91 protein-coding genes and 3 tRNA genes (2 of these 94 only partly in view) are annotated in these 115,343 nt (G+C 71.1%); 15 read left to right on the top strand and 79 right to left on the bottom strand.

Going from position 1 to position 115,343, the window contains the following annotated elements; translation table 11 throughout:
• Both ACFYY6_RS20450 and leuA read right to left on the bottom strand, forming a co-directional pair.
• Positions 1-345, bottom strand: partial view of a TerB family tellurite resistance protein gene (locus ACFYY6_RS20450; protein ID WP_351522035.1) — the 5' portion only. The gene continues 333 nt to the left of window position 1, outside the view; 345 of the gene's 678 nt are visible here — the first part of the coding sequence; the start codon lies at positions 343-345; its stop codon lies off the left edge, out of view.
• 240 nt (positions 346-585) lie between these two features.
• Entirely contained in the window at positions 586-2,382 is a 1,797-nt protein-coding gene (gene leuA / locus ACFYY6_RS20445) for a 2-isopropylmalate synthase (RefSeq protein ID WP_351522003.1), read from the bottom strand.
• Positions 2,383-2,747: 365 nt separating this feature from the next.
• Here leuA and ACFYY6_RS20440 point away from each other — a divergent pair, with 365 nt between their 5' ends.
• Positions 2,748-3,824, top strand: a complete 1,077-nt coding sequence (locus tag ACFYY6_RS20440; RefSeq protein ID WP_389194489.1) for a M4 family metallopeptidase — start codon at positions 2,748-2,750, stop codon at positions 3,822-3,824.
• Positions 3,825-3,929: 105 nt separating this feature from the next.
• Complete coding sequence (locus ACFYY6_RS20435; protein ID WP_351522007.1) at positions 3,930-4,196, top strand: protealysin inhibitor emfourin; 267 nt, start codon at positions 3,930-3,932, stop codon at positions 4,194-4,196.
• Positions 4,197-4,285: 89 nt separating this feature from the next.
• Here the strand turns inward: ACFYY6_RS20435 and era are convergent, their stop codons facing one another.
• The 9 genes from era to ACFYY6_RS20390 form a co-directional block, all read right to left on the bottom strand.
• Positions 4,286-5,260, bottom strand: a complete 975-nt coding sequence (gene era, locus ACFYY6_RS20430; RefSeq protein ID WP_351522009.1) for a GTPase Era — start codon at positions 5,258-5,260, stop codon at positions 4,286-4,288.
• Between the two features lie 61 nt (positions 5,261-5,321).
• The gene (locus tag ACFYY6_RS20425; RefSeq protein WP_389194486.1) at positions 5,322-6,269 is read right to left on the bottom strand and encodes a WxL protein peptidoglycan domain-containing protein; all 948 of its coding nucleotides are present in this window, start codon (positions 6,267-6,269) and stop codon (positions 5,322-5,324) included.
• Between the two features lie 143 nt (positions 6,270-6,412).
• Complete coding sequence (locus ACFYY6_RS20420) at positions 6,413-7,789, bottom strand: beta-xylosidase (protein ID WP_386607324.1); 1,377 nt, start codon at positions 7,787-7,789, stop codon at positions 6,413-6,415.
• Positions 7,790-7,953: 164 nt separating this feature from the next.
• Complete coding sequence (locus tag ACFYY6_RS20415; protein WP_351522015.1) at positions 7,954-8,307, bottom strand: cytidine deaminase; 354 nt, start codon at positions 8,305-8,307, stop codon at positions 7,954-7,956.
• Positions 8,308-8,517: 210 nt separating this feature from the next.
• Complete coding sequence (locus tag ACFYY6_RS20410; RefSeq protein ID WP_389194483.1) at positions 8,518-8,871, bottom strand: MmcQ/YjbR family DNA-binding protein; 354 nt, start codon at positions 8,869-8,871, stop codon at positions 8,518-8,520.
• Positions 8,868-10,160 (bottom strand): hemolysin family protein, encoded by a 1,293-nt coding sequence (locus ACFYY6_RS20405; protein ID WP_351629798.1) that lies wholly within the window; start codon positions 10,158-10,160, stop codon positions 8,868-8,870. The genes ACFYY6_RS20410 and ACFYY6_RS20405 overlap by 4 nt, the downstream gene beginning before the upstream one ends.
• Positions 10,157-10,654: an rRNA maturation RNase YbeY gene (gene ybeY, locus ACFYY6_RS20400; protein ID WP_351522021.1), complete on the bottom strand. Its 498-nt coding sequence runs from the start codon at positions 10,652-10,654 to the stop codon at positions 10,157-10,159. The genes ACFYY6_RS20405 and ybeY overlap by 4 nt, the downstream gene beginning before the upstream one ends.
• Positions 10,655-10,666: 12 nt before the next feature.
• Entirely contained in the window at positions 10,667-11,689 is a 1,023-nt protein-coding gene (locus tag ACFYY6_RS20395; protein WP_351522023.1) for a PhoH family protein, read from the bottom strand.
• Between the two features lie 139 nt (positions 11,690-11,828).
• Positions 11,829-13,031 (bottom strand): PfkB family carbohydrate kinase, encoded by a 1,203-nt coding sequence (locus tag ACFYY6_RS20390; protein WP_351629837.1) that lies wholly within the window; start codon positions 13,029-13,031, stop codon positions 11,829-11,831.
• Between the two features lie 364 nt (positions 13,032-13,395).
• Between ACFYY6_RS20390 and ACFYY6_RS20385 the strand changes: the two genes are divergently transcribed.
• Positions 13,396-14,742 (top strand): MFS transporter, encoded by a 1,347-nt coding sequence (locus ACFYY6_RS20385; protein WP_351629794.1) that lies wholly within the window; start codon positions 13,396-13,398, stop codon positions 14,740-14,742.
• Positions 14,743-14,883: 141 nt separating this feature from the next.
• Here ACFYY6_RS20385 and ACFYY6_RS20380 read toward each other — a convergent pair whose 3' ends face one another.
• The 10 genes from ACFYY6_RS20380 to hrcA form a co-directional block, all read right to left on the bottom strand.
• Positions 14,884-15,894 carry an adenosine deaminase gene (locus ACFYY6_RS20380; protein WP_389194480.1) on the bottom strand — a complete coding sequence of 337 codons (1,011 nt, stop codon included), beginning with the start codon at positions 15,892-15,894 and terminating at the stop codon, positions 14,884-14,886.
• Positions 15,895-16,022: 128 nt separating this feature from the next.
• Positions 16,023-16,946: a ribonuclease Z gene (locus ACFYY6_RS20375; RefSeq protein ID WP_351522029.1), complete on the bottom strand. Its 924-nt coding sequence runs from the start codon at positions 16,944-16,946 to the stop codon at positions 16,023-16,025.
• Positions 16,947-16,989: 43 nt separating this feature from the next.
• A complete protein-coding gene (locus ACFYY6_RS20370) occupies positions 16,990-17,349 on the bottom strand; it encodes a histidine triad nucleotide-binding protein (RefSeq protein ID WP_073787482.1) in 360 nt (119 codons plus the stop codon).
• 358 nt (positions 17,350-17,707) lie between these two features.
• Positions 17,708-21,064, bottom strand: a complete 3,357-nt coding sequence (locus ACFYY6_RS20365; protein ID WP_389194477.1) for a S41 family peptidase — start codon at positions 21,062-21,064, stop codon at positions 17,708-17,710.
• Between the two features lie 84 nt (positions 21,065-21,148).
• The gene (locus tag ACFYY6_RS20360; protein ID WP_351519872.1) at positions 21,149-21,427 is read right to left on the bottom strand and encodes a hypothetical protein; all 279 of its coding nucleotides are present in this window, start codon (positions 21,425-21,427) and stop codon (positions 21,149-21,151) included.
• 93 nt (positions 21,428-21,520) lie between these two features.
• Positions 21,521-22,060: a hypothetical protein gene (locus tag ACFYY6_RS20355; protein WP_351519871.1), complete on the bottom strand. Its 540-nt coding sequence runs from the start codon at positions 22,058-22,060 to the stop codon at positions 21,521-21,523.
• An 83-nt stretch (positions 22,061-22,143) separates the two neighbouring features.
• Positions 22,144-22,890 (bottom strand): 16S rRNA (uracil(1498)-N(3))-methyltransferase, encoded by a 747-nt coding sequence (locus ACFYY6_RS20350; protein ID WP_389194474.1) that lies wholly within the window; start codon positions 22,888-22,890, stop codon positions 22,144-22,146.
• Complete coding sequence (locus ACFYY6_RS20345) at positions 22,887-23,963, bottom strand: nitronate monooxygenase (RefSeq protein ID WP_351519867.1); 1,077 nt, start codon at positions 23,961-23,963, stop codon at positions 22,887-22,889. Before ACFYY6_RS20345 ends, ACFYY6_RS20350 begins: the two co-directional genes overlap by 4 nt.
• A gap of 136 nt (positions 23,964-24,099) precedes the next feature.
• Entirely contained in the window at positions 24,100-25,239 is a 1,140-nt protein-coding gene (dnaJ, locus tag ACFYY6_RS20340; protein WP_351519866.1) for a molecular chaperone DnaJ, read from the bottom strand.
• Complete coding sequence (gene hrcA / locus ACFYY6_RS20335) at positions 25,240-26,256, bottom strand: heat-inducible transcriptional repressor HrcA (RefSeq protein ID WP_351519864.1); 1,017 nt, start codon at positions 26,254-26,256, stop codon at positions 25,240-25,242.
• A gap of 202 nt (positions 26,257-26,458) precedes the next feature.
• On the opposite strand from hrcA, the gene ACFYY6_RS20330 reads away from it, so the two are divergent.
• Both ACFYY6_RS20330 and ACFYY6_RS20325 read left to right on the top strand, forming a co-directional pair.
• Positions 26,459-27,232, top strand: a complete 774-nt coding sequence (locus ACFYY6_RS20330) for an MBL fold metallo-hydrolase (protein ID WP_351519863.1) — start codon at positions 26,459-26,461, stop codon at positions 27,230-27,232.
• A gap of 82 nt (positions 27,233-27,314) precedes the next feature.
• On the top strand, positions 27,315-28,133 hold the full coding sequence (locus tag ACFYY6_RS20325; protein WP_351519862.1) for a DUF3097 domain-containing protein: 819 nt from the start codon (positions 27,315-27,317) through the stop codon (positions 28,131-28,133).
• 53 nt (positions 28,134-28,186) lie between these two features.
• Here ACFYY6_RS20325 and hemW read toward each other — a convergent pair whose 3' ends face one another.
• The 4 genes from hemW to lepA all read right to left on the bottom strand — a co-directional run bounded on the left by hemW (position 28,187) and on the right by lepA (position 36,013).
• On the bottom strand, positions 28,187-29,428 hold the full coding sequence (gene hemW, locus ACFYY6_RS20320; RefSeq protein WP_389194471.1) for a radical SAM family heme chaperone HemW: 1,242 nt from the start codon (positions 29,426-29,428) through the stop codon (positions 28,187-28,189).
• A gap of 93 nt (positions 29,429-29,521) precedes the next feature.
• Positions 29,522-31,456 (bottom strand): SpoIIE family protein phosphatase, encoded by a 1,935-nt coding sequence (locus ACFYY6_RS20315; protein WP_389194502.1) that lies wholly within the window; start codon positions 31,454-31,456, stop codon positions 29,522-29,524.
• Positions 31,457-31,753: 297 nt separating this feature from the next.
• Positions 31,754-33,643: an AMP-dependent synthetase/ligase gene (locus tag ACFYY6_RS20310; RefSeq protein ID WP_389194468.1), complete on the bottom strand. Its 1,890-nt coding sequence runs from the start codon at positions 33,641-33,643 to the stop codon at positions 31,754-31,756.
• Between the two features lie 495 nt (positions 33,644-34,138).
• A complete protein-coding gene (gene lepA / locus ACFYY6_RS20305) occupies positions 34,139-36,013 on the bottom strand; it encodes a translation elongation factor 4 (protein ID WP_351629772.1) in 1,875 nt (624 codons plus the stop codon).
• A 215-nt stretch (positions 36,014-36,228) separates the two neighbouring features.
• Here lepA and rpsT point away from each other — a divergent pair, with 215 nt between their 5' ends.
• Positions 36,229-36,495 (top strand): 30S ribosomal protein S20, encoded by a 267-nt coding sequence (gene rpsT, locus ACFYY6_RS20300; RefSeq protein ID WP_073787504.1) that lies wholly within the window; start codon positions 36,229-36,231, stop codon positions 36,493-36,495.
• A gap of 392 nt (positions 36,496-36,887) precedes the next feature.
• Here the strand turns inward: rpsT and holA are convergent, their stop codons facing one another.
• Complete coding sequence (holA, locus tag ACFYY6_RS20295; protein ID WP_351519855.1) at positions 36,888-37,874, bottom strand: DNA polymerase III subunit delta; 987 nt, start codon at positions 37,872-37,874, stop codon at positions 36,888-36,890.
• A 242-nt stretch (positions 37,875-38,116) separates the two neighbouring features.
• Between holA and ACFYY6_RS20290 the strand changes: the two genes are divergently transcribed.
• Entirely contained in the window at positions 38,117-38,362 is a 246-nt protein-coding gene (locus ACFYY6_RS20290) for a hypothetical protein (RefSeq protein WP_199883160.1), read from the top strand.
• Between the two features lie 15 nt (positions 38,363-38,377).
• Here the strand turns inward: ACFYY6_RS20290 and ACFYY6_RS20285 are convergent, their stop codons facing one another.
• The 16 genes from ACFYY6_RS20285 to ACFYY6_RS20210 form a co-directional block, all read right to left on the bottom strand.
• Positions 38,378-39,262 (bottom strand): YceI family protein, encoded by an 885-nt coding sequence (locus ACFYY6_RS20285; RefSeq protein ID WP_351519853.1) that lies wholly within the window; start codon positions 39,260-39,262, stop codon positions 38,378-38,380.
• Positions 39,263-39,794: 532 nt separating this feature from the next.
• Positions 39,795-42,392 (bottom strand): ComEC/Rec2 family competence protein, encoded by a 2,598-nt coding sequence (locus ACFYY6_RS20280; protein ID WP_389194465.1) that lies wholly within the window; start codon positions 42,390-42,392, stop codon positions 39,795-39,797.
• Positions 42,389-43,042, bottom strand: a complete 654-nt coding sequence (locus tag ACFYY6_RS20275; RefSeq protein ID WP_389194462.1) for a helix-hairpin-helix domain-containing protein — start codon at positions 43,040-43,042, stop codon at positions 42,389-42,391. Before ACFYY6_RS20275 ends, ACFYY6_RS20280 begins: the two co-directional genes overlap by 4 nt.
• A gap of 791 nt (positions 43,043-43,833) precedes the next feature.
• Positions 43,834-44,679, bottom strand: coding sequence for a DegV family protein (locus ACFYY6_RS20270; RefSeq protein ID WP_351629760.1), 846 nt, complete (start codon positions 44,677-44,679; stop codon positions 43,834-43,836).
• Between the two features lie 108 nt (positions 44,680-44,787).
• Positions 44,788-45,579 carry a hypothetical protein gene (locus tag ACFYY6_RS20265; RefSeq protein WP_351519847.1) on the bottom strand — a complete coding sequence of 264 codons (792 nt, stop codon included), beginning with the start codon at positions 45,577-45,579 and terminating at the stop codon, positions 44,788-44,790.
• A gap of 171 nt (positions 45,580-45,750) precedes the next feature.
• The gene (gene leuS, locus ACFYY6_RS20260) at positions 45,751-48,618 is read right to left on the bottom strand and encodes a leucine--tRNA ligase (RefSeq protein ID WP_389194458.1); all 2,868 of its coding nucleotides are present in this window, start codon (positions 48,616-48,618) and stop codon (positions 45,751-45,753) included.
• A 528-nt stretch (positions 48,619-49,146) separates the two neighbouring features.
• A tRNA-Ala gene (locus tag ACFYY6_RS20255) sits at positions 49,147-49,219 on the bottom strand.
• A 134-nt stretch (positions 49,220-49,353) separates the two neighbouring features.
• Positions 49,354-49,587: a hypothetical protein gene (locus ACFYY6_RS20250; protein ID WP_026277450.1), complete on the bottom strand. Its 234-nt coding sequence runs from the start codon at positions 49,585-49,587 to the stop codon at positions 49,354-49,356.
• Between the two features lie 3 nt (positions 49,588-49,590).
• Positions 49,591-49,758, bottom strand: a complete 168-nt coding sequence (locus tag ACFYY6_RS20245; RefSeq protein WP_389194455.1) for a hypothetical protein — start codon at positions 49,756-49,758, stop codon at positions 49,591-49,593.
• Between the two features lie 544 nt (positions 49,759-50,302).
• Positions 50,303-50,375: transfer RNA gene (locus tag ACFYY6_RS20240), tRNA-Ala, on the bottom strand.
• A gap of 172 nt (positions 50,376-50,547) precedes the next feature.
• The gene (locus ACFYY6_RS20235; RefSeq protein ID WP_388650013.1) at positions 50,548-51,201 is read right to left on the bottom strand and encodes a histidine phosphatase family protein; all 654 of its coding nucleotides are present in this window, start codon (positions 51,199-51,201) and stop codon (positions 50,548-50,550) included.
• A complete protein-coding gene (gene rsfS / locus ACFYY6_RS20230; RefSeq protein ID WP_073783528.1) occupies positions 51,198-51,629 on the bottom strand; it encodes a ribosome silencing factor in 432 nt (143 codons plus the stop codon). The genes ACFYY6_RS20235 and rsfS overlap by 4 nt, the downstream gene beginning before the upstream one ends.
• A 390-nt stretch (positions 51,630-52,019) precedes the next feature.
• Positions 52,020-53,933 (bottom strand): LCP family protein, encoded by a 1,914-nt coding sequence (locus ACFYY6_RS20225; RefSeq protein WP_389194452.1) that lies wholly within the window; start codon positions 53,931-53,933, stop codon positions 52,020-52,022.
• A 15-nt stretch (positions 53,934-53,948) separates the two neighbouring features.
• The gene (gene nadD / locus ACFYY6_RS20220; RefSeq protein WP_351519841.1) at positions 53,949-54,566 is read right to left on the bottom strand and encodes a nicotinate-nucleotide adenylyltransferase; all 618 of its coding nucleotides are present in this window, start codon (positions 54,564-54,566) and stop codon (positions 53,949-53,951) included.
• 38 nt (positions 54,567-54,604) lie between these two features.
• A complete protein-coding gene (locus tag ACFYY6_RS20215) occupies positions 54,605-54,769 on the bottom strand; it encodes a hypothetical protein (RefSeq protein WP_351519840.1) in 165 nt (54 codons plus the stop codon).
• Positions 54,770-54,852: 83 nt separating this feature from the next.
• A complete protein-coding gene (locus tag ACFYY6_RS20210) occupies positions 54,853-55,014 on the bottom strand; it encodes a hypothetical protein (protein ID WP_351519838.1) in 162 nt (53 codons plus the stop codon).
• Positions 55,015-55,124: 110 nt separating this feature from the next.
• On the opposite strand from ACFYY6_RS20210, the gene ACFYY6_RS20205 reads away from it, so the two are divergent.
• Positions 55,125-56,258, top strand: coding sequence for a M48 family metallopeptidase (locus tag ACFYY6_RS20205; RefSeq protein WP_351519837.1), 1,134 nt, complete (start codon positions 55,125-55,127; stop codon positions 56,256-56,258).
• Here the strand turns inward: ACFYY6_RS20205 and ACFYY6_RS20200 are convergent.
• From ACFYY6_RS20200 to proB, 5 genes are all read right to left on the bottom strand, one after another.
• Positions 56,182-57,312 carry a hypothetical protein gene (locus ACFYY6_RS20200; protein WP_389194449.1) on the bottom strand — a complete coding sequence of 377 codons (1,131 nt, stop codon included), beginning with the start codon at positions 57,310-57,312 and terminating at the stop codon, positions 56,182-56,184. The genes ACFYY6_RS20205 and ACFYY6_RS20200 overlap by 77 nt on opposite strands.
• Positions 57,313-57,858: 546 nt before the next feature.
• Positions 57,859-58,446 carry a hypothetical protein gene (locus ACFYY6_RS20195; protein ID WP_351519834.1) on the bottom strand — a complete coding sequence of 196 codons (588 nt, stop codon included), beginning with the start codon at positions 58,444-58,446 and terminating at the stop codon, positions 57,859-57,861.
• Between the two features lie 78 nt (positions 58,447-58,524).
• Entirely contained in the window at positions 58,525-59,808 is a 1,284-nt protein-coding gene (locus ACFYY6_RS20190) for a glutamate-5-semialdehyde dehydrogenase (protein WP_351519832.1), read from the bottom strand.
• 292 nt (positions 59,809-60,100) lie between these two features.
• Positions 60,101-60,628: a hypothetical protein gene (locus ACFYY6_RS20185; protein WP_351519831.1), complete on the bottom strand. Its 528-nt coding sequence runs from the start codon at positions 60,626-60,628 to the stop codon at positions 60,101-60,103.
• Positions 60,629-60,772: 144 nt separating this feature from the next.
• Positions 60,773-61,858, bottom strand: a complete 1,086-nt coding sequence (gene proB / locus ACFYY6_RS20180; RefSeq protein ID WP_351519874.1) for a glutamate 5-kinase — start codon at positions 61,856-61,858, stop codon at positions 60,773-60,775.
• A 607-nt stretch (positions 61,859-62,465) separates the two neighbouring features.
• Here proB and ACFYY6_RS20175 point away from each other — a divergent pair.
• Positions 62,466-64,508, top strand: a complete 2,043-nt coding sequence (locus ACFYY6_RS20175; protein ID WP_389194446.1) for a glycosyltransferase — start codon at positions 62,466-62,468, stop codon at positions 64,506-64,508.
• 154 nt (positions 64,509-64,662) lie between these two features.
• Positions 64,663-65,262, top strand: a complete 600-nt coding sequence (locus ACFYY6_RS20170) for a dTDP-4-dehydrorhamnose 3,5-epimerase family protein (protein WP_389194443.1) — start codon at positions 64,663-64,665, stop codon at positions 65,260-65,262.
• A 195-nt stretch (positions 65,263-65,457) separates the two neighbouring features.
• Here ACFYY6_RS20170 and ACFYY6_RS20165 read toward each other — a convergent pair whose 3' ends face one another.
• From ACFYY6_RS20165 to rplU, 10 genes are all read right to left on the bottom strand, one after another.
• Positions 65,458-66,261, bottom strand: a complete 804-nt coding sequence (locus ACFYY6_RS20165) for a class I SAM-dependent methyltransferase (RefSeq protein WP_389194440.1) — start codon at positions 66,259-66,261, stop codon at positions 65,458-65,460.
• A 191-nt stretch (positions 66,262-66,452) separates the two neighbouring features.
• On the bottom strand, positions 66,453-67,301 hold the full coding sequence (gene rfbD, locus ACFYY6_RS20160) for a dTDP-4-dehydrorhamnose reductase (RefSeq protein WP_386609688.1): 849 nt from the start codon (positions 67,299-67,301) through the stop codon (positions 66,453-66,455).
• A gap of 32 nt (positions 67,302-67,333) precedes the next feature.
• Positions 67,334-68,317 carry a dTDP-glucose 4,6-dehydratase gene (gene rfbB, locus ACFYY6_RS20155; RefSeq protein WP_351519823.1) on the bottom strand — a complete coding sequence of 328 codons (984 nt, stop codon included), beginning with the start codon at positions 68,315-68,317 and terminating at the stop codon, positions 67,334-67,336.
• On the bottom strand, positions 68,314-69,384 hold the full coding sequence (locus ACFYY6_RS20150; RefSeq protein WP_351519822.1) for a glucose-1-phosphate thymidylyltransferase: 1,071 nt from the start codon (positions 69,382-69,384) through the stop codon (positions 68,314-68,316). Before ACFYY6_RS20150 ends, rfbB begins: the two co-directional genes overlap by 4 nt.
• Before the next feature lie 277 nt (positions 69,385-69,661).
• Positions 69,662-70,879: a glycosyltransferase family 2 protein gene (locus tag ACFYY6_RS20145; RefSeq protein WP_351519821.1), complete on the bottom strand. Its 1,218-nt coding sequence runs from the start codon at positions 70,877-70,879 to the stop codon at positions 69,662-69,664.
• 149 nt (positions 70,880-71,028) lie between these two features.
• Positions 71,029-73,059, bottom strand: coding sequence for a hypothetical protein (locus tag ACFYY6_RS20140; protein WP_351519873.1), 2,031 nt, complete (start codon positions 73,057-73,059; stop codon positions 71,029-71,031).
• Between the two features lie 148 nt (positions 73,060-73,207).
• Complete coding sequence (locus ACFYY6_RS20135) at positions 73,208-74,707, bottom strand: bifunctional cytidylyltransferase/SDR family oxidoreductase (RefSeq protein ID WP_199883163.1); 1,500 nt, start codon at positions 74,705-74,707, stop codon at positions 73,208-73,210.
• 607 nt (positions 74,708-75,314) lie between these two features.
• Positions 75,315-76,751 carry a GTPase ObgE gene (gene obgE / locus ACFYY6_RS20130; RefSeq protein WP_351524342.1) on the bottom strand — a complete coding sequence of 479 codons (1,437 nt, stop codon included), beginning with the start codon at positions 76,749-76,751 and terminating at the stop codon, positions 75,315-75,317.
• Between the two features lie 161 nt (positions 76,752-76,912).
• Positions 76,913-77,170, bottom strand: a complete 258-nt coding sequence (rpmA, locus tag ACFYY6_RS20125; RefSeq protein ID WP_073782955.1) for a 50S ribosomal protein L27 — start codon at positions 77,168-77,170, stop codon at positions 76,913-76,915.
• A gap of 14 nt (positions 77,171-77,184) precedes the next feature.
• Positions 77,185-77,505, bottom strand: coding sequence for a 50S ribosomal protein L21 (rplU, locus tag ACFYY6_RS20120; protein ID WP_045947825.1), 321 nt, complete (start codon positions 77,503-77,505; stop codon positions 77,185-77,187).
• 498 nt (positions 77,506-78,003) lie between these two features.
• On the opposite strand from rplU, the gene ACFYY6_RS20115 reads away from it, so the two are divergent.
• The 3 genes from ACFYY6_RS20115 to ACFYY6_RS20105 are packed head-to-tail and all read left to right on the top strand — an operon-like array spanning position 78,004 to position 81,387.
• Positions 78,004-79,215: a hypothetical protein gene (locus ACFYY6_RS20115; protein WP_389194437.1), complete on the top strand. Its 1,212-nt coding sequence runs from the start codon at positions 78,004-78,006 to the stop codon at positions 79,213-79,215.
• The gene (locus tag ACFYY6_RS20110) at positions 79,193-80,791 is read left to right on the top strand and encodes a hypothetical protein (protein WP_351629716.1); all 1,599 of its coding nucleotides are present in this window, start codon (positions 79,193-79,195) and stop codon (positions 80,789-80,791) included. The genes ACFYY6_RS20115 and ACFYY6_RS20110 overlap by 23 nt, the downstream gene beginning before the upstream one ends.
• On the top strand, positions 80,788-81,387 hold the full coding sequence (locus ACFYY6_RS20105) for an acyltransferase (RefSeq protein ID WP_351524339.1): 600 nt from the start codon (positions 80,788-80,790) through the stop codon (positions 81,385-81,387). The genes ACFYY6_RS20110 and ACFYY6_RS20105 overlap by 4 nt, the downstream gene beginning before the upstream one ends.
• 99 nt (positions 81,388-81,486) lie before the next feature.
• Here the strand turns inward: ACFYY6_RS20105 and ACFYY6_RS20100 are convergent, their stop codons facing one another.
• From ACFYY6_RS20100 to ACFYY6_RS20070, 7 genes are all read right to left on the bottom strand, one after another.
• Complete coding sequence (locus tag ACFYY6_RS20100; RefSeq protein WP_351524338.1) at positions 81,487-82,770, bottom strand: nucleotide sugar dehydrogenase; 1,284 nt, start codon at positions 82,768-82,770, stop codon at positions 81,487-81,489.
• A gap of 2 nt (positions 82,771-82,772) precedes the next feature.
• Complete coding sequence (locus tag ACFYY6_RS20095; protein ID WP_386609676.1) at positions 82,773-84,419, bottom strand: glycosyltransferase family 2 protein; 1,647 nt, start codon at positions 84,417-84,419, stop codon at positions 82,773-82,775.
• A complete protein-coding gene (locus tag ACFYY6_RS20090) occupies positions 84,416-85,993 on the bottom strand; it encodes a glycosyltransferase family 4 protein (protein ID WP_388649950.1) in 1,578 nt (525 codons plus the stop codon). Before ACFYY6_RS20090 ends, ACFYY6_RS20095 begins: the two co-directional genes overlap by 4 nt.
• Positions 85,983-87,005: a Gfo/Idh/MocA family oxidoreductase gene (locus tag ACFYY6_RS20085; RefSeq protein WP_351629687.1), complete on the bottom strand. Its 1,023-nt coding sequence runs from the start codon at positions 87,003-87,005 to the stop codon at positions 85,983-85,985. The genes ACFYY6_RS20090 and ACFYY6_RS20085 overlap by 11 nt, the downstream gene beginning before the upstream one ends.
• Entirely contained in the window at positions 87,002-88,120 is a 1,119-nt protein-coding gene (locus ACFYY6_RS20080) for a DegT/DnrJ/EryC1/StrS family aminotransferase (RefSeq protein WP_351524333.1), read from the bottom strand. Before ACFYY6_RS20080 ends, ACFYY6_RS20085 begins: the two co-directional genes overlap by 4 nt.
• Before the next feature lie 399 nt (positions 88,121-88,519).
• Positions 88,520-93,271: an Rne/Rng family ribonuclease gene (locus ACFYY6_RS20075; protein ID WP_389194432.1), complete on the bottom strand. Its 4,752-nt coding sequence runs from the start codon at positions 93,269-93,271 to the stop codon at positions 88,520-88,522.
• Positions 93,272-93,503: 232 nt separating this feature from the next.
• Complete coding sequence (locus ACFYY6_RS20070) at positions 93,504-94,286, bottom strand: TIGR03936 family radical SAM-associated protein (RefSeq protein ID WP_351629829.1); 783 nt, start codon at positions 94,284-94,286, stop codon at positions 93,504-93,506.
• 477 nt (positions 94,287-94,763) lie between these two features.
• Between ACFYY6_RS20070 and ACFYY6_RS20065 the strand changes: the two genes are divergently transcribed.
• A tRNA-Trp gene (locus ACFYY6_RS20065) sits at positions 94,764-94,838 on the top strand.
• 62 nt (positions 94,839-94,900) lie between these two features.
• Here ACFYY6_RS20065 and ACFYY6_RS20060 read toward each other — a convergent pair.
• From ACFYY6_RS20060 to ACFYY6_RS20010, 11 genes are all read right to left on the bottom strand, one after another.
• Positions 94,901-96,826, bottom strand: coding sequence for a TIGR03960 family B12-binding radical SAM protein (locus ACFYY6_RS20060; protein ID WP_351522572.1), 1,926 nt, complete (start codon positions 96,824-96,826; stop codon positions 94,901-94,903).
• Positions 96,827-96,942: 116 nt separating this feature from the next.
• Positions 96,943-98,670 (bottom strand): CHAD domain-containing protein, encoded by a 1,728-nt coding sequence (locus tag ACFYY6_RS20055; protein WP_389194429.1) that lies wholly within the window; start codon positions 98,668-98,670, stop codon positions 96,943-96,945.
• Between the two features lie 205 nt (positions 98,671-98,875).
• Positions 98,876-100,066, bottom strand: a complete 1,191-nt coding sequence (gene rodA, locus ACFYY6_RS20050; RefSeq protein ID WP_351522570.1) for a rod shape-determining protein RodA — start codon at positions 100,064-100,066, stop codon at positions 98,876-98,878.
• Entirely contained in the window at positions 100,066-102,231 is a 2,166-nt protein-coding gene (gene mrdA, locus ACFYY6_RS20045) for a penicillin-binding protein 2 (RefSeq protein WP_351522569.1), read from the bottom strand. Before mrdA ends, rodA begins: the two co-directional genes overlap by 1 nt.
• 160 nt (positions 102,232-102,391) lie before the next feature.
• Positions 102,392-103,051, bottom strand: a complete 660-nt coding sequence (gene mreD, locus ACFYY6_RS20040; protein ID WP_351522568.1) for a rod shape-determining protein MreD — start codon at positions 103,049-103,051, stop codon at positions 102,392-102,394.
• A 17-nt stretch (positions 103,052-103,068) separates the two neighbouring features.
• Positions 103,069-104,106: a rod shape-determining protein MreC gene (gene mreC, locus ACFYY6_RS20035; RefSeq protein ID WP_351522567.1), complete on the bottom strand. Its 1,038-nt coding sequence runs from the start codon at positions 104,104-104,106 to the stop codon at positions 103,069-103,071.
• Between the two features lie 143 nt (positions 104,107-104,249).
• Positions 104,250-105,269 carry a rod shape-determining protein gene (locus ACFYY6_RS20030; RefSeq protein ID WP_335936340.1) on the bottom strand — a complete coding sequence of 340 codons (1,020 nt, stop codon included), beginning with the start codon at positions 105,267-105,269 and terminating at the stop codon, positions 104,250-104,252.
• Between the two features lie 290 nt (positions 105,270-105,559).
• A complete protein-coding gene (gene ndk, locus ACFYY6_RS20025) occupies positions 105,560-105,973 on the bottom strand; it encodes a nucleoside-diphosphate kinase (protein WP_351522565.1) in 414 nt (137 codons plus the stop codon).
• Between the two features lie 97 nt (positions 105,974-106,070).
• Positions 106,071-106,430: a DUF4233 domain-containing protein gene (locus ACFYY6_RS20020; RefSeq protein WP_351522563.1), complete on the bottom strand. Its 360-nt coding sequence runs from the start codon at positions 106,428-106,430 to the stop codon at positions 106,071-106,073.
• Between the two features lie 2 nt (positions 106,431-106,432).
• Complete coding sequence (locus ACFYY6_RS20015) at positions 106,433-107,956, bottom strand: folylpolyglutamate synthase/dihydrofolate synthase family protein (protein WP_351522561.1); 1,524 nt, start codon at positions 107,954-107,956, stop codon at positions 106,433-106,435.
• A 259-nt stretch (positions 107,957-108,215) separates the two neighbouring features.
• The gene (locus ACFYY6_RS20010; protein WP_351522559.1) at positions 108,216-110,837 is read right to left on the bottom strand and encodes a valine--tRNA ligase; all 2,622 of its coding nucleotides are present in this window, start codon (positions 110,835-110,837) and stop codon (positions 108,216-108,218) included.
• 162 nt (positions 110,838-110,999) lie between these two features.
• Here ACFYY6_RS20010 and ACFYY6_RS20005 point away from each other — a divergent pair, with 162 nt between their 5' ends.
• Positions 111,000-112,025: a hypothetical protein gene (locus ACFYY6_RS20005; protein WP_389194499.1), complete on the top strand. Its 1,026-nt coding sequence runs from the start codon at positions 111,000-111,002 to the stop codon at positions 112,023-112,025.
• A gap of 68 nt (positions 112,026-112,093) precedes the next feature.
• On the opposite strand, the gene clpX is transcribed toward ACFYY6_RS20005, so the two are convergent.
• The 4 genes from clpX to tig form a co-directional block, all read right to left on the bottom strand.
• Positions 112,094-113,392, bottom strand: coding sequence for an ATP-dependent Clp protease ATP-binding subunit ClpX (gene clpX / locus ACFYY6_RS20000; protein WP_351522558.1), 1,299 nt, complete (start codon positions 113,390-113,392; stop codon positions 112,094-112,096).
• Positions 113,393-113,568: 176 nt separating this feature from the next.
• Entirely contained in the window at positions 113,569-114,252 is a 684-nt protein-coding gene (locus ACFYY6_RS19995; protein ID WP_351522557.1) for an ATP-dependent Clp protease proteolytic subunit, read from the bottom strand.
• A 78-nt stretch (positions 114,253-114,330) separates the two neighbouring features.
• Entirely contained in the window at positions 114,331-114,936 is a 606-nt protein-coding gene (locus ACFYY6_RS19990) for an ATP-dependent Clp protease proteolytic subunit (RefSeq protein ID WP_199883178.1), read from the bottom strand.
• A gap of 296 nt (positions 114,937-115,232) precedes the next feature.
• Positions 115,233-115,343, bottom strand: partial view of a trigger factor gene (gene tig / locus ACFYY6_RS19985; RefSeq protein ID WP_351522555.1) — the 3' end only. It continues 1,326 nt past the right edge of the window; the window shows 111 of its 1,437 coding nt (coding positions 1,327-1,437); its start codon lies beyond the right edge, outside the window — the gene reads right to left on this strand; it ends in the stop codon at positions 115,233-115,235.

Below are 115,343 nucleotides of genomic sequence, written 5' to 3'. Positions count from 1 at the left end.
ACCGCGCACGGTGGCGGCGGCGGTCCGCAGGACCGTGCGGGAGGTGGTGCCGCCGGCCGCGAGGACGCCGAGGGCGACCGTGTGGACGGCGTCCCGGAGCATCGCGGAGAGCCGGGTGGTGGTGGGGTGGTCGAGCACATCGGTGTCGAAGTGACTCCGGCAGGCGGCGCATTCGACGACGGGCCCGGTGGTGCCGCGGCGCAGCATCGGCACGCCGAGCACGGCGAAGCGGCGGCGTCCGGTGAGCCTGCGGTAGTTGCGGTCGCCGCCGCAGCCGGGGCAGAAGAACTCGCCGTCACCTACGGCGTCCCAGACGGTGCGGATGCCGCAGATGCGCAGCTTCATGGCGCGTTGTCCCAGGGCTGACCGCACGTCGCACACCTCCGTAACTCCCCCGTGGCCCCAAGGGCACGGGAGGTGCCCCCTCCGGCAACATTGCCGCGTGGACGTGATGTTAACCACAGTCGTGAGGTGCCGTCAGTACCCCGATCGTCACAACCCCGGAGATGGCCGAACCCCGCCCCCGGCCGGAGCGGGGGCGGGGTACTGGGCCGTGCGGTCGCCTACGCCGTCGGGCGGGCCGGGTCAGCGGCCGGCGCGGTTGACCGCGGAGACGACCGCCTTCAGCGAGGCGCGCGTGGTGTTGGCGTCGATGCCGATGCCCCACAGCACCCGTCCGTCGATGGCGCACTCGATGTACGAGGCGGCCTGGGAGCTGGCGCCCTCGCTCATGGTGTGCTCGGTGTAGTCGAGGAGGCGGGCGTCGATGCCGATGGCCTGCAGCGCTTCGAAGAACGCGGAGATCGGACCGTTGCCGGTGCCGGTCAGCACGGTGTCGGTGCCGTCCACCGTCGCCTCGACGGTGATGGTGTCCCGGCCGTCGGAGCCGGTCGTGGACTGGCCCGAGCGGATCTGTACGCGCCCCCATTGGGCCGCGGCGTTCTCGGGGTTGGGCAGGTACTCGTCCTGGAACACGGACCAGATCTGCGCCGGGGTGACCTCGCCGCCCTCGGCGTCGGTCTTGGCCTGAATGATCCGGGAGAACTCGATCTGCATCCGGCGCGGCAGGTCGAGCTTGTGGTCGTTCTTCAGGACGTAGGCGATGCCGCCCTTGCCGGACTGCGAGTTGACCCGGATGACGGCCTCGTAGCTGCGGCCGACGTCCTTCGGGTCGATCGGCAGGTACGGCACGGCCCACTCGATCTCGTCGACGGTCGTGCCCCGGGCGGCCGCGTCGGCCTCCATGGCGTCGAAGCCCTTCTTGATGGCGTCCTGGTGGGAGCCGGAGAAGGCGGTGTAGACGAGGTCGCCCGCGTAGGGATGGCGCGGGTGGACCTCCATCTGGTTGCAGTACTCGCTGGTTCGGCGGATCTCGTCGATCTGCGAGAAGTCGATCTGCGGGTCGACCCCCTGCGAGAAGAGGTTCATGCCCAGGGTGACCAGGTCGACGTTGCCGGTGCGCTCGCCCTGGCCGAACAGGCAGCCCTCGATCCGGTCCGCGCCGGCCATGAGGGCCAGTTCGGCGGCGGCGACGGCGGTGCCGCGGTCGTTGTGCGGGTGGACGGACAGGCAGATGTGCTCGCGGCGGGTCAGGTTCCGCGACATCCACTCGAAGCGGTCCGCGTGTGTGGACGGGGTCGACCGCTCCACGGTGGCGGGCAGGTTGAGGATGATCTCGCGCCCCTCCTCCGGCTGCCAGACGTCGCAGACCGCCTCGCAGACCTCCAGGGCGAAGTCCAGCTCGGTGTCGGTGAAGATCTCCGGGCTGTACTGGTAGCCGAAGATCGTCTCCGGGCCCAGCAGCTTCTCCGCGTACTCCATGACCAGCCGGGTGCCGTCGACGGCGATCTGCTTGATGTCGTCCTTGGAGCCGCGGAAGACGACCCGGCGGAAGGTGGGGGCCGTGGCGTTGTACAGGTGCACGGTGGCACGTCGGGCGCCGACCAGGGACTCGATGGTCCGCTCGATCAGGTCCTCACGGGCCTGCGTCAGGACGGAGATCGTCACGTCCTCGGGGATCGCGCCCTCCTCGATGATCGAGCGGACGAACGCGAAGTCGGTGTCCCCGGAGGACGGGAAGCCGACCTCGATCTCCTTGTAGCCCATGCGGACGAGCAGGTCGAACATCTCGCGCTTGCGGGCGGGCGACATCGGGTCGATCAGGGCCTGGTTACCGTCGCGCAGGTCGGTGGAGAGCCAGCGCGGCGCGACGGTGATCCGCTTGTCCGGCCAGGTGCGGTCGGGGATGTCGACGGCCTCGTACCGGCCGTACTTGTGGATCGGCATCCCGGACGGCTTCTGCATCCCGGTGGCGTTGGTGATCGGCGTCGGACGTCCGACAGCGGTCGTGGCAGGCATCGGGGCGGGGCGATCGGTGGTCATGGCGTGCGGCTCCTCGGGGTCCAACCAATGGGACGGCCGACGTGTCGCTGCACCACCAGACTCCGCGGGGAGGGGGTCGGCCTACGACTACAGGCCCTCGCCGCGGCAGCTAAGAAGAAGCAGCCCGAAACGCATGATGCGACGAGAGTAACCGAGATACGCCTGAGGCGTCCGACCCGTATCACTATGCGGAATCGCGACCGCCGTACGGGATCGGGAGCACCGTGCGGCATCGAGGCCGTACGGGCCGGAACCTCTCTGCGCGGCCGGGCACTCGAAACACCCGGGCGCGGCCGATCACTCCATCTGACCAACCGCCGTCGCAACCAGCGACAAGCCGATTACGTGCTGCCACAGTCGAATGTATGCAGCCTCACTCCCAGAACGGGTTCCGCCCCGTCTTCTGCACCATCGTGCCGCCCCATGTCCTCGACAGGCTCTCCCGCTCGGACAACGCCGATCTCGCCGGGCGCGCCCGGCGGACGTTGGAGAGCGACGCCGCCCGCCGCACCCGCCGCCATCTGGCGACGGTCACCGCCCCGTCCGCGACCCGCGCGGCCGGGGCCGAGCCGTCCGACACGCCCGACCGGACGCTGTACGACTGCCGGAACGGCACCACGCTGCCCGGCACCAAGGTCCGCGCCGAGGGCGCGGAGCCGACGCAGGACGCGAGCGTCAACCGCGCGTACGCGGGGCTCGGCGCCACCTTCGACCTCCTGTTCAAGGTGTACGGCCGCCGTTCGATCGACGACAACGGACTGCCGCTGATCGGTTCCGTGCACTACGACGAGAAGTACAACAACGCCTTCTTCGACGGCGAGCAGATGGTGTTCGGCGACGGCGACGGCGAGATCTTCCTGGACTTCACCCTCCCGATCGACGTGATCGCCCACGAGCTGACGCACGGCCTGACCCAGTACACCGCCAATCTGAGCTACTACGGCCAGTCCGGCGCGCTCAACGAGTCGGTGTCCGACGTCTTCGGCTCGCTGGTGAAGCAGTACACGCTGGGCCAGAGCGCGGACCGGGCGGACTGGCTGATCGGCGCCGGTCTGCTGGCCCCTGAGGTCCAGGGCGTCGCGCTGCGCTCGATGAAGGAGCCGGGCACGGCGTACGACGACGACGTGCTCGGCAAGGACCCGCAGCCGGGGAAGATGGAGGACTACGTCCACACCAGTCAGGACAACGGCGGGGTGCACCTCAACTCCGGCATTCCGAACCGCGCCTTCTACATGCTGGCGACGGCGCTCGGCGGCAACGCGTGGGAACGGGCCGGGCAGATCTGGTTCGATGTGCTCACGGGCGGCCGGCTGGCCGTGGACGCGGACTTCGCGGACTTCGCTCGCCTGACGGTGGACGCCGCCCGTGACCGCTTCGGGGAGGGTGACGAGATCGAAGCGGTGCTGAAGGCGTGGTCGGAGGTGGGCGTTCCGGCCACTTAGGAGGATCGGGCCGGCCGCGCAGGACGATCGGACCCGTGCTCCGGCCCGTCCGGCGAAGACGACAGGGCCCGTGCCCCGGCCCGTCCGGCGATGGAGGACAACCGCATGCGGATTCAGGTCAGCAGGACCGGCGGCTTCGCCGGTATCGCACGCAACGGCGAGGTCGACACCGCCGGACGGGCCGATGCCGCGGAGTGGGAGGCGCTGGCCGAATCCGCGCTCGCCGCGGGCCAGGGTTCCCCGCCCCGGGGCGTGCCGGACGGCTTCCAGTACCGGATCACGGTGGACGGACGTTCGGTCCACTGCGCGGACCCCCGGCTGACCGACGCGCAGCGCGCCCTGGTCTCACGCGTCCTGAAGGAGGGTGCGTGAGGCGGCCGGGAGGGGACCGGGCCTACGGCTGACCGGGCGCCCGGCCGACGGCTCGTGCGGCGTCGGCCCCGGGCCCTCGGCCCACTGGCTCAGAAGCCCAGCTTCCGCAGCTGCTTGGGGTCGCGCTGCCAGTCCTTGGCGACCTTCACGTGCAGGTCCAGGAAGACGGGTGTGCCGAGCAGCGCCTCGATGTGCTTGCGGGACTTCGTACCGACTTCCTTCAGCCGCCTGCCCTTCGGGCCGATGATGATGCCCTTCTGGCTGGGACGTTCGATGTAGACGTTGGCGTGGATGTCGAGCAGCGGCCGGTCCGCCGGGCGGCCCTCGCGGGGCAGCATCTCCTCGACGACGACGGCGATGGAGTGCGGCAGCTCGTCGCGCACGCCTTCGAGGGCAGCCTCCCGGATCAGCTCCGCGACCATGACCATCTCGGGTTCGTCGGTGAGGTCGCCCTCCGGGTAGAGCGGGGGGCTCTCCGGGAGCAGCGGGGCGATCAGATCGGCCAGCAGACCGACCTGATTGTCCTTGACCGCCGAGACCGGGACGATCTCGGCCCATTCGAAGCCGAGTTCCTCGGCGAGGCGGGAGACGGCGAGGAGCTGTTCGGCGAGCTGCTTGGAGTCGACGAGGTCGGTCTTGGTGACGATGGCGATCTTCGGGGTCTTCTTGATCCCCGCGAGTTCCTTGGCGATGAACCGGTCGCCGGGGCCGAGCTTCTGATCGGCGGGCAGGCAGAAGCCGATGACGTCGACCTCGGCCCAGGTGGTCCGCACGACGTCGTTGAGCCGCTCGCCCAGCAGCGTGCGCGGCTTGTGGAGGCCGGGCGTGTCGACCAGGACCAGCTGCGCGTCCTCGCGGTGCACGATGCCGCGCACGGTGTGCCGGGTGGTCTGGGGCCGGTTGGAGGTGATCGCCACCTTCCGGCCGACCAGAGCGTTCGTGAGGGTGGACTTGCCCGCGTTGGGGCGGCCCACGAAGCAGGCGAAGCCGGCCCGGTGGGGTGCGTGGTCCGCGCCCTGCTGTGCGGCGGCTTCTGTGTCAGGTCGAACGCTCATGGCGCCCATTGTCCCCGATCCCGGCGGTCCCGCCGTACCGAGGGCCGCGGCGCGCCCGCCGGGGGCCGGCTCAGGTGCTTCGCGCGCGCCTCCGGCGGATCCGCAGCCGGATCCCCGCGGTCCCGGCGGCGACGACCGCCAGCAGGATCCCTGCCATCAGCCAGGGCAGCGCTATGTACGGGACGGAGGCGGACTCGCGGGTGCCTCGGGCGCTCGCGGTCAGCTCGATCTCGCCCCATTCCAGCTGGGGCGCGTCGGCCCACCGCTCGGTCAGCCGGACCCGCTGGCGGGGCAGCAGTTCGGACGGGATCCGCTTCAGGTCGCGGGCGAGGAGGGTGCGGCCGAAGAGTCCCTCGGCCCGGAGGACGACCTTCGGGTCGAGGGTGACGTTGCCCCGGTTGTGGAGGGTGTACGAGATGACGGCGCTGCTCCGGCCGGTGCCCGGGACCAGCGGCCGGGTGTGCTCGACCTCGATGTCGTCCACGGAGAGCGCGGGCAGCGTCGGCCCGTTCACCCGCAGGTGGATCCGGGCGCCGACAGCTTGCCGGATGCCGACGGCGACCGCTCCCCCCGCGGCGGGTTCGACGCGGTCGTCGAGGGCGACGAGGGCCCCGGGGTGGTCCCCCGGCTCGGCGTCGCGGGGAACGGTGATGGTGACCGGCACACCGACCGACCCGTGCGGGGGCACGGTGACCAGGTCGCGGCCGGGTCTCGCCCAGGCGCCGACCGAACGCTGCCGCTCGTCCCGCGAGCGGACGGCGAATCCGCCGTCGCGGGCGGTGTTGTAGGCGTCGGCGGCGTACAGCCGGAAGGTTCGCGGCCGGTCCGTCTTGTTGGCGACGGTGACCGTGTCGTGGAGAGTGGCCCCGGGGTCGGCGGAGAGGTAGAAGTACGGGCGCCTGCCGCTCTGCGCGGCGGCCGGGTAGACCGACCAGCTGCCGTTGTCCGCGGCGTGGGCGGCGGGGACGCCGGCGAGCAGGAGGGCGCCGGCCAGGAGGGGGACGTACAGCTTGCGCACGGTGCGGAGCCTCCGGATCGGTCGGGGGCGGGTGTCGGGGCGGTGGGTGCCGGACCGGTCGGGGACCGGCTCACCGGGCAGGGGGCGGCCGGGGCCGGTGGGCCCGGGCGGGTGCGCGCCCCGGGTCCACCGGCCGGGCCCTCTCAGGTGAGGGTGAGGGTGAGGACGCCGGAGTACGCGCCGGGTGCGGTGTACGCCGGTACGTCCAGGGCGAGCCGCGCGTCGACGGTGAACTCGCCGCCGGTGGCCGTCCCGTTCGGCGTGGACGCGAGGGTGGCGCCCGCGCCACCGACCGGTCCCGCCGAACCGGCCGCGCAGGTGCTGGGGCTGCCGGGCTTCGTCGCGCAGGCCGGGGTCCAGCGCAGCGCGGACGCGCCGATGGCCGCGCCGCCGGGGCCGGTGAAGTCGGTGACCTTTCCGGTCAGGGACCAGCCGGCGGGCCCGCCGCGGTAGTCCTCGACCGTCACCGTGCGCAGGGAGCCCCGGGCCGCGCCGCCGCGCCCGAAGTCGACCGCCGACAGGTCGACGGTGTCCCCGTCCTGGACCATGGACAGGGTGCCCGCCCTGACGGAGGTGGTGAGCCGCTGGCTGCCGTCCGGGACCTCGCCGCCCCCGGTGACGGTGTACGCCTGCGGGCCCGCACCTCTGGCCGCGTCCCAGGCATCGCCTTCGTAGGCGACGATCCCGGTGGTCGCCGGGTCGTCGACGGTGATCCGGCCGCTGAAGCCGCCGGTGGCGTCCGCCGTGACGGTGGCGGTGTCGGCGGTCTGGCGGTCGCCCGCCCGGCCCGCGAGCGTGACGGCCGCGCCCGGGGTGAACTTCGCCCCGGTCACGGTGACCGCGTGGCCCGCCGCGCCGGACCCGGCACCGAGCCGGATGGAGCGCTCGTTGACCTGTCCGCCACCGTCCGTCGCGATGATCGTCTCGGAGACGGGGGCGGGCGGATCCGTCACCGTGCACGGGGTGTCCAGCTCCATGATGTAGCTGGTGTGGATGTTGTAGTCGCCGGGGGACAGGGTGATCCGGCCGGGCGCGGTGACCGTGAAGGTGCCGGTCATCGAGAACGACGGGAAGGCGCCCTTGCCGGGCACCGGCGCGTTCTTCTTCGGCCCCGTGACGGTGACGCTCGCGCTCTGGGCTCCGCCGACGGCGACCCGGCCGGTGGGCGTCATGATGTCGGCGGGCAGCGGCAGGTCGACCGGGTTGCCCGCGGCCGGCTGGACGACGGTGTACGTGACCGTGACCGTGTCGCCCACCTCCGGCACGGCGTTGTCGACGGTGATCTCGGCCTTCGTCGTCCCGTCGATCGGCGGGATGCCCGCGATGTCCGGCGGGATGCAGTGGGTGGGGAAGTCGACCGGCACGGAGGCCGTCACCGTGGCCTGCGCGGGCGTCGCGAGCCCGCCTCCCCCGGCGACGACGAGCGCGCCGACGCCCAGCGCGGCGGCCAGGCGGCGTCCGCGGCCGGAGCGTCTGCGAACGGCGGATCTTCGGATGGTCGGATGCGTGATCGGACGCATGGGCCCCCTCCTGCGGGACGCGGCGCAGCGGCTCCTCCGCGCCGACGGGGGCTCATTGACGGCTCCGGCCGAGAAGAAGTCAAGGGCGACGGAACCCCTCGACTGATGGGCCATCAGATACTGTCGAGGTCCCTGCCCCGCAGCGACCTCGACCGGCCCCGGCGTCAGCCCGCCGTCACGCTGACCCGCAGTGTGCCGTCGGGTCCGGCGAGCAGTACCGGGGTCTCCGGGCCGCCCAGGTCCCGCACCGCGGCCCGGTCCTCGTCCGACGGGGTCTCGGCCTCGGAGACGACCGCCGCCGCCTCCAGCGAGGTGGCGCCGCTGGCCACGGCCATGGCCACGGCGGTCCGGAGCGCGCTGAGCCTCAGCGACTCCAGCCGTACGGTGCCCGCGACGTATGTGCGCCCGGTCTCGTCCCGGACGGCCGCGCCCTCCGGCACGCCGTTGCGGGCGCGGGCGCTGCGCGCCAGCGTGACGATCTTGCGGTCCTCGGGGCCGAGTTCGGTGCTCTCAGTCATGTGCCGAGCATACGAGCCCCGCCGCACGCCCCTCCCCCGCGATCTCCGGTGCTGCGCGACCGGAAGGGTCTGCCGGGAAGCTCGCGGCGTCCGGTGCGGTGCAGCGCGAGGCGGAGAAGTGCCCGCATGCCGGCGCATGCGGGCCTTCCGACGACGCGGCGAGGTGCCGCGGCCGTCGTCGTGCGCCCGCCAGAAAACGGCGGACGGCCCTCAGGCCCGGTCCAGCCGCAGCCGCTGGGTCCTGGGCAGCCCCGCCACCACCAGGTCGTAGGAGTCCTCGATCAGTTCGCGGAGCAGCCGGTCCGGCACCCCGGAGACCGTCACGGTGTTCCAGTGGCGCTTGTTCATGTGCCAGCCCGGCACCACCGCCTCGTACTCCTCCCGCAGCCGCACCGCGTCGTCGGGGTCGCACTTGAGGTTCACCGTCAGCGGGTGCGCGTCCAGCGTGCTGAGCGCGAACATCTTGCCGAGCACCTTGAAGACGGAGATCTCCGGGCCGAAGGGGAACTCCTCCGCGCTCGCGTTGAACTCCAGGCAGAAATCCCTCAGCTGCTGCGGAGTCACTCCTCTTCCTCCCCCTCCGGATCCACGGGCTCCACCAGCACCGTGACGATCTTGTTGCGGCGGCCCGCCGTGGACTCGGCGGTCAGCCGGATCCGCCGCCCGTCGGGCAGGTCGACCACCGCGGAGGCACCGGCGATCGGTACCCGCCCGAGCGCCTTGGCCAGCAGTCCGCCGACCGTCTCCACGTCCTCGTCGTCGTACTCGCCGAGGTCGAACAGCTCCCCCAGGTCGCCGATGTCGAGGCGGGCGGTCACCCGGTAGCAGCCGTTCTCCAGCTCCTGGACGGGCGGGAGTTCCCGGTCGTACTCGTCGGTGATCTCGCCGACGATCTCCTCCAGGATGTCCTCGATGGTGACGATGCCCGCCGTGCCGCCGTACTCGTCGATCACGACGGCGACGTGGCTGCGCTCCTGCTGCATCTCGCGCAGCAGGTCACCGGCGTTCTTCGTGTCGGGCACGAACGCCGCCGGGCGCATCGCCGTGGAGACGAGGTCGGCCTCCGACTCGCGGTTGATGTGGGTCTTGCGGACCAGGTCCTTGAGGTAGACGATGCCGACGATGTCGTCCTCGTTCTCCCCGGTGACGGGGATGCGGGAGAAGCCGGAGCGCAGGGCCAGGGTCAGCGCCTGCCGGATCGTCTTGTAGCGCTCGATGCAGACCAGGTCGGTGCGCGGCACCATGACCTCGCGCACGAGCGTGTCGCCGAGTTCGAAGACGGAGTGCACCATGCGGCGCTCCTCGTCCTCGATCAGCGACTCCGCCTCGGCGAGGTCGACCATCGCCCGCAGTTCGGCCTCGCTGGCGAACGGTCCCTTGCGAAACCCCTTGCCCGGGGTCAGGGCGTTCCCGATGAGGATCAGCAGTTGCGGGATCGGGCCCATCACCCTGGCCAGCGGCAGCAGCACGTACGCGGCGGCCGTGGCGGTGTTCAGCGGGTGCTGGCGGCCGATGGTGCGCGGCGAGACGCCGATGGCGACGTAGGAGACGAGGACCATCACGGCCATGGCGACGGCCAGCGCCTCCCAGGTCCTCGGGAACTCCTGAAGACAGGCGTACGTGACGAGGACGGCGGCCGACATCTCGCAGGCGACCCGCACCAGCAGGGCGACGTTGAGGTAGCGGGTCGGGTCCGCCGCGACCTGCTCCAGCTTCTGGCCGCCGCGCCGCCCGGAACGGACCGCCTCGGCGGCCCGGAAGCTGGACACGCGGGCGATGCCCGCCTCCGCGCAGGCCGCCAGCCAGCCGACGACGACCAGCAGGACGGCGCCCAGGACGAGGGGAACGCTCACGAGACCGTGGGGGCGGGCGAAGGACCGGTGAGACCCCGCTCGGCGCGCCAGCCGTCGACGATCGCGGCCTGCAGGCCGAACATCTCGGCCTTCTCGTCCGGCTCCTCGTGGTCGTACCCGAGGAGGTGCAGCACTCCGTGGACGGTGAGCAGCTGGAGCTCCTCGTCCATGGAGTGCCGGGTCTCCGCCTCCTCGCCCTGCTTCTTCGCGACCTCGGGGCAGAGCACGATGTCGCCGAGGAGCCCCTGCGGTGGCTCCTCGGTGTCCTTGGTCGGCGGGCGCAGTTCGTCCATCGGGAAGGACATGACGTCCGTCGGGCCCGGCAGGTCCATCCACTGGATGTGGAGCTGCTCCATGGCGTCGGAGTCCACCACGATCACCGAGAGTTCGGAGAGGGGGTGGATCCGCATCCGCGCGAGCGCGTAGCGGGCGATGTCGAGGATCGCCCGCTCGTCGACCTCGGTTCCGGACTCGTTGTTGACGTCGATCGACATGGCGTGCTGCGACTACTTCCCGTGGTGGCTGTTTCGGCTGTCGTACTTCTCGTACGCGTCGACGATACGGCCGACGAGCCTGTGCCGGACCACGTCGTGGGAGGTGAGCCAGGAGAAATGCACGTCCTCGACGCCTTCCAGGATGTCCTGGACCTGGCGCAGACCGCTCTTGGTCCCGTTCGGCAGGTCGACCTGGGTGACGTCACCGGTGATGACGATCTTCGAGTCGAAACCGAGGCGGGTGAGGAACATCTTCATCTGCTCGGGATTGGTGTTCTGGGCCTCGTCGAGAATGATGAAGGCGTCGTTGAGCGTCCGGCCGCGCATATAGGCCAGCGGCGCGACCTCGATCGTGCCCGCAGCCATGAGCCGGGGGATCGAGTCGGGGTCGAGCATGTCGTGCAGCGCGTCGTACAGCGGGCGCAGATAGGGGTCGATCTTCTCGTAGAGGGTGCCCGGCAGGAAACCGAGGCGTTCACCCGCCTCGACCGCGGGCCGGGTCAGGATGATCCGGTTGACCTGCTTGGACTGGAGTGCCTGGACCGCCTTCGCCATGGCGAGGTAGGTCTTTCCGGTGCCCGCCGGGCCGATGCCGAAGACGACCGTGTGCTTGTCGATGGCGTCGACGTACCGCTTCTGGTTGAGCGTCTTGGGGCGGATCGTGCGACCGCGGCTGGAAAGGATGTTCTGGGTGAGCACCTCCGCCGGCGTCTCCTCCCCCTCGCCGCTCTCGCTCGCCCTGAGCATGGCGATCGAGCGTTCCACTGCGTCCTCCGTCATCGGCTGACCGGTGCGGAGCACCAGCATCATTTCGTTGAACAGGCGCTGGATGAGGGCGACTTCCGTCGCGTCTCCGGCGGCGCTGACCTCATTGCCCCGGACGTGGATGTCGGCCGCGGGGAAGGCTTTCTCGATCACGCGCAACAGGGAGTCGCCGGAGCCCAGTACGGTCACCATCGGGTGCTTGGCCGGGACGGTGAACTGGGCTCGCGCCTGCCCGGGCGCGGGGGTCTGAGCTATGGGTGTCTGCGTCATGGGCCGGCCCTGTGGCCTGCACATACCTCCCGTTGCAGGGTTCTCGCCGATCGACAACCTCTGGGTTACCAAGCCTACGACTCGGCACGGGCAACACCGAGAGCTTTTTCGTACCCGCCACGAACACGTGTGCCGCCGATCACGCCGGGTGGCGGAAGCCGATCGTCGGCACGGCCCGGCGCAGCGGCCACGGCCGGGCGGTGGCGGGCAGCAGGTCCTCCAGGAACGCGTACCGCCGCAGCGCCGCCGGGTCCTGGTCGCGGAAGGTGCGCACCCGCTGCCACCAGGCGGCGATCTCGTCCCAGTCCGGGGCCGACAGCGACCCGCCGAACTCCTGCACCGAGAGCGCGGCGGTCAGTCCGGCGAAGGCCAGCCGGTCGGCCAGCGGCCAGTCCGCCAGGGTGCCGGTGACGAATCCGGCGACGAAGACGTCACCGGCGCCGGTCGGGTCCAGGGCCTCGACCTCGATGGCGGGCACCTCGGCGCTCGCCCCGGTCGCCGCGTCCACCGCGTACGCGCCCTCCGCGCCGAGGGTGACCACGGCGAGCGGCACCCGCTCGGCCAGGGCGTGGGCGGCAGCGCGGGGGCAGTCGGTGCGGGTGTAGCGCATGGCCTCCTCGGCGTTGGGCAGGAACGCCTGGCAGTGCTCCAGGTCGACGAGGGCGTCCAGGTCCCAGCGGCCGGTCTCGTCCCAGCCGATGTCGGCGAAGATCCTGGCCCCGTTGCGGGCCGCGGCGGCGACCCACGGCTCGCCGCGTCCGGGGGTGAGCGAGGCGATGGCGGCACGGGCCCGGGGCGGGCAGCACGGGAACGTGGTTCCCGTGTCGGGCGGCACGGCGGCGACGGCTCCGGCGGGGCCGGGAGCGCCCGCCGGCCCCCCGGCCCGGGAAGCGCCCGGGACGAACGCGGGGGGCGGGGCCTCGTGGCCGTGCGAGACCATCGTGCGCTCGCCCTCGTACGCCATAGACACGGTCACCGGCGAGTGCCAGCCGGGAACGGTGTGCGACATGGACAGGTCGATGCCCTCGCCGTGCTCCAGGGCGTCCCAGCAGTACTCCCCGTAGTGGTCGTCGCCGAACGCCGCGGCCAGGGAGGTGTGCAGGCCCAGCCGGGCCAGCGCGGTGGCCATATTGGCGACCCCGCCGGGGCTGGAGCCCATGCCGCGCGCCCAGGACTCGGTGCCGCGCACCGGGGCGCTGTCCAGGCCGGTGAAGATGATGTCGAGGAAGACCGTGCCGGTGAGGAAGACGTCGCAGTCGGGGTCCTGCGGGGCACGCAGCCCGTCCAGCGGGTCGATCCCGTCCGACGGGGCGGTCCCGCCGCGCGGGGCGGCCTCGTCCAGCGGGGCGATATCCGGATTGTCCGCGCTCACCTTGCACTCCCCGGTCGTGGCAGATCTGGCCAGTCTGCCCGATCCCGGCCATCAAGCGGAGGGGTCCGCGCCACTTCTCCCCCGGAGACCGCACCACCACCAGGGCCCCGACCTGCGAAAATATCGGCGCCTACCCGGCCAACCGAAACGCAAACCAATTTGTGACTCGGATCACATCTAGGCGACTTCCTGGGAGCCGGACCCAGTTGATACAAATTGGGCCGCGAGCCCGGTTGGCGACTCTTGCCGACGCGTGCCCCTTATCTCCCCCGCACCACCATCCCCCCTGTCTCCCTGCCGTCCTCGGCATGCCCTCGTGTCCTCAGGAACGCCCATGTCCCCGCGCCCGCGCGCCGCGTGGCCCCTGGTCGCCGTCTTCACCGCCGGCTACCTCGCCGCCTACCTGCTCCCCACCGTCGTCGGGCGGCTCTCCGTCCATCTGGGCCTGGGCCCGGCCCGAGCCGGTCTGGTGGGCAGCGCCCTGCTGCTGAGTTCGGCGGTCGCCGGATTCACCCTGGCGGGCCGGGTCGAGTCGCTCGGCCCGCGCAGGGCCGCCCGGACCGGGCTGGTGCTCGCCGCGGCGGGATACGGCTGCGCGGCGCTGGCGGGCTCCGTGCCGCTGGTGGTCGCCGGTGCGATGGTCGGCGGACTCGGTTCCGGTACGGCGACCGCGGTGGCCGCGGCGGGCATCGCCGCACGGCAGGACCCGCACCGGACCTCGTCGCTCGGTCTGTTGAGCGTCTCCGCGACGGCCGGCGCCCTCTATCTGACGATCCCGCACCTCGGCGGCGGCCACCGGCTGCCGTTCGCGTCGATCGCCCTGGTCGCACTGCTCGTCTGGCCCGCCACCGCCCGGCTCGGCGGAGCCACGCGGGGCGGGACCACCGCCCCGGTCGCCCGTCGGCTGCCGCACCGCCGCTCCGGGCTGGTGCTGGCGGGCGGCATGCTCGTCTGGTCCATGGCGCAGAACGCGCTGTGGGGCGTCAGCGGCCGGATCGGCACGGTGCAGGTCGGGCTCTCCGAGGTCACCGTCGGGGCGGTGTTCGCCGCCGCGCTCGGTGCTGGCCTGCTCGGGGTGACGGGCGCCGGGGTGCTGGGGGGCCGGCTCGGCCGGGCGGTGCCGGTCGGCCTGGGCACGGTGGTCATCGCGGCGAGCATCGTGCTCAGCTCGTCGGCCGGGGACCTCGGCTCGTTCGCGACCGGCGAGATCCTGTGGAACACCGTCTACCCGGTGGTCCTGTCGTACCTGATCGGTCTGGCCGCGTCCCTGGACGTGCGCGGCCGGTGGGCGGTCCTCGCGGGCTCCGCCTCGTCCGTCGGCGTGGCCTGCGGGCCGGTGCTCGGCAGCGTGCTGTCCGAGCAGGCCGGGTATCCGGTCATGGGCCTGCTGCTCGGCTCCCTCACGCTCCTGGTCGCCGTCCCCTTCACGGCCGTCGCCCTGCACACCGGCGGCCGGCCGCTGCTGCCGGGCGCGGTGCGCCGCAGGGGCGGTGCCCCGGCCGCGCTGCTCGCCGCCAGCAGCGGCGCGGTGCCCGGCCCGGTGCCCGAACTGGGCGCGCCGGAACAGGCCGTCGCGGAGATCAGCCCGCCCGCGCTGCGCGGCGGCCGTCCGGACCGGGACGCGTTCCGGACGGCCGGCCCGTCGGCCGGGGCCGCTCAGAGTCTGTCGGGCAATCCCTGACCGGGCCGCCACGCCCTGGCGCGCACGCCTCCGGCGCTGCCGAAATGCCCTGTCGGCTCTGCCACGAGCGCGTCCCGTCGCCTTGGCATCGCACGCACCGTGCCGTACCGGATTTCTGATCAACGGTCATCCGACAGGCTCTCAGTCGAACGTGTACGCCTCGACCTCGGCCAGGTAGCGGGCCCTGCGCTCCTCGTCGTGGTCGAGGAAGGCGGCCTCGAAGGAGTTGCGGGCCAGGGTGCGCAGCTGCTCGCGGTCCAGGCCGAGGGCCTCGTGGACGGCGTGTAAGGTGTCGGCGACATAGCCGCCGAAGTAGGCCGGGTCGTCCGAGTTCACCGTGCAGAGCAGCCCGGCGGCCATCATCTCCCGCAGCGGGTGCCGCTCCAGGGTGTCGATGGCGCGCAGCCGCACGTTGGACAGCGGGCAGAGGGTGAGCGGAACCCGCTCCGCGACCAGCCGCTCCACCAGCTCCGGGTCCTCCATGCAGCGCAGTCCGTGGTCGATGCGCTCGACGCCGAGGACGTCCAGGCTCTCCCGGATGTACGCGGCGGGGCCCTCCTCGCCCGCGTGGGCGACCTTGCGCAGCCCGAGCGCCCCGGCCGCCTCGTACACCTCGCGGAACTTGACGGGCGGGTGCCCGACCTCCGCCGAGTCGAGGCCGACGGCGCTGATCCGGTGCAGATACGGCTTCGCGGACTCCAGGGTCTCCATGGCCGACTCGGCGGACTGGTCGCGCAGGAAGCACATGATCAGCTGGGTGGAGATGCCGTGCCTCTGCTCGCTGCGCTCCAGCGCCCGGCCGAGCCCCTCGACGACGGTGCCGATCGGAACACCGCGGGCGGTGTGCGCCTGCGGGTCGAAGAAGATCTCCGCGTGCCGGACGCCCTGGGCGGCGGCGCGGGCGAGATAGGCGTCGGCAAGTTCCTCGAAGTCCCGCTCGGTCCGGAGCACCGCCATCAGCGCGTAGTACAGGTCGAGGAAGCTCTGCAGGTCCTCGAAGCGGTAGGCGGTGCGGAGCTCCTCGGTGTCCGCGTAGGGCAGCCGCACGCCGTTGCGCTCGGCGAGCGCGAAGGCCAGCTCGGGTTCGAGGGTCCCCTCGATGTGGAGGTGGAGTTCGGCCTTGGGGAGACGGTGCACGGGATTCTCGCTCACAGGGGCTGGTGCTCGTGGGGCCGCGGCTGCCGGTTCACGGCAGGCGGTGCCGGGTCACCACCAGGCTATCGACCTGGGGCGACGGGGCGCGGATCAGGGAGCGCCCCCGGTCGCCCGGGTCCGCCGGGTCACGAAGCGGCCGACGGGTGGTGCCGGGTGGGCACGGGGATCCGGTCGAGGTCGCGGGCGATGGTCAGCCCGCCCTCGAACCCCGCGGCGCGGGCCTGGGCCTCGAAGACGGCCGGGTCGTCGTACCGCTGGGAGAAGTGGGTCAGCACGAGGTGCCGCACGCCCGCGTCCCGGGCGATCCGGGCGGCCTGTCCGGCGGTCAGATGCCCGTGGTCGGCGGCGAGCCGCTCGTCCTCGTCGAGGAAGGTCGACTCGATGACCAGCAGGTCGCACCCCTCGGCGAGGACGTGGACGCCGTCGCAGAGCCGGGTGTCCATGATGAACGCGAACCGCTGGCCGGGCCGGTGCTCGGAGACGTCGTCGAGCGTGACGCCGCCGAGGGCGCCCTCGCGCTGGATCCGTCCGATGTCGGGTCCCTCGATGCCGTGCGCGGCGAGCCGGTCGGGCAGCATGCGGCGCCCGTCGGGTTCGACGAGCCGGTAGCCGTACGACTCGACGGGGTGCGAGAGGCGGTGGGCGCTGAGCGTGTACGCGTCCGTGACGGCGAGCACGCCGTCGGTGGCGACCGGCGCCTCGGTCAGTTCGACGGACTCGCGGTAGGCGGTGGCGTACCGCAGCCGTTCGAAGAAGCGCCGGCCGCTCTCCGGGTAGTGCGCGGTGACCGGGTGCGGCACCTGGTCGAGGTTGATCCGCTGGATCACCCCGGCCAGGCCGAGCGAGTGGTCGCCGTGGAAGTGCGTCACGCAGATCCGGTCGATGTCGTGCGCGGCGACACCGGCGCGCAGCATCTGGCGCTGGGTGCCCTCACCGGGGTCGAAGAGGATGCCCTCGCCGTCCCAGCGCAACAGATAGCCGTTGTGGTTGCGGTGTCGGGTCGGGACCTGGCTGGCGGTGCCGAGGACCACGAATTCGCGTACGGACATGGTGTGTTCTCGCTCGTTCCCGTGTTTCCCGGTGCCGGGAGCGTCAGCCGGGAGGCCACTGCATGCCGCGGCCGCCCAGGATGTGGGCATGCGCGTGGAACACGGTCTGTCCGGCGCCGGAGCCGGTGTTGAAGACGACCCGGTACCCGGTCTCCACGAGCTTCTCGTCCGCGGCGACGTTCCCCGCCTCGCGGAGTATGTCGGCGGCGACCTCCGGCGCGGCGGCGGCGAGCGACGCGGCGTCCGGGTGGTGGAGACGCGGGATGACGAGGACGTGGGTGGGGGCCTGCGGGTTTATGTCCCGGAAGGCCACGGTGGTCTCGGTCTCCCGGACGATGGTCGCCGGGACGTCACCCGAAACGATCTTGCAGAACAGGCAGTCGGGCTGCGGTTCTCCCGCCATGGGCTCGGCTCCTCGGTCGGTGCTGGTCGCTGTGGGGTGGTGATCGTTGTACGGCATGGTATCCGGGCGGCCGCCACCGCCCGCGAGCCCGGGTGGGCGCACGGGAGGTCGCCGCCCGGAACGGGTCGGCGCGACCAGGCGGTCCGGGCCGGAGCTGCGGTCCGGACCGCCCGGGGAGGCGCTGGGGCGCGTTTCGAAAGTCCCGTCCGGCCCGCGACGCCTGGCACGGCGCCTCGCCGCGTCGTCGGGACCGTCCACGTACACCCCGTACGAGGACGACCCTCCGCCTCGCGACGCACCGCGCCGGACGCCGCGGGCCCCGCCCTTCGGGCGGACGACGCCACTTTCGCAACGCGCCCTACGCCCCCGGCCGCTGCGGCGCGCGCTTGGCCGGGGTCTCGGCCAGCGACGCCAGCGCGATCCTGATCGCCTCGTCCAGCTGCGGGTCGCGCCCCGCCGCGTGGTCCTGCGGGGCCATCACGACCTCGACGTCGGGGTCGACCCCGTGGTTCTCCACGCCCCAGCCGTGGGTCTCGAACCAGAACGCGTACTTGGGCTGGGTGACCAATGTCCCGTCGACGAGGGAGTAGCGGCTGTCGATGCCGACCACACCGCCCCAGGTACGGGTGCCCACCACCGGACCGATGCCCAGTGCCTTGATCGCGGCGTTCACGATGTCGCCGTCCGATCCGGAGAACTCGTCGGCGACGGCGACCACCGGGCCGCGCGGCGCGTCCTGCGGGTAGCTGGTGGGCCGCATGCCGCGCGGCACGTCCCAGCCGACGATGCGCCGGCCGAGCTTCTCCACGACCAGCTGCGAGGTGTGGCCGCCGCGGTTCTCCCGGACGTCCACGACCAGGCCCTCGCGGGCCACCTCGACGCGCAGGTCGCGGTGGAGCTGCGCCCAGCCGGAGCCGACCATGTCGGGGACGTGGAGGTAGCCCAGGCGTCCGCCGGACCGCTCGTGGACATACGCCCGGCGGTCGGCGACCCAGGCGTGGTAGCGCAGCGCCTCCTCGTCGGCGACGGGAACGACGACGACATGGCGCGGGTCGCCGCCGTCCACGGGCGAGACGGTCAGTTCGACCGGCTTTCCGGCCGAGCCGGTGAGCAGCGGCCCGGGTCCGGCGACCGGGTCGACGGGATGTCCGTCGACGGCCAGGATCGTGTCCCCGACGCGCGCCGCCACCCCCGGTGCCGCGAGCGGCGAGCGGGCTTCGGGGTCGGAGGTCTCGGACGGCAGGATGCGGTCGATGCGCCAGGCGCCCTCGTCCGTACGGGAGATGTCCGCGCCGAGCAGTCCCTGGCGGGCGTTCTCGTCGCGCCACCAGGCCGGGGGCCGCACATAGGCGTGCGAGGTACCGAGTTCGCCCTGCACCTCCCACAGCAGGTCGATCAGATCGTCATGGGTGGCGACGCGGTCCAGCACCGGGCGGTAGCGGTCCAGGACCGCGTCCCAGTCGACGCCGCCCATGTCGGGGCGCCAGAAGTTGTCCCGCATGACGCGCCCGGCCTCGTCGTACATCTGGCGCCATTCGGCGGCCGGGTCGAGGGTGCGGCGGATCCTGGTGAGGTCGACGGTGACGCTCGTGTCGCCGTCGTGGTCGTCGTCCCCGGCCGGGACCCGGCTGTCGGAGGGTACGACGCGCAGCTTGCCCCGGGTGTGCAGGACCAGGCGCCTGCCGTCGCCGCTGACCGCGAAGGCGCCGACGTCGGAGGCGAGTTCCTCGCAGCGCAGCTTCTCCAGGTCGTACCGCTCCAGGACGGTCTCGGGCTCGCGGGAGTCGGGGGTGGCGCCGCTGGTGCCGAGCACCCCGGTCACCGGGTGGCACAGCCACAGCAGCCCGTCCTTCGCGGCGCGCAGCGCGGAGTACCTGGCGGCCTCGACGGGCACCGGCACGATCCGGTCGGCGAGCCCTTCGAGGTCGATGCGGGTGACGGGCAGCGCGGTCGGGTTGTCCTCGCCGTCCCCGCCGCCCTTCTCCTTCTCGGTCGGGCGGCCGTGGCGCTGCGGCCCGAACGGGGAGGGCGTGGTGGCGGCGAGCGTCAGCAGGTGCGGGCGGCAGGCGCCGATGAACGCCAGGTCGAAGACGTGGGTGTCGTAGATCGGGTCGAAGGACCGCTCGGAGAGGAACGCGAGGTGCTTGCCGTCGGTGGTGAAAGCGGGGGCGAAGTCCCGGAAGCGCAGCGGGGTCGCCTCGGCCACTGACAGGTCGGCGAGGTGCGCCAGCTTGAGCTGGCGGAGCGGGTCGGGCCCGGGGTGCGACCAGGCGAGCCAGGCGGAGTCGGGCGAGAAGACCAGACCGGAGACGTCGCCGTGTTCGCTGCGGTCCACCTCGTGGACCTCGCCGCTCTCCCGCTCGACGAGCAGCACCCGCCCGTCGTGGGAGGCGACGGCGAACCTGCTGCCGTCCGGCGCCGCGGCGAGGCCGAGCACCCGGCCCAGGCGCCCCGCGGCGAGGCGGCGCGGCACGGCGCCCGGCGCGATGCCGGTGGCGGGGGCGCACTCCAGGGCGTCGTCGCCCTCGGCGTCGGTGACCCAGACGACGTGCTGGTCGCCGTCGGCCTGGAAGGTGTGGGGCAGCCTGGCACGTACGCCGGGTTCGACGGCGAGCGCGCGGACCGGGCCGTCGCGGTGGGTGACCCAGTGGACGGCGCCGCGCGTGGCGACCGCGCTGCCGCGGCCGGTGCGGTCCGGGGACGCGCTCTCCAGGTGGCCGCCCGCGTGCAGGGGGTGCGGCTGGAGGTCGGCGCGCTGGCCGCCGAGCCGGATGTCGAGGCGGCGGGGCTCGGCCCCGTCGAGGTCGTCGAGCAGCCACAGTTCACCGGCGGAGGCGTAGCAGACGCGGGTGCCGTCGGTGGTCGCGTGCCGGGCGTAGAAGCCCTCGATGCCGGTGTGGCGGCGCAGGTCGGAACCGTCGGGGAGGGAGGAGTAGACCGCGCCGACGCCCTCGTGGTCGGAGAGGAACGCGATACGTCCCCAAGCTCTCGACTCCGCTCGAGCAGGGGAGACCCCACTCCAAGCTCCCGACTCCGCTCGAGCAGGGGAGACCCCACTCCAAGCTCTCGACTCCGCTCGAGCAGGGGAGACCCCACCGCCCACCCACATCGGGGCTTCGATGTTGCCGTCGAGGTCCTCGTGGACGCGTATGAACTCCGCGGCCCCGTCGGCGGATTCCGGTCGCTCCTCGCGTTCTATCCACAACTTGCCCGCGGTGCCGCCCCGGTAGCGCTTCCACGCGGCGGCCTCGCGCCCCATGGTGGCCGAGAGCAGCAGGACCCGTCCGCCGGGGCCGTGCGCGACGGAGCCGACCGGCCCGTACGGCAGGGTCCGCGCGGGCCCGCCGTCGACCGGGACGGCCCTGGCCCAACTGCGTCTCAACGACGCCTGGTCGTACGCGCTGATGGCCAGTACGTCGCCCTCCGGCGTCCAGCCGCGTACGGAGGTGGTGGCGTCGCCCCAGTGGGTGAGCCGCCGGGACGGGCCGCCGTCGACGGGTGCGACGTGCACCTCGGGTGCTCCGTCCCGGGTGGACGTCCAGGCGACCCGTGTCCCGTCGGGGGATATCCGCGGGTGGGTGACGGGCCGATTGTCGGCGCTGACGCGCCAGGCCCGGCCGCCGTCCAGCGGTGCCAGCCAGACGTCGTCCTCGGCGGTGAAGGCGATCACATCGCCCTGGACATGGGGGTATCGGAGGTAGGCAGACTGCGTCACACCGATCACCCTAGGCCGCGGGCGTGCCCGGCGGTACCGGGTTGGCCGGAGTGCGTCGGGCCCCGCGGCGGCCCACCGCCCCGGTCACCGGGCCCTGTCGTCGAACCGCCGTCGTCCGGCCGGGGGCCGGGCCGTGCGGCGTCCGGTGCTTCCCCGGGTTCCCGGCTCCGCTCGAACAGGGGAGACTCCGTTGAGCGCGAGGCGTGGATCGTCCTCGTACCGGCCCCAGGAGGACGACTCCGACAGCACCGCGAGTGTGCCCGACAGGCGCCGCACGGCGGGCGGCAGTTCGACGACAGGGCCTGACGCCTGTTGCCGCACGGCCCGCAGGATCGCGCAGCACCTCGTGCGCAGGATCGTCATGCACGGTCGGTCGACAGGAAGCCGGACCGGAGCAGGCCCTCGGTGCGTCGGACCACGCGGGGAACCAGCGCCGGCCCCGTTCCGCAACAGGCTTCAGCCCCAGGGTGCACCGGTCACCGTGACCGTCACGGTCACCGCGGGCCGGGCGCCGCCCTGGCCGCTGTTCCCGGGCGGGTACACCGCACCGAACGTGGGTCTGGCGTCGCAGTCGCCGAGCACGTCCGTCCGGAACACGTCCCTGCCGTCGGCCCGCGCGGTCAGGTCGCCCCGCACGCACCGCCCGTCGAGGGCCTGGGTCACCTTGCCGCTGAGCGAGATGTCCTGTCCGCTCCCGGTCCTGCCGGTGCACTCGACGTGCCCGGTCCGGGGCAGGGAGGCGGCCGGCGAACCGTTCACCGTCCCGCCCCCGTCCAGGCGGTCGACACCGGCCGAACAGCTCAGCCAGCGCACGTCGACCCCGTTGCGCTGCAGGGCGCTGGTGCCGGTCCGGTCGGTGGTCACGGCGATGGAAGCGGAGTTCAGACCGCCCGCCGGATCACAGGCGACGAGCCCCGCGACCGCCGCGCCCGTGAGCGCGGACGCGGCCAGAAATCGACGGATTCCGCTACGACACCATGCCCTTGTTGTCCCCATACGGGCAGCTTCCCACCGTTCGATCGCGAGACGGTAGACGGCTCGCGGCCCCTTCGGGGTGGCACCGGCGCGCGGGAGGGCGCTCACGACCAGCGGCCGGTGCGCCCCATCAGCAGGGCCGTCGCCGCCGTTCCGGCCGTGGAGGTGCGCAGCACGCTCGCGCCGAGACGGCAGGTGCGGGCGCCGGCCTCGGCGAAGACCGCCAGTTCGTCCGGGGACACGCCCCCTTCGGGACCGACGACGAGCACGATCTCGCCCTGGCTGGGGAGTTGGACGGTGGCCAGCGGTTCGCTGTCGTGGTCACGGTCCTCGTGCAGGACGGCGGCGAAGTCCGCCGTGCCCAGGAGCGCGGCGACCTGATTGGTCGTCAGCGTGTCCGCCACCTCGGGGAATCGCACCCGGCGCGACTGCTTGCCCGCCTCGCGGGCGGTGTTGCGCCATTTCGCGAGGGACTTGAGGCCGCGTTCGCCCTTCCACTGGGTGATGCAGCGCGATGCCTGCCAGGGCACGATCGCGTCGACGCCGGTCTCCGTCATCGTCTCCACGGCGACCTCGCCCCGGTCGCCCTTGGGCAGCGCCTGGACGACGGTGATCCGGGGGGCGGGCGGCGGCTCCTCGTGAATCCCCGTCAGATCCATGACCACGAGCCGGTCCTTGCCCTCGGCGGCCCTGACGACGCCCTCCGTCCAGCGGCCCGCGCCGTCCGTCAGCACGACGTCCTCGCCGGGACGCAGCCGCTTCACCGAGACGGCGTGCCGCCCTTCGGGTCCTTCCAGCACGAACTCCGGCCCGTCGGGGACCTCGTCGACGACGAAGACGGGTGCGGTCATCGCGTGCCCCCCGCGTTCAGCGCCGCCCGCGCGGCGTCCAGTTCCTCGACGAGGAGGCCGAGCAGCCGGCCGGCGGGCACCTCGCGTGCCATCCGGTGTCCCTGCCCCGCCCACAGGGCCATGCCCTGGGCGTCCCCGGACGTGGCCGCCGCCTTGCGCAGTCCGACGGTCAGGTAGTGGATCTGGGGGTAGGCGGCGGGGGCGTACGGACCGTGCTCTCGCATGAAGCGGTTGACCAGCCCACGGGCGGGACGGCCGGAGAACGCCCGGGTCAGGGCGGTCCCCGCGAACAGCGGATTGGTCAGCGCCTGCTTGTGCAGCGGGTTCGCGCCGGACTCGGGGCAGACGAGGAACGCCGTGCCGAGCTGCGCCGCCTGGGCGCCCGCGGCGAGCACCGCGGCGATCTGGGAGCCGCGCATCAGTCCGCCCGCGGCGACGATCGGCAGCTCCACGGTCTCGCGGACCTGCGCGACCAGGGAGAGCAGGCCGATGCCGGTGCCGTCGTTCAGCGGGTCGTCGCGGTGGGTGGACTGGTGGCCGCCCGCCTCCACGCCCTGCGCGCAGACCGCGTCGGCGCCCGCCCACTGGGCCGCCTGGGCCTCCTCGGGCGTGGTCACCGTCACGACGGTGTACGTGCCGACGTTCGCGAGCGCGTCGAGGGTGTCGCGGGTCGGGCAGCCGAAGGTGAACGAGACGGCCGGGACGGGATCGTCCAGGAGGACGGCGAGCTTGGCCTCGTAGCCGTCGTCGCCCCCGCCGGCGTCCGGGTCGCCGAGCGGGGTCTCGTACCAGGCACCCTCGCCCGCGAGCTGATGCCGGTACACGTCGACGGCGCTCGGGTCGGCGAGGTCGGGCTGCGGCATGAAGAGATTGACGCCGAAGGGCCGGCCGGTGAGCGTGCGCAGCCGCTTGATCTCGTTGTACATGCCGTCGGCCGTCTTGTACCCGGCGGCGAGGAAGCCCAGCCCACCCGCTTCCGAGACGGCTGCGGCGAGCTCCGGACGGGACGTACCGCCCGCCATGGGGGCCTGCACGATCGGATACCGGCAGAGATCGGTCAACACGGATGACATGACCGCATCGTGTCACGTCCGGCGCGCCCCGGCGTGCGCGGGACGCGACCGTGCGCCGTTCCCCGTCGGACGGAGAACGGCGCACGAGGTCCGCGGAAACCCGCGCCGGGCCGCTCGACGACCCGGGCGGGGCCCGTCAGCGGCCGTTGAAGGCGTCCTTCAGCCGGGAGAACAGCCCCTGCTGACCGGGCTGGAACTGGCCGGTGGGCCGTTCCTCGCCCCGCATCTTCGCCAGTTCGCGCAGCAGTCGTTCCTGCTCCGGGTCGAGCTTCGTCGGGGTCATCACCTCGACGTGCACGACCAGGTCGCCGCGTCCGCCGCCCCTCAGATGGGTGATGCCGCGTCCGTGCAGCGGGACCGACTGGCCGGACTGCGTGCCGGGCCTGATGTCGACCTCCTCCAGGCCGTCGAGCGTCTCCAGCGGCACCTTCGTGCCGAGCGCGCCCGCCGTCATGGGGATCGTGACGGTGCAGTGCAGATCGTCGCCGCGGCGCTGGAACACCGGGTGCGACAGTTCGTGGATCTCCACGTACAGGTCGCCGGCCGGGCCGCCGCCGGGGCCGACCTCGCCCTCGCCCGCGAGCTGGATGCGGGTGCCGTTGTCGACACCCGCCGGGATCTTCACGGTGAGCGTGCGGCGCGACCGGACGCGGCCGTCCCCGGCGCACTCCGGGCACGGGGTCGGCACGACCGTGCCGAAGCCCTGGCACTGCGGACAGGGCCGCGAGGTCATGACCTGGCCCAGGAAGGACCGGGTGACCTGGGAGACCTCGCCGCGCCCGCGGCACATGTCACAGGTCTGGGCGGAGGTGCCGGGAGCGGCGCCCTCGCCGCTGCACGTGGTGCACACGACGGCCGTGTCGACCTGGATGTCCTTGGTGGTGCCGAACGCCGCCTCGGCGAGGTCGATCTCCAGCCGGATCATCGCGTCCTGGCCGCGCCGGGTGCGCGAGCGGGGCCCGCGCTGCGACGACGTACCGAAGAACGCGTCCATGATGTCGGAGAAGTTGCCGAAGCCGCCCTGTCCGAAGCCGCCCGCGCCGCCACCGCCGCCGGAGGCGGACAGCGGGTCGCCGCCGAGGTCGTAGACCTGCTTCTTCTGCGGGTCCGACAGCACCTCGTAGGCGGCGTTGATCTCCTTGAACCGCTCCTGGGTCTTCGGATCGGGATTCACGTCCGGGTGCAGCTCGCGGGCGAGCCTCCGGAATGCCTTCTTGATCTCGTCCTGGGAGGCGTCGCGGCGCACGCCGAGTACGGCGTAGTAGTCCGTGGCCACTTACGACTCCGCCAGGATCTGTCCGACGTAACGTGCCACTGCGCGTACCGCTCCCATCGTTCCGGGGTAGTCCATGCGGGTCGGTCCGACCACGCCGAGTTTGGCGACTGCCTCGCCGCCCGAACCGTAGCCGACTGTGACGACGGACGTGGAGTTCAGTCCCTCGTGGGCGTTCTCGTGCCCGATGCGTACGGTCATGCCCGAGTCCTTGGCCTCACCGAGCAGCTTCAGCAGCACGACCTGCTCCTCCAATGCCTCCAGCACCGGCCGGATCATCACGGGGAAGTCGTGTCCGAAGCGGGTGAGGTTGGAGGTGCCGCCGATCATCAGGCGCTCCTCCGTGTCCTCGACCAGGGTTTCGAGCAGGGTGGAGAGCACGGTGGACACGGTCCCCCGGTCCTCGCTCTCGAAGGATTCCGGCAGGTCCTGCACCAGCTGCGGGACGTCCGGGAATCGGCGCCCGACGACCCGGCTGTTGAGACGGGCCCGCAGATCGGCCAGCGAGGTCTCACCCATCGGGGCGGGGCAGTCGATCATGCGCTGTTCGACCCGGCCGGTGTCCGTGATCAGCACGAGCATCAGCCGGGCGGGGGCCAGCGACAGCAGTTCCACGTGCCGCACCGTCGACCGGGTCAGCGAGGGGTACTGCACGATGGCGACCTGCCGGGTCAGCTGCGCGAGCAGCCGGACGGTGCGGCTCACGACGTCGTCGAGGTCGACCGCGCCGTCGAGGAAATTGTGGATGGCACGGCGCTCCGGCGACGAGAGGGGCTTGACGCCCGCGAGCCTGTCGACGAAGAGCCGGTAACCCTTGTCCGTCGGGATACGCCCGGCACTGGTGTGGGGCTGGGCGATGAAGCCCTCGTCCTCCAGCACCGCCATGTCGTTGCGGACGGTGGCCGGGGAGACCCCCAGCTTGTGCCGCTCGGTGAGCGCCTTGGAACCGACCGGCTCCTCGGTGCCCACGTAGTCCTGAACGATGGCGCGCAGCACTTCGAGTCTGCGTTCGCTGAGCATCGCGCGCACCTCCAGGTATCTGGTTCAGCGGTGGTTCCCGGGCCGTACCCGATTTCTTTCCCCAGGGATCCGCCTGGCACTCTGTCGGCGCGAGTGCCAGCCATCCCCCGGTCAGTGTACGGCGGCCGACTGGGGACCTAGCAAGGGCGACCGGCCACGTGATCGCGAGACCGTACCGGTCCGCTGCCGATAGCGTCCCGGTATGGACACCTCTTGGGAAGAGTTCGGCTGGGAGCGGATCGGTCACGGTACGGGACGGCGCCGCCTGCCCGGCTGGGACGCGACGACCGCACTGGTGGCCGGGGCGGAGGGCGTGCTGCTCGTCGATACCGGGTCCACGCTCCGCGAGGGGGCCGGGATCCGGGACGGGGCGCGGGCCCTGCTCGGCCGTGAGGTGACGCATATCGCACTCACCCACCCCCATTTCGATCACGTTCTGGGCACCGCGGCGTTCCCGGGCGTCCGGGCGGCCGGGGACGCCCCGGGCTCCGGGGACGTCCGGGTGTACGGGGCGGCCGGCACGGCGGACCTGCTGAGGAGCGGAAGCGGGGCGGCGGATCTGCGCTCCGACGCGGTACGCCACGGGGTGCCCGAGCACGAGGCGGCCAGGGCCGTCGCCGCGCTGGTGGCGCCGGATCACGAGGTGCGCGACGAGCGGACGGTCGATCTGGGCGGCGGCCGGCGCGTATTGCTGGCGAATCTGGGCCCCGCGCACAGCGGCCACGATCTGGTGGCGGTCGTGCCGGGCTCCCCCGCCGTGGTGTTCTGCGGCGATCTGGTCGAGGAGTCCGGTGAACCTCAGGCGGGCCCGGACGCGGCCTTGGCCCGCTGGCCGGCCGCGCTGGACCGGCTGCTGGCACTGGGGGGCGAGGACGCGGTGTACGTCCCGGGGCACGGGGCGGTGGTGGACGCCGCGTTCGTCAGGGGCCAGCGCGACCGGCTGGCGGCGCTGCACGGGGGACGCACGGGCCCCTGAAGGCGGCGGGAGGGCGGGCTCGCGGCGCGCGAGGCGGGCCCCCTCGGCGTGTCGTGGGCCGTTCCCGTCCTATCGTCGTCCGATGCGCAGCTACCAGCCGGACCTGACCCCGCCGTGGAAGAGGTCCGCCCCCGTTCCCGAGGTCCCCGCCGAAGCCGATCTGGTCGTGGAGGAGGTCTCCACCGGGTTCTGCGGTGCGGTGATCCGCTGCGAGAAGACGGCCCAGGGGCCGACGGTGACCCTGGAGGACCGTTTCGGCAAGCACCGGGTGTTCCCGATGGAACCGCGCGGCTTCCTGCTGGAGGGCAAGGTGGTCACGCTGGTGCGGCCGTCGGCGGCTTCACCGGCGCGCCCCGCGCGTACGGCCTCGGGCTCGATCGCGGTTCCGGGAGCGCGCGCCCGGGTCGCGCGGGCGGGGCGGATCTATGTGGAGGGCCGGCACGACGCGGAACTGGTCGAACGGGTCTGGGGCGACGACCTGCGGATCGAGGGCGTGGTCGTCGAGTACCTGGAGGGCGTCGACGACCTTCCGGCCGTCGTGCGCGAGTTCTCCCCCGGCCCGGACGCCCGGCTCGGCGTCCTGGTGGACCACCTGGTCCCGGGCTCCAAGGAGTCCCGGATCGCGGAGCAGGTGTCGGACGCGAACGTGCTGGTGGTCGGCCATCCCTACATCGACGTGTGGGAGGCCGTGAAGCCGTCGTCCGTGGGCATCGCCGACTGGCCGGTGGTACCGCGCGGCCAGGACTGGAAGACGGGCGTGTGCCGGGCGCTGGGCTGGGAGGAGAACACCGGCGCCGCCTGGCAGCGCATCCTGTCCTCGGTGCGCTCGTACCGGGACCTGGAGCCGACACTCCTGGGTTCGGTTGAACACCTGATCGATTTTGTGACGGCGCCCGAATGAATGCGTGACGATCCCCGGATCCGGTCCCTCCGGCAGCTGACGAGCGGGGCCCCTCAGTCCACCAGGTCCCGCACCACCGCGTCGGCCAGCAGGCGTCCGCGCAGGGTGAGCACCGCCCTCCCCCGTCCGTACGGCTCCCGCTGCAACAGTCCGTCCTCGACCGCACGGTCGGCCGCGGCCAGACCCTCCGGCTTCAGCAGGGACAGCGGGCAGCCGTCCGCGAGGCGCAGTTCCAGCAGGATCCGCTCGACCCGCCGGTCCTCGGCGGAGAGGATCTCCCGCCCGGCGCCGGGCGAGCGCCCCTCGGCCAGCGCCTGCGCGTACGCCCCGGGGTGCTTCACGTTCCACCAGCGCACGCCTCCGACGTGGCTGTGCGCCCCCGGTCCGGCGCCCCACCAGTCGGCCCCGCGCCAGTACAGCTCGTTGTGCAGACAGCGGGCCTCGGGCGTGCGGGCCCAGTTCGACACCTCGTACCAGGAGAAGCCCGCCGCGGTCATCGCCTCGTCCGCGATCAGGTACCGGTCCGCGTGGGCGTCGTCGTCGGTCATCGAGATCTCGCCGCGCCGGATGCGCCGGGCCAGCCCGGTGCCCTCCTCGACGATCAGCGCGTACGCGGACACATGGTCCGGACCGGCCCCGATCGCCGCGTCCAGGGAGGCCCGCCAGTCGTCGTCGGACTCGCCGGGCGTGCCGTAGATCAGGTCGAGGTTGACGTGGTCGAAGCCCGCCGCGTGCGCCTCGGCGACACACGCCTGTGGCCGTCCGGGGGTGTGCGTGCGGTCCAGGACCTTCAGCACGTGCTGCCGGGCGCTCTGCATGCCGAACGAGATCCGGTTGAAGCCGCCCTCCCGCAGTTCGGCGAGATACGCCGGACCGACGGATTCCGGGTTCGCCTCGGTGGTGATCTCGGCGTCGTCCGCGAGACCGAACTCGTCGCGGATCGCACCCAGCATCCGGACCAGGTCGGCGGCGGCCAGCAGGGTCGGCGTCCCGCCGCCGACGAAGACCGTACGGACCCTGCGCGGGTCGTCGCCGAGGACCTCGCGGGCCCGGCGGACCTCGCCGATCAGATGGGCGGCGTAGTTGTCCCGGGAGGCCAGGGCGCCGCCGGAGCCGCGCAGCTCGGTCGCGGTATAGGTGTTGAAGTCGCAGTAGCCGCAGCGGGTCGCGCAGTAGGGCACGTGCAGGTAGAAGCCGAGCGGACGGTCGGCGGCGCCTTCCAGGGCATGGCGGGGCAGCGCCCCGTCGTCGGGCACGGGTTCACCATCGGGCAGTACGGAAGGCATACCGCCCATTGTCCCCCGTCGGGCGGCATCGCCCGGCCATGCCCATGACGCAGGCCCGGAGGCATGCCCTTGACGCACGCCCGTGACGGCGGGCGCCCGCGCTCACCCCGCCTGGAGCACCAGCAGCGCCAGGTCGTCGTCCGGCGGGCGCTCGGCGAACTCGTGCACGGCCCGTTTGATCCGGTCCGCGATGCCGTCCGCCGACAGGCCCGTGCAGTCGGCCAGCGCCCGGGCCAGACCGTCCCCGTCGTCGAACATCAGCGTTCCGGACCGCCGCTCGGTCACCCCGTCCGTGACGCACAGCAGGCTGTCGCCCGGCGCCAGGTCGAAGCTCTGGCTCTCGTACGCGACGTCGTCGAAGAGGCCGAGCAGCATCTGCGGCTCGGCGGCCGGGCGCACCTCGCCGTCCGGCCGCAGCAGCAACGGCAGCGGATGGCCGGCGCTGGCCAGGGTGCAGCGCACGCCGCCGTCCGGCAGCGGGACCAGCTCCCCGTACAGCAGGGAGAGGAAGCGGGACTGCCCGGTGTCCGCGGTCTGCTGGCCGCCCGCCGCGGCCACCATGAGGGCGGCCGCCTCGGCCGCCTCCATCGCGTCGTCGAGGAGCAGCCGGTTCAGCCGGTCCAGCACCTCGCCGACGCCGAAGCCCTCGCGGGCCAGCAGCCGCAGCCACGGCCGGGCCAGGCCGGTGACGACGGCGGCCTCGGGGCCGCTGCCCTGGACGTCGCCGAGGACGAAGCACCAGCGGTCGCCGGGGCACGGGAAGATGTCGTAGAAGTCGCCGCCGACGACCCCGTCGTCGCTGGGTTCGTACACCAGCGCGCTGGTCACCCCGGGGATGTCGGCGACCTTGCCGGGCAGCAGCGCCCGCTGCAGGATGCGGCTGATCGTGGCCTGCCTGGTGTAGGCGCGGGCGGCGCCGACGGCGAGGCCGACCCGGCGGACGAAGTCCTCGATCAGGGCGGTCACTTCGTCGGGGACGCGCCCCGCGCCCTCCCGGCCGAGGAGCACGGCGCCGAGCGTGCGGCCGCCCGATGTGATGCGGTAGGCGAGGGCTGCCCGCGCGTGCGCCTCCGGCTCCTCCCCTCCCGCCCCTTCCTCCTCGCCCCAGGGCCAGGGCAGGCAGACGGGACCGGTGCCGACCCGCTCGGGCAACCGGATGGGGTCCTGTTCGAGCACCGTGCGCAGCGGCACGGTCTCGGTCTCGTCCCGGTGCCAGACGCTGGCGAGCCGGGGCACGGCCACCGGGCCACCGTTCTCCGGCTCCAGCCATATCGCGCACCAGTCGGCGAGCCTGGGCACCAGTAACTGTCCGGCGAGCGCCGCGACGATGTCCTCGTCGAGCTGACCGGCGAGCAGGTCCGAGGCTTCGGCGAGGAACGAGAGCGCGCCCCGGCCGGCCCAGTCCGCGTCGTCGCGCAGGGCGCGCCGGGCCGTGGGGGCGAGCAGTTCGGCGGCGCGCAGCCCGTGCTGGAACCCGGTCTCGGCGGACGGTTCGGGGAAGGGGTTCCAGTCGTCGACGGGGAGCCGGGCCCAGACGGTCTTGAGACCCGTGCGGTACGTGATGCCCCAGCGCTCGGCGAGGGTGCCGACGAGTTGGAGGCCGCGGCCGTACTCGGCGGGATCGCTGGGCGCGGCGAAGCCGGTGGCGGCCGAGTCGTCCGCCGGGCCGCCGTCCTCCGGGCGTTCGCCGCGCACGGCGCGGGCGGGGTGGTGGTCGGAGACCTCCAGCACCAGGGCCGCGGCCTCGTCCTCGGTGGCCTCCTCCAGCCGGCACAGCAGCTCGACGTTGGTCCCGGCGTGCACCACCGCGTTGGTGACCAGTTCGCTGGCGACGACCGAGGCGTCGTCGGCCAGCCGCTCGCTGACACCCACCGCCGCGGGCAGTCCGCTCCCGGTCCACTCGGTGAGCGCGGCCCGCACGAACCGGCGGCCGGCGGAAGGGGCAAGGAGATTTCCGGGCAGAGATGTACGGGCCACCGGCCGCTCATCCGCACGGCCGACGGTGATACCGGGACGCTGAACGATGTCCCGCTGCAAGGGAATGGACCCCACGGCGCAGCTCCTGACCTGTTCTCGCTCTGGCTGTTCTCGTTGCTGTCTGTTCTCGCTGGAAGCCTCTGACGACACCGACAGACTGACAGATGGACCAGGTCCATAAGCGGCGAGTTGCCGAAGTGAGCGCAGAAGAATACGGACCGGCCGCATGGCGCGGCCGGTCCGAAAGCCCCTGTCACCGCACCGCGCGGGCCCGGATACCGGGCCTCACGGGGTGCGGTGGGGGCCGTTGCGCCGGGCGCCCCGCGGATGCCGCCGCGCCCTGGCGAGATTGCGCGGTTACACCTCGCGGGCCCCCACGTACATGTCCTCGATGAGGTCCTTGTACTCGCGCTCGACGACGGGCCGCTTCAGCTTCAGACTCGGCGTCAGTTCGCCGTGCTCGATGTCCAGATCGCGGGGCAGCAGCCGGAACGTCTTGACGGTCTGCCAGCGTTGCAGCCCCTCGTTGAGCCGCTGCACATAGCCCTCGATGAGCTCGACGGCCTGCGCGGAGGCCACCACCTCGGCGTACGGCTTCCCGCCCAGGCCGTTCTCGGCGGCCCAGCCGAGGATGGTCGGCTCGTCGAGCGCGATGAGGGCGGTGCAGTAGTTGCGGTTCGCGCCGTGCACCAGGATGTTCGAGACGAACGGGCAGACCGCCTTGAACCGCCCCTCTATCTCCGCCGGGGCGATGTACTTGCCGCCGGACGTCTTGATCAGGTCCTTCTTGCGATCGGTGATCCGGAGGTAGCCGTCCACGGACAGTTCGCCGATGTCCCCGGTGTGGAACCAGCCGTCCGCCTCCAGCACCTCGGCGGTCTTCTCCGGCTGCCCGTGGTAGCCCTGCATCACGCCGGGGCCGCGCAGCAGGATCTCGCCGTCGTCGGCGATCCGCACCTCGGTGCCGGGAAGCGGCTTGCCGACGGTGCCGGTGCGGTACGCCTCGCCCGGGTTGACGAAGGAGGCGGCGCTGGTCTCGGTGAGGCCGTAGCCCTCCAGGATGTGGATGCCGGCGCCCGCGAAGAAGTAGCCGATGTCGGGGGCGAGTGCCGCGGAACCGGAGATGCAGGCGCGCAGCCGGCCGCCGAAGGCCTCGCGGATCTTGGCGAAGACGAGGGTGTCGGCGATCTTGTGCCGGGCCCTGAGGGCGAACGGGACGGAGGCCGCGCCGGTGCGCCGGAAGTTGTCCTGCGAGGCCACCGCGTACTCGCGGGCGACCCCGGCCGCCCACTGGAAGATCTTGTACTTCGCCCCTCCGCCGGCCCGAGCCTTGGCGGCGACACCGTTGTAGACCTTCTCGAAGATGCGGGGCACGGCGGCCATGTACGTCGGCTGGACGATCGGCAGGTTCTCGATGATCTTGTCGACCCGGCCGTCCACGGCGGTGACGTGACCGACCTCGATCTGACCGGAGGTGAGGACCTTGCCGAAGACGTGCGCGAGCGGCAGCCAGAGGTACTGGACGTCGTCCTTGGTGATCAGGCCGGTCGCCACGGTGGCCCTGGCCATGTACGACCAGCTGTCGTGCGGCAGCCGCACGCCCTTGGGGCGGCCGGTCGTGCCGGACGTGTAGATCAGGGTGGCCAGTTGGTCGGACGTGATGGAGGCGACCCGCTTCTCGACCGCGTCGGGGTGCTCGGCCAGGTAGCGCGCGCCCCGGGCCTCCAGATCGGCGAGGGTGAGCACCCAGCCCTCGGGGTCGCCCTCGGCGGGTCCGGCGTCCTCCGGGTCGACGACGACGACATGGGCGAGGTTCGGCAGCCCTTCGCGGCGTTCGCGGGCCTTGGCCAGCTGCTCCGCGTTCTCCGCGATCAGCACCCGGCTCTCGGAGTCGGAGAGGATGAACGCCGACTCGTCCGCGTTGGTCGACGGATAGACCGTGGTGGTGGCGGCGCCCGCGCACATCACGCCGAGGTCGGCGAGGATCCACTCCACCCGGGTGCTGGAGGCGAGCGCGACCCGCTCCTCCGGCCGCACACCCAGGTCGATGAGTCCCGCCGCGATCGCGTACACCCGCTCGGCGGCCTCGGCCCAGCTCAGCGACTTCCAGTCATCGGGTCCCTCGCCGGTGGCCGAGGGGGCCGGGTAGCGGTACGCCTCCCCGTTCGGAGTCGCCGCCACGCGGTCGATGAAGAGGTTCGCCACGGAGGGCGGTCGGTTCTCGATCTGGGTCTGTGTGTCGCTCACGACATCCTCCGGGCCTGCGGCAGTACTTCACGACCGGCTGCTGGTCGCTGCTGGTGGCTAGTGCCGCTCCCGGCAACGTTTGCCGGTCACGGCACTATGTGTGGCTGCTTGTTTCCTGCTGAGCTGTTCGTTTCCTGCTGGGCTGCTGTTTCCGTTCCCTCGGGCCGGCACCGCGTTCCTTCGTGCGCCCGCGTGCTCGCCGTCCCGCCCGGGCCGCGCGTCCACGTGGGGCGCACGTCCCGCGCGAGCCGGACGCGTTCCGCGCGGCCGCGACACCCGTCCCCCGCTGCTCACCCCGCGCTACCCGGTCCCACTTGTTTAACTGGCGAGTAACTACGAGGCCGTGATCAGGGTAGAGCGCCCGCGTCCGCCGCGTAAGAGGCAAGGGGCCGCCGCTTCATAACAAACGGGCCCCCGTGTCGCGCGGTACGTCGCGACACGGGGGCCCGTCGGGGCCTCACGGGGTGCCACCCCCGGGCGGGGGAAGGGCGGGGGCTACTTCTTGCCCTTGCTCTCCCCGCCGGACTCGTCCGTGGACAGCACCGCGATGAAGGCCTCCTGCGGCACCTCCACGCTGCCGACCATCTTCATCCGCTTCTTGCCTTCCTTCTGCTTCTCCAGCAGCTTCCGCTTACGGGAGATGTCACCGCCGTAGCACTTGGCGAGGACGTCCTTGCGGATGGCGCGGACGGTCTCACGGGCGATCACCCGGGAACCGATGGCCGCCTGGATCGGCACCTCGAAGTTCTGCCGCGGGATCAGCTCGCGCAGCTTGGCGACCAGCCGCACGCCGTACGCGTACGCCTTGTCCTTGTGCGTGACGGCGGAGAACGCGTCGACCTTGTCGCCGTGCAGCAGGATGTCGACCTTGACGAGCTGGGCGGTCTGCTCGCCGGTGGGCTCGTAGTCGAGGGAGGCGTAGCCGCGCGTCTTGGACTTCAGCTGGTCGAAGAAGTCGAAGACGATCTCGGCCAGCGGCAGGGTGTAGCGGATCTCGACCCGGTCCTCGGAGAGGTAGTCCATGCCGAGCAGGGTGCCGCGCCGGCTCTGGCAGAGCTCCATGATCGCGCCGATGAACTCGCTGGGCGCGAGGATCGTGGCGCGCACGACGGGCTCGTGCACCTGGTCGATCTTGCCCTCGGGGAATTCGCTCGGGTTGGTGACGGTGTGCTCGGTGCCGTCCTCCATCTCGACGCGGTAGACCACGTTGGGCGCGGTGGCGATGAGTTCGAGACCGAACTCGCGCTCCAGGCGCTCCCGGATCACGTCGAGGTGGAGCAGCCCGAGGAAGCCGACGCGGAAGCCGAAGCCGAGCGCGGCGGAGGTCTCCGGCTCGTACACGAGGGCGGCGTCGTTGAGCTGGAGCTTGTCGAGCGCCTCGCGCAGGTCCGGGTAGTCCGAGCCGTCCAGCGGGTACAGCCCCGAGAACACCATCGGCTTGGGGTCCTTGTAACCGCCCAGCGGCTCGTCCGCGCCCTTGCTCTGGGAGGTGATCGTGTCACCGACCTTGGACTGCCGGACGTCCTTCACACCGGTGATGAGGTATCCCACCTCACCGACGCCGAGACCGTCGGCCGCGGTCATCTCCGGGGAGGAGACCCCGATCTCCAGCAGCTCGTGGGTGGCGCCGGTCGACATCATCCGGATCCGCTCGCGCTTGTTGAGCTGGCCGTCGACGACACGGACGTACGTGACCACGCCGCGGTACGAGTCGTAGACCGAGTCGAAGATCATCGCGCGGGCGGGGGCGTCGGCCCGGCCGACCGGGGCCGGGATGTCCTTGACCACCCGGTCGAGCAGCGCGTCCACGCCGACACCGGTCTTCGCGGAGACCTTGAGCACGTCGTCCGGCTGGCAGCCGATGAGGTTGGCCAGCTCCTCGGAGAACTTCTCCGGCTGCGCGGCCGGGAGGTCGATCTTGTTGAGCACCGGGACGATGGTGAGGTCGTTCTCCATCGCCAGGTAGAGGTTGGCCAGCGTCTGGGCCTCGATCCCCTGTGCGGCGTCGACCAGCAGGATCGTGCCCTCGCAGGCGGCGAGCGAGCGGGAGACCTCGTAGGTGAAGTCCACGTGGCCCGGGGTGTCGATCATGTTGAGGACGTGGGTGCGGCCCTGGTCCTCGCCCGTGGTCGGGGCCCAGGGCAGACGGACCGCCTGGGACTTGATGGTGATGCCGCGCTCGCGCTCGATGTCCATGCGGTCGAGGTACTGGGCGCGCATCTGCCGCTGGTCGACCACGCCCGTCAGCTGGAGCATCCGGTCGGCAAGGGTCGACTTGCCATGGTCGATGTGCGCGATGATGCAGAAGTTGCGGATCAGCGCCGGGTCGGTACGGCTCGGCTCGGGCACGTTGGTAGGAGTCGCGGGCACGCAGGGTCCTGATTCTTGAGACGCCGAACGCCGTGTCTCGGGTCGATGTCGGTTCGGTCGGATCGATACGTAGCCTCCATCGTCCCATGGTTACGGGGCGGAGACCGGTTTGGGCCGGTCGGAGCGCGGCTGGTACCGTTGACAGCTGTGCTTCGCGACCCTCCCGGGCCACGGGGCACACATCGAAGATCCAACGAACCTGAAAAGGCTCTTTCGTGGCGAACATCAAGTCCCAGATCAAGCGGAACAAGACGAACGAGAAGGCGCGCCTGCGCAACAAGGCCGTCAAGTCTTCGCTCAAGACCGCTATCCGCAAGGCCCGTGAGGCCGTCGCCGCCGGTGACGTCGAGAAGGCCACCACGGCCGCTCGCGACGCCTCCCGTGCGCTCGACAAGGCCGTCTCGAAGGGTGTCATCCACAAGAACGCCGCCGCCAACAAGAAGTCGGCGCTGGCCTCCAAGGTTGCCTCCCTCCAGGGCTGAGCCGTCTGAGATCCACCTGCCGGAACGGACCAGCGGGCCCTCTCTCCCGCCCCTGCCCGGCCCCCGCGCCGCACACCGAACCTGCGTTCGCCACGCGGGTGCGGCGCACCAAGCGTGAACCGAAGGCCCCGGCCTCAGCTCTCCCCAGAGCGAGGCCGGGGCCTTCGGCGTACGCGTTACGGGGAGGGAGAGGCCTTCGGCGCAGGCGTTCGGGGGGCGGGGTCTTCGGCGTAGGCGTTCCTGCGGACCCTGAAGGCCCGGGGCCGCGGTCTTTCCGGCGGATCAGGGCCGCGGCCGGGGCCAGGTCTGTCCGGCGGATCAGGGCCTAGGCCAGGCGTGTCCGGCCCTGATCCACCGGGCAGGCCCTACCGCCCCCGCCGCCCCTACAGCCGCTACCGCCCCGACCGCGCCGCCCGCGCGATCGCGACCACGGCCTTCTCCAGGGCGTACTCCGGATCGTCTCCGCCGCCCTTGACCCCCGCGTCGGCCTCCGCGACCGCCCGCAGGGCGACGGCCACCCCGTCGGGTGTCCAGCCACGCATCTGCTGCCGCACCCTGTCGATCTTCCACGGCGGCATCCCCAGCTCACGGGCGAGGTCGGCGGGCCGCCCGCCGCGGGCCGAGGACAGCTTGCCGATCGCCCGTACGCCTTGCGCCAGCGCACTCGTGATCAGCACCGGCGCCACCCCGGTCGACAGCGACCAGCGCAAGGCCTCCAACGCCTCCGCCACCCGGCCCTCCACCGCACGGTCGGCGACCGTGAAGCTCGACGCCTCGGCACGGCCCGTGTAGTAACGGGCGACGACCGCCTCGTCGATGGTGCCCTCGACATCCGCGACCAGCTGCGAGACCGCGCTCGCCAGCTCCCGCAGATCGCTGCCGATGGAGTCGACCAGCGCCTGGCACGCCTCGGGCGTAGCCGAGCGCCCCAGCGCCCGGAACTCGGACCGTACGAACGAGAGCCGCTCGGCCGGCTTGGTCGTCTTCGGGCAGGCGACCTCCCGTGCACCCGCCTTGCGCGCCGCGTCCAGCAGGCCCTTGCCCTTGGCGCCGCCAGCGTGCAGGAGCACAAGGGTGATCTCTTCGACCGGATCGCCGAGATACGCCTTGACGTCCTTGACCGTGTCGGCGGAGAGGTCCTGCGCATTGCGCACGATCACCACCTTGCGCTCGGCGAAGAGCGAGGGGCTCGTCAGCTCGGCCAGGGTGCCGGGCTGGAGCTGGTCGGAGGTGAGGTCACGGACATCCGTGTCGGGGTCGGAGGCCCGGGCCGCCGCCACCACCTGTTGCACGGCGCGGTCGAGGAGCAGGTCCTCCTGGCCCACGGCGAGCGTGAGGGGGGCGAGCGGGTCGTCGGTGGAATTCCTTCTGGTGGCCATCGCCGTCCAGCATCCCATGCACCACTGACAGCTTCCGGACTCGCTCCCCCGCCCGCCTCTCCGCTCCCGCCGCTCGCCCTGGCCGGAAAATTCGGCACATTGCTAAGGGCTGTCTGGATGTATGTGGACGTTCCGACAACGCGATGCCGTAGCCGTCGTCGTGCGCCCGCCAGGGATTACGGGACAGCCCTTAGAGGCCGCCTCACCGGACCGCGGCTTACCTGGCACGGGAGAATGGGCAGGTGAGCGATGTGAGACATGTGCTGGTGCTGCCCGACCGCGATGCCGCGGAGGAGGTGGCCGGAGAGCTCGCCGACCGGTTCGGGGTCGCCGAGGAGCCTCAGCTCGTACGCGATGCGCTGGCCGGTGAGGACGATGCCGAGGACGCCCAGTGGCTGGTGGTCGTGGAGGACCCGTCCGGGCGGCTGGACTCCTCGGCGCTGGATGCCTTCGCCGCGGAGTACGAGGGGTGGCTCGAAGCGCCTTAGCGAGGCACCCGCGGCTCAGGTCTTGGGGACGATCTGGATGTCCATGTCGATGGAGATGCTGGAGCCGACGGCCGCGATGCCTCGGGCCAGCATGGTCTGCCAGGTGAGGGTGAAGTCCTCGCGGTGCAGTTCCGTGGTGGCCCGACAGGCGGCGCGGGTCTCGCCCTCCAGACCGTTGCCCAGGCCGAGGTACTGGGTGTCCAGGGTGACCGTGCGGCTGACGCCGTGCAGCGTGAGCGCACCGGTCACACCCCAGCGGGTGCCGCCGCGGTGGACGAAACGGTCGCTGTAGAACTCCATCGTCGGGTAGCGGCCGACGTCCAGGAAGTCGCTGGACCGCAGGTGGTCGTCACGCATCTGGACGTTCGTGTCGATCGACGCGGCGTCGATGACCACGTGCATGGCGGATTCCTCCATACGGTCGGCGATCCGGACGGCACCCGCGAAGGTGTTGAACCGGCCGTGGATGCGCGCCATGCCGATGTGCCGGACCGTGAAGCCGATCTGCGAATGCGTCGGCTCCACCTCCCACTCGCCCGGCGCGGGGAGCTGCGGGGGTGCAACGATCTGCAGGGTGATGTCGCCCAGGCTCGCGTGGCCGCCCTCGACGACCGTGGCCGTGCCGTGGAACGGGGTGAAGCCCTCGGCCGTGACGGCCAGCCGGTACTCACCGGCCGGGACCGTGGCGAGGATGCTGCCGTACGGATCCGTCTCACCGCCGACGACCTTCCGGCCCGCGCCGTCCGTGACGACGAACTCGGCCTGCTGGACGGCATCGTTGACCGGGTCGAGCACGCGGCAGCTGAGCACTCCGGCGGTGTGCGGCACATCCAGCCCGGTGAGGGCGTTGCCACGCGGAACGTTCGCCGTTTCCCTGCTTCGCAGCCAGCGACCGAACATCTCTTGCCTACCCCCTCGGGGTGAGTCACCTTGGGGCCTGACGACTGGACATACGCGTCGGAGCACCGGCCCACCGACGAGCATGCATTCGACCACCCTTGTGGCGTTCGAGGCAAACGGAGCAGCTCGCAGGTGCTTGTGTAGAGGTGTTACCGAAGGTCCGAATTGACCACTCCGTCTGCGCCGCGGTCGGTGGCGCGGCACACCGGCTCCCCACTGACGAACTGCCCGGCCCACCGCTCCCTGCGGTCGACGTCACACTGCCCGGGCGCCCCGGAACCTCCTCCGCCCGCACCCGACGCCACTCACGCCAGGCCGATGTCCTACGACGGACCGTCGACAGCCGTCCGCGGCGGCCGGCGGCAGCCCGTGTGGCCGGGGCCACAGAACGGTCCACGACGGCTGACCGTGGTCCGAGGCAGCCCGACGACCGTCCGCGCGGCCGTGGCCACGGAGCGGTCCACGGCCACGATCGCGGCCACGACGACATGCCCGTGCGGGCAATCCGCATGACGGTACGTCGCGGTGGCGTTCACGAGCGCCCGACCGCCCGCAGTCCCGCCCCGGCTCCCGAAACGGCGACCGCGCCATCCGTGTCCGTGCGCAGCACCACCGCGCCGCCCGCCCTGAGCGCGTCGACGGTGCGCGGGGAGGGGTGCCCGTACGGGTTGTCCCTGCCCACGCTCACCAGGGCGAGCCTCGGGTGTACGCCGCGTATCAGAGCGGGGTCCTGATGGGCGGAACCGTGATGGGCCACCTTGAGCACGTCCACGTGCGGCAGCTGCGGGTGTGTTCGCAACAGCCCCTGCTGGGCCGGGGGTTCGAGGTCGCCGAGGAGCAACAGCGTCGGCCCGCCGGTCCGGACGTACAGCGTGATGCTGGAGTTGTTGGGCTCCCTCGGCAGGAACTCCCCCGGCAGCACGGAGGCAACGCCCCCCGCCCTGCCCGGCCCCGCGCCACCCGCCGGCCAGAGGACCTGCCAGTCGAGCGGACCGAGCCGTCGCCGTTCACCGGGGGCGGCCCGGATCAGGGGTACGCCCGACGCGGCGGCCGTTCTCCGTACGAACGCGGCCTGGTCCGGGGGTTCGTCCAGGCTCGTCGTCTGGATCGCCCCCACGGCTCGGCCGCGCAGTACCCCCGGCAGTCCCCGGACATGGTCCGCGTGGAAGTGTGTGAGTACCAGGAGCGGCACCTCGGAGATGCTCAGGTCGTCCAAACACCGGTCGACGAGTTCCGGTTCGGGCCCGGTATCGACGACCACGCCCCTGGCACCCCCCGCGGCCAGCACCAGCGCATCCCCCTGCCCCACGTCGCACATCGCGAACGCCCAGTCGGGAGGCGGCCATCCGGTCAGCACCCGGGTGAGCGGCACCGGGCGGAGCACCGCGAGGACCAGCAGCAGCGCGGCCGCCACACAGACCCATGGATGGCGCACCGCACGACGGACGAACAGCACCACCAGGACCGTCAGCGCGGCGAGCAACAGCGCCCCCTTCCCACCACCGGGCCAGTCGATCGCCGCCCCGGGCAGCGCCGCCCCGGTGCGGGCCACCGAGCCGATCCACCCGGCGGGCCATCCGGCGACCCGGGCGAGCGTCTCCGCCACCGGCATGGCCACCGGCGCGGCGGCGAGCACGGCGAACCCCAGGACCGTGGCCGGAGCCACCGCGAACTCGGCCAGCAGATTGCACGGGACCGCCACCAGGCTGACCCTCGAAGCGAGCAGCACGACGACCGGCGCGCACACCGCCTGCGCGGCGGCGGCCGCGGCCAGCGCCTCGGAGACCCGGGGCGGGAATCCGCGCCGCCGCAGCGCGCCGCTCCAGTGGGGCGCGATGGTGAGCAGGGCCCCGGTGGCGAGCACGGAGAGGACGAAGCCGTAACTGCGCGCCATCCACGGGTCGTACAGCACGAGCAGCAGGACCGCTGCGGCCAGGGCCGGGATCAGCGATCTGCGGCGGCCCGTGCCGATGGCGAGCAGGGTGATCAGTCCGCAGGCCGCGGCCCGCAGCACGCTCGGCTCGGGTCGGCAGACGATCACGAAGGCGAGCGTGAGCCCTCCGCCGAGCAATGCTGTCAGCCGCAGCGGGATGCCCAACCGGGGTGCCAGGCCGCGACGTTCGGCGCGCAGTGCGGTGCCCGGCGGCCCGATCAGGAGGGCCAGCAGAATGGCCAGGTTGGCACCCGAGACCGCCATCAGGTGGGTGAGGTCGGTCGCCCGGAAGGCCTCGTGCAGTTCCGGTGAGATCCGGGACGTGTCGCCGACCACCAGCGCGGGCAGCAGCGCCCGGGCGTCGGGATCGAGCCGCTCGGTGGCCTGCCGCAGGCCGCCCCGCAGCGCACCCGCCGTGCGCTGGACGAAGGAGGGCGGCCCGATGATGCGAGGTGGGCCCTTGCTCTCCGGCCGCAGTACGGCGGCGCTGCGCTCCCCGTCGTGCAGGGGCGGCGCCAGCCGGCCGCCGATGCGCAGTCGGGTGGAGGGGAGCAACTGCTGCCACCGGTCCGTCGATCCGCCGGGTGGGACGATCAGCAGCACCGGCGTGCTCAGCCGCGTGACCGCACCGTCGGGCCCGGTCAGCCGCGTGATCTCGGCGTCGATGAGGAGCGAGACGGGTGTGCTGTGGTCCCCGCGCACCCGCGGCACGGTCCGCCGGGCGTCGGAGGTCACGGTCACCTCCGCCTCGACGCTCTCGAAGTGCTGCGCCAGGTCGTGCACCGGCCCCTTCCGCACGTCCGCACTGTGCAGTCCGGCCGACGTGGCACCGACGGCGGCGCAGAGCAGCGCCGCCGCGATGGCGGTCGCGGTGGTATACGACCGCCGTCCGCCCGCCGTGCTCCCGCCGTCGGCCGCCTCTCCCCCGGTGCCGGCTCCGGCCCCGCGGGACCCACCGGCCGTCGAGACCCTCGGCAGCGCCAGGAGCACCAGGGCCGTGCCGACACAGAGCATCGCGCCTGCCGCCGTCCACCACCCGGGCGCGCTCAGCGCGAGTGCCGCCCCGGCCCACGCCGCGATCGCCGGTGGGACCAGCCTCAGATCCGCCGGACCCTCCCGCCGAGGGTCTGACACCCCGGGCCGACCGCTCGACACCGGCCGACTGTCCGGCACCGCGTGGGTCTGCGCCGGATTCATGGCCCCACCAATGGCCGGAGTTCGGCGAACCGCCGGTCGCCGATGCCGTTGACCTCACGCAGCTCGTCGACCGACCGGAAGCCGCCGTGCCGCATGCGGTAGTCGATGATGTGCTGAGCGAGCACCGGTCCGACGCCTGGCAGTGTGTCGAGTTGATCGACGGTCGCGCTGTTGAGACTGACCGGCCCGGTCGCGGAGCCGGAACCGCCGCCCGTGCCGCCGGGGGATGCCCCTCCGTCGACGACGGGAGAGCCCGGCGGGGCACCCACCACGATCTGCTCCCCGTCCACGAGAACCCGCGCCCGATTGAGCCCGGTGAGGTCGACGCCCGACCGGGCTCCGCCCGCTGCCCGTAGTGCGTCGGCGACCCTGGCACCGGACGGCAGTCGCTGGATCCCCGGCCGCCGCACCTTCCCGCTCACGTCCACGACGACGTGAGCGGCCTCCTCTGCGACGGGCGTTGCTCCGGGCGACGGCCCGGGGACTGCGGCGTCACCGGGCGCCGGGCGCGCCGCCCCGGCCCGTGCGGCCTCGCCGACCAGGTCTGGCGGCCGCACGGGATGCGGACGCGCCGACCAGAAATGTGCCGCCGCGAAGCCCACGGCCACGGCGAGGACAACGGCCAGTGCGGCGAGGGTCTTGGGCTCCACCCCGCATCTGAGCTGCAGCCATACCGGAATCCGCTCCCGCAGCGCGGGCCCCAGCCGCGCCCGCGGGCCCGGCAGGGCGGAGCCGTTCCCCGGGGGCGGGGCCGGAGGGGACGTCGTGCTCGAACGAGGGGGTGGTGTGGGGGCGGCGGCCGGTGCCGTCGCCGGTAACGGGCCCGGCGCCACGAGCGGGTCGGGGTCCGGACCGGTGGGCGCCTCAGGCACGGATCGCGTGCCCGGTTCACCGTCCGCCCCTCCCATGAGCGCGTCCGCGCGACGGCGCGCGGTCGCAGCCACACCGTCCCTGCTCCCCCGCGACGCCCGCCGTCGTCCGGGGCCGAGACCGGAGCCGCCACGACCACGCCCCGGTCCGCTGCTACTGCCGCCATCGGTCGCGCGAAGTGTGCTGGTCGTACGGAGTGTTCGCAGAGTCATGCCTCACGACGGTAGGCACATTCGCCCGAACCTGCTGGGCCGACCCGATTTCGGTGGACAACGGGCCAGTTGTGAATAACTCGGCCACACCGAGGAGTGAAATCCGGGGACCGACCGGCCGGAACGCGCGCCGGAAGTCCTGAGGTCCCGAGGGCCGGAAGTCCTGAGGCCCACCGGTCGCAGTGACCACGAGCCGGACATCGAACCCGAGGGCTGCGGCTCCGAGCCGAAGCCAGGATCCGCGGACTGCGACTCCGAGCCGAAGCCGGGATTCGAGGGCCGAGGGCCGAGAGCAGACGGAGGCGGGCCGAGAGCAGAGAGAGGCGGGCCCGGAGTCGAAGGCCGGGAACGGTCCGGCCTCAGCGTGGCGAGACAACCGCTCCGAGCAGACCGGGTCCGGTGTGCGCGCCGATCACCGCACCCACCTCGCTGACGTGCAGATCGACCAGGCCGGGCACCCGCTCGCGCAACCGTTCGGCGAGCCGTTCGGCCCGCTCCGACGCCGCCAGGTGGTGCACGGCGACATCCACCCGCGCGCTGCCCGCCGCCTCCGCGACGATCTCCTCCAGACGCGCGATCGCCTTCGACGCCGTCCGTACCTTCTCCAGCGGCTCGATACGGCCGCTCTCCAGCCGAAGCAGCGGCTTCACCGCGAGCGCCGATCCCAACAGCGCCTGAGCGGCGCCGATACGGCCGCCCCGGCGCAGATAGTCCAGCGTGTCGACGTAGAAGTACGCGGACGTGCCCGCGGCCCGCTTCTCCGCAGCCGCGACGGCCTCGTCAAGGCTTCCGCCCTCCTCCACCGTCTCCGCCGCCTCCAGCGCGCAGAACCCGAGAGCCATGGCGACCATTCCGGTGTCCACCACACGTACCGGAACCGGCGCGTCCTTCGACGCGAGCAGCGCGGCGTCGTATGTGCCCGACATCTCGGCGGAGAGGTGGAGCGAGACGATGCCGGAGGCTCCGGCGTCGGCCGCCGCTCGGTACGCGGCCGCGAAGACTTCCGGGCTGGGCCGGGATGTCGTCACGGGGCGGCGCTTCTGGAGCGCCGAGGCGAGCTCGCGGGCGGAGAGTTCCGTGCCGTCCTCCAAGGCCTGATCGCCGAGGACGACGGTCAGAGGCACCGCGATGATGCCATGCCGTTCCATCGCCTCGGGCGGCAGATAGGCCGTGGAATCGGTGACGATCGCGACATGGCGGGACATGAGCGGGAGGTTACCTGGCGGGCCCACCACTCGGCAGTCCGACCCCGACCGATGCACCGCTCCCGCTCACTTCGGGCCACATCCTGGCGCTTTCGGCCACCGAACGGCTCAGGTCGTCGTTTCCGGCCGAGCCGTCTTCTGCCACGGGTATTCGGGCTGGATACGGGGGTCCGGAGCCGGTATGGCCCGCTCCCGGCCGTCGGCCGCCCCGTGCTCGTGCCGCTGGTTCCCGTTCCCCTGTCCCTGCCCGCCGCGGTCGGCCTGCCCCCGGCCCTCTGCCTGTGCACGACCGTCGGCCTGTGTGTGAGCGTCGGGCCGCGGGTCGTGGCTCCGCTCCCGGACGGGCTCGTTCGGCTCGATCGTCCAGTGCCGCAGCGCTCCGGCCTCCATGTCGATCTGCGCGTTCAACGCCTCCAGATCGTCGTCGACGAACCGCCGTGCCCGGTCCCGGGCGGCCCAGCGCAGCGAGTCCGCCGAGTGCGTGATCCGCTCCGTGCGCTCCTTCAGCTCCGGCAGCAGTGCGGCGACCGTCGCCCGGTCGGGCTCGCGCTCCAGCCTCCTCAGATCCTCGTCGAGCTCGCGTCCGTGCACACTGAGCCGCCGGAAGAGGTCCAGTGACTCCGAGAGCGAGGCGTCCTCGACGACCCCCGCCCGCAGCGCCTCCTGCGTGGCCCGCATCGACGTGCGCAGCGAGAGCCGCAGCTGCGCAAGCTCTCCGCCCACACCCGTCTGGCCGTAGCTCTTCGCGCGCAGCGTGGTGTCCTCGACCGCGCGGCGGGCCTGGACGATCGTGCGGTCCACACCCCGCTTCGCCGCGCCGATGGCCTTGACGCTCGCGTACACCCCCAGGGCGATGAACGCGAAAAAGAGCAATCCCAGGATCAGGATCACGGCTTCCATGAGCGCCCCTCGGGTGTCGTATCGGTGCCGGCCACTCCACCGTAAACGCTACGGGCAGGCCGAGGGTTCCTTCGGAACCCCCAACCTGCCCGTAGGGGAACGCCCCCATTCACACGGGGCGGCCTGCCGGTCGCTTGTCCGTGCCCGTCACGCGGCGACGCTCACCGCCGTTCAGGCGGGAACGATGTTGACCAGCTTCGGCGCCCGGACGATCACCTTCCGGATGCCCGCACCGCCCAGGGCGGCGACCACGGCCGGGTCCGCCAGGGCCTGGGCCTCCAGTTCCTCGTCCGAGATCGTCGGCGGGATCTCCAGGCGCGCCTTGACCTTGCCCTTGACCTGCACCACACAGGTCACGGTCTCGTCCACGACGTACGCGGGGTCGGCGACCGGGAAGTCCTGGTGCACCACGGATCCGGTGTGACCCAGACGCCGCCACAGCTCCTCGGCGATGTGCGGGGCCAGCGGCGCCACCAGCAGCACCAGCGACTCGGCGACGCTCCGGGACACCGGGCCGCCCGTCTTCGTCAGGTGGTTGTTCAGCTCGGTGACCTTGGCAATGGCGGTGTTGAACCGCATGCCGGCCATGTCCCGGCCGACCCCGTCGATCGCCTTGTGCAGCGCGCGCAGCGTCTCCTCGTCCGGGTCCGCGGCGACGACCGTGACCGCGCCGGTCTCCTCGTCGACAATGTTGCGCCACAGCCGCTGCAGCAGCCGGAACTGGCCGACGACGGCACGCGTGTCCCACGGCCGCGAGACGTCCAGGGGGCCCATGGCCATCTCGTACAGGCGCAGCGTGTCCGCCCCGTACTCGGCGCAGATCTCGTCCGGCGTGACGGCGTTCTTCAGGGACTTGCCCATCTTGCCCAGGACGCGGCTGACCTTCTCGTCCTGGTAGTAGAACTTCCCGTCACGTTCCTCGACCTCGGCCGCCGGGACCGCGATGCCGCGGCTGTCCCGGTAGACGTACGCCTGGATCATGCCCTGGTTGTACAGCTTGTGGAACGGCTCGGAGGACGAGATGTGCCCCAGGTCGTGCAGCACCTTGGACCAGAAGCGGGCGTACAGCAGGTGCAGCACGGCGTGCTCCTGGCCGCCGACGTACAGGTCGACGCCCCCGGTCGGCTGTCCCTCGCGCGGGCCCATCCAGTACTGCTCGATCGCGGGGTCGACCAGCTTCTCGTCGTTCCGCGGGTCCAGGTAGCGCAGCTCGTACCAGCAGGAGCCGGCCCAGTTGGGCATGGTGTTGGTCTCGCGGCGGTACTTCTTCGGGCCGTCGCCCAGGTCCAGGGTGACGTTGACCCACTCGGCGTTCCGGGACAGCGGCGTCTCGGGCTGGGTGTCCGCGTCGTCGGGGTCGAAGGTGCGCGGCGAGTAGTCGTCGACCTCCGGCAGCTCCAGGGGCAGCATCGACTCGGGCAGCGCGTGGGCGACGCCGTCCTCGTCGTAGACGATGGGGAACGGCTCGCCCCAGTAGCGCTGCCGGCTGAACAGCCAGTCGCGCAGTCGGAAATTGACGGTGCCCTCGCCGACACCGTGTTCCTTGAGCCACTCGGTGATCTTCGCCTTGGCGTCGACGACGCCCAGCCCGTCCAGCGAGATCTCGTCGTTGGCGGAGTTGACCAGCTTCGCGTCGTACGAGGCGAAGGCGTCGTCCCAGGTCGAGGGGTCCGTGCCACGGTCGTCCGACGGCTCGACGACACAGCGCATCGGCAGCTCGAAGGCGCGCGCGAAGGCGAAGTCGCGCGCGTCGTGCGCCGGGACGGCCATGATCGCGCCGGTGCCGTACCCCATCAGAACGTAGTCGGCGATGAAGACCGGGACCTTCTCGCCGCTGACCGGGTTGGTCGCGTACGCGCCGGTGAAGACGCCGGTCTTGTCCTTGGCCTCGGCCTGCCGCTCCACGTCGGACTTGGTGGCGGCCAGCTTGCGGTATGCGGCGACGGCCTCGGCCGGGGTGGCGTGTCCACCGGTCCATACCGGGTGGGTGCCCTCCGGCCAGGCGTCCGGAACGATCCGCTCCACCAGCTCGTGCTCCGGCGCCAGCACCATGTAGGTGGCCCCGAACAGGGTGTCCTGCCGGGTAGTGAAGACGGTGATGGCGTCCGCGCCGTCGACCGGGAAGTCGACCCGCGCGCCTTCGGAACGCCCGATCCAGTTGCGCTGCTGCAGCTTGATGGCCTCGGGCCAGTCCAGCCCGTCCAGATCGTTCAGCAGCCGGTCGGCGTAGGCCGTGATACGCATGTTCCACTGGCGCAGCTTGGCCTTGAAGACCGGGAAGTTCCCGCGCTCGGAGCGTCCGTCGGCCGTCACCTCCTCGTTGGCCAGCACGGTGCCCAGGCCGGGCGACCAGTTGACCGGCGCGTCGGAGGCGTACGCCAGGCGGTACTCGCTCAGGATGTCCGCGCGCTCGACGGCGCTCAGCGCGCCCCAGTCACGGCCGTCCGGGGTGGGGCGGGCGCCGCTCTCGAACTGTGCGACCAGCTCGTCGATCGGACGGGCCCGGTCGGCCTCGGTGTCGTACCAGGAGTTGAAGATCTGCAGGAAGATCCACTGGGTCCACTTGTAGTACTCCGACTCGATCGTGGCGAACGAGCGGCGCTTGTCGTGGCCCAGACCCAGCCGTCGCAGCTGGGCGGTCATGTTCTCGATGTTGGCCTCGGTGGAGACCCGCGGGTGTGTGCCGGTCTGCACGGCGTACTGCTCCGCGGGCAGGCCGAAGGCGTCGAAGCCCAGGGTGTGCAGCACGTTGTGCCCGGTCATCCGCTGGTGACGCGCGAAGACGTCGGTGGCGATGTAGCCCAGGGGGTGTCCGACGTGCAGCCCCGCACCCGAGGGGTACGGGAACATGTCCATGATGAACTTTTTCGGTTTGGCGGCCAGCTCCGGGTCGCCCGCCAGGTCACCGGTCGGGTTCGGCGCCTCGTACGTGCCCTCGGCGTCCCAGAAGTCCTGCCAGCGTGCCTCGATGTCGGCGGCCATCGCCGCCGTGTAGCGGTGCGGCGCAGCCGCCTCAGCTGCGGAATTCGTCTCGCTCATGGTCCTCAAAGCTCCATCGATCGTCGTCTGCCGGCGCCCATGTCTACGGACACGCGTCTACGGAAACGAAAAATCCCCTCGCACAGGAGGGGACGCCGCGCCGATTCCGACCAGGCATTCTCACCGGTCGGGACTGATCAGCGCGGCTCGCTAAGCAGAAGGCGTACGGCACGCATGGCGCCAGGGTACCGCACGGCCCCGGAACCGGTCCGGGCGTGACCGGCCCTCGGACATGGAGCAGGGCCTCCTCCGCACAGCTCACCTTCCAGCGCCCGGGCGAACCCCCGCTTCGGGACACGCTTCCGCGCACGGCGCCGACCGGCTCGCCCGGGCCGATGCGCCGGATCGGCCGCCCCGCGCGTGGGCGGACACACGGACCGGGGCACGCACCGGCGCACAAGCCTGGCGCAGGTATCCGATGTGCCCGATGCACGAGCTCGACGTACTCGATGCGCCCAGCGCTTCCGGCATGCACATAAGAGAAGCGGGTCACCCCTTGAAGGATGACCCGCTTCTCTTTCTTCGCTGTGGAGCTAAGGAGAATTGAACTCCTGACCTCCTGCATGCCATGCAGGCGCTCTACCAACTGAGCTATAGCCCCGTGTTGTCCGCCTTCCGGTTCCCCGTGGCGACATCGAGAACATTACCGGTGACCCCGCCACTCCACCAAATCGTTTCGCGCCCGACCGGATCCGACCTGTTTTGTCGGCGCCATGAGCCACCTGTCACGCAGCCTCAGGCGGTGGCGAAGGAGTAGAAGCGCTTGAGCGTGCAGTGCTCGTCCAACAGCCGCCCGTAGATCGGCTCCCCCTCCAGCTCCCGGTAGGTCTCGATGGGGTCGCCTTTTATGATCAGTGCCCGCGCACACTCCTCGCACCAGTACTGGTACTCGGGATTGACCGGGTCCATGTCCCGGACGATGGGCGTACCGCTGCCGCACCAGTCGCACTTCCGCCTGTGAGCACCCATGGGTCAGCTCCGGCTTCGCTCGCCGACGGCGGACACGTGAAAGATCCGGCCGTCGCCGCCGAGCGCGCGGGTCCGGCCACCGGCGGGCCGGTCGGCGCGGGTGCCGTGGGGACGCAGGCGACGTCCGAGGACGAGGGGCAGGTCCGGGACCTCGTGGCGGCTCGCAAGCATCGCGCGCTCCCTCCCGTTCAGTCCGTAGCCCCCTCCGGCGCTCCGATTCTGCCATGAGCCTGCAAGAGGGGCAGCCCACCGCGGATTCGGCCGATCACCACCACCTCCCAAGCGCCGATCAAGCCCCCGCCTCCCGGGATCCGCCGCGGCGAATCCACCGGTGGGCAGAGCCCCTTGGCATCGCACAGGTCGCGATCCGAACCCCGCCCGGACCACCGTCGTGCGACACGGCCGCGCCGCACGGAGCGGCCCGGCCGGAACGGAAGCGAGCGGCCAGGCGACGCCAACTCCCTTGGGGGAACCCGCTGACGAGGAGCGTGGACGCTGACGGCGCATCAACAGGACCGACACCGAAGGCATCTCGCCCTCGGGCGGCACCGGGAGAGGAACGAGGGACGGAGGAGAACGGGCGGACATCGTCGCGCCGGATGCCGCAGAACCCGGCGCCGAGCGGCGGAGCAGCGCAGCCTGTAAGGAGCCAAGGACTCCTTGTCGACGGGAACGCAAGGATCCCGCCCCCTGACAGGGACGGGATCCTTGATTGTGGAGCTAAGGAGAATTGAACTCCTGACCTCCTGCATGCCATGCAGGCGCTCTACCAACTGAGCTATAGCCCCGCTGTTCGCTTTGTTTCTTGCGTTTCTGCCCCGCGAACAAGAAGAACTCTAGCCTGTGACCAGCCAGAAAGTGAAATCCGGCAGCTGCCGCCCCACGCGAGGCCCTCCTGGGGCTCCGCAAGGACCTTCATGCGGCGCCGGCCCCGGCGAGAGCCCTGCCACGAGAGCCCGGCTACGTGTCGTCGCCCAGCACCGGCTCGGGGAGCGTGCCCGCATTGTGCTCCAGCAGTCGCCAGCCTCGCGCGCCCTCGCCGAGCACCGACCAGCAGCAGTTGGAGAGCCCACCGAGCCCTTCCCAGTGGTGCGACTCCAGGCCCAGCAGCCGACCGATGGTGGTGCGGATGGTGCCGCCGTGGCTGACCACGACGAGCGTGCCGCTGCCGGGCAGCTTGTCGGCGTGTTCGAGTACGACCGGGGCGGCCCGGTCTGCGACCTCGGTCTCCAGCTCCCCACCGCCGCGGCGCACCGGCTCGCCGCGCTTCCACGCGGCGTACTCCTCGCCGTACCGTCCGACGATCTCCTCGTGGGTGAGCCCCTGCCAGGCGCCGGCATAGGTCTCGCGCAGTCCCGCGTCGTGCGCGACGTCCATGCCGGTGAGCGCGGCGAGCTCGGCGGCCGTGGCGGTAGCCCGTCGCAGATCGGACGCGACGATCGCGTGCGGCTTCAGCGAGGCGAGCAGCCGGGCGGCCCGTCGGGCCTGTCCGACGCCTGTCTCGGTGAGCGGGATGTCCGTGGAGCCCTGGAACCGGTGCTCCAGGTTCCACGCTGTCTGGCCGTGTCGCCAGAGGACGATCTTGCGGCCCCTGTCGCTCCTGCTGCCGTTCAGCTCCGCTCGCCTTCCGTGCCGCCGGTGAGCTGGGCGTGCTCCTCGGCCTTGCCCCGGGTCTTGACGGCGTCCTCGGGGAGCTCGATCTCGGGGCAGTCCTTCCAGAGGCGCTCCAGGGCGTAGAAGACCCGCTCCTCGTTGTGCTGGACGTGAATGACGATGTCGACGTAGTCGAGGAGGATCCAGCGGGCGTCGCGGTCGCCCTCGCGGCGCACCGGCTTGGCGCCGAGCTCCTTCAGGAGCCGTTCCTCGATCTCGTCGACGATCGACTTGACCTGGCGGTCGTTGGGCGCCGAGGCCAGCAGGAAGGCGTCCGTGATCGACAGCACATCGCTGACGTCGTACGCGATGATGTCGTGCGCGAGCCGGTCGGCGGCAGCCTGGGCGGCGGTGTTGATGAGCTCGATGGAGCGGTCCGTGGCGGTCACAAGCAGGCTTTCGTCGGCGGTCGGTTCACCCTCGCGGGGGTCGCGGAGAACCTCCCGGAGGCTGCTGCTCGTCCCGGTCGTGTCGGCACGCGGCCGTCCGGTACGCACGACCGCGGTCCGCCGGGACGGCCTCCTGGCGGAGCAGTCGGGCCGTTTCGGCGGCGCCGCAGACGTACGCGCCGGGCGTCGGGGGCCCGGCCGAGATCTTCAGCACCCTCCTAGGGTCTCACGGACCACCGACAGCCCACACAACAAACGTTCGGAGCGCTTCCGGCATCGGCAGGGGCGAACCCGCCCGGGCCGAGCGACGGGACCGGCCGGGCCGCCGGTCCCGCGCCCCGGGCCGAGTGGCCGAGGTCCGACACCGGCGGCCCGGGGCCCCTGCTCAGGTCATTTGGCCTTGTAGTCCTGCCCGAGCAGGACGGACACGACCGCGTTGGAGAAGGGGCTCCCCTGCTTGACCGCGCTCGTCGGCAGCCCCAGGGTCTTGGCGACCTGTGTCGCGGTCTCCTTGTCCTCGGGCTTCTTGTAGATCACCTCGGACGACGCCGCGGTCTCGGTCGCGCTGCTGCCGACGAAGATGTACCCGCCGTTGACCAGCTTGATCCGGGCGGATTCCGAGCCGTCCTTGCCACCGGTGGCGTTCTTGATGGCGACACGCACCGCCGCACCGGCCTCCGGAGCCTTCACCGTGCCGCCCAGGATGTCCTTGACGACACTCTCGGCGGCAGTGTCGCTGAGCGTGCCGTCGGCCTGCGCCGCCAGCAGCGTCGTCTTGTGGTCACCCATCTTGGCGTGCCGGGCGAGCTTCGCCAGGGAGGCGCCGAGGTCCTTCTCGGGAAGCGAGGGATCGAGGATCTGCGCCAGGGTCTGCACGGTGACGGTGGCGGCCTTCGGGTCGTCCGAGATCTTCCGCAGCACGCCCCGCAGCACCTCGCCGAACCGCATGAGCTGTTTCGCCTCGTCCTCGCCGGGTGCCCGGTAGGTGGCGTACGCGACGGCCATCCGGCCGCTCAGGGTCTGTGCCTCCCCCTTCTTCACCAATGGAGAGGCGTCCTTCTTCGTGTCGGGCACGTCGGTGTCGGTGTCGACGTCGATGTTGCCGACGAGGTCGACGAGGGTCTCCAGGTAGGGAGTATCGAGCCGCCACGTGCCGCTGATCCTGGTGCCGAGCAGCGTGTCGATCGATTCGCGGGTGCCTGTGGTGCCGTCGTCCTCGACGGACTTGCCGAGGGTGGTCGTGGCGCCCTCGTCGTCGGCGAGCGCGAGGGAGTTGGGGAGCAGGACGGTGCTCCCCTTCTTGGTCGTCACGTTGTCGACGAGCAGCGCCGTGGAGGTGCCGCCCTTCTTGGTGTCGTGGAGGTGGACCACGATGACGTCCCGCTGCTGCGGGCCCGTCGCCGCGGTGCTGTCCTTCTCCGAGTCGGAGAGGCCGGGGAGCATCCCGGCGGACCACAGATAGCCGACGCCGCCGACGATCACGAGAGCCGCCACGACTATCAGCGCGACCATGCGGTTGCGGCCGCGGCGTCGCGCCTCCTCGCGCCGTTCGCTGCGGCTCTCGGTGAACTTGAGCCAGTCGATGACGTCTTCGGAGTCCTCGTCGGGCTCCTCGATGAAGGAGAACTGCTCGGTGCGGTAGTCAGGGCGGCGCTGCCCCGGAACCGTCGACTCCGATTCTGCCCCGGACTCCGGCCGCTGTTCCGGCTCGGCCCGATCGGGAGCGGGTGCCCCCGGCGCGGTCGGCGCCGAGGACCCGGACGGCACCGCTTGCGCGGCGGACCGCTGCTGCGGATACGCCTCGGCCTCCTGCGGGGGAGCCGCCGCCTGCTGCGGGATGTTCCACTGCTGCGTGGTGTCGACGGCGGCGGGCTGCCGGCCGGTGTCGTAGCCGTAGCCTTCGTAGCCGCCGTACGCCTGCTGTTCAGGCTGGTGCTGCTGGTGAGATTGGGTCTGATGTGCCTGCTGGGGCGCCTGGGCGGCATAGGGGTCGTACGTCTGCGGTTGAGCCGGATGCGCCTGCTGGGGCTGGGCGTAGGGGTCGTATCCGTATCCCTGACCCGCTCCGTAGCCGCTCTGATCAGTGCCGTTGCCGCTCCGGCCGGTTCCGTAGCCACCCTGGTCGGCCGGGTACGAGTGCTGCTGAGGCTGCTGCGGGTGCTGAGTCTGCTGGGACGCGTACGGGTCGTATGTGTCGTACGCCTGCGGTCCGGCCTGCTGGTACACCGGCTGCCCGTACTCGTCGTAGCCGACGATCTGCGGCTGCTGGTAATACGGGTCGTACGGGTTCTGTCGGTCGTTCACCGGTGCCCCTCTGACTCATTCGCCGCGGTACAGCTGGCGCTTGTCGATGTAGCGAACCACACCGTCCGGCACCAGATACCAGACCGGCTCCCCCTGCGCGACCCTCTCGCGGCAGTCCGTGGACGAGATCGCGAGCGCGGGCACCTCCACGAGGGAGACGCCGCCCTCCGGCAGTCCGGGGTCGGTGAGCGTGTGGCCCGGCCGTGTCACACCGATGAAGTGGGCGAGCGAGAAGAGTTCGTCGGCGTCCCGCCAGGTGAGGATCTGGGCGAGCGCGTCGGCACCGGTGATGAAGAAGAGATCCGCGTCACCGTGGATCGCGCGCAGATCCCGCAGCGTGTCGATGGTGTACGTCGGTCCGCTGCGGTCGATGTCGCTCCGGCTGACCGAGAACTGCGGGTTGGAAGCCGTCGCGATGACCGTCATCAGATAGCGGTCCTCGGCCGGGGAGACGCGCTTGTGGCTCTTCTGCCAGGGCTGCCCGGTCGGAACGAAGATCACCTCGTCGAGGCGGAACTGGGCGGCCACTTCGCTGGCCGCCACCAGGTGTCCATGATGGATCGGGTCGAACGTCCCGCCCATCACGCCGATACGGCGTTTTCCGCTGCCGGTAGGCATTTCCTGCTCTTCCATGCGTGCAGAGCCTACTGGCACAGTTGTTCGCCTTCGCTTCAGCGGTCGCGGTTGAAGCGGGTGGTGATCCACAGCAGGAGCATCAACGCGATGAACGCGCCGCCGCCGACGATGTACGGGTCGAGGCTCGGGTGGTTGCCACCGTGCTCGCCGCCCTCGGCGGCAAGGGTGACCAGCTGGTGCGCGGTGCTCGTGAGGCTCATCTTCGGCAGGACCTTCGATCGGGGGTCGGAAGCAGGACGTCGCGCACATCGTATGCGGGCGCCCCGGGCGTGCTCACGCCGACTCAGTCGTTGTCGCCGTCACCACCGTTGCCGCGGTACCCGCGGAGCAGGAACCAGGCGAGCAGCACGGCTCCGACGAGCGCGGCGAGCAGCACGATGCGGAACGTGCCGCCGAGCCCCTGGTCCTCGGAAGCGGCGGCGAGCAGGGCAACGGTATGTGGCATCTCGGGCGTCTCCTCAGTTGTCCACAGCCCCCCGCACACCGTAGCCCCAGCACCTACGCTGGGATCCGTCAGGGGGCGAGCGACGTCTCGTACGAACAGGGGGCCCATTCATGACCGAACGCAACTACGAGAGCGGCGAGAACGTGCCGAGCAGGCAGCGTCGGCGTTTCGCGGGGATCTCGTCCCGGGCCTACGAACACCCGGCGGACCGCTCCGCCCTGGTGGCCCTGCGCAAGCTGAGCGGTTTCGACACCGTCTTCAAGACACTGAGCGGTCTGCTGCCCGAGCGCAGCCTGCGACTGCTCTTCCTCTCCGACTCCGTCCGGGTGAGCGACGCGCAGTTCGTCCATCTCAACGACATGCTGCGGGACGCCTGTTACATCCTGGACCTGGAGAAGGTGCCGCCGATGTACGTCAGCCAGGATCCGCAGCCCAATGCCATGTGCATCGGTCTCGACGAGCCGATCATCGTGGTGACCACGGGGCTGGTGGAGCTGCTCGACGAGGAGGAGATGCGGGCCGTCATCGGCCACGAGGTGGGGCACGCCCTCTCCGGCCATGCCGTGTACCGCACGATTCTGCTGTTCCTCACGAACATCGCGCTGAAGGTCGCCTGGATCCCTCTCGGCAATGTGGCGATCATGGCGATCGTGACAGCACTGCGCGAGTGGTTCCGCAAGTCGGAGCTGTCGGCCGACCGCGCGGGGCTGCTGGTCGGACAGGATCTGCGGGCGTCGATGCGCGGGCTGATGAAGATTGCGGGCGGCAACCATCTCCACGAGATGAACGTGGACGCCTTCCTCGCGCAGGCGGACGAGTACGAGAAGGGCGGCGATCTGCGCGACTCCGTGCTCAAGATCCTCAACCTGCTGCCCCGCTCGCACCCGTTCACCACGGTGCGCGCGGCCGAGCTGAAGAAGTGGTCCGAGAGCCGCGACTACCAGCGGATCATGGACGGTCACTACCCGCGGCGGGAGGAGGACAAGGACACCTCGGTCACGGATTCCTTCCGCCAGTCCGCGGCGCACTACGCGGACACGGTGCGGACCAGCAAGGATCCGCTGATGAAGCTCGTCGGCGACATAGCGGGCGGTGCCGGGGACCTGGGGGGAAGGCTCCGCGACAAGTTCACCGGACAGGGCGGGGGCGCGGCCGGGAAGGGCGGTGCTACGGGTGACTCCCCGGGCTCGGCGCGGCCGGATGAGCCCCGGGCCCCCGAGGGGCCGGAGCCGACGGGGAACTGACCACGAGCGTTCCGCAGAGCGCCCCCGTGGGCCGACCCGTGTCGTACGGGTCGGTGCCCGCGGGACCGCGGGAGGTGGCGCGCTCACCAGCGAGCAGGGGCCGCAGGACGCCCGTGGTGTCCGACGGGCACGCCTGCGGCCCGGCCTGGACGTAGCTGGTGCGGAGCTCCAGCCGGTGCAGGCGCAGGTCCTCCCGGTCGAAGCGGAAGTGCAGCTCGCGCCGCACGGTGAAGAGCGAGGCACCGCCCATTCGCTGGGATCCGGAGGCGGCGGGGCGGAGCGTGTACGTGAAGATGTGGTCCGACACCACCTCCAGCGTGTCGGCCCCCGCCTCGCTGTAGCTCAACGTGCCCCGGACACGGATGTCGGGACTGGCCAGGGCCACCTTCGCCGGGTCGAAGCGGACCAGCCAGCCGGCGGGGGCGTGCTGCCCGTCGTCGTCCGGCCGGTGCATGCTGCGCTCGAACTGAGCCATCTGGTCGGGGTCGAGCAGCATCTCCACCGGCCGCAGCGCGTGCCCGGTGAGGACGTCGGGGTCGAGCGAGGACGCGACCAGGTAGTCCTTGACGGTGGCCAGGGCCATCGCCACCTGGTTGTCGGAGAAGTTGTCGGTGGCCCTGATCGGTGGCGAGTTGATGCCTGCGGCGCCTTTCGCGAACTGTGCGGCGGGGCTCCGGGAGAGGAGGTCGGAGGCCGTTCCGCCTGGTACGGGGTCGCGCGGGGCCAGCGGGACGACGGTCGATCTCAGCACTTCGGCCTTTCGGCCGACGGGCGTCTGGTAGGGGTGGCGAAGGCCCATGTATACGGCCGTTCCGAAGGCCAGCGCGATCAGGAGGACCAGGGCGATGGCGGCTCGGGAACCGGCCTTGAATCTTCGGGGAGGGAGACTGCGCACAGCAGGAGTGTGATCGGCTATGCGTTCCTGCGCGGAGAATTCCTTCAGCCGGGCAGCCCGAACGAACGACTCGTCGAAGACGAGTGACCTGTACTCGTCCTCACCGCCACCCGGTGTGTTCTCGGACGGGCCTTCTGGTGGTTCTCCGCGGTGTGCCATGACTTCTCCCGACTCCACGTCACCGACCGAGGTCGAAACGCATCGCTCTGTCTCGGCCGATGGCTTCGGACAGGGCCCGCCCGTCATGGCGCGTATGGCGCCCCATGACCACCCGTGTGCGGACGAGTGAGAAGCCCCCTCGGAGAGAGGGGTCACACCTTCAGGGTAGGTCGATTGGGGCTGCGGTAAACGCGGAGGCGAGAGAGAACCGCCCGGGGCGTGAGAGAACCGTCCGGCAGCGGCACGGGAAGGCCCGGACACCCGGGCTCGGTGCGGGACGCCCGGGGCACATGATCCGAGCACGGCACGGGACGCCCCACGAAGCCGGACCGCGCCGGGAACGGCCCGGGAGGGTCCGGCGCACGGACCAGGGCGTGGTGAGGAAGGCCCGGGCCGTGCGGGAAGCGAGCCGGAGACGGGGGAGGAAGGCCCGGGCCGCGCGGGGAGAACAGCACGGGGTACGGAGAGGGTTGGCCGAGCGGTGCGCAGAACGACCTGGGGCGCGGGCAGCGGGCCCCGAGAGGCTCGGTAGGTGGTCCGGGCGGGTCAGCCGCTGCTGGGGATCGCGGAGGCCGTGAGGCGCGGCCGGTCGGCCGATGCCGAGGGCAGGGCAGTGGGGCCCTGCCCGGGGGCCGTGTCCACGCCGGTGGTGGCAGGTGGTGGGACGGGGTTCTGCCGGTTGCCCGACGCGTTGCGGTAGACCGCCCCGAAGGCCAGCGCGACCATGCCGATGCCCATCAGCACGGCGAGGATCCAGGCCACGGGCCGGTGCCAGCGTGCCGACCCCCGATAGGGGCGCAGCGCCCCTCCGTGGCGGCCGTAGGGGCCGCCGTCGGGGTCGAGCGGGTCGCAGGAGACGCCCTGACCGCCGTACGGGCCGTCGTGGCCGTATCCCTCGTCGGAGAAGTCGTCGTCCAGCGGGCCACCGCCCGCCCGGGAACGGGCCGCCTCGGCCTCCGCCCGTGCCTGCGCGGCCGCGAGCAGCCGTTCCACGGCAGTGGGTTCGTGGATCTCGGCGGCCCGTACGAAGTCCTCGTCGAACACCACGGAGGCGAAGTCCTCGTCCGCGCCCCCGCGGTCGTCGTCGGGCTCCCAGCCGTCCGGGAACGGCCTGCCCCCCACGTCGTCCGGCACAGTTTTCAGACTAGCCCCGGCGGGTCGTTCTCGGCAGGGAGTCCGCGTGACATTCACCGAACCCGGGCGGTCACCCGGTCACCGTACGTGACCGTCGCCGGTGACGATGTACTTCGTCGAGGTCAGCTCGGGCAGCCCCATCGGCCCCCTGGCGTGCAGCTTCTGCGTGGAAATGCCGATCTCGGCGCCGAAGCCGAACTGCCCGCCGTCGGTGAAGCGCGTCGAGGCGTTCACGGCCACCGTCGTGGAGTCGACCAGTTGGGTGAAGCGGCGTGCGGCGGCCTGGGACGTGGTCACGATCGCCTCGGTGTGGCCGGAGGACCAGAGCCGGATGTGCGCGACGGCCGCGTCCAGCGAGTCCACGACGGCCGCGGCGATGTCGTAGGAGAGGTACTCGGTCTCCCAGTCCTCCGGGGTCGCCGGCACCACGGTGGCCTTGGAACCGGCGGCGTGTTCGAGGACCCGCTCGTCGCCGTGCACGGTCACCCCGGCCTCGGCCAGCGCGTCCAGGGCGCGCGGCAGGAACTGCGCGGCCACGTCCTTGTGCACCAGGAGCGTCTCGGCGGCGTTGCAGACGCTGGGGCGCTGGGCCTTGGAGTTGACCAGGATGTCGACGGCCATGTCGATGTCGGTCCGCGCGTCCACGTAGACGTGGCAGTTGCCGGTGCCGGTCTCGATGACCGGAACGGTGGACTCCTCGACCACCGTGCGGATCAGCGAGGCGCCGCCGCGCGGGATGAGGACGTCGACGAGACCGCGGGCCCGCATCAGCTCGCGCACCGAGTCGCGGCTCTCGCCCGGCACCAGCTGCACCGCGTCGGCCGGGAGGCCCGAGCCGCCGACCGCGTCGCGGATCACCCGTACGAGTGCGCTGTTGGACGCGTATGCCGAGGACGAGCCGCGCAGCAGCACGGCGTTGCCGGACTTCAGGCAGAGCGCAGCGGCGTCGACCGTGACGTTCGGGCGGGCCTCGTAGATGATGCCGACCACGCCGAGCGGCACCCGGACCTGTCGCAGATCGATGCCGTTGGGCAGGGTGGAGCCCCGGACGACCTCGCCGACCGGGTCGGGCAGCGCCGCCACGTCGCGAACGTCGGCGGCGATGGCGCGGATCCGCTCCGGGGTGAGGGTGAGGCGGTCGACGATCGCCTCGCTGGTCCCGGCCTCGCGGGCGCGGGCGACGTCCTCGGCGTTGGCCTCGACGATCTCGCCCGTCCGTACCTCCAGCGCGTCCGCGATCGCGAGCAGCGCGTCGTCCTTCGCCGCGCGCGGCGAAGGCGCGATGTCGGCGGCGGCGGCGCGCGCCCGGTAGGCGGCCTGGGCGACCGGGGACATGTTGTCGTACGGCGAGAGCATGGTCATGCCCGCAGCGTAGTGCGCACACCGCGGACATCCGCCACGTATCCCGTGATGCGAGACAACTGCCCCGGGCCGGTCATGCCCGGAACCCGTGCCGGATCTCCCGTGGCGGGGCATCCGCGGAATGCGCCGCGCACCCGCGCGACGAGCTGTGCGCGAACCTGTGACCGGCCGCGCGCGAAACCCGTGCCGAACACCCGCGACCGGCCGCGCCCGGGATGCGTGCCGACGCCCCCCTGGTCGTACCGGGCCCCGGGCAGTCGCGCCCGGGGCCCGTGGCCGGTGGTACGGGTGCTCAGAAGGGGTGCACGCCGACCGGGGCCGCCGGGGGCGGCCCGTATCCCTCGGCGACGCGCTGGTGATACGTCTCGCGGTCGATGACCTCCAGACCGACGATCTCCCAGGGCGGGAGCCCGGCGGTGGAGCGGTGCTCTCCCCAGAGCCGTAGCGCGACCGCCGCGGCATCGTGCAGGTCTCGGGCCTCCTCCCAGTAGCGGATCTCCGCGTGGTCGTTGGCATACCGGCTGGTCAGCAGGAAGGGATGGTCGTGCGCGAGCTGTTCGAGGCCGCGTCTGACCTCCCTGAGCGGGATCTCGACCCCCGAGACGCTCAACGTGATGTGCCAGAGCCTCGACGGGGTGCGCTCCGGGGCACGACCCTCGCCCATCGGCCCCGGTTTCACCGCTGCGGGCCCGAACCCGGTGGTCCGGTCGTCCGTACGGTCCGCGGGCCGGCTCCCGTCGAAGTCGGCACCTGCTCCGACACTGGTCAGGGCCCGGCCACCCGTTCCTCGGGGCGGCGCCCCCGGGCGCGCTCGTCTCACCGGCGGCCTCCTGTGTATGCGTTTACTGTGCGGTACCCCGCTGTGTCCCCGTTACAAAGTTGACCAGCCCGCGGCCCGGCATGGGGTGGTTTTCCCGAAGGTCTCCGTCCTGGGACGGGACTTTCAACCGTTTCAGGGGGTCTGTCAGCGGTGCAGAACGACAAGATCGTCCCTGTGTACGATCTCGCGCTCGTACGCCGGACCGAGTTCCCGTGCCAGGTCGCGGGTGGAGCGGCCGAGCAGTTGCGGGATCTCCTTCGCGTCGAAGTTGACGAGCCCGCGAGCCACGGGACGCCCTGAGGCATCGCGCAGTTCCACCGGATCACCGGCGGTGAACTCGCCCTCGACCGCCACGATCCCGGCGGGCAGCAGCGAGCCGTGCCGCTCGACGAGCGCTCGGACCGCCCCGTCGTCGAGGGTCAGCGAGCCCTGCGGGGTGGAGGCGTGGGCGAGCCAGAGGTGCCGGTCGGCGGACCGCCGCCCCGTGCGGTGGAAGTACGTGCCGGTGTCCCGTCCGGCCAGGGCGTCGGCGGCCCGGCTCGCCGAGGTGAGGACGACGGGGACCCCGGCGGCGGTGGCGATCCGGGCGGCCTCGACCTTGGTGACCATGCCTCCGGTGCCGACGCCCGCCTTCCCCGCGCTGCCGATGACGACCCCCGCCAGATCCTCGGGACCGGCCACCTCGGCGACCCGCGAGGCGCCCGGGACGCTCGGATCGCCGTCGTAGAGACCATCCACGTCCGAAAGGAGGACCAGCAGGTCCGCGCGGACCAGGTGAGCGACGAGGGCCGCGAGCCGGTCGTTGTCGCCGAACCGGATCTCGTCCGTGGCCACGGTGTCGTTCTCGTTGACGATCGGGAACGCACCCATGTCCAGGAGTTGGTCGAGGGTGCGGCAGGCGTTGCGGTAGTGGGCGCGGCGACTGGTGTCGTTGCTGGTCAGCAGCACCTGCCCGACGCGTACGCCGTACCGCGCGAAGGAGGCGGTGTAGCGGGCGACGAGCAGCCCCTGCCCGACGCTGGCCGCGGCCTGCTGCCTGGCCAGGTCCTTGGGCCGCCGGTGCAGGCCGAGCGGGGCGAGCCCGGCGGCGATGGCGCCACTGGAGACGAGCACGATCTCGCGCTCCCCGCCGCTGCGCACCTTGGCGAGCACGTCGACGAGCGCGTCGACCCGGTCGGCGTCGAGGCCGCCCGCCGCCGTGGTGAGCGAGGAGGAACCGACCTTGACCACGATCCTGCGGGCCTCTGTGACGCCCTGCCTTGCCCCTGACACGTCCATCCCCAATGATTCGGCCTCGCCCAGCCCCCGCAATCTACGCGAAAGAGGGGAACGGGCGCCCACGCGTTTCGCCCCGTGGACGCACGGGCCCCGGTTCTCCCGGTCCCGGGCGGTCCCGGCGCATTCGCACATACGTCATTCGTACATGTGTCGGTACGCATGTGGTACGGCCGTCCCGGAACAGGCCGTCCCACCCCCTACGGATGTCGTAGCCCTGCCGCCCCGCCCCGCACCCTTACGCCATTACCCCTGCCCCCATGGGGCCCTTTCCCCGTACGCGTACACCCTTGCCCGCACACCCGTGCACTTTGTGCAACGCCTGTACGGAACTGCGGAAACGCATTCGAAACGACCGTCTTCCCGGCGGCGTGCCTTCGCGCCGGGGGAACGGAAGAATGCCGACGCACGCCGAACTCCGCGCAACCCTCGGGTCACTTCGTTCATCTAAGAGCCGATAGGGTGCAATGCGGCGGCCCTCCCCCGTTCGCTTCGGCAGTGGCAGTGTCGGCCCCGCATCCGCCGCCCTCTCCAGAGACCTACCAGACATGGGACAGCAGCGATGCCAGTCAAAGTTAGTGTCGTCATTCCGGTGTACAACCCGGGCAAGTACATCGACCCCTGCATCGACTCGCTCCTGCGGCAGTCATTGCCCCCGGAAGAGTTCGAAGTTCTGTTCGTGAACGACGGGTCGACGGACGACACCCCTGCTCGGCTGGAGAAACTGTCGGCGGAGCACCCCCATTTCCGGCTGATCACCATCCCCAATTCCGGCTGGCCGGGAAAGCCCCGCAACATCGGCGTGGACGAGGCGAAGGGCGAGTACGTCCAGTTCGTCGACCAGGACGACCACCTCGCCTCGGACGCCCTGCGCCGTCTGTACGAGATGGGGCACCGCAACGGCTCGGACATCGTCATCGGCAAGGTGGCCAGCAACTTCCGCGGTGTGCCGCACGGCGTGTTCAAGAAGGACCGCGAGAAGTGCACGCTCCACGACGCGCCCCTGTACGACAGCCTCACGCCGCACAAGATGTTCCGTACGGCGTTCCTCCGTGAGAACGGCATCGCCTATCCCGAGGGCAAGCGCCGGCTGGAGGACCAGCTCTACATGATGCAGGCGTACTTCCCCGCGAAGGCCGTCTCGATCCTCGGGAGCTACACCTGCTACTACTACTCCCGGCGCGACGACGGCAAGAACGCGGGATCCGCCAAGATCGTCCCGTCCCAGTACTACGGGAACCTCCGTGAGGTCCTGGACGTCGTCGTGGCCAACACCGAACCCGGCTCGTTCCGGGATCTGCTGCTGCGCCGCTTCTACCGGGTCGAGATGCTGGGCCGACTGAGCGAGCCCTCGGTCGTCAAGTACCACCCCGAATTCCTCCACGAGATGGTCGACGCGATCAGGCCGCTGGCCCTCGACTTCATGGGCGACGGCGTGCACGACGGCCTCGGCCCGCTGCTGCGGGTGCGGTCGACGCTCCTGCGCAAGGACGACCGGGAGGGCCTGCTCCGGATCGCCCGGTTCGCCGGCGGCGTCAAGGCGGCGGCCCGGCTGGAGGAGTTCGCCTGGCAGACGGACGGCCGCGTCGCCATCACCGTCACCGCCCGGCTGGTCCACGGCGACGACCAGGAGCCGGTGAGGCTGCTGCGCCGCGACGGCCGCTACTTCCTGCACCCGGACACCGGGGGCGGTCTGCTCCCGCGCGACGAACCGCTGGACGTCACCGACGACATCGACGGCTTCTCCGCCGAACTGTCGCTGCGCAACCGCGAGACGGCCGTCGAATGGCCCTGCCCCGCCTCGTTCACCACCGAGATCGACGATCTCGGCGACGGCGTCTGCGAGGTCGTGCTGCGGGGCGGCGGCCATGTCTCCTCGGAGGCCGTCAAGGGCCGCGGCCGGGTCTCCCGCGGCTTCTGGGACATCTGGGTACCGCTGCGCGGCCTCGGTCTGGTCCGCAAGGCACGGCTCGGCGCCGACCGCGCGCCGGAGGTGGACGCCACCTGCCTGCCCGCGTCGCTCGGTTCACCGGCACGCGCCGTCATCCCGTACTTCACCGACCCGCACAGCAATCTCACGCTCGACGTGAGCCGCCGCGGCAAGAAGCTCGCCGCCTATCTGGAGGGACGTCCGGTGCTGCGGGTCCCGGGCCGCCGGACCGAACTCCGGCTGGACCTCTTCACCACCGACACCACCGCCACGTCCGAGGCCCGCCTGGTCCTGACCCCGGCCGACGGAACCGGCACGGCCGCGCACACGCTGCGCACCACGCTGCACCCGACGAAGGGCCGGGCCCACCTCGTTCTCCCGGACCGCGCGCCCGGCCTCGCGGCGGGCGACTGGAACCTCTCCGTCCGGCTGGACGGGGAGAAGAACCCCGCGCTTCCCCTGTGCTCCGTCACGATCGGAGCGGGCGGGCGGATCCAGCTGGCCCCGGAACTGGCCGAGGCCCCGGCCTCCGTCATGGCGGGCGTCACCGCGCAGCGCCGGAAGGCGACACTGCGACGGGCGCTGCGCACCATCGGCGGCCCCGTCGTGCGCAGGCTCCCTCCGCAGGGCCGGAAGCGTGCGCGCCGCCTCGCCGAGCGGCTCCTCGCCGGCTGACCCCTCGGCCGCCCCGCGTGCCGTCGTGGGCGCCGTCGGCCGATCCCCCGGGGCCGGTCGACACCCACCGGCCGGCCCGGGGCGAGGCCGCATCACCACCGCACCGCCAGAAGCACCAGAAGCACCAGAACATACGGAACGAGGACGTGATCGCATGCGGCAGCTCTCCATCTCAGGGGCCTGGGTGCACGAACCCAAGGTCTTCCCGGACAGCCGCGGCAGCTTCCACGAGTGGTTCAAGGCCTCCGACCTCGGCGAGGCCGTCGGGCACACGCTGAGCCTCGCGCAGGCCAACTTCTCCGTCTCCGGCCGAGGAACACTGCGCGGTGTCCACTTCGCCGACGTGCCGCCGAGCCAGGCGAAGTACGTCAAGTGCGTGCGCGGCGCGGTACTGGACGTCATCGTGGACATCCGGGTCGGCTCCCCCACGTACAAGCGGTGGGAGGCCGTCCGGCTCGACGACGTGGACCATCACGCCGTCTACGTCTCCGAGGGGCTCGGTCACGCCTTCATGGCCCTGACGGACGACGCGTCGGTGGTGTACCTGTGCTCCGAGGGCTACGCGCCCACCCGCGAGCACGGCGTCGACCCGCTCGATCCGGAGCTGGGCATCGAGTGGCCGGAGGGCATCACGCCCCTGCTGTCCGACAAGGACGCCGCGGCCCCCTCACTGGCCGAGGCAGAGAAGCAGGGGCTGCTGCCGTCGTACGCGGCGTGCAAGGCGTACTACGCGGAGCTGCGCGCCCGGGGCTGAACCGGACGGGAACGGCGAAAGTCCCGTGATCAAGGCGGATCACGGGGCTTTCGTACGGCCCGTCCCCCTCCACTGTCCTGGCGGGGGCGGGCCCGTCACGGCCGTGCTCCGTTGCGGACCGGCCGCGAGAACGGCGCGGCGGCGGTCATGGCCGCGCGCCGGTCGAAGTCGCACGCCCGCCATGACGCGCTCCGGTCACCGCCGCGTGCCGGTCACGGACTCGATGCTCCGGCGCAGGGGCGCGAGCGCCGAGCGCGGGCGGCGCAGGTTACGGGCACGCACCAGAGCGGGCCAGAAGTCCGCGCGCAGCAGCGCCTCGGGCTGGACGGCGTCCTTCCGCACCAGCACCTCCTCGGGCACGCCCTGCGGATCGGGTACGACGTACTCCTCGATGATCCGGTCGTACTCGTTCTTCAGGATCCGGTTCTCCGGGTCGGCGCCGAACACGACGGCCACGCCGGTCGGGGCCGTGTCCACCTCGACGACGACCAGGTCGGGGCGGAAGCGGCGGAGTACCTGCACCACCTTGTAGACGTCACCGGCCCAGAACTTGGTGTGACGGTCGCGGGCCGCCTCGTCGACGTCCCGCGGCAGCATGTCGTCCAACACGATCACGCTCGACCAGCGGGAGTGCTTCTCGACGTTCATGAAGTCGCGCAGGGCGTACTCGAAGAGGTGCATGCCGTCGATGAAGGAGAGTTCCACCTTCGGGTCCCCGCCGAACAGATTGAGCGGGTCGCGGCGGGCGAGGGCGCGGAACGGATTGCGGCCGTTGCGCAGGTGCAGGAGCGGGTCCTTGCGGGCGAAGAACTTGTCGCTCGTCGCCTTGACCAGGTGAACATCGCAGCTGATGTCCGTGATCACCCGGAAAGCGGGGTCGACGGCGACGGAGGGCACTCGTGAAAGAGCCAGACTCCTGCCGTCGTTGACCCCGATTTCCAGATAGTTCCGGGGACGGTAGATGCGGTGCAAATGACGCAGAAAGTCATGGCGGTTCACGTGGGAGCAGCCCTTCGGAGGCACCAATGGGTCCGGTCCCGGCGAAGTTACCGTATGAACGTACTGCGACGTAAGCGTTTCCCCGTTTCAAACCCTCGTTTTCACAGAGCTGAAATTCGGCCGGAATCAGACCATCGGAACACGCATCCGAAACTCGCCTGAAAGCTCACACGAAGTGCGTGCGGGGTTCCTCACGGCCTCTCCGCCGCGACGAGTGCCGGAAAGGCCGCCTCCAGAGCCTCCCGCCAGTCCCGGATCGGTTCGATTCCGGCCACCGACCAGCGATCGTGCCCCAGCACGCTGTACGCGGGCCGCGGGGCCGGCCGCGCGAAGGCGGCACTGGTCGTGGGACGGACGCGCCCCGGATCGGCGCCGAGCAGCCGGAAGATCTCGCGGGTGAGGCCGAACCATGTGGTCTCGCCGCCACCGGTGCCGTGGTAGACGCCCGCGGGGGCGGTGCCCGCGAGAGCCGCCTGCCCGAGCCGGACCAGCCGGTCGGCCAGGTCGACGGTCCAGGTGGGCTGTCCGCGCTGGTCGTCCACCACGTCGAGAGTGTCCTTCGTCCCCTCCAGCCTGATCATGGTCCGCACGAAGTTGCCGCCGCCCGCGCCGTACAGCCAGGCGGTGCGGACCACGTAGCCGGTGTCCGGCAGGGTGCCGAGCACGGCCCGCTCACCGGCCAGCTTCGTACGGCCGTAGGCGCTGCGCGGCCCGGTCGGGCCGTCCTCGGCGTACGGCTTCTCGGCGTCACCGGCGAAGACGTAGTCCGTGGAGACCTGGAGGAGGACGGCGCCGTGCTCGCGGCAGGCCGCGGCGAGGACCTCGGGCCCCGTGCCGTTGACCAGCAGCGCGGAGGCTTCCATGGTCTCGGCGTCGTCGACCGCGGTCCAGGCGGCGCAGTTCACCACGACGGCGGGGCGGTGCTCCTCGAAGGCCGCCCGCACCGATCCGGGGTCGGCGACGTCGACGGCCCTCCGGTCCGCGGCGACCGCGGTGACGTCCTCGTCGGCGAGCCGGGCCAGGACGTCCCGGCCCAGCATCCCGGCGGCTCCGGTGACCAGCCAGACGGCGCTCACAGGGCGGCCCTCTCCTTCAGCGGCTCCCACCAGGCACGGTTGTCGCGGTACCACCGCACGGTCTCGGCGAGGCCGGTGCGGAAGTCCTTGCGGGGCTCGTAGCCCAGCTCCTGGCGGATCTTGGCGCAGTCGACCGAGTACCGGCGGTCGTGGCCCTTGCGGTCCTCGACGTAGGTGACGCTGCTCCAGTCGGCGCCGCACGCCTCCAGCAGCAGGGCGGTCAGCTCCTTGTTGGACAGCTCCGTGCCGCCGCCGATGTTGTAGATCTCACCGGCCCGGCCCTTCGTACGGACCAGTTCGATGCCCTGGACGTGGTCGTCGATGTGCAGCCAGTCGCGGACGTTGCCGCCGTCGCCGTAGAGCGGGACCGTCCCGCCGTCCAGCAGGTTGGTGACGAAGAGCGGGATGACCTTCTCGGGGAAGTGGTGGTGCCCGTAGTTGTTGGAGCAGCGGGTCACGCGCACGTCGAGGCCGTGGGTGCGGTGGTACGAGAGCGCGATCAGATCGCTGGACGCCTTGGCGGCGGAGTACGGCGAGTTGGGCGCGAGCGGGTCGGTCTCGGGCCAGGAGCCCTCGTCGATCGAGCCGTAGACCTCGTCCGTGGAGATGTGCACGAAGGTCTTGACTCCGGCCAGGTGCGCGGCGTGGATCAGGGTGTGGGTGCCCACGACGTTCGTACGGACGAACTCGGCACCGCCGTCGATGGAGCGGTCCACATGGGACTCGGCGGCGAAGTGCACCACCTGGTCGTGCTCGGCCATCAGTCCGGCGACCAGCTCGGCGTCGCAGATGTCGCCCTGCACGAACCGGAAGCCGGGGTGGTCGCGCACCTCGTCGAGATTGGCGGGATTGCCCGCGTAGGTGAGCTTGTCGAGCACGGTGACGGCGACGTCACCGGGGCCCTCGGGGCCGAGCACCGTACGGACGTAGTGCGAGCCGATGAATCCGGCGCCGCCGGTCACCAGGATGTGGGTGGTCATGAGGAGATCTGCACCTTGCTGTGGTCGCCGAGCACGAGTCGGTGGGCGGACGGGGAACGGGGCGCGGGGGTCACCTCGACGTCTCGGCCGATGAGCGACGCCTCGACGCGGCGGACGCCCGCGACGGAGGCGCCCCGCAGGACGATGGAGTACTCGATCTCGCTGTCCTCGATCCGGACGTCCTCCGAGATCGAGGTGAACGGGCCCACGTACGCGCCGCTGATCACCGACCGCGCGCCGATGATCGCCGGGCCGACGATGCGGCTGCCGCTGACCTTGGCGCCGGGTTCGATCCGCACCCGGCCGATGATCTCGGTGTCGTCGTCGACCTCGGCCCCGTCCTGGGCGGGCTCGACGGTCTCCAGGACCGTGCGGTTGACCTCCAGCATGTCGGTGACGTTGCCGGTGTCCTTCCAGTACCCGCGGATCGTGGTGGAGCGGACGTCGCGCTCCTGGTCGATCAGCCACTGGATGGCGTGGGTGATCTCCAGCTCGCCCCGCCAGGAGGGCTCGATCGAACGGACCGCCTCGTGGATGGCGGGGGTGAACAGGTAGACGCCGACGAGCGCCAGGTCGCTCTTGGGCTCCCTCGGCTTCTCCTCCAGGCCCACCACCCGGCCCTCGGCGTCGAGTTCCGCGACGCCGAAGGAGGTCGGGTCAGGCACCCGGGTCAGCAGGATCTGCGCGTCGGGCCGCTCCTTTCGGAACCCGTCCACCAGACCGGTGATCCCGCCGACGATGAAGTTGTCGCCGAGGTACATGACGAAGTCGTCGTCCCCCAGGAAGTCGCGGGCGATCAGCACCGCGTGGGCGAGGCCGAGCGGCTGTTCCTGTGGGATGTACGTGACGTCGATGCCGAGCCGGGAACCGTCGCCGACCGCCTCGCGGATCTCGTCCGCGGTCTCGCCGACGATGATGCCGACCTCGGTGATGCCCGCTTCCGCGATGGCTTCCAGGCCGTAGAACAGCACGGGCTTGTTCGCCACCGGCACCAGTTGTTTGGCCGAGGTGTGCGTGATGGGACGCAGGCGTGTGCCGGCCCCTCCGGACAGTACGAGAGCCTTCACGTGACCAGTCCTCACGGTTGGGATATCCGACGTGCCGCGTCCGCGACCCGATGGGCGACTTTACTGAGAATCGCCGCGCGCTTCCCGGTGCGTCAACTTCATGAACAAAACCCGTCAACTTCATGAACGAAATGCGGAACACGCGCCCGGAATCGGATCGGTCATATGTCCGGGGCCGGAACTGTCATATGCCGGGGCCGGAATGGCCGTCCGGGACCGGGCCGGACGCATCGCCGGATTCGGGGCGGACGCACATGCGGACCGGACCGGCCATCGCTCAGCGCGCGACGATCCGCGACTTCCAGCGCCGTACGTCCCGCCGCACGCGTCGGGCGAGGCGCCGGGACAGCGACGCCCTGCGGGCCGCCGCCGCGGGCCGCTCGATGCGCTTGCCGTCGTGCCAGTCCGGCACGGTGACCTCGAAGTCCGCGTCGGAGAGCCCGCTCGACCGGTCCCGGAAGTGCGGGTACGCCAGGAACAGCTTGTCCCCCTTACGCGAACGCACCACATCCGGAACGGACTTGTCCCGCACGAAGGTCAGCACGTCCACCAGGATGTCGGAGCTGCCGCGCGCCACGGCGGCGAGCCGCAGCCGCTCGGCGACCTTGATCAGACGCGCCACCCCGGCGTCCCAGTAGGCGTCCATGAGCGGGGCGGCGAGCTCCAGTTTGTGCCGCCGGACCTCCTCCGAGTCACGGAGGAAGACCGGGCCGAACTGCTGCAGCATCCCGACCGTGAAGGGGCGGACCATCAGGAAATCGCGCTTCGGCCCGGCGGGTTCGAGGCGGTGGATGAGCTGCATCATGGCGCGCATGGAATCGAAGCGCCATTCGTAGGTGCCGCTCTTGGTGACGTGCTTTCCGTCGTCACGGCCGACGAGGTAGTAACAGGTGTAATCGGAGACGACGGAAATCCCGGCGCCCCGCAGATACGCCTCCATGGTGAAAAGCGCGTCCTCGCCCGTCTTGAGTCCCTCGTCGAATCTCAGACCGAGCCGCTCCAGCAGCGCACGCCGGAAGAGTTTTTGCGCACTGAGCGTGTATATGACCTTGGAGTTGTAGACGTCGACACGTTCCCTGGTGGCCGTCCACATCGACTTCGGCGCACCTCTGTTCACACCGACGACCTTGCCCAGCACCACATCGGTGCCCGCCCGGTCGGCCATCGCGACCATGCGTTCCAGGGCCTCCTCGCCGAAATAGTCGTCGGCGTCGAGGAAGAAGACGTAACGGCCGCGGGCCAGCCCGAGGCCCACGTTGCGCGGCCCGCTGGGACCGCCGGAATTCGCCTGCCTGACCACCCGGGTCGGCACCGCGGACCGGGCCGCGAACTCCTCCAGGTACTCACCGGTGCCGTCGGTCGAGCCGTCGTCGACCGCCACGATCTCGATCCGGTGGGCGCCGATGGTCTGCGCCTCCACCGATTCGAGGCAGCGCACGAGGTAGGGCATGGCCTCATAGGCGCCGACGACCACGGTCACGTCAGGGATTGGCATGTCGTTCACATCAACAGAAGACAGGCGACATCATGCGTTGGTTGCCCCATACTCTCCCCCCAAAGAGTGGTGCTCATCACAAAAGCCCGGCACAACCCTTTTCGGGCTATGCCGGGCATGATGATGTGTGCTATCGAGACACGCCGTTTTCAGCCACTCACGGGCTCGCCGACGTTCTTCGCCACCCGTGTGTTCCGGGCCGCCGACTTGGCCGCGAGCGCCTCGACGGCCCTGTTGAACTGCACGATCGAGGTGGGCTCGTCCGGACCGAGGAGATATTCCTTCAGCTCGCGCCGGTCGGTGGCCAGGGTGTCCGCCTCGGGGTCCGACACCGCCGCGAGCAGGGCGTCCAGCTCGGTCGCCTCGTTGGACAGGATGACCGCGGCACGCACCGCGGTGTTCTGCCGCCGGAACTCGTCCTCGCCCAGGGCGGCCGAGTCGGTGACCGCGTACGGCTTCCCGCTGGCGATGAAGTCCGACACCACACTGGAGATGTCCGAGACCATGGCGTCCGACTCGTTGAAGCAGTCGTACAGCCGCATCCGGGCGCCCGTGACGACCTTGTGCTCCCACCAGCCGAGCGCGCGCCAGGACGCCGCGTTCCACTCGTCCCTGAGCCGTGCGATCTCGGCCTCGCGCGCCGGGTCGGCCAGCGAGTCGCGGGACAGCTCGGCCTCGTCCCCGGAAGTCTGTCCGCCGCTCGTCAGCACGTCGAGGCGCGCCTCGATACGGGTCAGTTCGGCCCGCGCCTCGGCCTGCACCGACCGGAGCGCCGTGGCCTCTTCCGCCCAACGGGGGTCGGTGGCCCGCTCGGCGGCGGCCTTCTCGATCATCGCGGTGATCCGCTGGTGCGCGGCCTTGGCCTTGGCGCTGCGGGTGCCCGTGAAGGGGTGCGGCTTGTAGAGCAGGCGGACCGGCTTCTCGGCGTTCAGCAGGCGCCGGACGATGTTCTCGCCGGCCAGCAGCAGCGAGGTGTTGCCCGGGTTGTCGTCCCAGCCCTCCCACGTGGGGGCGTACAGCACGGTCGGGATCGGGTTCTTCGGCGCGCCGGACCACGGCCGGATGGGGGCCAGCTGCGGGCGGCCCACCTCGACGATGTCCTCGTCGCGCACCCCGACGTCCGCCAGTGCGTAGCGGTCGCGGCCGGCCCGGCCCGCGGTCCACACCTCGTCGTACGCCTTGCTGTACGGGTTGACGCTGGCGATCTTGTCGCTGTCGCCGTGGCCGATGAAGACGTGCTTCATCGTCGGCACCCGGAGCAGATGGATGTTCTTGCCGACGTTGGCCGCGTAGAGCGCGACCCGCACCGACGAGAGATCCAGGTTCATCAGGTGCACGCCACCGGGCACGCAGAGCACCGGCACCGACGTCGTGTTCAGCTGGGGCAGGATGACCCGCTCGCGCAGCAGGATCAGCGGGCGGCCCTCGACCTGCGCCATGGTCTCCAGCCACATGTTGGCCTGGTAGGCCGAGTCCTTGGAACCGGAGAAGTAGAGCACCACCGTCGGCTGGTACTCACGCAGCCAGGTGTCCACCGCGCCGAGCACCTTGGCGTCGGGCCCCACGATCCGCTTCGGCCGGAGGTACGGGACCAGCGCCGCCAGGTAGCAGGCCGCGAGCACCAGGGTCACGGCCAGGCCCGCGTAGGCGATGACGTGCACATCGGTCTCCACCGCGACCAGGACGCCCACCATCGCGAAGACGTCCAGATGGAGCATCTTCTCCGCGGCCCGGTTCATCAGCAGCGGCCGGGGGGCGTCGGGGATCCGCACCCGCTCCAGGTCGATGTTGCGGGTGACGACCGGGAGCCTGCGACGGTTCTTGATCAACGTCACTATCGCGCTCTGCGGTGCCTGGAGGGCGTAGAAGGCCAGCAGGCAGGCGACGGTCGTGTAGAAGAGCGTCGCCTCGCCGTACCCCATGCGGGTGAGCAGCAGGATGAGCAGGAGCTGACGGACCAGGAAGCGGATCGAGAGCCCCGCGCGGACGGCGGACAGCCGGTTGATCAGATAGCTGCCGCGCCGGTGCAGGTGCTGGTCGGCCAGGTAGGTCACCGCGGCGGCGCCGGCGAAGAACCAGAGGTCGGGGAGCAGGGCCGCGAGCATTATGCATGGGAAACCCAGAGCCATGAGAAGAGCTGCGGCCAGCTCCGAAGCGCTGCCCACCCTGGCCAAGCGCATGGCTTTCGAAATCACGAAGTACCGCTCCCGAGGGTGCCGACTGGATGCCTTGCGAGGAAATTGTGAAGCCGGAGCTTCACGAATTCGGACCCCTGGAATTCGCGCGCAGGCGACTTCAGGGGTCCGAATGGTGGATTGTCAAGCAGTATTACACATCGGCCTGTCGGTCCAGCACTGCGGCCAGCGCCTGCTCGAAGCCCGATGCCTCGGAGGCACCGCGGGTCGGGTCCTGCTGCCGTACGTCGATGACATGGCCGGTCATCTCGGAAAGCAGGACGTCGAGGGAGGTCCTCGCGACCGCCTCGGAGGAGAGCAGCGTACCCGCGGGCTCCTCGCCGAACGCCTTGGTGCGCATCGGCGTGGCGGTGCGCTCGGGGTTCACGCAGTTCACCCGCACGCCCTCGTTCGCCCACTCGTCCGCCAGGGCCTGGGTCAGGTTGACCATGGCGGCCTTGGTGGACGAGTAGAGGCTGTACTCCGCGCGGCCCCGCGTGTAGCTGCTGGAGGTGTAGAGGAGCAGCTGCCCCTTGGTCTCGGCGAGGTACTTGTGGGAGGCGCGGGCGATCTGGACCGGTGCCAGGTAGTTGACGTTCAGCGCTTCCTGGATGGTCGTGTTGTCCGTCTCGGCCAGCTTGCCGATGCGGAGCACGCCCGCGGTGTTGACCACGTAGTCGATGCGGCCGGTGTCGGCGTAGGCCTTGGAGAGCGCGTCGTCGATGTGCTCCGGGTTCTCCACATGCGTGCCGGTGGTGGAGCGGCCCAGGGCGTAGACGGTGGCGCCGTAGGACTCGGCGAGCGACGCGATGTCCGCGCCGATGCCGTACGAACCGCCGAAGACGACCAGGGTCTTGCCGGACAGCAGCTCGCGGTAGGCGGCGTCGTCCGTCGGCTGCGGAACGGCCGTGGAGGCCAGCTGGAAGAGCTTGTCCGCGATGAAGACGTCGACCGGCTGGGTGACCTTCATGTTGTACTCGTCGCCCGCGACCACGTAGATCGGCACGTCGGGGAGGTACTTCAGGACCACCGAACAGTCGTCGGTGGCCTGGAAGTTCGGGTCGCCCGCCGCGATCTCGTACGCCCTGCGGATCGTGGACAGCTTGAACGCCTGCGGCGTCTGGCCACGACGCAGCCGGGAACGGTCGGGCACATCGGTGATGAACTCGCCGTCGCCGCCGTGGGTACGCGTCACGATGATCGTGTCCGCGGACGGGATGGCGACATCCACCGCCTGGTAGCGCTCCAGGGCGTCGACGCAGTCCTTGATGACCCGTTGCGAGAGCAGCGGGCGCACGGCGTCGTGGAACAGGACGTTGCGGTCCTCGCCCTCGGCCAGACCCTCGCCGAGGGCCGCGATGGCCAACTCGGTGGTCTCGTTGCGGGTGGAACCGCCCTCGATCACCTTGACGACCTTGCCGAGCCCGGCCTTGGCGACGATCTTCTCCACGTCGGGCACGTACCCGGGGGCCATCAGCACGATGATGTCGTCGATGGAGTCGGCCTGTTCGAAAATGGACAGCGTGTGCTCGATGACCGCCTTGCCCGCGATCTTCAGCAGCTGCTTCGGGATCGACAGACCCACGCGCTGGCCGGTGCCTCCGGCGAGCACGACTGCTGTGGTTCGGGCTTTGGCTATGTGCTGAGCAGACACGGACGACCTACCTTGAGGGCTGGGAGATACAGCGATGGTTGCACTCTCCGTTACCGTCTCGCAAGGTGGACGTAGGCCACCGCACGCCGCGCCGCAACCTTGCGTTGCCCTGCGATCAGGGCAAACACCGGGATTGACGCTTCCTTGACGGGTGATCGACGCCACACGGTCGAGCGGCATGAATCACCCTTGAGCGCGCTCCGTTTGTCATCCGGCTGACGCGGAGTACTCACCGGACCACCGGACGGCCGTACGGAACAGGCCCGTTCGGCACTTGACGGAACGGCCCGGGACCGGGCGGCCGGGCCGGCCCGATCCGAGTTCGGGACGGAGCCCGGCCCGGGTCGGCCCTTCCGGAACCGGAACGGCTCGGAAGGACCGTTCGGGACCGGGCCGACCCGGAAAGAACCGTTCGGGGCCGGGCCGGGCGCCCCCCGGATCGTCTAGTGCTGTGGCCGGAAAGGTTTGCCGGGAAGCTCGCGGCGTCCGGTGCGGTGCATCGCAAGGCGGAGCATCGCCCTCGTGCGGGACGTACTCGGGTGATGCGACAACGCGGCGAGGTGCCGTGCCGGACGTCGCGAGCCGGTGAACCTTTCCGGTCGCAGCACTAGAACGGGTCGAAGTCGTCGAACTCCCGCTGCGCCTCGTCGCGTTCGGCCTCGCGGTCGCGGCGGCGCTGCGCGGCCGGGCGGGGTGCCTCGAAGCGGTGGTCCTCGCCGCGCCGGCCGAGCATCTCCGCGCCGGACGCCATGGTCGGTTCCCAGTCGAAGACGACCGCGTCGTCCTCGGCGCCGATGGCCACACCGTCGCCCTCGCGGGCACCGGCCTTCATCAACTGGTCCTCGACACCGAGGCGGTTGAGCCGGTCGGCCAGATAACCCACGGCCTCGTCGTTGTTGAAGTCGGTCTGCCGTACCCAGCGCTCCGGCTTGTCGCCGCGCACCCGGTAGAGGCCGTCCTCCTCCTTGGTGACGGTGAATCCGGCGTCGTCGACGGCCTTCGGGCGGATGACGATACGGGTCGCCGCCTCCACGGGCCGGGCCGCACGCGCCTCCTCGATGACGCCCGCGAGCGCGTAGGAGAGCTCCTTCAGCCCGGTACGGGCGACGGCCGACACCTCGAAGACGCGGTAGCCGCGCGCCTCCAGGTCCGGGCGGATCATGTCCGCGAGGTCCTTGCCGTCCGGGATGTCGATCTTGTTGAGGACGACGATGCGGGGCCGGTCGTCCAGACCGCCGTACTGCTTCAGCTCCTCCTCGATCACGTCGAGGTCGGAGACCGGGTCACGGTCGGACTCCAGCGTCGCGGTGTCCAGGACGTGCACGAGGACCGAGCAGCGCTCCACGTGCCGCAGGAACTCCAGGCCGAGGCCGCGACCCTGGCTGGCGCCGGGGATCAGACCGGGGACGTCGGCGATGGTGTAGACGGTGCTGCCCGCGGTGACCACGCCGAGGTTCGGCACGAGCGTCGTGAACGGGTAGTCGGCGATCTTCGGCTTGGCCGCCGACAGGACGGAGATGAGCGAGGACTTGCCCGCGCTCGGGTAGCCCACCAGCGCGACATCGGCGACGGTCTTGAGTTCCAGGACGATGTCCCGGGCCTCGCCGGGCTCGCCGAGCAGCGCGAAGCCGGGGGCCTTGCGCCGGGCGGAGGCCAGCGCGGCGTTGCCCAGACCCCCGCGACCGCCCTGACCGGCCACGAACGTGGTGCCCTGGCCGACGAGGTCCGCCAGTACGTTGCCGTGCTTGTCGAGCACGACCGTGCCGTCGGGCACCGGCAGGACCAGGTCCTGCCCGTCCTTGCCGGAACGGTGGCCGCCCTCGCCGGGCTGCCCGTTGGTGGCCTTGCGGTGCGGGCGGTGGTGATAGTCGAGGAGCGTGGTGATCGACTGGTCGACGACCAGGGTCACGTCGCCGCCGCGCCCGCCGTTGCCGCCGTCCGGCCCGCCCAGCGGCTTGAATTTCTCACGGTGTACGGAGGCGCAGCCGTGGCCTCCGTTACCCGCGGCGACATACAGCTCGACGCGGTCCACGAAGGTGGTCATGGTGGGAACCTCCAGTTACATACGTACAGAAATGTCTCACTCGTGCCGTCCCGCACAGGAGAAGGCCGTCTCTCATGGGAGAAACACGCGAAAGGCGGACCCGCTTCCCGTGGGGGAAGTGAGGTCCGCCTCCGCAGAAATCGCTCGACGAGCGCCGTGAATCAGGCGGCGATCGGAACGATGTTCACGACCTTGCGGCCACGGTGCGTGCCGAACTGGACCGCACCGGCGGTCAGCGCGAACAGCGTGTCGTCGCCACCGCGACCGACACCCGTGCCCGGGTGGAAGTGGGTGCCGCGCTGGCGGACCAGGATCTCACCGGCGTTGACGGCCTGGCCGCCGAAGCGCTTCACACCGAGCCGCTGAGCGTTGGAATCGCGACCGTTCCGGGTGGACGATGCGCCCTTCTTGTGTGCCATGTCTCCTCAGTCCCTTACTTCGCAGCCGTGGGGATGCCGGTGACCTTGATCGCCGTGTACTGCTGACGGTGACCCTGGCGACGGCGGTAGCCGGTCTTGTTCTTGTAGCGAAGGATGTCGATCTTCGCGCCCTTGTGGTGGTCCACGACCTCGGCCTGGACCTTGATCCCGGCCAGCACCCACGGGTCGCTGGTCACGGCGTCGCCGTCGACCACGAGCAGGGTCGAGAGCTCGACCGTGTCGCCAACCTTGGCAGTGGAAATCTTGTCAACCTCAACGATGTCACCGACAGCAACCTTGTGCTGACGGCCACCGCTGCGCACGATGGCGTACACGCGGATCTCTCTCTCGCTCGGAACGGATCCCCTGATGCCAGCCGCTCGCGCGGGCGGAAGCCCACGACGATCCGGAAGGACGAGCGGCCTCTCCCGCCGGACGGGTCCACCGGGAGGAATGTGCTCAGGGGGTGGGCGCGCATGGAAACACGCCGAGGGTCAAGATTACGGTTGCCTGGGCAAGGGGTCAAACCGGGCCGGGCGGCCCCACCCCACCGCACGCCCGAACGGGACGAAACACTCGATCACGGCCGCACCCACCCGCCCTGCTCCGGGCGCGGGCGGACCCGCCCGTTCGGCCGAACGGGCGCACTGGCATGCTCCTCGCGGGACGTGCGCGCGCCGGAGAAACCACCGGCTCGAACGGCCCGGACCTCACGCATCACGCACACAACTCGCCCGTTCCCACCGCTCGCAGCCGCCCGAGGGGACCGATGCCCCGCTCCGCGCCGCCCGGCCGTGTCTGGCCGCCGGCCCTCCTCGTCTCTGTCGTCTTATGTGCTGTTACAACTGACCGCGGGGACTTCCTGGACCCTCTATTCCGATTCATATCGATATGCGCGTGCGGCCGAGGAGTACATCGGCGCCGACCGGGACCATGCGCACCGCACCGCGCTCACCGCCTTCTGCGCCAGCCGGGCGGAAGCGGCCGCGCGGAGCAAGGTCCTCGATCCGCTGGCCTCGAAGAAGGACCCCGGCGCCTCCCGCTCCGCAGCACGGACCACCTGTATGGAGCGGTGGCGGGACGCCCCCGACATCACCACCGGGGACCCCCGCTATCAGTCCGTCTTCTCGTCCCGGCCCGGTTATCCCCTGCTCCTGGCACCCTTCGTCTCGGCGCTCGGGGTACTCGACGGCATGCGGACGCTCGGGCTGCTGCTGGCGGTGGGCGGTTCCCTGGCCGTCTGCGGGCTGCTGCGGACGGCCGGGCTGTCCGCAGCAGCGGCCGTGACCGGCCAGATCGCCTTCCTCGTCACCCCCCTCGGCCGGTGGAGTCTCCAGCCGCTCGGCGAGGGGCTCGTCACGGCCTGTGTCGTCGGCGCTGTCTGGGGAGGGGTCCTCGTGGCCCGGAACCGACGGGCCGCGGGGATCGCGCTGTTCGCAGGCTCCATGGCCCTCTGCGCGGTCACGCGCTACTCGACGGCGCTGATCGTCACCGCCACGATCGCGGTCGCGATGTGCGTTCTTGGAGCGCTCCGCCGGTCCCGGACGGATCTGCTCCTCGCCGGGGTGTCGGCCGGATGCTCCGGCGCCGTGGCGGTCGCGATGAAACTGCTCGCGCTCCCCTCGTCGGAGGTCACCCTCCAGGACACCTTCACCCGTCACTTCCGCTCCCCCGACGTTCCGGACCCCTGGGCCCGGCTCGTCGATCTCAACCTGACGTACTGGGCCCACTGGCTCGCCGAGCAGATCGCGATGCCGCTCTTCCTGGCGGCCGCCGCACTCTCGCTGTGGGTGCTGCTGCGGCGCGGCGGTGTACTGGGCCCACTGGCCTGTGCGGTCGTGCTGACCGGTGCCGCCCAGGTCGCGGCCCATCCCCTGGTGCAGGAGGCCGACCGGTTGGGCGTGCTCATGCGGGTGCCGGTGACTCTCGGAATTCCCTTGGTCACGGAGGCAGTTCGCAACTTTCCCTCGCTCGCGTTTGACCGTACGGTCCCAGTTCCCGCCTCAACAGTGGAGCCTTCCCGTGCCAACACCACAGATCCCTGATGAACTTCTGGCCAAGACCGCCCGACGGGCGATCTCCAGACTGACCCGCACCGACCGGCCGTTCGTCGCCGAACGCGTCCTCGGGGTCTGCGCGCACCGCGTTCAGGACCGGCGGCTCAAGGCCGAACTGCTCGGGGAGGCGGCCGCGGCCCAACTCGGCCGAGGACTCGTCCCGCGCCACCTCGTCCAGGCCTACGGCGCCGAACTGGCCCATGCGGACAGCGAATTCAAGGCCGGCCGGGAGAAGGAAGCCACGGCGGCCTTCGTCCGGGCGCTGATGCTGGCGTTCCACCGGGTCCCGCACGTCGACCGGCTCCACTCCCCCCTCTCGGACGACCCGGCCGGCTTCACGGCCCGGCTGCGCGCCAGTGCCGTCGCGCGCGCGGTGGCCGCGCCCCGCGGCCGGAGCGTACCCGCGGCCGCGCCCCCGTCCGACCGGCCGTTGCGGCTGCTCGTGGTGAACCGGGCCAACGCCAACTTCCTGGGACTGCTCACCGACCACTACGCGAACCACCCCGGCGTCGAACTGCGCACCCTCGACCTGGCAACCGACCCGGAGCTGGCGCCGCTGGCCAAGGGTCTGCGGCGGATGGTCGAGGCACCCCTCGGGCTCCAGGACCCGTACGCCGCACAGGTCGAGGCGGCCCTTCGCCCGCACCTGGACTGGGCGGACACGGCCTTCGTCGAATGGTGCTCGACCGCCGCCGCGTTCATGACGCTGGTCGATCCGGGGAGCACCCGGATGGTCGTGCGTCTCCACAAGTACGAGTCGTTCACCTACTGGCCGCACATCATGGACTTCTCCCGGATCGACGACGTCGTGTTCATCGCGGAGCACATGCGGGAGATGACCACCGCCGCCGTTCCCCGGCTGCTCGAACCCGACGCACCGCGCCTGCGTTTCCTGCACAACGCGCTGGACCTGCGGCGGTTCGACCTGCCCAAGGACGAGGACGCCCGGTTCACCGTGGGCCTGGTGGGCATCGGGCAGATCGCGAAGGACCCGCGCTGGGCCCTGGAGGTGATCAGGCTGCTGCGCGCCGCGGACGAGCGGTACCGCCTGCTCATGGTCGGCAGCGGCATCGACCCCGCGCCCAGTGCGGCGGCCGCCGCCTACCACACGGCTCTGGAACGGGATCTGGCCGAGCTGGAGCCGACGGGCGCGGTGCGCAGGCTCGGGCCGAGCGACGACGTGCCCGGCGTCCTCACCGGTGTGGGGGTGATCCTCAGCAGTTCGGTCCGCGAGGGCTGCCACGTCGGCCTGATGGAGGGGGCGGCGTCCGGTGCGGTGCCGGTGGTCCGGGACTGGCCGTTCGTGGCCGGACGCCCGCACAGCACCCGCACCCTCTTCCCCGAGGACTGGGTGGTCACCACGCCGGAGCAGGCCGTGGAACGCATCCTGGCCGTCACCGCGTCCGAGGAGGTCCGGGCCGCGGCCGGGCGCGAGGCGTCCCGCCACGCGCTCTCGGTCTGGGACTGGGCGACCGTCCGGGACGACTACGACCGGCTGCTGCTGGGCGGGGACCAGGACGTATGCTCACCGGGCGAAGTCGCGCTCCGGAAGGCACAGAAGTGAGTTACAGAGTCCAGCCCACCGCCCAGGTCGACCAGACCGCCGAAATCGGCGACGGCAGCAGCGTCTGGGAGCTCGCCCAGATCCGCGAACAGGCTCGCCTCGGCGAGGGCTGTGTCGTCGGACGCGGCGCCTACGTCGGTACGGGCGTCCGGATCGGCGACAACGTCAAGATCCAGAACTATGCGCTGGTGTACGAGCCCGCCGAACTGGCCGACGGTGTCTTCATCGGCCCCTCGGTGGTCCTCACCAACGACCACAACCCTCGCTCCGTGGACCCCGACGGCAAGCAGAAGCGCGGCGGCGACTGGGAGGCCGTCGGGGTCAAGATCGCCGAGGGGGCGTCGCTGGGCGCCCGTTCGGTCGCCGTCGCCCCGGTCCGGATCGGCCGCTGGGCCATGGTCGCGGCCGGTGCCGTGGTCACCAAGGACGTCCCCGACTTCGCTCTCGTCGTCGGCGTCCCGGCCCGCCGGATCGGCTGGGTCGGGCGGGCCGGCGTGAAGCTCGTGGAGAGCGCGGACGAGCAGGGTGTGTGGGAGTGCCCGCAGACCGGTGCGCGCTACCGCGAGACCGACGAGTCCACGCTCGTCGAACTCTGACCGAAGGACCCTGACCGACCGCGTCGTAGGCGCTCGGCGGGGAACGTGCGAGGGGCCCCGACCGCATCGGCCGGGGCCCCTCGCACGTGCGTGGCGTGATCAGCCGCCGATGACGACGCGGCGGACGCCCTCCCAGCGGGCCGGGTCCGTGGTGCGGCGGCCGTCGACCAGGACGCGGACGTCCGGGAGGTCGGCGGCGGACAGCTCGCGGTACTCGGCGTGGTCGGCCTGGAGGATCGCGGCGGTGACGGTCTGGCCCTCGTGCGGGACCAGACCGTGCGCGGCCAGCTCCTCGGCCGTGTACATCGGGTCCGAGACGAACGGCACCGCGCCGCGTGCCTTCAGGGCCTCGACGGTCGGGAAGACGCCGGAGAAGGCCGTCTCCTTCACGCCGCCGCGGTAGGCCGCGCCCAGCACCAGCACGCCGACCCCGTCCAGGTCGCCGTAGGCGGCGGCGAGCAGGTCGACCGCGTACTCGGGCATGGCGGCGTTGGCCTCGCGCGCCGAACGCACCACGGTCGCCGAGGGGTCGTTCCACAGGTACATCCGCGGGTAGATCGGGATGCAGTGGCCGCCGACGGCGATGCCCGGCCGGTGGATGTGGCTGTAGGGCTGGGAGTTGCAGGCCTCGATGACCTTGAGGACGTCGATGTTCTGCTGGTCGGCGAAGCGGGCGAACTGGTTGGCCAGGCCGATGTTGACGTCCCGGTAGGTGGTCTCGGCGAGCTTGGCCAGCTCGGACGCCTCGGAGGTGCCCAGGTCCCAGACGCCGTTGGGGCGCGGCAGGTCCGTGCGCTCGTCGAAGTCCAGGACCGACTCGTAGAACGAGACCCCGTGCGCGGTCGACGCCTCGTCGATGCCGCCGACCAGCTTGGGGTAGCGGCGCAGGTCCGCGAAGACCCTGCCGGTGAGCACACGCTCCGGGGAGAACACCAGGTGGAAGTCCTCGCCCGCCTTCAGGCCGGAGCCCTCTTCGAGCATCGGCGCCCAGCGGGTGCGGGTGGTGCCGACCGGCAGCGTGGTCTCGTAGCTGACGAGGGTGCCCGGCTTGAGCCCGGCGGCGATCGCCCGGGTCGCGGAGTCCATCCAGCCGAAGTCGGGGGTGCCCTCGGCGTCCACGAAGAGGGGGACGACGACCACGACGGCCTCGGACTCGGCCACGGCGGCGGCCGTGTCCGTGGTGGCGGTCAGCAACCCCGCGTCGACGGTCTCCTTGAGCTTGACGTCCAGGTCGTGCTCGCCCGGGAACGGCTCGACACCGGCGTTGACCAGCTCCACGACCTTCTCGTTGACGTCGGCGCCGATCACCCGGTGGCCCTTGGCCGCGAACTGCACGGCGAGCGGCAGGCCGATCTTGCCCAGGGCGACTACACAGATGTTCATGGTCACTTCCTCTTGGAGCGCTTGGCACCGGTCAACAACGATCGCAGTCGCGATCCCAGCGATTTCTTGGGCGGACGAAGCGGGCCGGTCCTGACCACCATGCGCCCCTTCGTATTCACCCGGGCCGAGACCCGGTAGGGGACGTCGCCCGCCCAGAGCCGGGCGAGCGGCATCGGGCGGCCCTTGCCGCGTACCGGGATCTCGTACGTCCGGCCCGCCACGTCGACCGAGACCCGAAGGCCCAGCTCGGTCCGGACCCGGTGGAGCGGGATCCTGGAAGTGATCAGGGTGCCGTCCCCGTCCGGCGCCGGGGCACGGGTGGCCGCACCCACCGGGTCGGGGAGTCGTTCGCCCTCGTCCAGGCGGCGGGCGCCCGCGCCGTCGGCGGACTTGGGCATGGGGCCCGAAGCCGCCCTCACCCGCAGCGAATCCGTCTCGCCCAGCACGGGAACCCGTACGGTCACGTCGAGCGCGAAGCCGTCGCCCTCCTGGTGCCAGCCGGCGGACTCGAGCACGGTACCGGAGCCGAGCCGCCCCGTTATCGCGCCCCGCAGCTCGAAGCTGCTGTCGGGCAGGGAGTACCGGCTGTCACGGAAACCGGGATAGCGGGCATACGCCTGATCGCCTTCCAGCACGGTCGGCGGCATCGTTCCCGAGGTGTCCAGGCGGATCAGCTCGGCCAGCTCGTCCACCCGGCCCTCGAACACCCAGCGGAACCGGAGCCGTTCGGGGACGGTGAGCCGGTGTTCCACGGAATCGAAGGAGGTCCCGTAGTACTCCTCCATGAACCGCCCGGTGGCACGTACGCACTCGGCGCGGCGCTCCGCCGTCATGGCCAGGAAGTTCGTGCCGAAGATCCAGGCCAAATCGACCTTGAGGAGCCGTATGGCGAAGGCGTCGTAGAGATCACCGGGGCCCGCCAGATCACGGAGCTTGTCGAGCGCGTACGCGCAGACCTTCAGACGGTTCTCGAAGCGCGCCCGGTAGGTGATGTTGCTGTCGTCGTCACGCCGGACCGCGTAGTAGCAGTCGTAGTCCGCGACCACCGAGACGGTCCTGGACCGGACGTACATCTCCAGCGTGAACGGCATGTCGCAGCTGACCGGCAGGTCCTCCGCGTACCGGATGCCGTGCTCCTCGATGAGGGAGCGCTTGTACATCTTGGTGTTGGAGATCGCGTAGAGCGCCCCGGAACCGATCAGCGGTACGTTCGCCTCGGTGGAACGGAAGATCGCCCGCGGCACGGACCGGTCGCCGACGGCCACCATCTTGCCGAGCACAACGTCCGAGTCGTTCGCGTCGGCCATGGCGACCATGCGCTCCAGCGCCTCGGGGCCGAGGTAGTCGTCCGAACCCACGAAGAAGACGTAGCGCCCCGTCGCGTTGGCGAGCGCGACGTTGTTGGGCCGGGCCGGCCCCCCGGAGTTCTCCTGGTGGATCACCTTGAAGGTTCCGGGGAACCGCTCGGCGAAGCGGTCGAGTTCCTTTCCGCTGTCATCGGTGGACCCGTCGTCCACGGCGACGATCTCGATCCGGCCGAGTCCGATGCTCTGCCGGACGAGAGACTCCAGACACTCGGTCAGGGCAGGCATCGTGTTGTACACGGCCACGACGACCGTGACGTCGGGAACATCGGATCTGTCGGTCACACGGTCACCTCGGCCGCTTTCTCGACGGATGGGCGCCTGCTGCCCGGGAGAAGCCCCGTGTACACCTCGTCGAGCACCGCCGCCTGGGCCTCCCAGGTCCACTCGTCGAGCATTCCGGGCTTGTCGTAGACGTCGCGGTACTTCTTCGGGTCCGCCAGGACCGCCTTCACCGCGCGGACGTAGTCCGTCACGTCCTCGGCCTTGAACACCTCGCCCTGTCCGGTCTGCGCGACCATCGCGCCCATCGTCTTCACGTCGCTCACCACGAACGGCAGCCGCGCGTGCGAGTACTCGAAGAACTTGGTGATGAGCGCGATCTCGTGATTCGGCCAGTGGTGGATCGGGATGACACCGAGGTCCGCCGCCGAAAGGAAGCGCACGACCTGGTAGTGCGGAACGTACGGGAGGATGTGCACGCGGTCGCCCACGCCGAGCTCCTCGGCACGCTGCGCCAGACCGGTCATGTACGGCGAAGCCGGGCGCAGCACGATGAACGCGACGTGCACGTCCGGAAGCTGCGGCAGCGACTCGACCATGATGTCCAGCCCGCGCTGCGGGGCTGCCGCACCGCTGTAGACGGTCAGCGGCACATCGGGGCCGATGCCGCACAACTCGCGCAGGTCGGGCACCGGCTCCGCGGCCTGCTCGGGCGAGACCTGCCCGTCGGGGGCGTTCAGCACCACCGCCGGCTTCTCCGCCAGTCCGTGCCGCTCGGCCAGCATGTCCGCGAGGGTCGCCGAGACCGTCGTCACCGCGTCGGCGTGCTTGGAATAGGCGAGCTCGTGCAGGCACTGCGCGACGTGCCAACGCGGGTGCGGGTCCCACGGCTTGATGCCGGGCAGGAACTCGTGTGCGTCCCAGACCAGCTTGACGTCCCGCTTCGCCGCGCGGGCACGCAGCACGGCCCGCGCGCCTATCCCCAGCATGCGGAAGTCGTTGGCGTGGATCAGGTCGGGCTTGAGCTCGTCGATCACCTTGCCGAAGGCCAGGTCGAGGTCGAGCAGGTAGGGGTCCAGCCTCCGCCAGGCGCGTCGGCCCATCACGCGCAGCCAGAACGCCGTGGTGAAGCGGTCCAGCGGGGAGTCCATCCGCTTGCGCCGGGCTTCCAGCGCGTTGGTGCGCCGGACACGCAGCCCGACCCAACGGCTGGCCGCCTTCGCGAAGACCCTCTGCGGCAGCAGCCAGAGCTTCGCCAACGGCGCACGCCTCTCGGTCGCCTCGATGAGGCGGATATTGAGGTCGGCCCGCCACGCCTTCATCCTCTGCTTGCGATAGGCGGCGAGCGGTCCGGGGCGGTAGGCGAGCGGCGAGCGCAGCTTGGGGCTCCGGTACTCGTGCCTGCGCCGCTGCATGGGTCCGGGCACCTTCAGCAGCCGGACGTTCGCCTCGCCGATCTGCCAGTGCTGCTCCGACTTGCCGGGCGACTTGCCGAGAAGGATCACGTCCCAGCCCGCGTCGGCCGCGGAGCGTGCTTCCTTCTGCACACGGGAGTCGCCGTTCACCCCGTTGTCGACGAGCATGACGATCCGGCCGCGAGTGCCGGACCGCGGTGCCGCGGTGTTCTCAAGATCCATGTGATACGAGTTCTTCCCCGGAGATCGTGACGGTGTTTCCGCTGCGGGCCGATTCCAGCACGGCAGCGGCCACTTCCACCGTTCGAAGCCCTTCCCGCAGCGTGCAGATGTCCTTGGAGACGCCCCGTACGGCGTCCCTGAAGAGTTCGTGCTCGACGAGCAGCGGCTCACGCTTCGGTATGGCGTAACGGATCATGTCGCCCTCGGAGACCCCGCGGAACGCCTGGAGGGCCTCCCATTCGGTGGCCACCGCCGCGTTCGAGTGGAAGGTGAGGTCCGCGGTGAGGGTGTCGGCGATGAAGGTGCCGCGTTCGCCGGTGACGGAGGTGAAACGTTCCTTGAGCGGGCTGAGCCAGTTGACCAGGTGATTGACCATGGTGCCGTCGGAGAGCCGGCCCACGGCGGAGACCATGTCCTCGTGCGGGCGGCCGGACTTCGAGACGGTGTGGGCGGCGATCGACGTGTAGGTGCGGCCGGTCACCCAGCCGGTCAGGTCGATGTCGTGGGTGGCCAGGTCCTTCACCACGCCGACGTCGGCGATGCGGTGCGGGAACGGGCCCTGGCGGCGGGTGACGACCTGGTACACGTCGCCGAGCTCGCCGGCCTCCAGGCGGGCGCGCATCGAGCGGAGCGCCGGGTTGCAGCGTTCGATGTGGCCGACGCCGGCGACCAGGCCGCGCGCCTCGAACGCCTCGACGAGGCGGCGGGCGCCCTCGACGGTGTCGGCGACCGGCTTCTCAACCAGGGCGCAGACCCCGGCCTCGGCGAGCTGGAGGCCGACCGGCTCGTGCAGGGCGGTCGGGCAGGCCACGACCGCGTAGTCGACGCCGAGCGCGATCAGTTCGTCGACCGAGGAGAGCACGGGGGCGCCCTGCGCCCAGCCGTTCTTGTCCCCCATCGGGTCGACGACGCCGACCAGCTCCACGCCTTCGAGTCCGGCGAGGACACGGGCGTGGTGGCGGCCCATGGAGCCCAGGCCGACGAGTCCGGCCCTCAGTGTCGCGGCGGTCACAGGTTCTCCCCCAGCGCGTTCACGGCGGCGGCGATGCGCTCCAGGTCGTCCGCCGCGAGGGACGGGTGCACGGGCAGCGAGACGACCTCGGCCGCGGCCCGCTCGGTCTCCGGCAGGTCCCAGGTGCGGCCGGCCTTCTGGTCCGGCTCCCAGTACGGCTTGAGCCGGTGGATCGGGGTCGGGTAGTAGACGGCGTTGCCGATGCCCGCCTCGGTGAGCTTCGCCATCGCGGCATCGCGGTCGCCCCGCACCCGGATCGTGTACTGGTGGTAGACGTGCCGGGCGCACTCGGCCACCGGCGGCGTCGTGACGTTCGGGGCGGTGATGTGGGCGTCGAGGTAGGCGGCGTTGGCGCGGCGCTGCTCGGTCCAGCCGGCCAGCTTGGTCAGCTGTACGCGGCCGACGGCGGCGGCCACGTCCGTCATGCGCATGTTGGCGCCGACGATCTCGTTGGCGTACCGCTGCTCCATGCCCTGGTTGCGCAGCAGCCTGAGCATGCGCGCGACCTCGGCGTCGGCCGTGGTGATCATGCCTCCCTCCAGGGAGTGCATGTTCTTGGTCGGGTAGAAGCTGAACGTGCCGCCGGAGCCGAAGGCGCCGACCGGAGTGCCGTTCAGGGACGCGGCGTGCGCCTGGCAGGCGTCCTCGACCACGGCGAGCTTGTGCTTCTCGGCGATGGGCATGAGCTTGTCCATCGCGGCCGGGTGACCGTACAGGTGCACCGGCATGATCGCCGCCGTGCGCGGCGTGACGGCGGCCTCGACGGCGGCCGGGTCCAGGCCGAAGCTGCCGGGCTCGATGTCGGCGAAGACCACGTCGGCGCCGGTCAGCCGGACGGCGTTGGCCGAGGCGGCGAAGGAGAACGACGGGACGATGACCTCGTCGCCCGGGCCGATACCGAGGGCGAGCAGCAGCAGGTGGAGCGCGGAGGTCCCGGAGTTGACCGCCACGCAGTGGCGTCCGGCGACCAGCTCGGAGAAGCCCTCCTCGAAGGCCGCGACCTCCGGGCCCTGCACGACGCGACCGCTGCGCAGTACGCGTACCACGGCCTCGATCTCTTCGTCACCGATAGCCGGTCGGGCAGCAGGGATGGTCTCCCTGTTGTCGCTCGACATGGACATCCTCCTTGAACACCGCAAGAGCTGTGACCGGCGAAGGTTCGAGGGCACGCGAATGCCGGCTGAGGCCCCGCCGCCTCGGCGCACGGCCGATTCTTTGACAATATATTGGGCTCAAATCACCCCTTTTCCCCCGAGGGCAGCGCACTTGGGGTTCGGAGGGTGGTCTGTCCTGCCGGAAGTGGACCGACGCGCCGATGAGCATTCTCAGGAATGGCATATCCGGCGTCAGCCGCGTCACATTATCAGGCTTTTCATACCGCGTTTCGTTCAGGTGGGGGCTGCCGAGAAGCGGTCCGTGTGATCCGCATCGAGCCGGTACGCGCCGAAGAGGCACGGCCCTCATGAGGGGGTCGCGCCTCTTCGGCGTCATCCGGCGGTCGGCTCGTCCGACGGTCAGCTCTCCGTGTCGGCCGACACGGACGACTGCGAGGACTGCTCGGCCGCGACGGTCTTCTTGGCCGCCGCCTTCTTCGCCGTCGTCTTCTTGGCCGTGGTGGTCTTCTTGGCCGCCGTCTTCTTCGCGGCGGTCTTCTTGGCCGTGGTGGTCTTCTTGGCAGCCGTCTTCTTGGTGGCCGCCTTCTTGGCCGTGGCCTTCTTGACCGCCTTGCGGGCCGTCTTCTTGGCCGGAGCCTCGGCCGCCGGAGCCTCGACCGCCGGGGCTTCGCCGTCCGAGGTCTCGGCGGCGCTCTCCGGTACCTCGACCGGTACGGTCGCGAGCTTCTCCGACACGGCCGGCACGGCCTCGGGCTCCACCACGACGCTGCCCGTCACCACGACGACCTCCGCCGCGTCCGCTCCCGCGGGCGAGCCCGCGGGGGCGGTGACCTTGCGGGTCACGCGACGACGGGCGCGCGGCGGGGCAGGCTCGGCGGCGGCCTCCACCACTACGGCCTCGGGCTGCACCGCCTCGGCCGTCGATGCCTCGGCATCGACGGGGGCGACCACGGTCACGACCTCCTCGACCGGCTCGGCCGTGACCGGCGAGCCCGCCGGAGAGGTCGCCTTGCGGGTCGCCCGCCGACGCGTACGGCCCTTCGGGGCCTCGGCCGCAGGAGCCTCCGCCGCCACGGGGGCCTCGGCGACGGGCTCGGGCTCCGCCACCGGTCCGGCCTCCACGACCACGGCCGGCTCCGGCTCGGCCACCGGAGCGGCGGGAGCCTTCGCGGCCTTCGGGGCCCCGGCCGGTGCCGTTGCCTTGCGGGTCGTACGGCGTCGGCCACGGCCGCGCGCCGCGGCCGCCTCGGCCTCGGCGGCGCTGCTGTACAGCTCCTCGTCCGGAGCGAACTCCGGCTCGGGCAGCGCCACCGGAACGGCCACCTCGGCAGCGATCTCGGCAACGGTCTCGGTCTGTGCCGCTGTCCCGGTCCCGACGGCGGCCTCGGCCGCGGCTTCGGCCGGTGCCTCCGTGACGTGCTCGGGTCCGTGCTCGTGCTCATGGCCCACGCCACCGCGACCACGCTTCTTGGAGCGCTTGCCGTTGCCGCCGCCGATCGAGGCCGGCTGCGGCATGTGCACGATCACACCACGCCCGTTGCAGTGGACACAGGACTCGGAGAACGACTCCAGCAGCCCCTGTCCCACCCGCTTGCGGGTCATCTGGACCAGGCCCAGCGAGGTCACCTCGGCGACCTGGTGCTTCGTACGGTCGCGTCCCAGGCACTCCAGCAGGCGCCGCAGCACCAGGTCCCGGTTGGACTCCAGCACCATGTCGATGAAGTCGACGACGACGATGCCGCCGAGGTCGCGCAGCCGCAGCTGGCGCACGATCTCCTCGGCCGCCTCCAGGTTGTTCTTGGTGACGGTCTCCTCGAGGTTGCCGCCCTGACCGGTGAACTTGCCGGTGTTGACGTCGACCACGACCATCGCCTCGGTCTTGTCGATCACCAGCGAGCCGCCGCTCGGCAGATAGACCTTCCGGTCCAGCGCCTTCATCAGCTGCTCGTCGATCCGGTAGGTCGCGAAGATGTCGACCTCGGAGGTCCACCGCGACAGGCGCTCCGTCAGGTCCGGCGCCACCTGGGAGACGTAGCCGTGGATGGTCTCCCACGCGTCGTCGCCGCTGACGATGACCTTGGAGAAGTCCTCGTTGAAGATGTCGCGGACGACCCGGACGGTCATGTCCGGCTCGCCGTAGAGCAGCGTCGGCGCGTTGGAGCCGCTGGTGCCCTTGGCCTTCTTCTGGATGTCGTCCCACTGCTGCTGCAGCCGTTCGACGTCGCGCCGCAGCTCGTCCTCGCTCGCGCCCTCCGCGGCGGTACGGACGATGACGCCCGCGTCCTCGGGGACGATCTTCTTGAGGATGGTCTTCAGCCGGGCCCGCTCGGTGTCGGGCAGCTTGCGGCTGATGCCGGTCATCGAGCCCTCGGGCACGTAGACCAGGTAGCGGCCGGGCAGCGAGACCTGGCTGGTCAGGCGGGCGCCCTTGTGACCGATCGGGTCCTTGGTCACCTGGACGAGGACGGACTGACCGGACTTCAGCGCGGTCTCGATGCGGCGCGGCCCGTGGGCCATGCCGAGCGCCTCGAAGTTCACCTCGCCGGCGTACAGGACGGCGTTGCGGCCCTTGCCGATGTCGACGAAGGCGGCCTCCATGGACGGCAGTACGTTCTGCACCTTGCCCAGGTAGACGTTGCCGACGTAGCTGGTGGCCTGCTCCTTGTTGACGTAGTGCTCGACGAGCACGTTGTCCTCGAGGACGCCGATCTGGGTGCGCTCGCCGTTCTGGCGGACGACCATCACGCGCTCGACGGCCTCGCGGCGGGCCAGGAACTCGGCCTCGGTGATGATCGGGACGCGGCGGCGGCCCTGCTCACGGCCCTCACGGCGGCGCTGCTTCTTCGCCTCCATACGGGTCGAGCCCTTGATGGACTGGACCTCGTCGAAGCCCGTGCCCGGCTCCCGCTCCTCCTTCTTGCGGGGCTCACGGACCTTGACGACCGTGCGCTCCGGGTCGTCCGCGCCGACCTCGACGTCGGCGGTGAGGTCCCCGCTGCGACGGCGACGGCGCCGACGACGGCGGCTGCTGCTCGTGCCGGAGGCGGCCGTCTCGTGCTCCTCCTCCTCCGCGGCCTCGGTCTCCTGGGCGTGTTCCCGCTCGTCCTCGGTCTGGTCGGCCGCGGCGGCCTCCTCGCCGTGCTGCTCGGGGGTCTCCTCGCCCTCGTGGTTCTCACCACGACGACGACGGCGGCCTCCGCGACGGCGGCGGCGCGTGGGCCGGTCGCCGTACTCGTCCGTCTCCTCACCCTCGGCCTCGTGCTCGGCCTCGGCCTCGTGCTCGGCGTCGCCCGCGTCCTGCGGCTCGTGCTCGTCCTCGACGGGCTCCTCCGCCGCGGGGGCGGTCTGCTCGGCCTCGACGGCCTCACCGCGACGGCGGCGACGGCGGCGCGAACCGGCCGACGGCGCGGCCTCGGCGGCGGGCTGCTCCTCGACCGTCCCGGCCTCCTCCTCGGCCTCGATCTCCGCGTGGCGCGAAGCGGCAGCGGCGGCGGCCGCGCTCTCCGGGGTCTGGAACATGGGCTCGGTGAAGACCGGGGCCTGGAACACGGCCACGGCGGGACGCGTCGCGCGACGGCTCTTGCGTACGGGCTCCTCGTCCTTGCCCGTGAACTCGGGCCGGCCGGCGGAAGCGGTCACGCGGCGGCGACGACGGCCGTGCGGCGCGGCGTCCTCGGCCTCAGCGGCCGGTGCCCCGGCCGCGGGCTCGACCTGGGCGGCGGTCTCGGCCGCCGTGGTCGCGGCCACGGGCTCGGACAGGCTCTCCGCGGTGTCGGCGGTGGTCCCGGTGGCCTTCGGCGCGCCCGCCGGGGCGGTCGCCTTGCGGACGGCACGGCGGCGGGTGCGCGCGGGCGGCGCGGCCTCGGCCTGCGGCTCGGTCTCCGCCTCCTCTTCCGCCTCCGGAACGTTGTCGGCCGAGGTCGTGTCGATGACCTCGACGGGCTCCTCCACGGATCCGGGCTCCGCGACGGCCTCGGCGGTCTGCGGGGAACCGGCCGGAGCCGACGCCCTGCGGCGAGTACGTCCACGCGGCGCGGCGGCGGGCGCGGGCTCGGCCACCACCGCGGGGGCCTCCTCCTCGGCGCTCTCGCCGTTCTCCACGGCCTCGACGATCTCGGCGGGCTCGGCCGCCTTCGGCGAACCCGCGGGAGACGTCGCCTTGCGAACGGCACGACGACGCGGACGGGCCGGAGCCGCCTCCACGACCTCGGGCACGGCCTCGGCCACCTCCTCGACCCGCGCCTCGACCATCTCGACCGGCTCCACCGCCTTCGGCGAACCCGCCGGAGACGTCGCCTTACGAACGGCACGACGACGCGGACGGGCCGGAGCCGCCTCCACGACCTCGGGCACGGCCTCGGCCACCTCCTCGACCCGCGCCTCGACCATCTCGACCGGCTCCACCGCCTTCGGCGAACCCGCCGGAGACGTCGCCTTACGAACGGCACGACGACGCGGACGGGCCGGAGCCGCCTCCACGACCTCGGGCACGGCCTCGGCCACCTCCTCGACCCGCGCCTCGACCATCTCGACCGGCTCCACCGCCTTCGGCGAACCCGCCGGAGACGTCGCCTTACGGACAGCACGACGACGCGGACGGGCCGGAGCCGCCTCCACGACCTCGGGCACGGCCTCGGCCACCTCCTCGACCCGCGCCTCGACCATCTCGACCGGCTCCACCGCCTTCGGCGAACCCGCCGGAGACGTCGCCTTACGGACAGCACGACGACGCGGACGGGCCGGAGCCGCCTCCACGACCTCGGGCACGGCCTCGGCCACCTCCTCGACCCGCGCCTCGACCATCTCGACCGGCTCCACCGCCTTCGGCGAACCCGCCGGAGACGTCGCCTTACGGACAGCACGACGACGGGGGCGCGCGGGCGGCGCGGCCTCCGGCTCCGGGGTGCTGTCGGTCTCGGCAGTGGCGGTGGCGATGTCGGTCACCATGACGTCGACGGCCGTTATGGCCGGGGCGTCGACGTCCTGCGTCTCCGTCACCGGCGGACCGGCCGGGCGGGACGCGGCACGACGCCTGCGGCGAGGCGGCAGCTTGTCGCCGGGTGCGTTGTTCTCTTCGATGTTCTCGATGTTCTCGATGTTCTCGATGTTCTCGATGTTCCCGGTCGTGCCGGGTTCGTTGGCCTGGGGCATGCGGGCGTTTCTCCCGTCAGGCTCCCGGGCGCCGCGTCTGGTTCCGGTCCGTCGCGGTTCGCGTGATGTGCGCGATACCGCCGTCCGGGGCGCGGGCGCCGCACGGGAGCTCGGTGTCTGGCTCGCCGGTTCCGTACGCGAGGTGCGCACGGCCTGGCGAAAGTCTTATGGGTCATCGCGCGGTCCGACCCAGGTGGCTCCCGAGTCTCAGGGCTGCGCTGCAACGACCGCCTTACGCGGAACCTGCACCTTCCGGCGCCGTCGCGACAGCGGTCCCGACGGCCGTGGGTGGGGCGGCCGGGGCTGCCTCGCGGTCGGGCGCGAGCGGGTCGGTCACCGTGCCGGACTCCTCGTCGAAGAGCCCCTGCGCCAGCCTGGTCACCGCTACCGGGACCGGCGGCGCCAGGTCGGCCACAACGCGAAGACCGGACAGGACGTCGTCAGGTCGGACGGCAGGTGTCACGTGCCGAACAACCAGCCGCAGTATCGCACAGGGCCTGCCCTCGGACCCATCAGGCAGGGAATCGAGGACTCGCAGGTCGACCACGGCGGCGCGGGCGTCGAAGGTCCGCACGCCGTTCTTCGCCCGGCGCTGCACCTCGACGATCTCCGCCTCGTTGAAGGCGTTTACGGCCGCGGTCGCCTCCTCGACGGGAACCCCGTCGAGACGCAGCTCCCATACGGAGGCGGCCAGCCGCTCGGCGAGACCCGACGTACGGGCCTCCACGGCGTCGACGACGTCGAGGCCGTCCGGCAGCGAAGCGTCGAGCAGTTCACGCAGAACGGCCGGGTCCTGCGCCTCGGTGAGGGCGATCTCCAGGAACTCGGCCTCGCTGCCCGTGCCGGTGGGGGCGGCATTGGCGTACGACACCTTCGGGTGCGGGGTGAACCCTGCCGAGTAGGCCATGGGCACCTCGGAACGGCGCAGTGCCCGCTCGAAGGCGCGCTGGAAGTCGCGGTGACTGGTGAACCGGAGGCGGCCGCGCTTGGTGTAGCGCAGTCGGATGCGCTGCACCGCCGGTGCGGGCGGCGGGCCTTCGGGCTGTCGCTTGCCCAGTGGTTCTTCTCCTCGGTGCGGGGCGGACGCGGTGGCATGCCGCCCACGAAATGCGGGGTGGCCCGGGGTGTCCGTCCGGCTCACGCCCGCTCGGTGGTCTGTCCTCCGAGCGGGGAGATCTCTGGTGCGGGCGCCGCGCTGGGCACAGTCGTTGCAATACCCAGAGTACGCGCAAGGCCGCTCCCGGGTTCCCAGGGCTCGGGCGCCCCCGCTCCACCGCCTGCCGTCGGCAGGCGTCACGGAGCCCCCGGAACCCCTCTCCCCGCACCGCGCGCCCCACGGCTCCCGGCCCCTTCGCCGGGCATCCGTTACGACCGGAACCCCGACCCGCACCGGGCCGGGGCCCGGTGCGGGTCGGGGTTCCGGGGGCGTGGCCCCGGGGCACGGCCACGCCCCGACCTCGTGTCATGTACGGGCTACGCTGTCGGCCCGGGCGGGGCCGTAGCGCAGAGGTCGTCGCGCGCGGTCTCCAAAACCGCGAGGACACCGGTTCGAATCCGGCCGGCCCCGTCCGCGCCGTCCTCCGGTCGCCTGTCCGACGGCCTTCGTCGGACGGCGTCGGACTGCTTCCGCTACTTCTTCACCATCAGTGGCAGCAGCTTCTTGCCGGTCGGGCCGATCTGGATGCTGGTGTCCATCTGCGGGCAGACGCCGCAGTCGAAGCACGGGGTCCAGCGGCAGTCCTCGACCTCGGTCTCGTCGAGCGCGTCCTGCCAGTCCTCCCAGAGCCAGTCCTTGTCCAGGCCCGAGTCCAGGTGGTCCCAGGGCAGGACCTCCTCGTAGGCGCGCTCACGGGTGGTGTACCAGTCGACGTCCACGCCGTACTCGGGCAGCGTCTTCCCGGCGGCGGTCATCCAGCGGTCGAAGCTGAAGTACTCGCGCCAGCCGTCGAAGCGACCGCCGGACTCGTAGACCTCGCGGATGACGGAGCCGACGCGGCGGTCGCCGCGCGAGAGCAGGCCCTCGACGATGCCGGGCTTGCCGTCGTGGTAGCGGAAGCCGATGGAGCGGCCGTACTTCTTGTCGCCGCGGATCTTGTCGCGGAGCTTGGCCAGCCGGGCGTCGGTCTCCTCGGCGCTCAGCTGCGGGGCCCACTGGAACGGGGTGTGCGGCTTGGGCACGAAACCGCCGATGGAGACCGTGCAGCGGATGTCGTTCTGGCCGGAGACCTCGCGGCCCTTGGCGATCACGTTGACCGCCATGTCACCGATCTGGAGGACGTCCTCGTCGGTCTCGGTGGGCAGTCCGCACATGAAGTACAGCTTCACCTGGCGCCAGCCGTTGCCGTAGGCGGTGGCGACCGTGCGGATCAGGTCCTCCTCCGAGACCATCTTGTTGATGACCTTGCGCATCCGCTCGGAGCCGCCCTCGGGGGCGAAGGTGAGTCCGGAGCGGCGGCCGTTGCGGGTCAGCTCGTTGGCCAGGTCCACGTTGAACGCGTCGACGCGGGTGGAGGGCAGCGAGAGGCCGATCTTGTCCTCCTCGTACCGGTCGGCGAGGCCCTTGGCGATGTCGCCGATCTCGGTGTGGTCGGCGGAGGACAGCGAGAGCAGCCCGACCTCCTCGAAGCCGGTCGCCCTGAGCCCCTTCTCGACCATCTCGCCGATACCGGTGATGCTTCGCTCCCGCACGGGGCGCGTGATCATGCCGGCCTGGCAGAAACGGCAGCCGCGGGTGCAGCCGCGGAAGATCTCGACGGACATCCGCTCGTGGACGGTCTCGGCGAGGGGAACGAGGGGCTGCTTCGGGTACGGCCACTCGTCGAGGTCCATCACCGTGTGCTTCGACACCCGCCACGGCACGCCCGACCTGTTGGGCACGACACGGCCGATGCGCCCGTCCGGGAGGTACTCGACGTCGTAGAAGCCCGGGACGTACACGCCGCCGGTCTTCGCGAGGCGGAAGAGGATCTCCTCGCGCCCGCCGGGGCGGCCCTCGGCCTTCCAGGCGCGGACGATGTCGGTGATCTCCAGCACGGCCTGCTCGCCGTCACCGATCACCGCGCAGTCGATGAACTCCGCGATCGGCTCCGGGTTGAACGCGGCGTGGCCGCCGGCCAGCACGATCGGGTCGTCGACGGTGCGGTCCCGGGCCTCCAGCGGAATGCCCGCGAGGTCCAGCGCGGCGAGCATGTTGGTGTAGCCGAGCTCGGTGGAGAAGCTCAGCCCGAAGACGTCGAACGCCTTGACCGGGCGGTGGCTGTCGACCGTGAACTGCGGGACCCGGTGCTTGCGCATCAGCTCTTCGAGGTCCGGCCACACGCTGTACGTGCGCTCGGCGAGGACGCCCTCGCGCTCGTTGAGCACCTCGTACAGGATCATGACGCCCTGATTGGGGAGCCCGACCTCGTACGCGTCCGGGTACATCAGCGCCCAGCGGACGTCGCATTCGTCCCACGGCTTGACGGTGGAGTTCAGCTCACCGCCGACGTACTGGATGGGCTTCTGCACATGCGGGAGCAGAGCTTCGAGCTGTGGGAAGACCGAATCGACAGACATCGCGAACTTTCGAGAGCCGGCAAGGGTGACCATCCAGCGTACCCCGGCGTCCGGTCTCCCGGCGCCCTCCGCCGGGCCCCTCGCGGGCCCGCCCCACCCGCCTCTCCCCGTCCCGCTCAGCCTCCCAGGGCCTTGCGCACCTTCGGCCTCGCGGCCCGCTTCCACACCGCCGGAAGCTGCCGCTCCTCCTCGGCGGCCGTCGCCTCCTCGCGCCCGTGGAGCAGCCCCCAGGTGAACCCCTGCTCACCCGCCGCATGCGCCTGGACGGCCAGCTCCCGCAGGGCGTCACGGGCCACCACGCTGTCCTGGTGGTCCCCGAGAAGGGTCTGCACGGCCTTCATCCGCGAGGCGAACCGCCGAGCCGGCTTGCCCAGCGCGGGGCAGGCCGCCTCCGCCGCGTAGCGGGCACGCTTGGCGGCCTTGCGGGCGTCGTGCAGGGCGAGGTTCCGGTCGTGGCCGGGCGGAAGCTCCAGTGCGTGGCCGACGCGGGCCGCGAGGCGCCCGTACTCCTTGAGCAGGGCACGGGGCAGCGCGCGCCCGGGGGCGTGGGACGCGGCGGACCGCAGCGGCGGGTCGGCGAGCAGGGCGTCGAGGCGGTTCAGCAGGGCCAGGTACCGATCGCCGTCGAGCACCGCGACGGTACGGCGCCGGGAACCGCCCCGGCGGGCCGACCAGATCTGCAGCCGGGCGCGGACAGGGCCGAGGACCAGGGTGCGGGGCAGGGTGTCCAGGGCCGCGCGCAGCCGGGCGTCGAGGACCTCCTGGTCGCGGTCGATCCCGAGCTCGGCGGCCAGCCATTTCAGCTCGTCGCCGATCGGGTCGGTGACGCCCCGGTCGAGGATCCTGCGGTACGTCCGCAACGCGCTGCGGCACCTTCGGGTGGCGACCCGCATCCGGTGCACGGAGTCGGGGAGGTCGCGGCGCACGGCCGGGTCGAGGGCGACGATGTCCTCGATCTGGGCGCGGAGGTACGCGAGGACGTGATCGCCCGCGGTGACGGGGCCGACGCCCTCCCGGGCGCCCGGAGCGGTCCCTTCGCGCGCCTCGTCCTTCCGGACGCCCTGAACGGTCTCGACGGCTTCTCGGCCTGCGGTGTCCTCCCGGGAGTCCGGCCGGGCACCCCGGAGCGCGGCCCGTCCGTGCTCGGTCCCCCGCCCGTCTCCCGGCCCCCGCCGCCGGTCTCCCGGGTCCGTCTCGGCGAGCGCGCGTGCCGCCTTGGACGGGGCCGCGGACGGGCGGACGCCCGCCTTGCGCAGCCGCTTCTCGACGGCGTCGAGGAGGGCGGGGTCGGTGCCGTCGGCCAGTTCGACCTCGATCTCGGTCCAGACGGCCGTGCCGCCACGGCCTGGCCGCCCTCCGGGCTTCCCGCCGGTCTCCCCGCCGGACTGCCGTCCGGCCTCGCCCCCGATCAGCCGTTCGGCGCGCACGGTGTCGACGGAGACCTCGGCGAGCAGCGACCCGTCGGCGCCGGTCAGACGATGGACGTCGCGGGCGGTGCGCAGCCGGACGACGGGGACGAGCGCGCCGTCGCGCACCCGCGAGCGGACCAGTCCGGCCAGGGAGCGCGGCAGGGTGTCGGAGAGCGGTTCGCGCAACTCGTCGCGGATGCCGGAGGCGACCGGGAACTTGAGGTGCCACCCGGCGTCGTCGCCTCCGGTGCGGCGGCGCAGGGTGATGGAAGCGGCCGCGAGCCGGAGGTCCTCGGTGTCGTAGTAGACGGCGTCCAGTTCGCCGACGCCCTGGTGGACGACGGACGAGACCCCGGCCACCCGGCTCAGATCGGGGAGCCAGGTCTCCGCGGTGGCTTCGTACTTGCGCTCGATCTCACGCTTCGAGTCCGCCATAGACCGAATCTAGCGCTCCGGCCGGGAACGTTCACCGGCTCGGGGCCTGCCGGGTGGCCTCCGACCGGACGGCCACGCCCTGGCCCGCACGCTTCCTGCGTTGCCGTCCTGCCTTTGTCACACCCCTACGAAGGCAGGACGGCGCCTTGGAATCGCACGCACCGTGCCGCGTCCGTTTTCCGATCGAGCGCCACCCGACGGGCTCTCAGGCGCTTATCGGCCGCTGCACCCTGATCGACTGGAGCAGCCCGACGGCGACCCAGACGGCGAACATCGAGGACCCCCCGTACGACACGAACGGCAGCGGGAGCCCGGCGACCGGCATGATGCCGAGCGTCATCCCGATGTTCTCGAACGACTGGAAGGCGAACCAGGCGATGATCCCGGCGGCGACGATCGTGCCGTACAGCTCGCTGGTCTCGCGGGCGATCCGGCAGGCGCGCCACAGGACGACGCCGAGCAGCACGAGGATCAGCCCGGCGCCGAGGAAGCCGAGCTCCTCGCCCGCGACGGTGAAGACGAAGTCGGTCTGCTGCTCGGGGACGAACTGGCCAGTGGTCTGGGTGCCCTGGAACAGGCCCGTTCCGGTGAGACCGCCGGAGCCGATCGCGATGCGGGCCTGGTTGGTGTTGTAGCCGACGCCCGCGGGGTCGAGCGCCGGGTTGGCGAAGGCCGCGAAGCGGGCGATCTGGTACTCGTCGAGCAGACCGAGCTGCCAGACCGCGACCGCACCGGCAACACCCGTGCCGAGCAGGCCGAACACCCAGCGGTTGGAGGCGCCGGAGGCGAGCAGCACCCCGAGCACGATGACGGCCATGACCATCACGGAGCCCAGGTCGGGCATCCCCATCACGATCGCCATCGGCACGGCCGCCAGGCCCAGCGCCTTGGCGACGGTCCGGTGGTCCGGGTGGAGCTGGTCGCCCGCGTCGACGCGCTCGGCGAGCAGCATCGCCATGATCAGGATGATGGTGATCTTGGTGAACTCGGACGGCTGGATGGAGAAGCCGCCGCCGATGATGATCCAGGCGTGCGCGCCGTTGACGGTGGCGCCGAGCGGGGTCAGGACCGCCAGCACGAAGAGCACCGAGACGCCGTAGAGGATCGGCACGGCGCCGCGCAGGGTGCGGTGGCCGAGCCAGATCGTGCCGACCATCAGGGCGAAGCCGATGCCCGTGTTGAGGGCGTGCCGGAGCAGGAAGTAGTACGGGTCGCCGTGGGTGAGCGAGTCCCGTCCCCGGGTCGCCGACCAGACGAGCAGCGAGCCGATGAACGAGAGCGCGAGCGCGGACCCGAGCAGCGGCCAGTCGAGCCGACGGACGACGGAGTCACGGGCGACGAGCTTGCCCCAGGTGGAGCGTTCGGGGGTGTAGCGCGAGACGGAGAAGCCGGCCATTAGTCGCGCCTCCCCAGGACGGCCGCGAGGGTCTGTTCCTGCGCGGGCTTCTGCGAGGCCGGGTTGTAGGGCTTGATCTCCGGGGCTTCGATGGAACCGTCCGACTGGATCTTCGGCAGGGACTTCTGCGGCGTGGGCAGCAGAGCCTTCTTCAGGTCCTGCTCGCCGGAGTCGTCGAGGCCGTAGATGGCGTCGTAGATGTTGCGCACGGCGGGCCCGGACGCGCCGGAGCCGGTGCCGCCCTGGGAGATCGTCATGACGATCGAGTAGTCCTTGGTGTACGTGGCGAACCAGGAGGTCGTCTGCTTGCCGTAGACCTCCGCCGTGCCCGTCTTGGCGTGCATCGGGATCTTGTCCTGCGGCCAGCCGCCGAACCGCCAGGCGGCCGACCCCCGGGTCGCGACCCCGGCGAGTGCCTCGTCCATCTCGTTGCGGGTCTTGCGCGAGAAGGGCAGCTTGCCGTGCGACTTGGGCCTGATCTCCTTGACCGTCCTGCCGTCGCCGCTGACGATCGCCTTGCCGACGGTGGGGTCGTAGAGGGTGCCGCCGTTGGAGATCGCGGCGTAGATGGTGGCCATCTGGATCGGGGTGACGAGGGTGTCGCCCTGCCCGATCGAGTAGTTCACGGAGTCACCGGCGCGCATCCTGTCGCCTTCGAGGCAGTTCTCGTACGCGATCTTCTCGACGTACGAGCCGTCCTTCTTGCCCTGCTTGCACCAGGCGTCCTTGTTCGCCTCGTAGAACTTCTGCTTCCACTGGCGGTCGGGGACCCGGCCGCTGACCTCGTTGGGGAGGTCGATGCCGGTCTCCTTGCCGAGGCCGAACTGGTGGGCGGTCCGGTAGAACCAGTCCTTGGCGTTCTTCTTCGGCTTGTTGCCGCCGTCCTTCTGCCACTCCTTGTGCGCGATGCCGTAGTAGACGGTGTCGCAGGAGACCTCCAGGGCGCGCCCGATGGTGATGTCGCCGTAGCCCTGAGACTCGAAGTTCTTGAACACCTGCCCGCCGATGCTGTACGAGCTGGGGCAGGGGTAGTGGCCGTCGAAGGGGTAACCGGCGTTGACCGCCGCGGTCGAGGAGACGACCTTGAAGATCGAGCCGGGGGCGGCCTGGCCCTGGATGGCCCGGTTCAGCAGCGGGAAGTTGGACTTGGGGCCGGTGAGCTTGGCGTAGTCCTTGGCGGAGATGCCGCCGACCCAGGAGTTGGGGTCGTAGTTGGGCAGCGAGGCCATCGCCACGACGCGCCCGGTCTTCGCCTCCATGACGACGACGGCGCCGGAGTCGGCCTTGTAGTTCTCGCCGGTGTTCTTGTCGAACGACCGGCGGGCCGCCTTCATGGCCTCGTTGAGCTCGTACTCGGCGACGGCCTGGACCCGGGCGTCGATGGAGGTGACGACGGAGGAGCCGGGCTGCGCCTCGTCGTTCTTGGCCTCGCCGATGACCCGGCCGAGGTTGTCCACCTCGTAGCGGGTGACCCCGGCCTTTCCGCGCAGTTCCTTGTCGTAGGTGCGCTCCAGGCCGGAACGGCCGACCTGGTCGGATCGCAGGTACGGGGAGTCGGTGTCCTGGGCCTTGGTGATCTCCTCGTCGGTGACCGGCGAGAGATAGCCGAGGACCTGGGCGGTGTTGGCCTTGCCGGGCGCGGGGTAGCGGCGCACGGCGGTGGGTTCGGCGGTGATGCCGGGGAAGTCCTCGGCGCGCTCGCGGATCGTGAGGGCCTGCTGGGTGGTGGCCTCGTCGGTGATCGGGATCGGCTGGTAGGGCGACCCGTTCCAGCAGGGCTGGGGCGTCTTCGCGTCGCAGAGCCGCACCTTGTCCATGACCTCGCGGGGCTTCATTTCAAGGACACCCGCGAGCCGGGTCAGCACGTCCTCGCCGTCGTCCTTCATCTTCAGCAGTTCGGTGCGGCTCGCGGAGACGACCAGCCGGGTCTCGTTGTCGGCGAGGGGCACGCCGCGCGCGTCGAGGATGGAGCCGCGGACGGCGGGCTGCACGACCTGCTGGACGTGGTTGCTCTTCGCCTCGTCGCTGTACTCCTGACCGTTGCGGATCTGGAGGTACCAGAGGCGCCCGCCGAGGGTGAACAGCAGCGAGAACACGAGGACCTGGATGACGACGAGACGGATCTGGACCCTGGGGGTCCGGCCGGTCTCGGGGATGTTGCTCACGAGGCGCCCCCGAGGGTGGTCGGGCTGGAGATGCGGTGCGTGCCGCCGTGACGGGACGGGCCGGGGGTACGGGACGGGCCGGGGGTGCCGGATGTGCCGGGGGTACGGGGCGCGCCCGGGACACGGTTCGCGCCCGGGGTGCCCGCCCGGTGGTGCGGCCTCACAGTCGCTTGACTCCCTTGGTCCGTCCGGGGCGTGCGGTCCGGCCGCGGGCGGCCCTGACGCGCAGTCCGCCGCGCTGGTCGCCGACCCGCAGCCCGGTGCCCGAGGCCAGCCATCCGGCGGCCACGTCGCCGCCGGACGCCTCGGCAACCGGGTCGTTCACGGTCCGTCTGGCGATGGCCATGATCAGCGGCACGGTGAACGGGGCGAGCAGCAGGTCGTAGAGGGCGGCGGTGAACAGCAGACTGCCGAGGCCCACGTGGCGGGCCGCCGTGTCCCCGACGAGCGCGCCGACCAGCGCGTACAGCAGGGTCGAGCCGATCGCCGCGCCGACGACCGCGACCATCGGCACGGCGGCCGACCTGAGCTGCCCGTTCTCCGGCTTGACCAGTCCGGCGAGGTAGCCGATGACGCAGAGGACCAGGGCGTAGCGCCCGGCGGCGTGGTCGGCCGGCGGTGCCAGGTCGGCGAGGAGGCCCGCGCCGAAGCCGATCAGGGCCCCGCTGGTGTGTCCGTACACGAAGGCCAGGGCGAGGACGACGAGGAGCAGCAGATCGGGCACGGCGCCGGGGAGCTGGAGGCGGGCGAGCACCGAGACCTGGACGACGAGCGCCACCACGACCAGGACGGTGGAGAGCAGAATCCGGTTGAGACGCATGGGGATCGGCGCTACCTCTACTCGTCGTCCGCGGCGGTACGGGCGCCCGGGCTGCCGCTCGGGTCGGGGCCGCCGCTCGGGTCGGGGCTCTCGTGGATGTTGCCGACGACGTTGCCGTCGGTGTCGACGATGTCGCCGTTGGGCGAGATCGTCACAGTGACGGTCGGCGTGGGCTTCGGCTTGGCGGGCTTGGCCGGGGCCTTCGGCAGGACCATGTCGCGGGGGTCCTCGCGCGGGGCCTGGACGACGACGCCGACGATGTCGAGCTTGGTGAACCCGACGTACGGGCGGACGTAGACGGTACGGGTCAGGCCGCCGCCGGACGGGTCGACGCGGACGACCTCGCCGACCGGGACGCCGGGCACGAACGGCTTGCCCTTGCTGGAGCCGAAGGTGACCAGGCGGTCGCCCTTCTTCACCTTGGCCTTGCCGTTGAGGAACTGGACCGACAGCGGCTGGGAGCCCTGGCCGGTGGCGAAGCCCAGTTCGTCGGTCTTCTCCATGCGGGTGCCGACGGTGAAGTCGGGGTCGTTGGCGAGGAGCACCGTGGCGGTCTCTGGGCCTACGGTGGTGACCCGGCCGACGAGCCCGTCGCCGTTGATGACGGTCATGTCGCGCCGAATGCCGTCGCGGGAGCCCGCGTCGATGGTGACCGTCCAGGAGAAGCCCTGGGCGGCTCCTATGGCGATGACCTCGGCGGCCTTGATGCCGTACTGCCCGGTGGCCGACTTCTTGAGCATCTTGTCGAGCTCGCGGACCCGGTTGCGGTTGCGGTCGTCGCTGCCGAGCGCGGTCTTGAGCGCGGCGTTCTGGCGCTCCAGCTCGGCGATCCGGTTGTGCCGGGTGCCGGAGTCGCGCACCGCTCCTATGGCGTTGCCCACCGGATCGACGGCGGCCGCGACGCCGTTCTCGACCGGACCGAAGACGGCGGCGGCGGCCCGCCTGGCGCCGTCCACCGGTGATCCCTCGCCGCCTCGGATGTCCACCGTGATCAATGCGAACGCGATGGCGATCAGCAGCACCAGGAGCAGCCGGCTCTCTCGTGTGTCCCTCACGTGCGGCGGCCGTGCCTTCCTCGTCGGAATGTTCGTGCCTGTATATCAGCGATCCGCCGTACGGAACTCAGGGGTCCGTACGACGGACTGCCGGATTGTCCACCCGCGTGCGCCCGTCCGCCCGCGGGCTCGTGCCCTGCCGTCTACCGGCGGGGCTGGGCGTCCAGCACCTGCTGGAGCGCCTCGAATTCCTCGACGCACTTGCCGGATCCGAGCGCCACCGAGTCCAGCGGGTCCTCGGCGATGTGGATCGGCATGCCCGTCTCGCGGCGCAGCCGCTCGTCCAGCCCGCGCAGCAGCGCGCCGCCGCCGGTGAGGACGATGCCGCGGTCCATGACGTCGCCGGAGAGCTCCGGCGGGCACTTGTCGAGCGTGGTCTTCACGGCGTCGACGATCGCGTTGACCGGCTCCTCGATGGCCTTGCGGACCTCGGCGGCCGAGATGACCACGGTCTTGGGCAGTCCGGAGACCAGGTCGCGGCCACGGATCTCGGTGTGCTCGTCCTTCTTCAGGTCGTCCGCCGAACCGATGGTGATCTTGATCTGCTCGGCCGATCGCTCGCCGAGGAGGAGCGAGTACTCCTTCTTGATGTGCTGGATGATCGCGTTGTCCAGTTCGTCGCCGGCGACCCGGATCGACTGGGCGGTGACGATGCCGCCGAGCGAGATGACCGCGACCTCGGTGGTGCCGCCGCCGATGTCGACGACCATGTTGCCGGTGGCCTCGTGGACCGGCAGCCCGGAGCCGATGGCCGCCGCCATGGGCTCCTCGATGATGTGCACCTGCCGGGCACCGGCCTGCGTCGACGCCTCGATGACGGCGCGGCGCTCGACCCCGGTGATGCCGGAGGGCACGCAGACCACGACCCGCGGACGGGCCAGGTAGCGGCGCTTGTGGATCTTCAGGATGAAGTAGCGGAGCATCCGCTCGGTGATCTCGAAGTCGGCGATCACGCCGTCCTTCAGCGGGCGCACGGCGACGATGTTGCCCGGAGTGCGCCCGATCATCTTCTTGGCCTCGGAGCCGACTGCCAGGATGCCGCCGGTGTTGGTGTTGATGGCCACGACGGACGGCTCGTTCAGTACGATGCCGCGCCCCCTGACGTACACCAGCGTGTTGGCAGTCCCGAGGTCGATAGCCATGTCACGACCGATGAACGACATTGAGTTCCCCTTGTTCCCCATGAGGATGCGTCAGGCCTCCCAGCAAAGCGATGATGGCTTGTTCTGGTCGGCGAGGTGGGCGCTGTGGGCGTGGAAGATTCCATCGTAGTGCCGTGTGCACGGACACCGCGCGAGGGTCCTTCGCCATTGTGGGCAGAACGGGTGGCCGTTCCACTCATGGTGACGTTACGTCGGGGTGATGCGTTCCCGCGACCCCGACTCGTATGCCGAAGGGCGACCGAATTAATTCGGTCGCCCCGGGTCATGAGCGCTGTTCGGCTGATTCGAGGTCAGGAAAGTCCGGGAAAGAAAAGCTTCAGTTCCCGCTCCGCGGACTCCTCCGAGTCCGACGCGTGGATGAGGTTCTCCCGGACGATCGTGCCGAAGTCGCCGCGGATGGAACCGGGCGCGGCGGCGATCGGGTCGGTGGGCCCGGCCAGTGTACGGACGCCCTCGATGACCCGCTCGCCCTCGGCGACCAGCGCCACGACCGGACCGGACAGCATGAACTCGACGAGCGGCTCGTAGAACGGGCGGCCCACGTGCTCGGCGTAGTGCTGCTCCAGGGTGGCGCGGTCAAGGGTGCGCAGCTCCAGCGCGGTGATCCGCCAGTCGGCCTTGCGCTCGATCCGCCCGACGATCTCGCCGACCAGTCCGCGCCGGACGGCGTCGGGCTTGAGCAGAACGAGGGTGCGCTGGGTCATGGTGTGCGGCTCCTTGCGGGCATGCGAGTGCGGTGAGGGCGAGGCTACAGGGCTGTGGGGACGGGTCCGCGACCGGGTTTGGCCAAAGGATGACGGATCAGCCACCGGCGGGTGCCTCTGCCGACTCCTCCGCGGCCGCCCAGCGGGCCTTGGCCTCGTCGATCTTCCGGCCGTAATGGACGGAGGCCCACCACAGGCCGCCGAAGACCACGCCGAGAACGAACATCATCGGGACGAAGAATCCACTGGCCACCAGGGCGATCTGGAGGGCCCAGCCGAGCTGTGTGCCACCGGGACGGCCGAGCATCCCGCAGAGCAGCACGGAGAGCACCATGCCGATGCCGCAGACCGTCCAGACCATGGAGGTCGTGAGGTCGTCCGATTTCATCGCGACGAGGCCGGCGAATCCGATCACGAAGAATTCACCGATCAGCGTCGACGCGCAGAGCATTCGCACGGTCAGCGCCTTCCCAGAAGCAGCCGGGCCTCGCCGACCGTGATCACGGAACCCGTCACGAGCACGCCCGCGCCCGAGTATTCGGCCTCCTCCTCGGCGAGGGTGATCGCCGCCTCCAACGCGTCGTCGAGACGGGGTTCGACCTGGACGCGTTCGTCACCGAAGACCTCGACGGCGACGGCGGCCAGGGCGTCGGCGTCCATCGCGCGGGGGGTGGAGTTCTGGGTGACGACGATCTCGGCGAAGATCGGTTCGAAGGCTTCGAGAAGGCCCTTGACGTCCTTGTCCTCGCTGACGCCGACGACCCCGATGAGCCGGGAGAAGCCGAACGACTCGGTGATCCCGTCGGCGGTGGCGCGGGCACCCGCCGGGTTGTGGGCGGCGTCCAGGACGACGGTCGGGCTGGAGCGGACCACTTCCAGGCGACCGGGCGAGATCACCGAGGCGAACGCCGCGCGGACCGTGTCGGGGTCGAGCGGGCCGGGCCGCTCGGCGCCGACCCCGAAGAACGCCTCCACGGCGCAGAGCGCCACCACCGCGTTGTGCGCCTGGTGGGCGCCGTACAGCGGGAGGAAGACCTCCTCGTACTCGCCGCCGAGCCCGCGCAGTGTCAGCAGCTGGCCGCCGACGGCGACTTCCCGGGAGACCACGCCGAACTCCATGCCCTCGCGGGCGACCGTGGCGTCCACCTCGACGGCCTTCTTCAGCATGACCTGCGCCGCGTCGACCGGCTGCTGTGCGAGGACGACCGTCGCGTCCTGCTTGATGATCCCGGCCTTCTCACCGGCGATCTCGGCGGGCGTGGCGCCCAGCCGGTCGGTGTGGTCCAGCGAGATGGGGGTGATCACGGCGACCGGGGCGTCGATGACGTTCGTCGCGTCCCAGCTGCCGCCCATGCCGACCTCGACGACGGCGACGTCGACCGGCGCGTCGGCGAACGCCGCGTACGCCATGCCCGTCAGCACCTCGAAGAAGGAGAGCCGGTAGGGCTGCCGGCTGTCGACCAGCTCCACGTACGGCTGGATGTCCCGGTACGTCTCGACGAACCGCTCCGGGTCCATCGGGGCGCCGTCCAGGCTGATCCGCTCGGTGATCGACTGGACGTGCGGCGAGGTGTAGCGGCCGGTGCGCAGGTCGAAGGCGCCGAGCAGAGCCTCGATCATGCGGGCCGTGCTCGTCTTGCCGTTGGTTCCGGTGATGTGGATCGAGGGGTAGGCGCGCTGCGGCTCGCCGAGCACGTCCATCAGCGCGGCGATGCGCGTGACGGAGGGCTCCAGCTTCGTCTCGCCCCAGCGCCCGGCGAGCTCCTGCTCCACCTCGCGCAGCGCCCTGTCCACCTCGGGGTCGGCGGGGCGGGCGGGCACGGCCTGGCCCTGCGGCGGGCCCGAGCGGGTGCGCAGCGTACGGCTCCCGGCCTCGATCACCGCCAGGTCGGGGTCGCGCTGGGTCGCTTCGTCGACGATGTCCGCGAAGGCGTCGTCGGAATCGGAGGCGTCGTGCCGGTCGGAAGGGCGGGGCTCACTCACAGGGCCAGTCTACGGATCGGCGACCGCGACACGCGCGGCGCCCGGCGGCGGGACGGTGACGGCTCCGGTCGCTGGGCCCGGTGACGCGCCGGAGCCCCGGCCGTGCGGTCCCGGGCACGGGCCCGGCCTCCGGAGCCCCGGCCGTTCGACGTCCGACGGCCGCCGACGGGCTCCCGCGTTCCCCTCGTACGCGGGGAACGGCGAAGCCCCCGCCCTCCCGCGGCTCGGCGGGGGTACGGGGGCTTCGCCAGGACTCCGCTCAGCCCTGCGGCAGGTTCGCCAGCTGGGCGGTGATCCGCTCGATGTCCGCCTCGGCCTTGGCGAGACGGCCGCGGATCTTGTCGACCACGTTGTCCGGGGCCTTGGCGAGGAACGCCTCGTTGGCCAGCTTGCCGTTGGCCTGGGCCTTCTCCTTCTCGGCGGCGCCCAGGTCCTTCGTCAGGCGCTTGCGCTCGGCCTCGACGTCGATGGTGCCCGACAGGTCGAGGGCGACCGTGGCGCCGGCAACAGGCAGCGACGCGGTGGCGTGGAAACCGTCACCGGCGGGCTGGAGGCGCAGCAGCTGGCGGATGGCCGCCTCGTGCGGAGCGAGCGCCGTACCGTCGAGGGTGAGTTCGGCCGGGACCTTCTGACCGGGCTGGAGGCCCTGGTCGGAGCGGAATCGACGGACCTCGGTGACGACCTGCTGGACGAGCGCGATCTCCCGCTCGGCCGCTTCGTCGCGGAAGCCGCGGTCCTTCGGCCAGTCGGCGACGACCACGGATTCCTTGCCGGTGAGCGTGGTCCACAGCGTCTCGGTGACGAACGGGACGACCGGGTGCAGCAGGCGCAGCATCACGTCGAGGACCTCACCGAGGACCCGGCCGGAGACCTTCGCCTGCTCGCCGCCCGCGAAGAACGTGGTCTTGGACAGCTCGACGTACCAGTCGAAGACCTCGTCCCACGCGAAGTGGTAGAGCGCCTCGCTGAGCTTGGCGAACTGGAAGTCCTCGTAGTACGCGTCGACCTCGGCGACGGTCTTGTCGAGGCGCGACAGGATCCAGCGGTCGGTCACCGACAGCTGCTCGACGGGCGGCAGTTCGCCCTCGACCGTGGCGCCGTTCATCAGCGCGAAGCGCGTGGCGTTCCAGATCTTGTTGGCGAAGTTGCGCGAACCCTGGACCCAGTCCTCGCCGATCGGGACGTCGACGCCGGGGTTGGCACCGCGCGCCAGGGTGAAGCGCAGCGCGTCGGAGCCGTACTTGTCCATCCAGTCCAGCGGGTTGACCGCGTTACCGAAGGACTTCGACATCTTCTTGCCGAACTCGTCGCGGACCATGCCGTGCAGGACGACGGTGCGGAAGGGCGGGACGCCGTCGTTGACGTACAGGCCGAACATCATCATCCGGGCGACCCAGAAGAAGAGGATGTCGTAGCCGGTGACCAGGACGGAGTTCGGGTAGAACTTCGCGAGGCTGTCGGTCTTCTCCGGCCAGCCGAGCGTGGAGAACGGCCAGAGGCCGGAGGAGAACCAGGTGTCCAGGACATCGCTGTCCTGCGTCCAGCCCTCACCCGTGGGGATCTCGTCGTCCGGTCCGACGCAGACGACCTCGCCGTTCGGGCCGTACCAGACGGGGATGCGGTGACCCCACCACAACTGCCGCGAGATGCACCAGTCGTGGAGGTTGTCGACCCAGTCGAAGTACCGCTTCTCCATCTCCTGCGGATGGATCGCGACCTTGCCGTCGCGGACCGCGTCGCCGGCGGCCTTGGCGAGCGGGCCGACCTTGACCCACCACTGCATGGACAGGCGGGGCTCGATGGTGGTCTTGCAGCGCGAGCAGTGGCCGACGGAGTGGACGTACGGCCGCTTCTCGGCGACGATCCGGCCCTCGGCGCGCAGGGCGCCGACGATCGCCGAGCGGGCCTCCAGACGGTCCAGGCCCTGGAAGGGGCCGGGGATGGTGATGATGGCGTGCTCGTCCATCACGGAGATGGACGGCAGGTCGTGGCGCTGACCGATCTCGAAGTCGTTCGGGTCGTGGGCCGGGGTGACCTTGACGGCGCCGGTGCCGAACTCGGGGTCGACGTGCTCGTCCGCGACGACCGGGATGGAACGGTCGGTCAGCGGCAGCTTGATGAGCTTGCCGATCAGGTGCCGGTAGCGTTCGTCCTCGGGGTGGACGGCGACGGCCGTGTCACCGAGCATGGTCTCGGCGCGGGTGGTGGCGACGACGATGGCGTCCTCGCCGTCGCCGTACTTCATGGAGACGAGCTCGCCGTCGTCGTCCTGGTACTCGACCTCGATGTCGGAGATGGCGGTCAGACAGCGGGGGCACCAGTTGATGATGCGCTCGGCGCGGTAGATCAGCTCGTCGTCGTAGAGCCGCTTGAAGATGGTCTGGACGGCCTGGGACAGACCCTCGTCCATGGTGAAGCGCTCGCGGGACCAGGCGACGCCGTCACCCAGACGGCGCATCTGGCCGGAGATCTGTCCGCCGGACTCGTTCTTCCACTTCCAGACGCGCTCGACGAAGGCCTCGCGGCCGAGGTCGTGGCGGGACTTGCCCTCCTTGCCCAGCTCGCGCTCGACGACGTTCTGGGTGGCGATGCCGGCGTGGTCCATGCCCGGCTGCCACAGGGTCTCGTGGCCCTGCATGCGCTTGCGGCGCGTGAGGGCGTCGATGAGCGTGTGCTCGAAGGCGTGGCCCAGGTGGAGGCTGCCCGTGACGTTCGGCGGCGGGATGACGACCGCGTACGGCGGCTTGTCGCTCTTCGCGTCCGCCTCGAAGTAACCCCGTTCTACCCAGCGCTCGTACAGCTTCCCCTCTACCTCGGCCGGTGCGTACTGGGTCGGCAGTTCGGGGTTGCTGGCTGGCGTCTGCTGAGTGTTCTCGGTCACGGGGGACAGTTTACGGCTGTCACAGTCGTGCGCCGAAACCGGTTTGTTCGGTAACGGTGTACCACCCGATCGCCCATACGAGCGCCCTTTCCGTCAGGATGTTCGGAACACATAAGCAGTCACAAACCTCCGGTGAGCACTTCCGAACAGGGGACACCGCACATGAGCCACAACCAGCCCGGACCGTACGGCCAGCAGCCTCCGCAGGGTCAGCCCAACCCCTACGGGGCCCAGCCGCCGCAGGGCCAGCCCGGACCGTACGGCCAGCAGCCGGGTCCGTACGGGCAGCCCCCGCAGGGCCAGCCCGGTTACGGCTACCCGCAGCAGGCCCCGGGCCCGCAGGGCGTCCCCCCGCAGCAGCCCCAGCCGGGCTACGGCCACCCGCAGCCCCAGCAGCCCGGCCCCTACGGCCAGCAGCCGCCCACTCCCCCGTACGGCCAGGCCCCGTACGGGGGCCAGATGCCGGTACCGCCGCCCCAGCCGAAGAAGAAGACGGGTCTGGTCGTCGGTGGCATCGTGCTGGCACTCGCGGTCATCGGCGGCGGGGTGTACTTCGCGCTGTCGGGCAGCGGCGGCGCGAGCAACAGCGATGTCGCGGACTCCACCAAGGGGTACAAGATCACACCGGCGGAGTCGGTGGACGACTACAAGAAGGCCCCGTCCCAGTCGGGACAGTCCGAGGGCCCGCTGACCGGCGAGGCCAAGACCAAGGCCGACGGTCTGGGCATCAAGAACCCCCAGGGGGTCGGCACTTCGTACCAGTCCGGTTCCGAGACCGACCTGACGAACATGAAGTCCCTGACCTTCTCGGGCATCTGGGGTGAGGTCACCGACCCCGCGAAGGTCATCAACAGCGCCTTCGGCGACGCCCAGTCGCTGTACAAGAAGGACGACAAGGACATGGAGGCCACGCTCGACGGCAGCCCCAGAGCGGTCACCCCGGCCGGCTTCGAGGGCGCGCTGATGAAGTGCCAGGACATGAAGGTGACCAACAAGAAGGGCGACGGCACTCCCCAGAACGGCCCCAAGGAGTTCACGGTCCCGATCTGCGTCTGGGCCGACTACAGCACGGTCGGCACCGTCGTCGGCATCGACCTGAAGCTCGCCATGGCCGGCAAGGGCATGCCCCAGGACTCGCTGGCGGCCCTGACCGCCAAGCTCTACAACACGTCCCGCACCAAGCTCTGACCGCACCAAACACCACGAGGGGCGCCCTGCAGACGGACCTGCCGGGCGCCCCTCGGGTATGCGGGCCGCTACGCGGACTTCTCGTGGCGGCCGCCGTCGTTCTTGCCGATCGTGCGCGGCTCGCGCGGGACCAGCGTCGGGTTCACGTTGTCGCGGACGACGTCCGCGGTGACGACGACGCGGGCGACGTCCTTGCGGGACGGCACCTCGTACATCACGGACTGGAGGACCTCCTCCATGATGGCCCGCAGGCCACGCGCGCCCGTGCCGCGCAGGATCGCCTGGTCGGCGATGGCCTCCAGGGCCGGGCGGTCGAAGTCCAGCTCCACACCGTCGAGTTCGAAGAGACGTTGGTACTGCTTCACCAGGGCGTTACGCGGCTCGACCAGGATCTTGAGCAGCGCCTCGCGGTCCAGGTTGTGGACCGAGGTGAGGACGGGGAGACGGCCGATGAACTCCGGGATCATCCCGAACTTCACCAGATCCTCCGGCATGACCTCCTGGAACTGGTCGCTCGCCTCGATCTCGCGCTTGGAGCGGATCGTCGCACCGAAGCCGATGCCCTTGGCGCCGGCGCGCGACTCGATGATCCTCTCCAGCCCGGAGAAGGCACCGCCCACGATGAACAGCACGTTCGTCGTGTCGATCTGGATGAACTCCTGGTGCGGGTGCTTCCGGCCGCCCTGCGGCGGGACGGAGGCGGTGGTGCCCTCCAGGATCTTCAGCAGGGCCTGCTGGACGCCCTCACCGGAGACGTCACGGGTGATCGACGGGTTCTCGCTCTTGCGGGCGACCTTGTCGATCTCGTCGATGTAGATGATCCCGGTCTCGGCCTTCTTGACGTCGTAGTCCGCCGCCTGGATCAGCTTGAGCAGGATGTTCTCGACGTCCTCGCCGACGTAGCCGGCCTCCGTCAGCGCCGTCGCGTCGGCGATGGCGAACGGGACGTTGAGCATGCGGGCCAGGGTCTGCGCGAGCAGCGTCTTCCCGGAGCCCGTGGGGCCCAGCAGAAGGATGTTGGACTTGGCCAGCTCGATGGCGTCGTCACGGCCCTGCGCGCCGCCGTTCTCGCCCGCCTGGACCCGCTTGTAGTGGTTGTACACAGCGACCGAGAGGGCCTTCTTCGCGGGCTCCTGCCCGACGACGTACCCCTCGAGGAACTCGTAGATCTCGCGCGGCTTGGGGAGTTCCTCCCACCGCACCTCGGAGGTCTCCGCGAGCTCCTCCTCGATGATCTCGTTGCAGAGATCGATGCACTCGTCGCAGATGTACACACCGGGTCCCGCGATGAGCTTCTTCACCTGCTTCTGGCTCTTTCCGCAGAACGAGCACTTGAGCAGATCGCCGCCATCACCGATGCGTGCCACGAGGTGCTTCCCCTTCGCCTGGGAGCAGCTTGGTTCAGCGGCTCCTGGTGCCTCTATCCGACGGTACCTTGCCTTGCCCCCCGTTCGGGCCCCCCTTGGCGCGGTTCACGCGGTTCGCGCGGTCCAAGCGTCCTCAAACCGCCCGAATCCGCCGCGCCAAGGGCTGAAGGCCGACGTCAGGCGGCCGCTCCGGCCGTGCTCTTGCGGGTCGAGACGATCTGGTCGATCAGACCGTAGGCGAGGGCGTCCTCGGCGGTCAGGATCTTGTCGCGCTCGATGTCGTCGCGGATCTTCTCCAGCGGCGTGGTGGAGTGCTTGGCCAGCAGCTCCTCCAGCTGGGTGCGCATCCGCAGGATCTCGTTGGCCGCGATCTCCAGGTCGGAGAGCTGCTCACGGCCGGTCTGCGAGGAAGGCTGGTGGATCAGCACCCGCGCGTTGGGCAGGGCCATCCGCTTGCCGGGCGTGCCCGCGGCGAGCAGGACGGCCGCGGCCGAGGCGGCCTGGCCCATGCAGACGGTCTGGATGTCCGGCTTCACGAACTGCATCGTGTCGTAGATCGCGGTGAGCGCGGTGAACGAGCCGCCGGGGCTGTTGATGTAGACGGAGATGTCACGGTCCGGGTCCATCGACTCCAGGCACAGCAGCTGGGCCATGACGTCGTTGGCCGAGGCGTCGTCGATCTGCACGCCGAGGAAGATCACGCGCTCCTCGAAGAGCTTCGCGTACGGGTCGTACTCGCGCACGCCCTGCGAGGTGCGCTCCACGAAGCGCGGGACGATGTAGCGGTTGTCCACCTGCGGGCCGGTGTAGAGGCCGCTCGCGGAGGCGCCGGGGAAGTTGTTCATGTGGGTGTTCACCATCCTGGTGGCGTTCTGTGGCTGGGTGTCTCGGCGTACGAGAGGTGCGCGCGGCGCGGAGCCGATCCGGTGGGTGCCGGATCAGGCGCCGGTGCCGCCGCCGCCCGGAACGCCCGATGCGAACGAGATGATCTCGTCGATGAGGCCGTACTCCTTGGCCTCCTCCGCGGTGTACCAGCGGTCGCGGTCGCCGTCGCGGATGATCGTCTCGACCGTCTGGCCGGAGTGTCGGGCGGTGATCTCCGCCATCCGCTGCTTGGTACGCAGCAGGTACTGGGCCTGGATCTTGATGTCGGAGGCCGTACCGCCGATGCCGGCCGAACCCTGGTGCATGAGGATGTCGGTGTTCGGGAGCGCGAAGCGCTTGCCCGCGGTACCGCCGGTCAGCAGGAACTGGCCCATCGAGGCCGCCATGCCCATGCCGATGGTGACCACGTCGTTCGGGATGTACTGCATGGTGTCGTAGACCGCCATGCCGGCCGTCACCGAGCCGCCGGGGCTGTTGATGTAGAGGTAGATGTCCTTGTCCGGCTCGGCGGCGAGAAGAAGCAGCTGCGCGGTGATCTTGTTGGCGATCTCGTCGTCGACCTGCTGGCCGAGGAAGATGATGCGTTCGCCGAGCAGCCGGCTGTAGACCTGGTCGCCGAGTCCTCCACCGAGGGACGGCTCTCCGGCGGCGTAAGGCATCAGATTCGTCACGTGTCCACCTGCTCGTCTCTGACGGCTCCGGCCGTCTCAGCGTCTTCGTACCGGGTGGGCGGGGACTCCCCTGCCCTTCCTATTCATGGACCCTAACGCGCAGGTGGGACAACGCCATCCCGCTTCCGCAACTGTTCGCTGGGAGCGCAAGCTCCGCAGTCCGCACAAGGGTTGTGGGCCATCGCGCGCCTGCCGCCGGCGGCCTCGACCGGTGGTCCGCCGGTCCAAGTCGACGGGCTCCGGACGCACAGCGTCCGGAGCCCGTCGTACGGATCGTGCGAGGCTCAGGCCTCGTTCTTCTCCGCGGCGGCCTCGGTCTTCTCCTCCGCCTTCTCGGCGGCGTCGGTGGCTGCCTCGGCGACGGCCTCGGCGGAGCCGTCGGCGGCCTCGACCGT

Origin of the sequence: Streptomyces sp. NPDC001750 (assembly GCF_042892615.1) — a bacterium.
Lineage (GTDB): Bacteria > Actinomycetota > Actinomycetes > Streptomycetales > Streptomycetaceae > Streptomyces.
This window is presented reverse-complemented; position numbering and strand designations above follow the sequence as displayed.

Excerpts from the sequence above, each read along its gene's own strand:
- leuA (WP_351522003.1), bottom strand. The coding sequence starts at position 2,382 with ATGACCACCGATCGCCCCGCCCCGATGCCTGCCACGACCGCTGTCGGA.
- ACFYY6_RS20440 (WP_389194489.1), top strand. The coding sequence starts at position 2,748 with ATGCAGCCTCACTCCCAGAACGGGTTCCGCCCCGTCTTCTGCACCATC.
- ACFYY6_RS20435 (WP_351522007.1), top strand. The coding sequence starts at position 3,930 with ATGCGGATTCAGGTCAGCAGGACCGGCGGCTTCGCCGGTATCGCACGC.
- era (WP_351522009.1), bottom strand. The coding sequence starts at position 5,260 with ATGGGCGCCATGAGCGTTCGACCTGACACAGAAGCCGCCGCACAGCAG.
- ACFYY6_RS20420 (WP_386607324.1), bottom strand. The coding sequence starts at position 7,789 with ATGCGTCCGATCACGCATCCGACCATCCGAAGATCCGCCGTTCGCAGA.
- ACFYY6_RS20415 (WP_351522015.1), bottom strand. The coding sequence starts at position 8,307 with ATGACTGAGAGCACCGAACTCGGCCCCGAGGACCGCAAGATCGTCACG.
- ybeY (WP_351522021.1), bottom strand. The coding sequence starts at position 10,654 with ATGTCGATCGACGTCAACAACGAGTCCGGAACCGAGGTCGACGAGCGG.
- ACFYY6_RS20395 (WP_351522023.1), bottom strand. The coding sequence starts at position 11,689 with ATGACGCAGACACCCATAGCTCAGACCCCCGCGCCCGGGCAGGCGCGA.
- ACFYY6_RS20385 (WP_351629794.1), top strand. The coding sequence starts at position 13,396 with ATGTCCCCGCGCCCGCGCGCCGCGTGGCCCCTGGTCGCCGTCTTCACC.
- ACFYY6_RS20375 (WP_351522029.1), bottom strand. The coding sequence starts at position 16,946 with ATGTCCGTACGCGAATTCGTGGTCCTCGGCACCGCCAGCCAGGTCCCG.
- ACFYY6_RS20370 (WP_073787482.1), bottom strand. The coding sequence starts at position 17,349 with ATGGCGGGAGAACCGCAGCCCGACTGCCTGTTCTGCAAGATCGTTTCG.
- ACFYY6_RS20360 (WP_351519872.1), bottom strand. The coding sequence starts at position 21,427 with ATGACGATCCTGCGCACGAGGTGCTGCGCGATCCTGCGGGCCGTGCGG.
- ACFYY6_RS20355 (WP_351519871.1), bottom strand. The coding sequence starts at position 22,060 with ATGGGGACAACAAGGGCATGGTGTCGTAGCGGAATCCGTCGATTTCTG.
- ACFYY6_RS20350 (WP_389194474.1), bottom strand. The coding sequence starts at position 22,890 with ATGACCGCACCCGTCTTCGTCGTCGACGAGGTCCCCGACGGGCCGGAG.
- ACFYY6_RS20345 (WP_351519867.1), bottom strand. The coding sequence starts at position 23,963 with ATGTCATCCGTGTTGACCGATCTCTGCCGGTATCCGATCGTGCAGGCC.
- hrcA (WP_351519864.1), bottom strand. The coding sequence starts at position 26,256 with ATGCTCAGCGAACGCAGACTCGAAGTGCTGCGCGCCATCGTTCAGGAC.
- ACFYY6_RS20330 (WP_351519863.1), top strand. The coding sequence starts at position 26,459 with ATGGACACCTCTTGGGAAGAGTTCGGCTGGGAGCGGATCGGTCACGGT.
- ACFYY6_RS20325 (WP_351519862.1), top strand. The coding sequence starts at position 27,315 with ATGCGCAGCTACCAGCCGGACCTGACCCCGCCGTGGAAGAGGTCCGCC.
- hemW (WP_389194471.1), bottom strand. The coding sequence starts at position 29,428 with ATGGGCGGTATGCCTTCCGTACTGCCCGATGGTGAACCCGTGCCCGAC.
- holA (WP_351519855.1), bottom strand. The coding sequence starts at position 37,874 with ATGGCCACCAGAAGGAATTCCACCGACGACCCGCTCGCCCCCCTCACG.
- ACFYY6_RS20285 (WP_351519853.1), bottom strand. The coding sequence starts at position 39,262 with ATGTTCGGTCGCTGGCTGCGAAGCAGGGAAACGGCGAACGTTCCGCGT.
- ACFYY6_RS20280 (WP_389194465.1), bottom strand. The coding sequence starts at position 42,392 with ATGAATCCGGCGCAGACCCACGCGGTGCCGGACAGTCGGCCGGTGTCG.
- ACFYY6_RS20270 (WP_351629760.1), bottom strand. The coding sequence starts at position 44,679 with ATGTCCCGCCATGTCGCGATCGTCACCGATTCCACGGCCTATCTGCCG.
- ACFYY6_RS20265 (WP_351519847.1), bottom strand. The coding sequence starts at position 45,579 with ATGGAAGCCGTGATCCTGATCCTGGGATTGCTCTTTTTCGCGTTCATC.
- leuS (WP_389194458.1), bottom strand. The coding sequence starts at position 48,618 with ATGAGCGAGACGAATTCCGCAGCTGAGGCGGCTGCGCCGCACCGCTAC.
- ACFYY6_RS20250 (WP_026277450.1), bottom strand. The coding sequence starts at position 49,587 with ATGGGTGCTCACAGGCGGAAGTGCGACTGGTGCGGCAGCGGTACGCCC.
- ACFYY6_RS20245 (WP_389194455.1), bottom strand. The coding sequence starts at position 49,758 with ATGCTTGCGAGCCGCCACGAGGTCCCGGACCTGCCCCTCGTCCTCGGA.
- nadD (WP_351519841.1), bottom strand. The coding sequence starts at position 54,566 with ATGGAAGAGCAGGAAATGCCTACCGGCAGCGGAAAACGCCGTATCGGC.
- ACFYY6_RS20215 (WP_351519840.1), bottom strand. The coding sequence starts at position 54,769 with ATGAGCCTCACGAGCACCGCGCACCAGCTGGTCACCCTTGCCGCCGAG.
- ACFYY6_RS20210 (WP_351519838.1), bottom strand. The coding sequence starts at position 55,014 with ATGCCACATACCGTTGCCCTGCTCGCCGCCGCTTCCGAGGACCAGGGG.
- ACFYY6_RS20205 (WP_351519837.1), top strand. The coding sequence starts at position 55,125 with ATGACCGAACGCAACTACGAGAGCGGCGAGAACGTGCCGAGCAGGCAG.
- ACFYY6_RS20200 (WP_389194449.1), bottom strand. The coding sequence starts at position 57,312 with ATGGCACACCGCGGAGAACCACCAGAAGGCCCGTCCGAGAACACACCG.
- ACFYY6_RS20190 (WP_351519832.1), bottom strand. The coding sequence starts at position 59,808 with ATGACCATGCTCTCGCCGTACGACAACATGTCCCCGGTCGCCCAGGCC.
- ACFYY6_RS20175 (WP_389194446.1), top strand. The coding sequence starts at position 62,466 with ATGCCAGTCAAAGTTAGTGTCGTCATTCCGGTGTACAACCCGGGCAAG.
- ACFYY6_RS20170 (WP_389194443.1), top strand. The coding sequence starts at position 64,663 with ATGCGGCAGCTCTCCATCTCAGGGGCCTGGGTGCACGAACCCAAGGTC.
- rfbD (WP_386609688.1), bottom strand. The coding sequence starts at position 67,301 with ATGCTGGGCCGGGACGTCCTGGCCCGGCTCGCCGACGAGGACGTCACC.
- rfbB (WP_351519823.1), bottom strand. The coding sequence starts at position 68,317 with ATGACCACCCACATCCTGGTGACCGGCGGCGCCGGATTCATCGGCTCG.
- ACFYY6_RS20145 (WP_351519821.1), bottom strand. The coding sequence starts at position 70,879 with ATGCCAATCCCTGACGTGACCGTGGTCGTCGGCGCCTATGAGGCCATG.
- ACFYY6_RS20140 (WP_351519873.1), bottom strand. The coding sequence starts at position 73,059 with ATGCGCTTGGCCAGGGTGGGCAGCGCTTCGGAGCTGGCCGCAGCTCTT.
- obgE (WP_351524342.1), bottom strand. The coding sequence starts at position 76,751 with ATGACCACCTTCGTGGACCGCGTCGAGCTGTATGTCGCCGCGGGTAAC.
- rpmA (WP_073782955.1), bottom strand. The coding sequence starts at position 77,170 with ATGGCACACAAGAAGGGCGCATCGTCCACCCGGAACGGTCGCGATTCC.
- ACFYY6_RS20100 (WP_351524338.1), bottom strand. The coding sequence starts at position 82,770 with ATGAACATCTGTGTAGTCGCCCTGGGCAAGATCGGCCTGCCGCTCGCC.
- ACFYY6_RS20090 (WP_388649950.1), bottom strand. The coding sequence starts at position 85,993 with ATGGATCTTGAGAACACCGCGGCACCGCGGTCCGGCACTCGCGGCCGG.
- ACFYY6_RS20080 (WP_351524333.1), bottom strand. The coding sequence starts at position 88,120 with ATGTCGAGCGACAACAGGGAGACCATCCCTGCTGCCCGACCGGCTATC.
- ACFYY6_RS20075 (WP_389194432.1), bottom strand. The coding sequence starts at position 93,271 with ATGCCCCAGGCCAACGAACCCGGCACGACCGGGAACATCGAGAACATC.
- ACFYY6_RS20060 (WP_351522572.1), bottom strand. The coding sequence starts at position 96,826 with ATGTCTGTCGATTCGGTCTTCCCACAGCTCGAAGCTCTGCTCCCGCAT.
- ACFYY6_RS20055 (WP_389194429.1), bottom strand. The coding sequence starts at position 98,670 with ATGGCGGACTCGAAGCGTGAGATCGAGCGCAAGTACGAAGCCACCGCG.
- rodA (WP_351522570.1), bottom strand. The coding sequence starts at position 100,066 with ATGGCCGGCTTCTCCGTCTCGCGCTACACCCCCGAACGCTCCACCTGG.
- mreD (WP_351522568.1), bottom strand. The coding sequence starts at position 103,051 with ATGCGTCTCAACCGGATTCTGCTCTCCACCGTCCTGGTCGTGGTGGCG.
- ACFYY6_RS20030 (WP_335936340.1), bottom strand. The coding sequence starts at position 105,269 with ATGTCGTTCATCGGTCGTGACATGGCTATCGACCTCGGGACTGCCAAC.
- ndk (WP_351522565.1), bottom strand. The coding sequence starts at position 105,973 with ATGACCCAGCGCACCCTCGTTCTGCTCAAGCCCGACGCCGTCCGGCGC.
- ACFYY6_RS20005 (WP_389194499.1), top strand. The coding sequence starts at position 111,000 with ATGAGCCACAACCAGCCCGGACCGTACGGCCAGCAGCCTCCGCAGGGT.
- ACFYY6_RS19995 (WP_351522557.1), bottom strand. The coding sequence starts at position 114,252 with ATGGTGAACACCCACATGAACAACTTCCCCGGCGCCTCCGCGAGCGGC.
- ACFYY6_RS19990 (WP_199883178.1), bottom strand. The coding sequence starts at position 114,936 with ATGCCTTACGCCGCCGGAGAGCCGTCCCTCGGTGGAGGACTCGGCGAC.